Annotated in this window: 93 protein-coding genes and 1 riboswitch (2 of these 94 cut by a window edge); of the genes, 34 read left to right on the top strand and 59 right to left on the bottom strand. The window is 58.0% G+C overall.

Annotation, left to right across the window (positions count from 1 at the left end):
* Together HRQ60_RS07640 and HRQ60_RS07635 are read right to left on the bottom strand one after the other, a co-directional pair.
* On the bottom strand, positions 1 to 547 hold the beginning of the coding sequence (locus HRQ60_RS07640) for a YhgE/Pip domain-containing protein (RefSeq protein ID WP_172195061.1). 611 nt of this gene lie to the left of the window's left edge; the window shows 547 of its 1,158 coding nt (coding positions 1–547); the start codon lies at positions 545 to 547; its stop codon lies off the left edge, out of view.
* A 289-nt stretch (positions 548 to 836) separates the two neighbouring features.
* The gene (locus tag HRQ60_RS07635; RefSeq protein WP_172195060.1) at positions 837 to 1,724 is read right to left on the bottom strand and encodes an S-layer homology domain-containing protein; all 888 of its coding nucleotides are present in this window, start codon (positions 1,722 to 1,724) and stop codon (positions 837 to 839) included.
* 226 nt (positions 1,725 to 1,950) lie between these two features.
* Between HRQ60_RS07635 and ytxJ the strand changes: the two genes are divergently transcribed.
* Entirely contained in the window at positions 1,951 to 2,310 is a 360-nt protein-coding gene (ytxJ, locus tag HRQ60_RS07630; RefSeq protein WP_172195059.1) for a bacillithiol system redox-active protein YtxJ, read from the top strand.
* 166 nt (positions 2,311 to 2,476) lie between these two features.
* Positions 2,477 to 2,833 carry an MGMT family protein gene (locus HRQ60_RS07625; RefSeq protein ID WP_172195111.1) on the top strand — a complete coding sequence of 119 codons (357 nt, stop codon included), beginning with the start codon at positions 2,477 to 2,479 and terminating at the stop codon, positions 2,831 to 2,833.
* A 565-nt stretch (positions 2,834 to 3,398) separates the two neighbouring features.
* Here the strand turns inward: HRQ60_RS07625 and HRQ60_RS07620 are convergent.
* On the bottom strand, positions 3,399 to 4,502 hold the full coding sequence (locus tag HRQ60_RS07620) for a leucine-rich repeat domain-containing protein (RefSeq protein WP_172195058.1): 1,104 nt from the start codon (positions 4,500 to 4,502) through the stop codon (positions 3,399 to 3,401).
* A 233-nt stretch (positions 4,503 to 4,735) separates the two neighbouring features.
* On the opposite strand from HRQ60_RS07620, the gene HRQ60_RS07615 reads away from it, so the two are divergent.
* Positions 4,736 to 5,488, top strand: a complete 753-nt coding sequence (locus HRQ60_RS07615; RefSeq protein WP_172195057.1) for a DeoR/GlpR family DNA-binding transcription regulator — start codon at positions 4,736 to 4,738, stop codon at positions 5,486 to 5,488.
* A gap of 659 nt (positions 5,489 to 6,147) precedes the next feature.
* Here HRQ60_RS07615 and iolD read toward each other — a convergent pair.
* The 4 genes from iolD to iolA form a co-directional block, all read right to left on the bottom strand.
* Complete coding sequence (gene iolD, locus HRQ60_RS07610; protein WP_172195056.1) at positions 6,148 to 8,061, bottom strand: 3D-(3,5/4)-trihydroxycyclohexane-1,2-dione acylhydrolase (decyclizing); 1,914 nt, start codon at positions 8,059 to 8,061, stop codon at positions 6,148 to 6,150.
* 83 nt (positions 8,062 to 8,144) lie between these two features.
* Positions 8,145 to 9,134 carry a 5-dehydro-2-deoxygluconokinase gene (iolC, locus tag HRQ60_RS07605; RefSeq protein WP_172195055.1) on the bottom strand — a complete coding sequence of 330 codons (990 nt, stop codon included), beginning with the start codon at positions 9,132 to 9,134 and terminating at the stop codon, positions 8,145 to 8,147.
* A 71-nt stretch (positions 9,135 to 9,205) separates the two neighbouring features.
* Entirely contained in the window at positions 9,206 to 10,024 is an 819-nt protein-coding gene (gene iolB / locus HRQ60_RS07600; RefSeq protein ID WP_172195054.1) for a 5-deoxy-glucuronate isomerase, read from the bottom strand.
* Positions 10,025 to 10,102: 78 nt separating this feature from the next.
* Positions 10,103 to 11,578, bottom strand: a complete 1,476-nt coding sequence (gene iolA, locus HRQ60_RS07595) for a methylmalonate-semialdehyde dehydrogenase (RefSeq protein WP_172195053.1) — start codon at positions 11,576 to 11,578, stop codon at positions 10,103 to 10,105.
* A gap of 332 nt (positions 11,579 to 11,910) precedes the next feature.
* Here iolA and HRQ60_RS07590 point away from each other — a divergent pair, with 332 nt between their 5' ends.
* Complete coding sequence (locus tag HRQ60_RS07590) at positions 11,911 to 12,660, top strand: DeoR/GlpR family DNA-binding transcription regulator (RefSeq protein ID WP_172195052.1); 750 nt, start codon at positions 11,911 to 11,913, stop codon at positions 12,658 to 12,660.
* 207 nt (positions 12,661 to 12,867) lie between these two features.
* Here the strand turns inward: HRQ60_RS07590 and iolG are convergent, their stop codons facing one another.
* Together iolG and iolE are read right to left on the bottom strand one after the other, a co-directional pair.
* Entirely contained in the window at positions 12,868 to 13,899 is a 1,032-nt protein-coding gene (iolG, locus tag HRQ60_RS07585; RefSeq protein ID WP_172195051.1) for a bifunctional inositol 2-dehydrogenase/D-chiro-inositol 1-dehydrogenase, read from the bottom strand.
* A 26-nt stretch (positions 13,900 to 13,925) separates the two neighbouring features.
* Positions 13,926 to 14,819: a myo-inosose-2 dehydratase gene (iolE, locus tag HRQ60_RS07580; RefSeq protein WP_172195050.1), complete on the bottom strand. Its 894-nt coding sequence runs from the start codon at positions 14,817 to 14,819 to the stop codon at positions 13,926 to 13,928.
* 269 nt (positions 14,820 to 15,088) lie between these two features.
* Between iolE and HRQ60_RS07575 the strand changes: the two genes are divergently transcribed.
* Positions 15,089 to 17,302, top strand: a complete 2,214-nt coding sequence (locus HRQ60_RS07575) for a S8 family serine peptidase (protein ID WP_172195049.1) — start codon at positions 15,089 to 15,091, stop codon at positions 17,300 to 17,302.
* A gap of 143 nt (positions 17,303 to 17,445) precedes the next feature.
* Here the strand turns inward: HRQ60_RS07575 and HRQ60_RS07570 are convergent, their stop codons facing one another.
* From HRQ60_RS07570 to HRQ60_RS07525, 10 genes are all read right to left on the bottom strand, one after another.
* Positions 17,446 to 18,243, bottom strand: a complete 798-nt coding sequence (locus tag HRQ60_RS07570; RefSeq protein WP_172195048.1) for a formate/nitrite transporter family protein — start codon at positions 18,241 to 18,243, stop codon at positions 17,446 to 17,448.
* A 611-nt stretch (positions 18,244 to 18,854) separates the two neighbouring features.
* On the bottom strand, positions 18,855 to 20,123 hold the full coding sequence (locus HRQ60_RS07565) for an MFS transporter (protein ID WP_172195047.1): 1,269 nt from the start codon (positions 20,121 to 20,123) through the stop codon (positions 18,855 to 18,857).
* Between the two features lie 252 nt (positions 20,124 to 20,375).
* Positions 20,376 to 20,819 (bottom strand): DUF6376 family protein, encoded by a 444-nt coding sequence (locus HRQ60_RS07560; protein WP_172195046.1) that lies wholly within the window; start codon positions 20,817 to 20,819, stop codon positions 20,376 to 20,378.
* 201 nt (positions 20,820 to 21,020) lie between these two features.
* A complete protein-coding gene (locus HRQ60_RS07555) occupies positions 21,021 to 22,040 on the bottom strand; it encodes an AraC family transcriptional regulator (RefSeq protein WP_172195045.1) in 1,020 nt (339 codons plus the stop codon).
* A gap of 144 nt (positions 22,041 to 22,184) precedes the next feature.
* Positions 22,185 to 22,970 (bottom strand): carbohydrate ABC transporter permease, encoded by a 786-nt coding sequence (locus HRQ60_RS07550; protein ID WP_246281221.1) that lies wholly within the window; start codon positions 22,968 to 22,970, stop codon positions 22,185 to 22,187.
* A 132-nt stretch (positions 22,971 to 23,102) separates the two neighbouring features.
* Positions 23,103 to 23,984, bottom strand: coding sequence for a carbohydrate ABC transporter permease (locus HRQ60_RS07545; RefSeq protein WP_172195043.1), 882 nt, complete (start codon positions 23,982 to 23,984; stop codon positions 23,103 to 23,105).
* A gap of 193 nt (positions 23,985 to 24,177) precedes the next feature.
* Positions 24,178 to 25,512, bottom strand: a complete 1,335-nt coding sequence (locus HRQ60_RS07540) for an ABC transporter substrate-binding protein (protein ID WP_172195042.1) — start codon at positions 25,510 to 25,512, stop codon at positions 24,178 to 24,180.
* 153 nt (positions 25,513 to 25,665) lie between these two features.
* Positions 25,666 to 26,514 (bottom strand): response regulator, encoded by an 849-nt coding sequence (locus HRQ60_RS07535; RefSeq protein ID WP_172195041.1) that lies wholly within the window; start codon positions 26,512 to 26,514, stop codon positions 25,666 to 25,668.
* A complete protein-coding gene (locus HRQ60_RS07530; RefSeq protein ID WP_172195040.1) occupies positions 26,486 to 28,435 on the bottom strand; it encodes a cache domain-containing sensor histidine kinase in 1,950 nt (649 codons plus the stop codon). Before HRQ60_RS07530 ends, HRQ60_RS07535 begins: the two co-directional genes overlap by 29 nt.
* A 213-nt stretch (positions 28,436 to 28,648) precedes the next feature.
* Entirely contained in the window at positions 28,649 to 29,458 is an 810-nt protein-coding gene (locus HRQ60_RS07525; RefSeq protein ID WP_172195039.1) for an AraC family transcriptional regulator, read from the bottom strand.
* A gap of 149 nt (positions 29,459 to 29,607) precedes the next feature.
* Between HRQ60_RS07525 and HRQ60_RS07520 the strand changes: the two genes are divergently transcribed.
* From HRQ60_RS07520 to HRQ60_RS07500, 5 genes are all read left to right on the top strand, one after another.
* Positions 29,608 to 31,956, top strand: coding sequence for an FAD-dependent oxidoreductase (locus HRQ60_RS07520; RefSeq protein ID WP_172195038.1), 2,349 nt, complete (start codon positions 29,608 to 29,610; stop codon positions 31,954 to 31,956).
* A 426-nt stretch (positions 31,957 to 32,382) separates the two neighbouring features.
* Positions 32,383 to 33,351, top strand: a complete 969-nt coding sequence (locus HRQ60_RS07515; RefSeq protein WP_172195037.1) for a GNAT family N-acetyltransferase — start codon at positions 32,383 to 32,385, stop codon at positions 33,349 to 33,351.
* 33 nt (positions 33,352 to 33,384) lie between these two features.
* Positions 33,385 to 34,020: a GNAT family N-acetyltransferase gene (locus tag HRQ60_RS07510; RefSeq protein WP_246281208.1), complete on the top strand. Its 636-nt coding sequence runs from the start codon at positions 33,385 to 33,387 to the stop codon at positions 34,018 to 34,020.
* A gap of 218 nt (positions 34,021 to 34,238) precedes the next feature.
* Positions 34,239 to 35,108, top strand: coding sequence for a phosphotransferase (locus tag HRQ60_RS07505; protein ID WP_172195036.1), 870 nt, complete (start codon positions 34,239 to 34,241; stop codon positions 35,106 to 35,108).
* A gap of 40 nt (positions 35,109 to 35,148) precedes the next feature.
* On the top strand, positions 35,149 to 36,219 hold the full coding sequence (locus HRQ60_RS07500) for a phosphotransferase enzyme family protein (RefSeq protein WP_172195035.1): 1,071 nt from the start codon (positions 35,149 to 35,151) through the stop codon (positions 36,217 to 36,219).
* Between the two features lie 102 nt (positions 36,220 to 36,321).
* Here the strand turns inward: HRQ60_RS07500 and HRQ60_RS07495 are convergent, their stop codons facing one another.
* Entirely contained in the window at positions 36,322 to 37,098 is a 777-nt protein-coding gene (locus HRQ60_RS07495) for a hypothetical protein (RefSeq protein ID WP_172195034.1), read from the bottom strand.
* Between the two features lie 398 nt (positions 37,099 to 37,496).
* On the opposite strand from HRQ60_RS07495, the gene HRQ60_RS07490 reads away from it, so the two are divergent.
* The 5 genes from HRQ60_RS07490 (at position 37,497) to cydC (ending at position 45,891) form a co-directional block, all read left to right on the top strand.
* Positions 37,497 to 39,557 (top strand): S9 family peptidase, encoded by a 2,061-nt coding sequence (locus HRQ60_RS07490; protein WP_172195033.1) that lies wholly within the window; start codon positions 37,497 to 37,499, stop codon positions 39,555 to 39,557.
* 388 nt (positions 39,558 to 39,945) lie between these two features.
* Positions 39,946 to 41,325 carry a cytochrome ubiquinol oxidase subunit I gene (locus tag HRQ60_RS07485; RefSeq protein ID WP_172195032.1) on the top strand — a complete coding sequence of 460 codons (1,380 nt, stop codon included), beginning with the start codon at positions 39,946 to 39,948 and terminating at the stop codon, positions 41,323 to 41,325.
* Complete coding sequence (locus HRQ60_RS07480; RefSeq protein WP_172195031.1) at positions 41,322 to 42,341, top strand: cytochrome d ubiquinol oxidase subunit II; 1,020 nt, start codon at positions 41,322 to 41,324, stop codon at positions 42,339 to 42,341. Before HRQ60_RS07485 ends, HRQ60_RS07480 begins: the two co-directional genes overlap by 4 nt.
* A 14-nt stretch (positions 42,342 to 42,355) precedes the next feature.
* Complete coding sequence (gene cydD, locus HRQ60_RS07475) at positions 42,356 to 44,146, top strand: thiol reductant ABC exporter subunit CydD (protein ID WP_172195030.1); 1,791 nt, start codon at positions 42,356 to 42,358, stop codon at positions 44,144 to 44,146.
* The gene (cydC, locus tag HRQ60_RS07470) at positions 44,143 to 45,891 is read left to right on the top strand and encodes a thiol reductant ABC exporter subunit CydC (RefSeq protein ID WP_172195029.1); all 1,749 of its coding nucleotides are present in this window, start codon (positions 44,143 to 44,145) and stop codon (positions 45,889 to 45,891) included. Before cydD ends, cydC begins: the two co-directional genes overlap by 4 nt.
* Before the next feature lie 112 nt (positions 45,892 to 46,003).
* Here the strand turns inward: cydC and HRQ60_RS07465 are convergent, their stop codons facing one another.
* Together HRQ60_RS07465 and HRQ60_RS07460 are read right to left on the bottom strand one after the other, a co-directional pair.
* Entirely contained in the window at positions 46,004 to 48,046 is a 2,043-nt protein-coding gene (locus tag HRQ60_RS07465) for a Na+/H+ antiporter (RefSeq protein ID WP_172195028.1), read from the bottom strand.
* A gap of 79 nt (positions 48,047 to 48,125) precedes the next feature.
* The gene (locus HRQ60_RS07460; protein ID WP_172195027.1) at positions 48,126 to 49,505 is read right to left on the bottom strand and encodes an aminotransferase-like domain-containing protein; all 1,380 of its coding nucleotides are present in this window, start codon (positions 49,503 to 49,505) and stop codon (positions 48,126 to 48,128) included.
* 230 nt (positions 49,506 to 49,735) lie between these two features.
* Between HRQ60_RS07460 and HRQ60_RS07455 the strand changes: the two genes are divergently transcribed.
* Entirely contained in the window at positions 49,736 to 50,641 is a 906-nt protein-coding gene (locus tag HRQ60_RS07455) for a DMT family transporter (RefSeq protein WP_172195026.1), read from the top strand.
* Between the two features lie 238 nt (positions 50,642 to 50,879).
* Here the strand turns inward: HRQ60_RS07455 and HRQ60_RS07450 are convergent, their stop codons facing one another.
* The gene (locus HRQ60_RS07450; RefSeq protein ID WP_172195025.1) at positions 50,880 to 51,839 is read right to left on the bottom strand and encodes a cation diffusion facilitator family transporter; all 960 of its coding nucleotides are present in this window, start codon (positions 51,837 to 51,839) and stop codon (positions 50,880 to 50,882) included.
* A gap of 304 nt (positions 51,840 to 52,143) precedes the next feature.
* Between HRQ60_RS07450 and HRQ60_RS23885 the strand changes: the two genes are divergently transcribed.
* The 4 genes from HRQ60_RS23885 (at position 52,144) to HRQ60_RS07435 (ending at position 55,262) form a co-directional block, all read left to right on the top strand.
* Entirely contained in the window at positions 52,144 to 52,269 is a 126-nt protein-coding gene (locus HRQ60_RS23885) for a hypothetical protein (RefSeq protein WP_281358077.1), read from the top strand.
* A 241-nt stretch (positions 52,270 to 52,510) separates the two neighbouring features.
* A complete protein-coding gene (locus HRQ60_RS07445; RefSeq protein ID WP_172195024.1) occupies positions 52,511 to 53,131 on the top strand; it encodes a lipoprotein BA_5634 family protein in 621 nt (206 codons plus the stop codon).
* A gap of 189 nt (positions 53,132 to 53,320) precedes the next feature.
* The gene (locus HRQ60_RS07440) at positions 53,321 to 54,001 is read left to right on the top strand and encodes a FadR/GntR family transcriptional regulator (protein WP_172195023.1); all 681 of its coding nucleotides are present in this window, start codon (positions 53,321 to 53,323) and stop codon (positions 53,999 to 54,001) included.
* A 49-nt stretch (positions 54,002 to 54,050) separates the two neighbouring features.
* Positions 54,051 to 55,262, top strand: coding sequence for a CynX/NimT family MFS transporter (locus tag HRQ60_RS07435; RefSeq protein ID WP_172195022.1), 1,212 nt, complete (start codon positions 54,051 to 54,053; stop codon positions 55,260 to 55,262).
* 122 nt (positions 55,263 to 55,384) lie between these two features.
* Here HRQ60_RS07435 and HRQ60_RS07430 read toward each other — a convergent pair whose 3' ends face one another.
* Positions 55,385 to 55,879 (bottom strand): HXXEE domain-containing protein, encoded by a 495-nt coding sequence (locus HRQ60_RS07430; protein ID WP_172195021.1) that lies wholly within the window; start codon positions 55,877 to 55,879, stop codon positions 55,385 to 55,387.
* The gene (locus HRQ60_RS07425) at positions 55,879 to 56,298 is read right to left on the bottom strand and encodes a GNAT family N-acetyltransferase (protein ID WP_172195020.1); all 420 of its coding nucleotides are present in this window, start codon (positions 56,296 to 56,298) and stop codon (positions 55,879 to 55,881) included. The genes HRQ60_RS07430 and HRQ60_RS07425 overlap by 1 nt, the downstream gene beginning before the upstream one ends.
* A gap of 207 nt (positions 56,299 to 56,505) precedes the next feature.
* Here HRQ60_RS07425 and HRQ60_RS07420 point away from each other — a divergent pair, with 207 nt between their 5' ends.
* Complete coding sequence (locus tag HRQ60_RS07420; protein ID WP_172195019.1) at positions 56,506 to 56,928, top strand: RrF2 family transcriptional regulator; 423 nt, start codon at positions 56,506 to 56,508, stop codon at positions 56,926 to 56,928.
* Positions 56,929 to 57,146: 218 nt separating this feature from the next.
* Here the strand turns inward: HRQ60_RS07420 and HRQ60_RS07415 are convergent, their stop codons facing one another.
* Both HRQ60_RS07415 and HRQ60_RS07410 read right to left on the bottom strand, forming a co-directional pair.
* On the bottom strand, positions 57,147 to 58,991 hold the full coding sequence (locus HRQ60_RS07415; protein WP_172195018.1) for a GNAT family N-acetyltransferase: 1,845 nt from the start codon (positions 58,989 to 58,991) through the stop codon (positions 57,147 to 57,149).
* Between the two features lie 215 nt (positions 58,992 to 59,206).
* Positions 59,207 to 61,063 carry an amidase family protein gene (locus HRQ60_RS07410; protein WP_172195017.1) on the bottom strand — a complete coding sequence of 619 codons (1,857 nt, stop codon included), beginning with the start codon at positions 61,061 to 61,063 and terminating at the stop codon, positions 59,207 to 59,209.
* A 299-nt stretch (positions 61,064 to 61,362) separates the two neighbouring features.
* On the opposite strand from HRQ60_RS07410, the gene HRQ60_RS07405 reads away from it, so the two are divergent.
* The gene (locus HRQ60_RS07405) at positions 61,363 to 61,986 is read left to right on the top strand and encodes a TetR family transcriptional regulator (protein ID WP_172195016.1); all 624 of its coding nucleotides are present in this window, start codon (positions 61,363 to 61,365) and stop codon (positions 61,984 to 61,986) included.
* Between the two features lie 113 nt (positions 61,987 to 62,099).
* On the opposite strand, the gene HRQ60_RS07400 is transcribed toward HRQ60_RS07405, so the two are convergent.
* The 3 genes from HRQ60_RS07400 to HRQ60_RS07390 form a co-directional block, all read right to left on the bottom strand.
* Positions 62,100 to 63,017, bottom strand: a complete 918-nt coding sequence (locus HRQ60_RS07400; protein ID WP_172195015.1) for an NAD(P)H-binding protein — start codon at positions 63,015 to 63,017, stop codon at positions 62,100 to 62,102.
* A gap of 92 nt (positions 63,018 to 63,109) precedes the next feature.
* Positions 63,110 to 63,508, bottom strand: a complete 399-nt coding sequence (locus HRQ60_RS07395) for a nuclear transport factor 2 family protein (RefSeq protein ID WP_172195014.1) — start codon at positions 63,506 to 63,508, stop codon at positions 63,110 to 63,112.
* Between the two features lie 238 nt (positions 63,509 to 63,746).
* Positions 63,747 to 65,528 carry a glycoside hydrolase family 2 protein gene (locus tag HRQ60_RS07390; RefSeq protein WP_172195013.1) on the bottom strand — a complete coding sequence of 594 codons (1,782 nt, stop codon included), beginning with the start codon at positions 65,526 to 65,528 and terminating at the stop codon, positions 63,747 to 63,749.
* Between the two features lie 159 nt (positions 65,529 to 65,687).
* On the opposite strand from HRQ60_RS07390, the gene HRQ60_RS07385 reads away from it, so the two are divergent.
* Positions 65,688 to 66,758, top strand: a complete 1,071-nt coding sequence (locus tag HRQ60_RS07385) for an ArsR/SmtB family transcription factor (protein WP_172195012.1) — start codon at positions 65,688 to 65,690, stop codon at positions 66,756 to 66,758.
* A 98-nt stretch (positions 66,759 to 66,856) separates the two neighbouring features.
* Here the strand turns inward: HRQ60_RS07385 and HRQ60_RS07380 are convergent, their stop codons facing one another.
* The 12 genes from HRQ60_RS07380 to HRQ60_RS07325 all read right to left on the bottom strand — a co-directional run bounded on the left by HRQ60_RS07380 (position 66,857) and on the right by HRQ60_RS07325 (position 81,404).
* Entirely contained in the window at positions 66,857 to 68,041 is a 1,185-nt protein-coding gene (locus HRQ60_RS07380; RefSeq protein WP_172195011.1) for an AraC family transcriptional regulator, read from the bottom strand.
* The gene (locus tag HRQ60_RS07375) at positions 67,968 to 68,582 is read right to left on the bottom strand and encodes a hypothetical protein (protein ID WP_172195010.1); all 615 of its coding nucleotides are present in this window, start codon (positions 68,580 to 68,582) and stop codon (positions 67,968 to 67,970) included. Before HRQ60_RS07375 ends, HRQ60_RS07380 begins: the two co-directional genes overlap by 74 nt.
* A gap of 217 nt (positions 68,583 to 68,799) precedes the next feature.
* Positions 68,800 to 69,840 carry an ABC transporter substrate-binding protein gene (locus HRQ60_RS07370; protein ID WP_246281202.1) on the bottom strand — a complete coding sequence of 347 codons (1,041 nt, stop codon included), beginning with the start codon at positions 69,838 to 69,840 and terminating at the stop codon, positions 68,800 to 68,802.
* Positions 69,841 to 69,956: 116 nt separating this feature from the next.
* Positions 69,957 to 71,003, bottom strand: coding sequence for a hypothetical protein (locus HRQ60_RS07365; RefSeq protein ID WP_172195009.1), 1,047 nt, complete (start codon positions 71,001 to 71,003; stop codon positions 69,957 to 69,959).
* Between the two features lie 137 nt (positions 71,004 to 71,140).
* Positions 71,141 to 73,099: an FtsX-like permease family protein gene (locus HRQ60_RS07360; protein ID WP_172195008.1), complete on the bottom strand. Its 1,959-nt coding sequence runs from the start codon at positions 73,097 to 73,099 to the stop codon at positions 71,141 to 71,143.
* Positions 73,074 to 73,844 carry an ABC transporter ATP-binding protein gene (locus HRQ60_RS07355; protein WP_172195007.1) on the bottom strand — a complete coding sequence of 257 codons (771 nt, stop codon included), beginning with the start codon at positions 73,842 to 73,844 and terminating at the stop codon, positions 73,074 to 73,076. Before HRQ60_RS07355 ends, HRQ60_RS07360 begins: the two co-directional genes overlap by 26 nt.
* A gap of 88 nt (positions 73,845 to 73,932) precedes the next feature.
* A complete protein-coding gene (locus HRQ60_RS07350; RefSeq protein ID WP_172195006.1) occupies positions 73,933 to 74,937 on the bottom strand; it encodes an ATP-binding protein in 1,005 nt (334 codons plus the stop codon).
* Positions 74,934 to 75,749, bottom strand: a complete 816-nt coding sequence (locus HRQ60_RS07345) for a response regulator transcription factor (RefSeq protein WP_172195005.1) — start codon at positions 75,747 to 75,749, stop codon at positions 74,934 to 74,936. The genes HRQ60_RS07350 and HRQ60_RS07345 overlap by 4 nt, the downstream gene beginning before the upstream one ends.
* Positions 75,750 to 75,887: 138 nt before the next feature.
* The gene (locus tag HRQ60_RS07340; protein ID WP_172195004.1) at positions 75,888 to 77,411 is read right to left on the bottom strand and encodes a beta-N-acetylhexosaminidase; all 1,524 of its coding nucleotides are present in this window, start codon (positions 77,409 to 77,411) and stop codon (positions 75,888 to 75,890) included.
* 529 nt (positions 77,412 to 77,940) lie between these two features.
* Complete coding sequence (locus HRQ60_RS07335) at positions 77,941 to 79,674, bottom strand: SulP family inorganic anion transporter (RefSeq protein WP_172195003.1); 1,734 nt, start codon at positions 79,672 to 79,674, stop codon at positions 77,941 to 77,943.
* A 212-nt stretch (positions 79,675 to 79,886) separates the two neighbouring features.
* Positions 79,887 to 80,846 carry an oxidoreductase gene (locus HRQ60_RS07330; protein ID WP_172195002.1) on the bottom strand — a complete coding sequence of 320 codons (960 nt, stop codon included), beginning with the start codon at positions 80,844 to 80,846 and terminating at the stop codon, positions 79,887 to 79,889.
* 159 nt (positions 80,847 to 81,005) lie between these two features.
* Positions 81,006 to 81,404 carry a hypothetical protein gene (locus tag HRQ60_RS07325; RefSeq protein WP_172195001.1) on the bottom strand — a complete coding sequence of 133 codons (399 nt, stop codon included), beginning with the start codon at positions 81,402 to 81,404 and terminating at the stop codon, positions 81,006 to 81,008.
* Positions 81,405 to 81,644: 240 nt separating this feature from the next.
* Here HRQ60_RS07325 and HRQ60_RS07320 point away from each other — a divergent pair, with 240 nt between their 5' ends.
* On the top strand, positions 81,645 to 83,216 hold the full coding sequence (locus HRQ60_RS07320) for a serine hydrolase domain-containing protein (protein ID WP_172195000.1): 1,572 nt from the start codon (positions 81,645 to 81,647) through the stop codon (positions 83,214 to 83,216).
* Between the two features lie 183 nt (positions 83,217 to 83,399).
* Here the strand turns inward: HRQ60_RS07320 and HRQ60_RS07315 are convergent, their stop codons facing one another.
* Both HRQ60_RS07315 and HRQ60_RS07310 read right to left on the bottom strand, forming a co-directional pair.
* Positions 83,400 to 83,897: a copper amine oxidase N-terminal domain-containing protein gene (locus tag HRQ60_RS07315; protein ID WP_172194999.1), complete on the bottom strand. Its 498-nt coding sequence runs from the start codon at positions 83,895 to 83,897 to the stop codon at positions 83,400 to 83,402.
* Positions 83,898 to 84,034: 137 nt separating this feature from the next.
* Complete coding sequence (locus HRQ60_RS07310) at positions 84,035 to 85,090, bottom strand: LacI family DNA-binding transcriptional regulator (protein WP_172194998.1); 1,056 nt, start codon at positions 85,088 to 85,090, stop codon at positions 84,035 to 84,037.
* A gap of 128 nt (positions 85,091 to 85,218) precedes the next feature.
* Between HRQ60_RS07310 and HRQ60_RS07305 the strand changes: the two genes are divergently transcribed.
* The 3 genes from HRQ60_RS07305 (at position 85,219) to HRQ60_RS07295 (ending at position 90,009) form a co-directional block, all read left to right on the top strand.
* Positions 85,219 to 86,121, top strand: coding sequence for an ROK family protein (locus HRQ60_RS07305; RefSeq protein ID WP_172194997.1), 903 nt, complete (start codon positions 85,219 to 85,221; stop codon positions 86,119 to 86,121).
* A 111-nt stretch (positions 86,122 to 86,232) separates the two neighbouring features.
* Positions 86,233 to 87,180 carry a mannose-6-phosphate isomerase, class I gene (gene manA, locus HRQ60_RS07300; RefSeq protein ID WP_172194996.1) on the top strand — a complete coding sequence of 316 codons (948 nt, stop codon included), beginning with the start codon at positions 86,233 to 86,235 and terminating at the stop codon, positions 87,178 to 87,180.
* A gap of 474 nt (positions 87,181 to 87,654) precedes the next feature.
* Positions 87,655 to 90,009, top strand: coding sequence for a M13-type metalloendopeptidase (locus HRQ60_RS07295; RefSeq protein ID WP_343044633.1), 2,355 nt, complete (start codon positions 87,655 to 87,657; stop codon positions 90,007 to 90,009).
* Between the two features lie 168 nt (positions 90,010 to 90,177).
* On the opposite strand, the gene HRQ60_RS07290 is transcribed toward HRQ60_RS07295, so the two are convergent.
* The 3 genes from HRQ60_RS07290 to HRQ60_RS07280 are packed head-to-tail and all read right to left on the bottom strand — an operon-like array spanning position 90,178 to position 92,778.
* Entirely contained in the window at positions 90,178 to 90,927 is a 750-nt protein-coding gene (locus HRQ60_RS07290; RefSeq protein WP_172194995.1) for an SDR family NAD(P)-dependent oxidoreductase, read from the bottom strand.
* A gap of 16 nt (positions 90,928 to 90,943) precedes the next feature.
* Positions 90,944 to 92,098 carry a Rossmann-fold NAD(P)-binding domain-containing protein gene (locus HRQ60_RS07285; RefSeq protein WP_172194994.1) on the bottom strand — a complete coding sequence of 385 codons (1,155 nt, stop codon included), beginning with the start codon at positions 92,096 to 92,098 and terminating at the stop codon, positions 90,944 to 90,946.
* A gap of 26 nt (positions 92,099 to 92,124) precedes the next feature.
* On the bottom strand, positions 92,125 to 92,778 hold the full coding sequence (locus HRQ60_RS07280) for a ThuA domain-containing protein (protein WP_172194993.1): 654 nt from the start codon (positions 92,776 to 92,778) through the stop codon (positions 92,125 to 92,127).
* A gap of 248 nt (positions 92,779 to 93,026) precedes the next feature.
* On the opposite strand from HRQ60_RS07280, the gene HRQ60_RS07275 reads away from it, so the two are divergent.
* Together HRQ60_RS07275 and HRQ60_RS07270 are read left to right on the top strand one after the other, a co-directional pair.
* Positions 93,027 to 93,227: a hypothetical protein gene (locus tag HRQ60_RS07275; protein ID WP_172194992.1), complete on the top strand. Its 201-nt coding sequence runs from the start codon at positions 93,027 to 93,029 to the stop codon at positions 93,225 to 93,227.
* 53 nt (positions 93,228 to 93,280) lie between these two features.
* A complete protein-coding gene (locus HRQ60_RS07270; protein ID WP_172194991.1) occupies positions 93,281 to 93,523 on the top strand; it encodes a hypothetical protein in 243 nt (80 codons plus the stop codon).
* Between the two features lie 103 nt (positions 93,524 to 93,626).
* Here the strand turns inward: HRQ60_RS07270 and HRQ60_RS07265 are convergent, their stop codons facing one another.
* From HRQ60_RS07265 to HRQ60_RS07220, 10 genes are all read right to left on the bottom strand, one after another.
* Positions 93,627 to 95,048 carry an MATE family efflux transporter gene (locus tag HRQ60_RS07265; RefSeq protein WP_172194990.1) on the bottom strand — a complete coding sequence of 474 codons (1,422 nt, stop codon included), beginning with the start codon at positions 95,046 to 95,048 and terminating at the stop codon, positions 93,627 to 93,629.
* A gap of 143 nt (positions 95,049 to 95,191) precedes the next feature.
* Positions 95,192 to 96,382 carry a GGDEF domain-containing protein gene (locus HRQ60_RS07260; RefSeq protein WP_172194989.1) on the bottom strand — a complete coding sequence of 397 codons (1,191 nt, stop codon included), beginning with the start codon at positions 96,380 to 96,382 and terminating at the stop codon, positions 95,192 to 95,194.
* A gap of 21 nt (positions 96,383 to 96,403) precedes the next feature.
* Positions 96,404 to 96,925: a GNAT family N-acetyltransferase gene (locus HRQ60_RS07255; RefSeq protein ID WP_172194988.1), complete on the bottom strand. Its 522-nt coding sequence runs from the start codon at positions 96,923 to 96,925 to the stop codon at positions 96,404 to 96,406.
* A gap of 279 nt (positions 96,926 to 97,204) precedes the next feature.
* A complete protein-coding gene (locus tag HRQ60_RS07250; RefSeq protein ID WP_172194987.1) occupies positions 97,205 to 99,658 on the bottom strand; it encodes a glycogen/starch/alpha-glucan phosphorylase in 2,454 nt (817 codons plus the stop codon).
* A 249-nt stretch (positions 99,659 to 99,907) separates the two neighbouring features.
* Positions 99,908 to 101,011: a glucose-1-phosphate adenylyltransferase subunit GlgD gene (gene glgD, locus HRQ60_RS07245; RefSeq protein ID WP_172194986.1), complete on the bottom strand. Its 1,104-nt coding sequence runs from the start codon at positions 101,009 to 101,011 to the stop codon at positions 99,908 to 99,910.
* 235 nt (positions 101,012 to 101,246) lie between these two features.
* The gene (locus HRQ60_RS07240) at positions 101,247 to 102,389 is read right to left on the bottom strand and encodes a glucose-1-phosphate adenylyltransferase (RefSeq protein WP_172194985.1); all 1,143 of its coding nucleotides are present in this window, start codon (positions 102,387 to 102,389) and stop codon (positions 101,247 to 101,249) included.
* A 401-nt stretch (positions 102,390 to 102,790) separates the two neighbouring features.
* Positions 102,791 to 103,594 (bottom strand): energy-coupling factor transporter transmembrane component T family protein, encoded by an 804-nt coding sequence (locus HRQ60_RS07235; RefSeq protein WP_172194984.1) that lies wholly within the window; start codon positions 103,592 to 103,594, stop codon positions 102,791 to 102,793.
* Entirely contained in the window at positions 103,591 to 105,231 is a 1,641-nt protein-coding gene (locus HRQ60_RS07230; protein ID WP_246281219.1) for an ABC transporter ATP-binding protein, read from the bottom strand. Before HRQ60_RS07230 ends, HRQ60_RS07235 begins: the two co-directional genes overlap by 4 nt.
* Positions 105,232 to 105,382: 151 nt before the next feature.
* Positions 105,383 to 105,994 (bottom strand): ECF transporter S component, encoded by a 612-nt coding sequence (locus HRQ60_RS07225; RefSeq protein ID WP_172194983.1) that lies wholly within the window; start codon positions 105,992 to 105,994, stop codon positions 105,383 to 105,385.
* A gap of 176 nt (positions 105,995 to 106,170) precedes the next feature.
* Positions 106,171 to 106,285: riboswitch (TPP riboswitch) on the bottom strand.
* Positions 106,286 to 106,344: 59 nt separating this feature from the next.
* Positions 106,345 to 107,313, bottom strand: a complete 969-nt coding sequence (locus HRQ60_RS07220; protein ID WP_343044631.1) for an SDR family NAD(P)-dependent oxidoreductase — start codon at positions 107,311 to 107,313, stop codon at positions 106,345 to 106,347.
* 248 nt (positions 107,314 to 107,561) lie between these two features.
* Between HRQ60_RS07220 and HRQ60_RS07215 the strand changes: the two genes are divergently transcribed.
* From HRQ60_RS07215 to HRQ60_RS07205, 3 genes are read left to right on the top strand one after another with little or no spacing between them, the layout of a single operon-like run.
* Positions 107,562 to 108,743, top strand: a complete 1,182-nt coding sequence (locus tag HRQ60_RS07215; protein ID WP_172194982.1) for a glycosyltransferase family 4 protein — start codon at positions 107,562 to 107,564, stop codon at positions 108,741 to 108,743.
* Positions 108,740 to 109,876 (top strand): glycosyltransferase, encoded by a 1,137-nt coding sequence (locus HRQ60_RS07210; RefSeq protein WP_172194981.1) that lies wholly within the window; start codon positions 108,740 to 108,742, stop codon positions 109,874 to 109,876. The genes HRQ60_RS07215 and HRQ60_RS07210 overlap by 4 nt, the downstream gene beginning before the upstream one ends.
* Positions 109,877 to 109,885: 9 nt before the next feature.
* The gene (locus tag HRQ60_RS07205) at positions 109,886 to 110,863 is read left to right on the top strand and encodes a DUF1861 family protein (RefSeq protein WP_172194980.1); all 978 of its coding nucleotides are present in this window, start codon (positions 109,886 to 109,888) and stop codon (positions 110,861 to 110,863) included.
* 454 nt (positions 110,864 to 111,317) lie between these two features.
* Here the strand turns inward: HRQ60_RS07205 and HRQ60_RS07200 are convergent, their stop codons facing one another.
* Together HRQ60_RS07200 and HRQ60_RS07195 are read right to left on the bottom strand one after the other, a co-directional pair.
* Positions 111,318 to 112,103 carry a helix-turn-helix domain-containing protein gene (locus tag HRQ60_RS07200; protein WP_172194979.1) on the bottom strand — a complete coding sequence of 262 codons (786 nt, stop codon included), beginning with the start codon at positions 112,101 to 112,103 and terminating at the stop codon, positions 111,318 to 111,320.
* 54 nt (positions 112,104 to 112,157) lie between these two features.
* The gene (locus tag HRQ60_RS07195; protein WP_216671506.1) at positions 112,158 to 112,841 is read right to left on the bottom strand and encodes a MarR family winged helix-turn-helix transcriptional regulator; all 684 of its coding nucleotides are present in this window, start codon (positions 112,839 to 112,841) and stop codon (positions 112,158 to 112,160) included.
* Between the two features lie 271 nt (positions 112,842 to 113,112).
* Between HRQ60_RS07195 and HRQ60_RS07190 the strand changes: the two genes are divergently transcribed.
* Together HRQ60_RS07190 and HRQ60_RS07185 are read left to right on the top strand one after the other, a co-directional pair.
* Positions 113,113 to 114,105, top strand: a complete 993-nt coding sequence (locus HRQ60_RS07190) for an N-acetylglucosamine kinase (RefSeq protein WP_172194978.1) — start codon at positions 113,113 to 113,115, stop codon at positions 114,103 to 114,105.
* A gap of 118 nt (positions 114,106 to 114,223) precedes the next feature.
* A protein-coding gene (locus HRQ60_RS07185; RefSeq protein WP_172194977.1) for an outer membrane protein assembly factor BamB family protein crosses the window boundary here: on the top strand, positions 114,224 to 115,343 show its 5' end (the start). It continues 1,271 nt past the right edge of the window; 1,120 of the gene's 2,391 nt are visible here — the first part of the coding sequence; the start codon lies at positions 114,224 to 114,226; its stop codon lies off the right edge, out of view.

The following is a 115,343-nucleotide window of genomic DNA, read 5'->3' as shown; positions in this document are numbered from 1 at the left end:
TGACCGACTCGACGTTGGACACGACGCGTTCGGACAGGACGCCCGCCGCAGTCTGCGCCGCTTCCGCCGGCAGTTTGCCCTGAGTCGACAGGATACCCGTCAGGCCTCCCGCGATCGCCTGCTTGTTGACGCCCCCCGTGATCGTGTCCGCGACCGAAGTCATCATGTTCTTGATCATGACCGGGTTGGACTCGTTGATAAAATAGTTCAGTACCGCCGGTTCCTGCGACTGCGCCGCGGATGCGAAATCCGCCGGAATCTCGACGATCATCTGCACCTCGCGATTTTGCAGCATGTCCTGCGCTTCGGCAAGCGTCATATCCGTCTTGACGCCGACCGGCAGGTTTTCTTTGAGATTCTGCACGATTGCCGCGCCCATCTGTTCGTCTCCGTTTACGATCGCAACGTTCAGACGATCGATCCGATCCGTCATTCCCTGGTACCCCGTCATCCATATTACGGTGAAAATCAGCTGAAACAGCACGGCGGTAATAATCCCGACCTTGGTTGTTGGCAGCTTTAAGAAGGCTTTGAATACCTGTCCCATCCGGTTCTCCTATTCCCGGTTCCGCTCTGCGGATCCCGATTAAACTATCGTTTAAAACATTTGTTTTAAACTTTGCTTTTGCATTATATATGACAAAACAGACAGGGGTCAAGAAATATTTTCAATTTTAGATATCATCCCTCAAACCGCACAACCACGGCTTTTATGATCGCAAAAAAAGCCCGCCGGATACTGATCCGCGGACTTATTTTCAACTAAATTGTTTATTTGCTTACATTTTCATCAGCACGGTGGCGGATAAGCTTGGGATATCTTCCGCGCCGCTGCTCTACTGCGCTTGAACCGTTATGTCGTACACAACCGGCACATAGACGACCGCCGACGCCGAATAGACAATATTGGCGCTGCCTGCATTGGGCGAGGTTGCTTCGTACACAATGACGGCTTCCGTATCCGAGACGAAGTCGATCCGGCGAACCTTGAGTCCATAGCCGGTTCCCGGCAGATTGGTGCGCGTCAGCGTGACTTTGTTAAAGTCGGCATCGACATTCTCCACTTTGTAGGTCACCGTAGCCGTACCGGAAGAAGCGTAGCTTTTGTTGACCATACGCTCGGCGTAATAGATCATCTCCGCCGCTTCCATCCGGGTGATGGCAGCCGTAGGCCGGAAATTCTTCTTGCTGTCGAGCGAAGCGACCTTGGTCATCAGCAGGTATTCGACGGCGACGCGGTTCTTGGACGCAATTTGTTTGGCATCCGTGATCGATGTGTATTTGCTGACTTTGGCGTAATTGCCTTTTTGCAGCAGGCCGAGATACAGCAGTTTGGCGAACTGCTGGCGCGTCGGATTGGCGTTCGCATTCCAGGTCCCGTCGACCGTAACTCCGCGCTCCAGCGCCGTTTTTAACGCCGGGGCGTACCAGGCATTTTGCGGCACGGATACGAACCACGAAGGCGCGTCCGTTTTCTTTTTGGCGGCGTCCAGTCCGATCGCATCCACGATCAGCTGCACGGCCTGCGCGTTCGTCAGCTTGGCATTCGGAGCGAACTTGTCGGCGGTTACCCCCTGGATCAAGCCCTTGTCTTGCAGCGATTGAATGATAGAAGCCTGTTTGTCATCGGTAATATCCGAAAAAGCATAGCCCGGCACTGCACCCAGCAGCATCCCGGCCGCGACAAAAAAGGCCAGAATACGGGTTCGAGTATGGCTTCGCATGATGATTCCCCCCGGCGATTCGTTTCTTGAACGTTTTCTTTCGCTATCATATCATTCCGGGCAGAGTTCGTCGGCGAATTTTCTATACTTTTCCTATAAAATCACTCCGCTCTCCCCGAAGACCTTCTTCAGACGGCAAAATGGGTATAATGAAGAAGCAGGCCGTTTGCCTCGACCGATCATCCGCGCAAACGGCAAAACCACGCAGCAGAGGAGCACTACCGCCATGAAACCGAATTACCTGGAGATCGATGCGATCGAACAATGGGAAGCGCTGCTTGCACAGTCGCACGAACAGGCCATTGCCCTGCTCAAGCACAGTACAGCCTGTCCGATCAGCGGTGCGGCGTTCAAAGAGTTCAAAGTCTATACCCGCAAACCCAAGCGTCCGATTGTCTGCGCGCTGGTCAAAGTGATCGAATCGCGCCCCGTCTCGAACGACATCGAAGAAAAGCTCGGGATCAAGCACGAATCGCCGCAGTTCCTGCTGATCCAGAGCGGAAAAGTGTTATGGCATGCTTCGCACTGGGACATCACGTATGAGCGGATCGAACAGCAGGTGAATGCGCAGATTGCCAAAGGTTGAGAGGCGAAAGCGTAGAGGAACAAGGAAAGGAATGTCGGAGATGAACGATAAAGACAAGCTCCGCGCGGAATTCGACGCGGCGTTTCTGAGCGATCTGGCGGCGGCCGAAGCATCGGGGGAAGCCGACGAACAAAGCGGCGTTTCCGCCGAGGATGACCTCGCGGCCCTGGCTCCGTTCACCCGGGCCGTAGTCGAAGTGATCCGCGCCATTCCCGAAGGAAAGGTCATGAGCTACGGTCAGGCCGCCGCCGCTGCCGGCAGTCCGCGCGGAGCGCGGCAGGTTGTGCGCATTCTGCATACGCTTAGCCGCAAATATTCCCTCCCCTGGCACAGAGTCGTCAATATCCGCGGCGAAATCGCGCTGGACGAAGACGGCGGCGGGAGCGAGCAGCAGCTTCGGCTGGAAGCCGAAGGCATCGAATTCGGCCTAGGCGGCCGGATCGATCTGAACCGGTATCGGCATGAGGCGGGCGGGAAGGAACACGAAGATAAAAGCGAAAGCCACGATCACCAAAACCGCTAATCGGCTGGCGGTAGTAAGAGCGATGCAGCCCGGTATCAGGCGGACAGGTTCCGCTTTTGCTTCAGTTTCCGATAAGCTGTACTGCTATTTAGGTCCTGTAAGGCCGATCCAGCAAGCCCAGATAAAACCTCTCCATGGCTCGAAAGCGAACATCCGAAAAGCCCGACTTGACCCGCTTCAACGGAATCTTTGCTTGGGGTTGAGTCTTTTTGTTCAGCTCCGCCAGGCTCTAACGGATCGTCCTGCCGTTAGAAGCTTTTTTTGGCGTGCTCCGAAATTTTAACGGAACGAGCGGACGCTTAGCGATAAGAAAGGAAAGAAAACCGCTTTTTTTCCGTATAAAAATGGATCTAACGGACATACGATCCGTTAAAAATCCAAGAACCTGAACATCGCGCTCTTAGCGTCTCTACGTTCCGTTAGAATATGCGGCGGCGATCTCCCGCATCAGATGTCATCCCCCTCACTTGCTCCTTTTTGCATGACCGCTTTTTTTCAAGCTATTCGGCTTACATGACCTACTGCACCGCTTGTTCCACTTGCCGGGTTCATGGGCGGCTCCTTTTTAGTCAAAATAATGCGAGCTGTACGGTCCGCTGTAGATTCCGCTGTCGCGCACCGTATATACGGACTTCAGCTTCGGCATGCTGCGCAGCAGCTCCGGTTGTTCGTCGATCAGCAGATTGTCCGACAGATTCAATGTGCGCAGATTGCGCAGATCCGCAAATTCCTCCGGCAGTTCCCGCAGCCCCGTATAATGGATACTTAACGACCGCAGACGCTTCAACTGGCCAATCTCGGGCGGGAGCGACGTCAGCGACAATTGTTCTTTGGGCAGCAGCTTCCAACCTTCGGGACCCGCTGTCGATCTGTGGCTTCGGGCGCTGTGTGGCAGCAGAGGCACGTTAGAAATTTCCAGCCCGCGCAAATTGCGCAAACGGCCGATACCCGCGGGGATGCTGTTCAAATTGCGCATGCATAAGATCAGGCTTCGAAGCCGCTCAACCTCGAACAGGGCGTCCGGCAGATGTTCCAGTGTCTCGTCATGCACCTCGAGAGTCCGCAGCCACGGGAGCTCGCCGACTCGCTCCAGTGCCTCGGCCGCTCCCGGCCCCATCAATTCCAGCAGATCGTAACGATGATGCCGGGTCAATTCAAGCATTTGGAGCGGATCTCGAAAAGGCGTATGCGGAATCAGGAACACGCCCGGAATTTCGCGATACAATCGTTCGGCTTCTTCGGGTGTCGCATCCATGCCGGCCGTATCTTCATGTGACATGCTGTGTATCAGACAGTTCCCGTCGTCGTCCCAAAAGCACAAATCTTCCGGCAGCTCCGGATGAATCCACCCGAACAGATGCGAAGTCGTCGCCTTCAAAAAGTCGGCCGTTTCCGGGCAGCACCGGTAATGCCAGAACAAATCGTCGTACGAGCAGTCCTGATAGATGCCCTCGTCGTCTTCGTAGCCGTTCTCGCAGTGATAGACTTCTTCGTGTGCGAAGTAAGGTTGGATTTGCTCCAGGATCGGCCATTCCGGCAGCGGGGGATCTTCCGGGTGCCTCACCTTCGTAATACGCGGTCCTTTGAGCGAAAACGTAGCGGCGCGGGCGCTCATATAATCGATCAACTTGCGGTAAGCTTCGCCTTTGGGATCGTTGTAGATCAGCATCGATGCCTTCGCCTCCTTTTAGCTATCTATGATATGGACCAATTATATGGACAAACGCCCGCTCCAACCAGCAAGTTACGAATTCGGCAAAAAAAGTTCCAGCCGCACATCCGTCGACGGGAAACGTCAACAATTTCACCGGGATTCCTTTTGGTTTTGCGCTTTTGCCTATACAATAAAAGATAATGAACTTCACCAACACTTTATAAAATTTCGACCTAGGAGACCTATAGATGATCAAATCGCAGCGCCTCAACCAAATCAAGGAATACGTATTTGAACATGAATCCGTCTCGCTCGAAGAGCTGGTGCAGCACTTCGGCGTATCGATGAATACGATCCGCCGGGACGTCAAAGACCTGGTGGACGCCGGTTTGTTCCGCAAAGTGTACGGAGGCGTGTCGGTCAACCATTCCACGCTGGTCGTATTCGACGAACGCAAAGACCGCAACTTGACCAAAAAGCAGGAGATCGGCCGGCTGGCCGCGCAGCATGTCGAGGACGGCGACGTGATCTTTGTCGATTCCGGCACGACGACGCTCGAACTGCTGCCTTACATCAGCCACAAACAGCTCACCGTCGTCACCAACAATTTCGATTTTATCCATCAGGCCAAGCCGTATCCGGGACTGACGATCTTCTCCACAGGCGGCATGTTCGAGCGCAAAACAGACTCGTTCGTCGGCTTCCAGAGCATCGAACTGCTCAAAAAATACAATATCACCAAAGCGTTCGTCGCCTCCACCGGCGTCTCGCTCACGAACGGCGTGACCAATTCCTCGCCGCTGGAGACGGATCTCAAAGCGACCGTGGTCCAGAAAAGCCTGAACGTGTTCCTCCTGATCGACGACAGCAAATTCGATAAGTACGCGCTGACCACGTTCTGCATGCTGAGCGACATCGACGTGCTCGTGACGAACAGCGTGCCGAGCGAAGCTTACATGCAGTATGCGCGGGAACACCAGGTGCAGATCGTAACGCCTTGAACAGGAGAGTCGAATCCGGTGCGGGGAAAATCGGAGCGAGGGAAAGCGATGCGGGTTCGGGCGAATGCGGTACCGAGGAAAATCGTGCGGGTTCGGGCGAATCCGATACACGAGAAACCATTGAAGATTGGGACGAATGTGGTACAGGGAAAATCGAGCCGATTCGGGCAGTTTTCTGCTTCCGGTCCGGCTGGCCGTCTTCCGGTGCCGGTCGGATGTGAGGTACGGCAGAGTTACTGAAAAAAGTTAATGTTGTACTTATGCATACGCCAAAAAGCCTCTGCGGAAGGAGTATCCTTCACGCAGAGGCTTCTTTTTGCATGGACCGGCCCGATTGCCGCAGCGCAGCCCGACTTTGCGAGCGAGTGCGGCATAGGCCGAGCTAAACCGAGCTAAACCGAGCTAAATGTGATCATTTCGCTCACATTTTCACGTCAAAACGGCTCTACTGCCGAAAATGCTGCCTATATGATCACTTTTTTGCTTAAAAGACACTCATTCCGGCAAAAACGTCGAAAAATGTGATCAAAAGGATCACTTTTTCGCCGATTCGGTCTTTTCCCGCCTGAAATGTGGTCGAAAAGTCAACATTTCGCCTCAAGCGCCCCACTCCACTCGGCGCTCCAAGCTCACCCCTTCAAACCGCCAACTCCCACCCCTCAATACTGCTTCGCCGTCTTGAGCATCTCCGCCCGGCGCGCGTACGCGGCCTGGACGGCTTCGCTGCCCGATACTTCGGCGACGCCGACGTTCCACCAGTTGTCGTAACCTTCGCTCATCGTCTTGGGCAGCACTTTCATCTCGATCAGCGTCGAGACGTCCTGACGTTTGGCGTCTTCGATCGCGGCTTGCACTTCTTCGGCCGTGTTCGCGCGGTAGACTTTGGCTCCGTAACCTTCGGCGATTTTGGCATAATCGATGTTCATGATCGCGCCCCGGTGGTCGCGGAATTCGCACTGGAAGCTGCCGCCGCCGTTGCCCATCTGCAAGTTGTTAATGCAGCCGAAGCCGGAGTTGTCGAACAGCATAATATTGATCTTGTTGCCGGTCTGAAGCGCCGTCACCAGCTCGGAATGCAGCATGAGGAAGCTGCCGTCGCCGACGATCGCGTACACTTCGCGGTCCGGCTTGGCCAGACGCGCGCCGAGCGCGCCGGCCACTTCGTAGCCCATGCACGAATACCCGTATTCCAGATGGTACGTATTCGGCACCTTCACATTCCACAGCCGCTGCAGATCGCCGGGCAGAGAGCCGGCCGACGAGATCACGATGCTGTCCGGGCTCACCGCTTCGTTGATCGCGATCAGCGCGGTCGTCTGCGCAAGTTCCGTGCCGAGCGCGTCGGCGTATTCGTTCAGCGTCTCCTGGGCGAAATGGCCTTTGATCTCCGGATCGAAGCCTTCGCGCTCGAACGAGATGCCGCCCAGGCGATTCCGTTCGGCGTCCCACGCGGCCTTCAGTTCCGCGATGCGCGTGCCGAACTCGCTCTCGTAGCCGCCGAGCCGTTCGTGCAGCGCCGCGATCGATGCTTTGGCGTCCGCGACGACAGACAGCCCTTCCAGCTTGTACGTCTGCATCCGGCTGACGTTGATGTTCAGGAACGACGTCTTGTCGAAGTCGAACGCCGTTTTGGACGAGGTCGTAAAGTCCGTGTACCGGGTGCCGATGCCGATCACGAGATCCGCTTCGCGCGCCGCGGCGTTGGCGGCCGACGTTCCGAGCACGCCCGTGCCGCCGAGATGGTTGGCGAAGGTGTACTCGACCGTCGATTTGCCGGCATGCGTCTCGACGAGCGGAATGTTGTACGCCTGCGAGAACGCGATCAGCTCTTCGCGGGAGCCGGAATATTTCGCGCCGCCGCCGACGAGCAGCAGCGGCTTGCGGCTGGCCCGGATCAACTGCGCCGCCGCGTCCAGTTCGCGTTCGCTCGGCTGGAGGCGGTCCATGTAATGCACTCTTTTGCGGAAAAAGCCTTCGTCGTAATCGAACGCTTCTCCTTCGGTGTCCTGGCAGATGCAGATCGTCGCCGGACCGCTGCGGGCCGGATCGGTCAGCACTTCGAACGCCCGCAGCAGGCTGCTCATCAGCTGCTCGGGGCGCGTGATCCGGTCCCAGTAGCGGGATACCGGCTTCAGCGCGTCGTTGGTCGTGACGGCGAAGCTGTATTCCTGCTCGAACTGCTGCAGCACCGGATCGGGCTGGCGCGAAGCGAACGTGTCCGCCGGCAGCAGCAGCACGGGCAGGTTGTTGGCGAGCGCCGTCGCGGCCGCCGTAACCAGGTTGGCCGAACCGGGGCCGGAAGACGCGGTCACGGCGTAGATGCTGCGGCGCAGCTTTTCTTTGGCGTAGGCGATCGCGGAATGCGCCATGCCCTGCTCGTTTTTGCCCTGGAACACTTTCAGATGGCCGGGGTCCTGCTCCAACGCCTGGCCGATCCCGAGCACGTTGCCGTGCCCGAACACGGTAAACACGCCTTCGACGAACGGCGTCTCTTCCCCGTCGAAAGAAATATACTGCTGGTTCAGAAATTTGATCAGCGCCTGCGCTGTCGTCAATCGAACGGTCTGGCCCATAGGGATATCCACCTTTGCTTCTTGGATTGGAAACAAGCGGCGCCTTCCGCTCAGAGAAGGAGCCGCCTGTCGGAACGTGTGCGTCAGGCGTGCGGCACAGGCTGCCCCGCGATCAGCGCTTCGATCTCTTCGACGGCAGGCATCGCGTCCGACGAGCTATGCCGGCTGACGACGATGGAAGCCGAAGCGCTGCCGTAGCGGAGCGCCGTCTCCAGGTCTTTGCCGCGGATCAGCGCGTACAGGAACGCCGAAGCGTACGAATCGCCCGCGCCGAACGTCTTGAGCACCTGCGTCCGGTAGGCGTGCGCCCGGAACGTGCCGCCTTCGCGCGTATACGCGTACGAACCTTCGACGCCGTGCTTGATCACGACGATCTCCGGCGCGTGCTTGAACAGATTCGCCGTCGTGGCTTCGTTGGCGCCGCCGACGACGGCGTTCTCCATGATATCGTATTCGTCGCGCGTGCCGATCACGATATGGGCCTGCTCGGCGACGAGCGAATAATAGACGGCCGTCTCTTCCGGCGTCTTCCACGTGTACGGCCGGTAATCGAGCTCGAACACGATCTTCACGCCGTGCTTTTTGGCTGCCTGCACCGCCGTGAGCACCGCTTCGCGCGACGGACTCTGCGCCAGCGCCGTGCCGGACACGACCAGCATGCCGGCGCGCCGGATATAATCTTCGTCCACTTCGTCCGGTCTCAGGTACAGATCGGCTACGTCGTCGCGGTACATGAGAATGCTGCATTCGTCGGGACTTTTAATCTCGGTAAAAGCGAGCCCCGTCTTATGTCCTTCGGTATCGACGGTCAGGCCCGACACGTCGATGCCCGCCCGCTCCATATAGCCGCGGATAAAGCGTCCGTGCTGGTCGTCCGCGATCTTGCCGACGAAGCCGGCCCGGAGGCCGAGCTTGGCCGAGCCGATCGCGATATTCGCGGGAGAGCCGCCGACATATTTGGTAAACGTCATCGTCTCTTCCATCGGGCGGTTGTATTCGGTCGCGTTCAGGTCGATGCACGCCCGCCCGATCGCGATCAGGTCGAACTTGCTGCCGCTTGCTTCACTGGTCATTGGTTCACAGCCCCTTTGGCTTATCGCTTATTCGCTCTGGGTTATTGCTTGTTCGCTGTTCGTGCGCCGCATCAGTCGCGGTCCAGAATCCAGGCATGGTCCGGGTCATTGTGGAATTTCCACACGCGCGTCGGTCCGGCCATTACATTCAGGTAGTAGGACGCATACCCGTCGGGCACGCCCACCGGATGGTAGCCGGCCGGCACGATCACGACGTCGCCGTGTTCCACCGCCATCGTCTCGTCCAGGCTGCGGTCGTCCGTGTACACGCGCTGGAACACGAAGCCCTGCTGCGGATCGAGTTCGTGGTAATACGTTTCTTCCAGGAACGATTCGTCCGGCAGATTGTCGCGGTCGTGCTTGTGCGGCGGATAGCTGGAGAAATTCCCGCTCTCCGTATACACTTCGACGACGAGCAGGCTGCTGGCCGAAGGATCGGAATCCGGCAAAATATTGTGTACCATGCGCCGGTTCTGGTATTTGCCGCGCTGCTCGCTCCCGACGTCCCGAGCCGCGATAAGCTTGGTCGGCAGCGGATGCAGCGACGGCGAGTAGCACAGCGCTACCTGCGCCGCTGTCGCGGCTTCCACACGAATCGTCTTGCCTCCGGACACGAACACGCTGTCGGTCGGTTTGCGTTCGAACACACTCTCCCGGGTGCCGATATCCGCAAAAACATGTTCCCCTTCGGTCACCGTAATCCGTCCGGTCAGCGCTACGATGCAGCATTCGTCGCCGGCGAGCGTCTCTTCGTACGCCGCGCCCGGTTCGAGTCCGATCAATCGGAAACCGACGTACGCTAGGCCGGAATCCTTTTTCATCACTTCCTGGATGATCTTCGCTTCCCCGCGCTGTTCGTTAAGCGGTTTGCGCTGTAAATGACTGACCACGTGCAGGCCTCCTTTTCCCGCGATCTTGCTGCGGATTCAACGGTTTGTATGTTTAATAGATCTGTTTTATCTGTTCGTTTATTCGAAAGTCGGTTCCGTGTAACGCGCCGTCACGACTTTTTTGCGGGTATAGAAATCGACGCTGTCTTTGCCGTTGGCGTGCAGCGTGCCGTAGAACGAAGATTTCCAGCCCGAGAATGGGAAGAACGCCATCGGGGCAGGGACGCCGAGATTGATCCCGAGCATGCCGGCGTCGATATTTTCGCGGAAGTAGCGGATCGCGTGCGCATTGCCGGTGAACAGGCAGGCGCCGTTGGCGAATTCCGATTTGTTGGCGATCTCGATCGCTTCCTTGAGGTTTTTGACGCGGATCACGGACAGAACCGGCGCAAAAATCTCGTCTTTCCAGATCGTCATGTCCGGCGTTACGCCTTCGAAGATCGTCGGTCCGATAAAGTAGCCGTCGTCCGACATCCGCTCCCGTCCGTCGGTCAGCAGCGTCGCGCCTTCTTCGAGTCCTTTTTCGATATAGGACAGGGTGCGCGTCTTGTTCTCTTCGCGGATGACCGGGCCGAGGAACACCCCGTCGTCCAATCCGTTGCCCATTGTGACGCCAAGCGTCTTCTCTTTGAGCCGAGCGATGAACTCGTCCGCGATGCCTTCTTCGACGGTCAGTACCGCGCACGCCATGCAGCGTTCGCCCGCCGAGCCGAACGCCGCGGAGACGACGTTCGTGATCGTGTCTTCGATATGGGCATCGTTCAGCACGATCGTATGGTTCTTCGCTCCGGTGAGCGCCTGGACGCGCTTGAGGTTCTCGCTGCCTTTTTTGAACACGTATTCGCCGACCGGCTTGGACCCGACGAACGAGATCGCCTTGATCTCGGGATGCTCCAGAATGCCGTTGACCACGTCATGCGCGCCGTACACGATATTGAACACGCCGTCCGGCAGGCCCGCTTCGGTAAACAGCTCGGCCAGTCTCTCCGTCAGCAGCGGCGTGCGCTCGGACGGCTTGAGGATAAACGCGTTGCCGAGCGAGATCGCCATCGGGAACATCCAGCACGGCACCATCATCGGGAAGTTGAACGGGGCAATGCCGCCGACCACGCCGAGCGGATACCGGTAGTTCGCCGCTTCGACATCCGTCGCGATGGTCGCGAGCGAATCGCCCATCATCAGCGAAGGCGTGCCGGCCGCGAATTCGACGTTCTCGATGCCGCGCTGTACTTCGCCGCTCGCTTCGCTCAGGCTTTTGCCGTTCTCGAGCGTGATCAGCCGGGCCAGTTCGTCTTTGTGTTGGCTCAGCAGCTGCTGGTAGTTGAAGAGGATGCGGGCGCGCCGGGGAACGGGCACCTTTTTCCACTTTTCAAAAGCCGCCTGCGCGACTTCCGCCGCATGATCCGTATCCGCTCTCGTGGACAGGGGTACCCGGCAGATCACTTCTTTGGTAGCCGGATTGTAAACGTCTTCATATTGGGTCGTCCGGCTCTCGATCCATTGGCCGCCAATATAGTTCTTGAGCTTTCTTGCGGCAGTCGGGGTGGTGGACATGGTGTGGCTCCTCTCGCAGTCGTGTCCGGCGCGCAACGCTGTTCGCCAAAACCGCTGTCACTTTTGGTCATGTTTTGATTATATTTGTATGATATCCAAACCAAACATGCCCGTCAAGTCTAAATAAGCGCTTCAAACCCGGGATTCAACCTATTTTTGCAAAGATCGCGGCCTCTTTTCTTCCTGCTTAGTTTATATTGTATCCGTTATCATTTCAAATACGCACTCGAATTTATACGATAAAAACAGATTTTGTTCTTTTTTAATTAACTATTGATTATGTTTTGGACATTATTTATAATTTTGCGTATCAACCGTACAGGAGAATGCCTATGAAAGTCCGACGGCTTCAGGAGATCGAACACTATATTCATGACCGCAAAAACGTAACGCTGGACGAATTGTGCCTCGTCTTCGACGTATCCAAAAACACGATCCGCCGCGATATCAATCAAATTCTGCAAAGCGGCTCGATCGAAAAAGTCTATGGAGGCGTCGTCTCGGCCGAAAAGCTCATTTCGTTCGAAAACCGGAACATCGAATACCGGACCGAGAAAGCGGAGATCGGACGCCTGGCCGCGGAGTATGTGGAAGAGAACGATTTGATCTTTATCGATTCCGGTACTACCACGCGCAATCTGATCGATTTTCTGGATCCCGACAAGCATCTGACGATCCTGACCAACAGCCTGGATGTCATCAACGGCGCTTCGGCCATGCCGAATGTCCATCTGCTGGTCGTAGGGAGCACCTACAAACGCAGTACACGGTCTTTTGTCGGCGTGGACGATCTGCGGACGCTTGAGAAATACAACGTCAACAAAGCATTCATGTCCGCTACCGGCGTCAATCTGGTGCACGGGCTGACCAATTCCGATCTGCTGGAACACGAAATCAAGAAATCGGTCGCCGGCCGGGCGGAGCAGCTGATTCTGTTGGCGGATTCCAGCAAATTCGGCCGTTCGACCCTGCTGACGTACGCCGACTTTCCGGATCTCGACGTTCTCGTCACTTCCCGGGAACTGCCTCCGGAGTATGCGGATTACTGCCGGACCTATGGAATCGCGCTGCGGCAGGCGTGAATCCATGGCGTCTGCCTCTTCTACAGGAACAGACGCCGCCTTCTATTCCGACTTCGCCAAAAACAAAAAAACGTTCCGATTCTCCCCAACGGGAAATCGGAACGTTTTGGTATGTACGGCTTATTTCCCGGGAAACGCTGCAGCGGCGTATCCGGCGCCGCGCCGCGCAGCGTTCCCTGCCGGATCAGGCAGACAGCTGCCCCTGGCTCAGGCTTGGCTCAGCGTTCTCTCCTCATACAGCGCAGGCTTCGTATCGAACACGATCTCTTCGCGCTCGCCGCTCTCCTGGGCTTTGACGCAGGCATCCGCCGTAACGGCCGCTACATATCCGTCCCAGGCGGTCGGTCCCTGCAGCATGCCGCGGCCGACCGAATCGATGAAATCCTGAATTTCGCGGTCGTACGCTTCGATGAAGCGGTCTTTCCAGTCCATCAGGATCCGGGTGCCGTAAGTCGCTTCCTTGCGGAAAGAGATCGATGAAGGCTCGGGCAGCTTGACGATCCCGTCTTCCCCGATGACTTCGCACTGGATATCGTAGCCGTAGCGGCAGTTGACGAAGATCTCCGCCGTAATCAGGACTCCGCCCTGCGTCTCGATCATCACGACCTGGGGATCGCGCATATGGCTGAGCGCATGGCGCGTTTTTCTCGGATAAGACACCTGAACGGATTTGTAGTCGTCGGCAATCAGCCAGCGAAGAACGTCGATCTCGTGGATCAGCGTATCCGTAATCGCCATATCGGTCGTATAGGTCGGAGACGATTCGGGGTTGCGGTGCGCGCAGCGGATCATCAGCGGTTCGCCGATCAAGCGCTCGTCGATCGCCTGCTTGAGCTGGACGTATCCGCTGTCGTAACGACGCATGAAGCCGACCTGCACGAGCCGTTTGCCATGCCGGATCTCTGCATCGACGATCCGGCGGCAGCCTTCGGCGGTCGTCGCCAGCGGTTTTTCGCAAAAGACGTACTTGCCCGCTTCGATCGCGGCCAGCACGCTGCCTTCGTGTGCCGGGCCCCAGCTCGTGACCAGCACCGCGTCGACATCGCCTTCGGCCAGCAGCGAATGGTCGTCCGCGTACACCGAGGCGTTCAATCCGAAGCTCTGCGCGGCCGCTTCCGCCGCTTCCCGGTTTACGTCCGTGACCGCCGTAATTTGTCCTCCCGACAAATTGGACGCGATACGCCAAATATGGTCTCTGCCGATTGCGCCCGTTCCGATAACTCCGATCTTCAATACCATCCTTTGTTCCTCCTCGCGTTCGTTGGTCAAGACTGCGTCAGCAGATGTTCGTCGATATAACGGCGGGCAATCAAAGCATACTCCAGCGGGTGCGCCACCTCGGGATCCTGCTCGGCCTCGATCACGATCCAGCCCCGGTACCCGCTTGCGATCAGTTCGGCGTAGACTTCTCTGAAGTCGATACAGCCGTCGCCGGGCACCGTAAACATACCGCTCAGGAACGACTGCATGAACGATCGGCCTTCCTGGCGGCAGTCGTCGAGCACGTCCCGGCGCGCATCCTTGAAATGAACATGGCCGATCCGCCCGATCTGTCTGCGCAGCAGCTCCATATAGTCACCGTCCGATACGAAAATATGGCCGGTATCATACAGCAGTGCAACCTTGGAAGCATCGGTTCCTTCCATCAGCCGATCGACTTCGGCCGCCGTCTGTACGCCTGTTCCCATATGGTGGTGATACACGAGGCGAAGTCCGTATTCCCCGGCAATTTCCCCAAGCGTCTCCAATCCTGCGCACAGCCGAACCCATTCTTCCTCGTCAAACACAGGCTTTTCCGCAAAAACGTTATGCCCCGTTCCCTGGATACTTCCCGTCTGCTCGGAAACCACGATCACGTCGGCTTGGACTTCTTGCAGGTAAGCGCACTGCTCGCGAAACGGACCGATCACGCGTTCCAGACCGTCGCGCAGCAGGTAGCTGCTGAACCATTGACCGGCGATCCGGAGTTTGCGAAGTTCCAATTCCCGGTTCAACAGGCGGGCTTCCGGGAAAAATCCGCCGACTTCGGTTCCCTCGAAGCCCGCTACGACAATATCGCTCAGCAGATGCTGCAGCGTATTGCCCGCGCCAATCTCCGGCATGTCATCGTTACGCCAGCCGATCGGCGCGATTCCCCAGGCGATATGTTGTTCGTTCATAACCTTTCCCCTTTGCGATAGGTTGAATGTTTCGAATGATTCTGTGATGTATTGATTAACTTTTGGTCATATGTGATTATACAGTACGGTTAAAAGCGCTTTCAGTCAACTCCTTTCTGCAATCTGCTACATTTTTGCCTCAAATCCTAATCTCCTCTAAGCTCATCGGGATTGCGTGCCGATACGTAGAGATAGCTCAACTTGCGGACGTGCACGCCGACCGGCGGCATAACCGCTTATCTATCCAAGATTAGGGAGGAACCTCATCCATGAATAAAAAGCATCTGTCTGTCGCGCTGTCTTCCCTGCTCGTTCTGCCTTTACTGGCTCCGTCGGGTACACCGTCGACTCCAACGGCTTTTGCCGCAGACGGCCCCGATCAGGAAGTCGTGATTGTCTATAAAAACGAAGACGGCAAAGACGCCGCCCTCGAACAAAGCGAAGAAATCCGGCACGAATTCGAGACGGTTCCCGCCGTGTCGGCCGCCGTCAGTCCGGAAGAACTCCAAGATCTCGCGCAGAATCCGGATATCGCCTATATCGAACGCAATATTTCGTTTCGGACGACCAACGTTGAAGAAATGAGTACAACTCCTTCCGCAAACTTCGATGAACAGTCGCGTTGGAACTATCAAGCCGTTGCCCCTAATATGATGTGGCAGCAGGGCTTTACCGGGCAGGGCGTCAAGGTCGCCGTTATCGATTCCGGTATTTCTCCTCATCCGGAGTTGAAGATCGCAGGCGGCATGTCCTCCGTCGGACCCGGCACAAACTCTGACTACGCGGACGATAACGGCCACGGCACGCATGTTGCCGGCATTATCGCAGCCGACAGCGGAAAAGGCCTGGTCACTGGTGTTGCTCCCGGCATTTCTCTCTACGGCGTTAAAGTATTGGATTCGGGCGGCACCGGTACGCTCCAAGATGTGCTGGAAGGCTTGGACTGGGCAATCCAGAACGATATGAATATCATCAACCTCTCGCTCGGTACTCCCGATGATTCGAAAGCTCTGCACGATATGGTCGATAAAGCCTACAATAAAGGGATCGTGGTCGTCGCTTCCGCCGGCAACAGCGGAACGGCTTCGAACATCAATGAAGATACGGTCAACTATCCGGCCAAATATGAGAGTGTTATTTCGGTAGCCGCAGTTGACCCGAATTTGGATCATGCAGCCTTCTCGTCGGCCGGACCGCGAGTAGACTTTTCCGCTCCCGGCGTGGCGATCGCATCGACGTATCCGGCTGCTCTCGGTTATTCTTATCGCGGAATGAGCGGGACTTCGCAAGCGGCTCCCCATATCGCCGGCGAACTGGCTCTGCTCAAGGAGAAAAACCCTTCCGCCTCTCCTGACGTTCTGCGCCAACTGTTGAAAGATTACACGGTGGATCTCGGAGATTCTGGCCGCGATCGCTTGTTTGGAGAAGGTTTCGTGACGTTTAAGTCGACAACTGATACGAAGGCAACGAATGAAGTAAGCGGCGCAGACGTTATCTCCTCCACTTCGGATAGCCTGACACTGGGCTGGACGCTTCCTGCCGATTACGATTTCAAAGAAGTTCGCGTATATAACGGATCTTCGATCCAGCCGACTACTGTAACAGGCGTCACTTATCAAGCGACAAACCTGACTCCCGATACCGCTTATCAGTTCCGTCTCACCACAGTGGATACCGCTGGCAACGAATCGTTGGGCGTTACCGTTTCCGGAAGAACACAACTTCTTCCGGCTGAAAACGAAATAGCTCAGACTCCGGTTCAACCGACCTTGAGTGAACCCGTTCCGACTCCGGATGCTCCACCTGCCGTTGTTCAAGCTCCTGTCACCGTGACGCCGGCCCCTTCGGGAGGCAGCGCACAGATTCCTTCGGGTGGTGGTGGTGACGGTGGCGTAGCACCTGCTCCAGTCGTGTCGGCTCCGGCCGCGGTTCCGACCAAACCAATCGTAACCCCTGCTCCGGCGACAACGGTCAAAGCCCCTGTCGCTCTGCCTTTCACCGATGTCGCTCCGACATTCTGGGGCCGTGAGACAGTCGCTTGGGCTTATGAACGCGGTCTGGTCAAAGGGTATGGCAGCGGCCAACTCAAACCAAACGCGACCGTAACCGAAGCCGAATTCCTTGCGATCCTGATTCGCGCGTTCGAACCCCAAATTAAAAACGCCGCGGCAGGAACATGGTCGAATACGTACTATGAGCGTGCCAAGCAGTTGAATCTGCCGCTTAAAGGCTATACGTCCAAAACGGCCCGCAGCCAGAATCTGATGCGTGTTCAAGTCGTTGAAATGCTGGCAGCGGCCAATGGCTCAAGCCTTACGGGCAACGAGGCAATCCGTTATGTTCTGTCTGTAGGCATTGCCAAAGGCAGCAGCAAAACCGAGAAGACGGTCGCTTCGTTTAACGGAAGCCGGACGCTCACCCGGGCGGAAGCTCTTCAATTCGTTAAAAATCTGACTGAAAGCAGCACAGGCGGCTTGAAATAACGTTCGCAGGGCTTCAAACTAGAAGATTCCGGCTTGGTCCAGCCGCATTTTGGTCTGAAAAACAAAACGACAGACCGGTTAACCGGCCTGTCGTTTTTTTGCGTGCTGTATTTCCGTACATCCATTTCACAGACAGACTGTAATCAGTGCTTGCCCGCATCTTCTTCGTTCAGGAAAGGCTTGTTGACGTAGAAGTACATGAAGCCCATCAGTCCGGCGCCGCCGACCAGATTGCCGAGCGTCACCGGAACCAGATTGTGCACGACGCCCGCCATGGAGATTTCGGCCGGATGCTCGACGACAAGCGCGATCGCGAATGTACACATGTTGGCGATACTGTGCTCGTAGCCCGAGATGAAGAAGCAGAAGACGAACAGCATCATCGCGAACATTTTCGCTCCGTTTTCTTTCATGAACATCGGCACGAAGAACGCCATACAGACGAGCCAGTTACACAAAATCGCGCGGAAGAACAGCTGGCTCGTCGGCGCTTCCATCTTGTGCTGAACGACGTTGAGCAGGAAGGCGTTGATATCCGGCGAAGCGAACAGCCCCGTCAGGAAAATGAATCCCGCGAACAGTGCTGCTCCCATCAGGTTGCCCGCATAGCTCATGCCCCACAGCTTGAAGACTTCGGTCCATTTCATCTTTTTGCGCAGCGCGGCGTACGTGTAATAGAACGTATTGCCCGTAAACAGGTCGCCGCCTCCGTACGAGATCAGAATGATTGCCGCCCCGAACGCGATCGCCGCCATCGGATAAGCCATCGGCGACTCCACCAGGTAGAAGAAGCTGCCCGCGCGGAAAGCCACGATAACGCCGAAGCCGATAAACATACTGGCCAGAATAGAGCGCAGGATATAGCGGACGACGCTTTGCTTGTAAATCTTGTGCTTTTTGAGTGCCAATAACTCTACGTTTCTAAGAGCTTCTGTTTCCATGTCGACCTCCGCTATCGCCTGAATTTTGTAGGTACGGACCGGGAAAAAGTTCCGCGGATGCGATTGTTTTATGCTTAACACGTCCGTTTGCCTTTGAATCATTCCCTCATTGTAACGCAGAGCGGCAGCGAGGGGTATGGGGATGACGAATTATTTTGAATTTTAGTAGTATAAATTTATATTGGGCTCACACGCAGGTTCAACTTGTGCTTTCGGGATAGCTCGTACAAGTCGCCGGAGATGATCAATTTTAACGTATTGACATGATCCAGCAGGAAAAATTCGTGTCCGCCAATTTTCTTGGGATCAAGAACAAGTTTGAAAAGGAATTTAACCGGCTTACGGGACGTCTGATGCACGGAAGCGGCGATCACCGCTTTGCGTCCGTAGTCCGAGCGTTCGTACCCCCGCTGATAAATCCGCTGCGGGGATACTGCGATTCCAGAAAATAATAATCCATATGCTCAAGCACCCCTTTCCGACTCAGGTCTCTCTGTTCATTATAAGAAATACGCCGGCAGCAAAAAAGCCGCCTTGTCCCGAAAGACAAAACGGCTTGATGCGCGTTCGTTTGAAACGCAATCCGTACGATCACTGCGGCACACGCCGGATTAAGCCTGCGCCAGTTCCGAAGCCGCCTCCGCCCGGCGTTCCTTGGCGTAGAACACGTAGACCAGCAGACTCAGCAGCGCGATTCCCGCCATCGTCCACTGCACGTAGGACGGCGGCAGCGCGTCGAGCATGCGGCCGGCCGTAACGGAGAACAATCCGCCGCCGACGGCGCAGCCCGCCATCAGAATGCTGGTATTGCGCGCGATATTGCGCGGCATCAGCGTCTTGGCATACACAAGCGTCACGACATACAATCCGGACAGCGTCAGGCCGAGCAGGACGATCAAGACGTAGCCGACCGCCGCGCTGCGGTTGAGCGCAAACAGCGACAGCAGCACGATCATGCCGCCCCAATGGATAAACAGATATTTGCGGTAGCCCAGTTTCTCGGCTTCGTAACCCGCGAACATCCGCCCTGCGATCATCGCTCCCCAGAACACGGTCACACTGATCGGGGCGGTTGCGGCGTCGGCCATGCCCGTCTCCAGCATCAGCGAAGGCAGGTAATTGACCAGTCCGATATCCGTAGCGCCGTAGAAGAAGAACAGCAGAACGAAAGCCGGAAGCATCAGCGCACCCGGCGAGCGCAGAACCCGCTTGAGGCGTGCCGACGGATGGTTGGTCGCCGCGGCGGCCACGACCGCCCCGACCGGGCCGGATGAAGCGGCACCGGCCGGAACCGCGTTGGGCACTTCGTTCTGATGTGCCGGCCGGAACAGAGGTTCCGCGTCGCCGAAGCGGGTGAAGCGCAGGAACACGGACAAGAAGACGCAGTAAGCCGCAATGCCGAACAAGGCGTAATTCCACAACCCGCCGACGATCAGCATGCCGATAGTCAGCGGCAGCAGCAGCGAGCCGACGCCGAAAGCGACTTCGAGGCGGCTCATGGCAATCGCCGCATTGGACTGCAGTCCTTCCAAGATGACGGCCGCAATCACCGATTCGATAATGCCTCCGAGGAATCCGGCGGCGGCGAATCCGGCGAGCAGAAGCGGCCAAGACGGCAGGAACGCGATCATCAGGTAGGAAGCCGCCACGCCCCATGCGCCGATATGCAGCATCGCTTTTTTGGACATGCGGTTCGCCAGCCACGGCTGGATCAGCATACCGAAGATCGAAGCGCCGAATTCGATAAAAATCAGTGCGCCCGCGTCCGTATAGACGCGATCGTAGAGCGGCAGCAGGACGGTGATGATCGAAGCGACGGTAACTTTGATGAATCCCATGAGCAGATAGAACAGGCTGCCCATCCAGACGAGCTTTTTCAAACGGTATTCAATCCTCCTTCCCTGTATCCGTACACGCGTTAGGCGGAAGCGGCTTGGCCGCTTGATCCGCTAGGCGTTAGGCTTTCCGATTACGAAAACGGTTTACATGAAAGATTATACCGAAAATAAATGACTCGTACAGGGGTTTTCAAGAAAATACCGCAATAAACTTTATGACTTGCAAAAAAACCTTTCATAACAAAACGCATACGCAAAAACCGGATTCCGCCTATCGCGGAACCCGGCCGGATGTTACTGCCCCAACTGCTGGAATTGATCCATCAATCCCTGGATATTCTGGATGGTCTGCATCACTTCGGAATTCTGCAGCAGTTCCGGCGTGAACTCGCCCGCTTCGATCCGCTGCTGCAGTTCGTCCACCTGCGTATTCAGGCTGGCGTTATAGCCGGTGAGCTGTTCATGCAGTCCCTGCGCAAATCCCGGTACCTCAGTCTTGCCGAAATCGGCGATACTCTGCTGCACCTGATCCAGCTCCTGCGACAATTTCTCCTGGGCCTGCGGATCGTTGACCGCATTCTGCGCCAGCTGCGGAATATCCTGCGCCCACTGCGACGCATCGTTGATATAAGCGACGGCGTCGCTCGTATAGCCGACGGAACGGTTCACTTCTTCGACGGCCGAGCAGCCCGCAAGCGGAACGGCGAACAGGGTCAGGGCCAAGATGATCTTCTTCATGGTGCATGCACTCTCCTCGTTGCGCGAACCTTTCCGCCTCGCCGCGCAGCGGCGGCGGGGATTCGCGTCTGTTTGCGTTACATACTCCGCATGACCGGATGAGGTTTCAGTTCCGCACATTAGAAATCGATGAGAAAAATGTCGAATCCTTCATTTACCCGTGCCGAATCCGCCTAATGCCAGCCGCTTCCCGCCTGCGGCTTAGAGGTCCCGGATCGGCACATACAAGTCCGCTTCGCAGTAATCGGCACGTGCCAGCGCAATATCGATATATTCGAAGTGATGGCCGTGAGCCTGCTCGTACGGCGAGTTCAGAATCCATTCGTCCATGTAATTCCAGATCTCGTTCAGCTGCAAGATGGTCAGATGCTCCGGATGAAAACGGCCGATATATTTGAATACCGCGTATTTGCCGGCCGGAATCTCGGCGGTGTCCCACTCCGGCGCGAGGCCTTCCAGCGAATACACTTCGGCGGACGTCAGATAATCCGTCGTTTTCGGGCTGCACTCCGGCGGATACAGCGTCAGTCCGATATAGACGCCGGGCTTCACTTTATTCGGAATCTTCGCATACTCTCCGTAGAAAAAGTTTACGCCGTGCGCATTCGCCGTATAACGCTCGAAATTTTCCGCGATCGGAATATTCGCTTTGCGTCCGGCATACAAACTGCGCGGCTTCATGACGAACGTCGGCTCAAATACGATGCCTTGGCGGATTTCCTTGAGTACCGACGGATCGAAGCGCTCCACCAGCCGGATCTCTTCGGTGCCCCGGCGAAACTGGGCGGGCGTCACGCCGAACTGCCGTTTGAACGCGCGGATATACGACTGTTCGTGATCGAAACCGTACGCCAGCGCCGTATCCAGCACCGTTCGGCCTTCTCCCGCTTCCAATAGGGCATGCGCGCTGGCCGACAGCTTGCGGGTCCGAATATATTCCATCAGCGGAAGCCCTGTGGCCGCGCGCATCAAGCGGTGCAGATGGAACTTCGACAAGTAGGCATGCTCCGCCAGTTCGTCGAGTACGATTTTGTCCGCCAGACGGCGTTCCACTTCTTCCAGCACGCGTTCGATCGTCCCTAGCGTCTCGGTCCCGCCCGGAATCCCCCGGTTGACCAGCTGCAGGCTGTCCGCCGGTTCCGGCAGGACGCTGCGCGGTTCCCGTTCGCTTGTCCGGTTTGTTTGACTGTTCGGTTGATGAGGCTGCGCTCTCTCGTTCATGTTCCCGTTCTCTCTTTCGGCCTTGTCCCGCTGCGTGCCGGGCTCCCTTACAGCTTCTATCCTAACAAAAAACGCCGAAAGCGTCAGCTTCGGCGTTGGGCTGTTACGGCGTTCAGATTTCCTTTTGCGGCAGGGAGGATTGGGTCACCCCTTGACTGAGCTTCCCGCCACACCCTGAATGATGTAGCGCTGCCCGATCACGAAGACAAGCAGCATAGGCACAATCCCGGCTGTCGCCGCCGCCATCATTCCGTTGTAATCCACGGTGTTCTCGAGAATGAAATTCTGGAGCCCCAACGGGACCGTAAACAGATTGCGGTCGAGCAGGAAGACCAGCGCATTCTCGTAATCGTTCCAGTGCCAGGAGAAATCGATGATGGCGAGCGTCGCAAGCGCAGGCTTGGCGAGCGGCAGCATCAGCCGGAAGAAGATCCGAAAATGCCCCGCTCCGTCGATAAACGCCGCTTCGGTAATCTCGCCCGGCACCGAGAGAAAGAACTGCCGCATCATGAATACGCCGAAGATCGTAAACATGCCGGGCAGAATCAGCGCAAGGTGCGTATTGTAAATGCCGATCGCATCGAACAGGATGAATTTCGGCACGAACAGCACCTGCGGCGGAACCATCATCATCGACAGATACAGCAGAAACAGCGGCTCGCGGCCTTTGAACTTGATTCGGGCAAAGCCGTAGGCGGCAAGGGACGAGAGGAACACCGCTCCGACTGTGCTGATCAGCGAAATTTTCAGCGAGTTGAGATAGTAGGTGGCGAAGCCTGCGGGACCTGTCCAGACCCGGATATGATGTTCCCAGTTCAGGATGGTCGGAATCCATTTGACCGGGTAGACGAACACTTCGGCCGGCGACTTGAACGAAGTGCCGATCATCCAGACGAAAGGCATAATCATCAGCAGGGCGAATCCCGACATCAGCAGGGTCAGCAGGACGCGCCCCGGCTTGATTCCGCTATCTTGGCGGACGCGGCGCTTGGCTTCGTCCGAGCGGCTTGGCACCGGGCCGGCCGAATCGATTTTGACGTTTTCCATACGATCAGCCTCCTTTTAATAGTGAACCCAGCGCTTCTGTCCGATCCATTGGAGCACGGTGAACACCAGAATGATCGCGAACAGCGCCCAGGAAATCGCGGAAGCATAGCCCATCTCGTAATAGCGGAAAGCGTTCTGGTAAATGAACAGCGACAAGACGGTCGTACTGTCGCCCGGTCCGCCCTGGGTGATCGCCTGAATGATACCGAATGTCTTGATCGACATGATCAGCCCGGTGACGAGCAGCAGGAACGTCGTCGGACTGACAAGCGGCCAGATGACCCGGTGCAGGATCGCCCAGGGACGGGCTCCGTCGATCCGCGCGGCTTCCACCAGTTCTTCGGGAATTTCCTGCAGCGCAGCCAGATAGATAATCATGTTGTAGCCGAGCATGAACCAGATCCAGATGATATCGATCGCAAACATGGCGCTTTCCGTCGCGGACAGCCAGCCCGGCGGATGGTCGATCCCGATCGAACGCAGAAAGCCGTTGATCGGACCCGAAGTAGGTTGAAACAGCAGCATCCATACAAAGGCAACCGCTACGCCGCTCGTGATATACGGCATGAAATACAGGGCGCGCAGCGTCTTTTTCCAATAGACCGCTTTGTTGAGCGCCGCCGCCACCAGAAAAGCCAGCAGGATCGAGACCGGCACCGACAGCAGGAAGATCAGCGTATTGCGCAGCGCCGTGTAGAACTGCTCGTCCCCCAGCATCCGCTCGATATTGGCGAAGCCAACGAAAGAGATCGCCGGATTCATAAAGGTGTAGTCGGTAAACATCAGGTAAAACGAATAAACGGCCGGCAGAATAAAAAACAACAGCACGCCCAGCATATTCGGTCCGATAAACGCGTATCCCAGCAGACTCTGGCGTTTCAGCCATGATTTGCCCATCTCGCTCACTCCTCCGCTTGTGTTCTTCCTCCAGCATACGGTTCGAGACGTCGGCCCGGAAGGAACAGAACCCCGGAATTCATGCGACAAAAACACTCAATTCGGCGCCAAAACCAAGTTCGTCCCACAAAAAAGCGGCGCATGGATTCGTTCCATCGCCGCTTGAACATGTGGACCAAAGCTGCCGGGCCGATTACTTGTTTTGGCTCAGCCATTCGTTGTGTTTGTTGACCATGTTCGCCGCCGCCTGCTCCGCCGTCTGATCGCCGAGGAAATATTTCTCGTATTCCTGGGCGCGCATATCGACCATCTCCTGCGACAGCTCGCGGGTAAAGGTCGGGATCTTGCTGTCGAACAGCACGTATTCCAGCGAAGCTTTGTCGTACGTATCCGCATGCTCGCCGAGCAGGCGCTTCAGCGCTTCGCTTGGATCCGCGGCGCTGGAAGCCGGAAGGCGGCCGCCCGGCGCCATCGGCATCATGCCTCCGTCGGCGTACCACTGAAGGAACTTCCAGGCTTCTTGCGTGTGCGCCGACTTGGCATTGATCGAGATAAAATCGCCCACGCCGCCGCTGGTTACATAATCCGCTTCGTCATCCACAAGCCGGGGCACCGGAGCAAAAGCGATCTTGAAGTCCCGCGGGAACTCGTCCATATTGTTCGAGCTGCGCAGCAGCCATCCGCCGATATTCAGCATCGCGGCCTCGCCGCCGAGGAACATGTTCTCTACCGGCATTTTGGAAGTCAGCTGCTCGCCGAGCGGCGGACTGGAAGCATCTTCGCTCATCATGGCGTTCAGCGTCTCCAGCCACCGGATCGCAAGCGGATCATCCATGTTCGACGTTCCGTCTTTTTTGGTATAGCCGTCCGTCACCATAACCGAATCCAGCGGATCGGAGAACGACGCGGTATGCTGGACCAATCCGTATTTGAAGCCCGACTCTTTGAGTTTGCGTGCGTATTCGCGCGCTTCGTCCCACGTCCACTGCTGCGGAACCGGCAGGCCGGCCTGCTCGAGCGCATCCGCGTTCAGAGCGAAAAACGTCGTGTTCTTGCTCGTCGGCAGACCGTAATACTTGCCTTCGATCTTCCAGGCGGCCGCTTCCTCTCCGATCATCTTGTCGATATCGTAATCCGGGAATTCGGCCATATCGAGCGCTACGCCGGATTTGATCCGTTTGTCCAGATTGGACATGGCGTAATTCACGAACAAATCGACGTTCTGCCCTGTGGAGAGCGCCGTATCGAGCTTGAGATTGCCGTCGTCGTCATTCACATAGCGCACATACTCCACCTGGATCTCCGGGTTCTGCGCATTCCAGTCGTCCACCACCTGCTGCGGCCCGTTCTCCGCCGGCACGCCGCCCCACATCGTCAGTTTGACCGGCCCGTCGGCTGCTTTCTCCGTCTGACCGCCCGCTCCTGCCGCCTGCTGTCCGGATCCCATACCGACACAACCTCCGAGCAGCGACGCCAGCAGTATGCCCGCTGCCGCGGCGCCCCATCCTTTTTTCGCCATACCCTTCATTTTCTCGACCTCCCTGGACTCGAAGTGGTTGCCGCTTTCCTTTTCAATGTATCAGGGAAGCGCTTCCTTTTTTAGTGACAAATCCACGTTTCGGGCGGAAGAAATCTGTGCAGTTTGCGAAAAAGGAAAGCGGCGTCGGCACTGCGTTTTCTTCTATCGGCCGATTTTACCGCTGCTGGTCCGTTCGTCCGCGGCGGCCAGATGACGGTATTGGCTGGGCGTGACGCCGGTCCATCTTTTGAAAATTTTGATGAAATAGTTGTCGTTCGCAAAACCCGTCCGCTGGCCGATCTCGTGGACCGGCAGATCCGTTTCCTTCAACTGTTCCGCGGCCCGGGCAATCCGGACGCCGTGCAGATAATAGATCAGCGTGTAACCGGTCTTCTTCTTGAACAGGGCGCTGACGTAATTCTCGCCCATCATGACATACCGCGACATGGACTTGACCGTGATATCGTTCTCGTAGTGCGTATGGATATACTCGACGATCCGGCGCACTTCGGGATGGGCGATCGCACTCTCGTGCTGCGGCCGGAACGTGTCCCGGTACGAACGCTCTCCACCGTCTTCCGGCAGGGCCTCCGGACTTGGGGAAGACGTTTCGCCGCCGATCTCGCCCGCCGCTTCGGTCAATTCGGCGCCCACTTTGCGCAGCGTATCGCGCAGCGAATTGACGCTCATCGACAGCTTCAGAATATAGTTGGACGCCCCGTATTCCATCGCCTGGCGCACGTATTCGAACTCTCCCATGCAGGTCAGCATCACGAACTTGCTCCGCACCCCTTCCGCGCGGACGCGCTTGAGCAGCTCAAGTCCGTCCAGCCCGGGCATGACGATATCCGACAATACCAGATCCGGCCGTTCGCGGCGGATGATATCCAGCGCTTCCTCCCCGTTGCCGGACTCCCCGATCACGCGGAACCCCAGCTCTTCCCAGGAGATAATCTCGCGTACCGATTCCCGGACAAAGACCTCATCTTCCACCAGCAGTACGGTCCACATGTTCTTCTCCCCTTTCGCTCAGAATCGGACCGGACGGTTCGGCGCCGGAACGGTAAGGCGTCGACAGCAGAAACGGAATCCGGACACGGACACGGGTGCCGGCAGAGCTGCCCGGCAGCGTCTCCAGACCGCCTTCGCCCCGGTACAGCAGCTGCAGGCGCTCTTTCAGGTTCGGGAGCCCGATTCCCTGCCGCTCTCCGGCCCTTTTCAACCGGCGCGACTGCTCCATCCCGATCCCGTTGTCTTCGACTTCCAGCGTCAGTCTTCCGTCTTCGCGGTACACGCGAATCCCGATTTCGCCCCGTGCGGGCAGATTCGCCACGCCGTGCCGGATCGCATTCTCCACCAGCGGCTGCAGGCTGAGCTTCGGCACAAGCGCATACTCCAGTTCTTCGTCGAACTCGCAGGTCACCGTAAAAGCGTCCCGGTAGCGCATCCGCTGGATATGCAGATAAGCCTGCACCAGCTCGATCTCGTCTTTGAGATGGATCAGCTCCACTTCGGAGGCGAGACTCGCTTCCAGCAGCTTGCCAAGCGAGACGCACATTTCGGTAATATCGTCGCTTCCGCTGCGGATCGAACTCCATTTCATCGTATTGAGCGTGTTCAGCAGAAAATGCGGATTCATCTGGGCCAGCAGCATATGCACGCGTACGGCTTCTTTTTGGCGCTCCTCCGCTTTGAGCCGGCGGATCAGCTCGTGCGTATCGTCCAGCATCGTATTGAACGTCCGCGTCAGCTCCAGCACTTCGCCGCGGCTGCGTTCCTCGGAGATCCGTACACGCAGATTTTTGCTCGCGGCTTCTTTCATACGATCCTGCAGCAGCGACAGCGGACGGGTGAATGCGGCGGAGATCATGAACGCAAACAGGATAAACACGGCGGTCAGTCCGTAAAAGGTAAGAAAATACCGGCTTTTCAGCTCCGAAATTTCCGCAAACAGCACATCCAGCGGAATCCGGCTTACCATGTACCAGTCCAGCGGTTCGACGTAAACATAGTTGACCAGCATCCCCGAGTCCCGGTCCGTCACATACCGCTGCGGGCCTCCCGCCCGAATCGCCTTCGTGACCGATTCCGTCAAAAAGGCGTCTTCCGTCGAACCGGCCAGGCGCTCTCCCGTACCCGTCATCAGGAAATACTCCTGTCCGCCCGGCGATTCCTTGAGCGCGGAGCGAAACCAGGACGAATAATCGATCGCGATCCGGGCCAGGCCGTACGGCCTGCCGCTGTCGTCGCGCATATAGGCGTACAGCGACAGCAGGTACGGTCCCGACGAAATTTCGCGCAGAATATTGTTCCCGTCGCGCGGATCCCAGCGGTAATAAAGACCGCCCGGCGCGGCGGAATCCGAGGCCGGCAGTTCGCCGGGAACGAACGGCTTGGCCGAAGTCCCGCCCGGCGATCCGGGAACCGAAGGAGCTTCGCCCAGTTGGGAAACGAACAGCTCCCGGTAAGGCGCGTATTCAAGCTGTTTGCGGGGCGGATAAGAAGTGTAAACGCTATCATAAAAATCAAGCAGCGTGAAATAGACATACGGATTATAGAGAAAGAAGCTGTTGCCGAGCGATTTGAATTTTTCTTCGACCAAAGCCTGATTGTCGAGCGACGTGCGGGCTTCGGGATGCTGGAGCGCACTGCGAACCGAGGAATCCTGCTCCAGAAAAATAAGCGTCTTGTAGGCGATACTCATCTGGTCTTCAAGCATCCGGTTGAGCTGAACAAGCTGCTCCCGGCTCTGCCGGCTGATCTTCTCTTCGACAAGCCGTTCGATCTGGCGGTAGTTGTACACGTTGAGCAGCGCAAACGGCACCAGAATCAGCAGTACAAAAGCGGCGAACAGCCGATGTTTCAATTTCTGCGGCATCAGCGATTTCCAGGACGCCCGGCGCAGCCGGACAGGCAAAGGCTTTCTGTACATCGGCGTCTCGCTCCTTCACAAACGGGGAATTGCCTACATTATACCACCCGGCCGCCGGCAGGAAGGCGGCCGGGCCGGATTCGTCTCAAATTGCATGGATATGTGCAACAAGGCGGACACGAGGCACTGGCACGGGCAGGAAACATTCGAAAACCGCGTAGATTTGTTCTATCCGGCCGCGGCGCAGCCGGCAGCAGGCGTAAGGCGGACGTCTCAGATCCGGCGCCGGCGCCGATACTCCGACGGGGGCATTCCGGTGTCTTGCGTGAAGACGCGGCTCAGATAGAAGCCGTTCTCGTAGCCGCAGCGTTCGGCGATCTGGGCGAGCGTCAATTCGGTATCATCGAGCAGACGCCGGGCTTCGCGCAGCCGGACGGCTTTTAAATAATGCGAAGGCGTCTCGCCGAACGCCGCCCGAAAGCGGCGGGTCAGCCGGACGGGGCTAAGGCCAAGTTCCGCGGCCAGCGCTTCCAGGAGCAGCGGCGCTCCGGCGCGCGCTTCGATTGCGGCGGCCGCCCGCGACATGAGGGCGTCTTCGCTGAAGCGGCGCTCCGGGCGGACCGCCCGGCGGCGTTCGGCTTCGTACAGCAGCAGCAGGTCGAGCGTCAGATGGGCGACCCAGCGGCCTTCGGCCTTGGGATTCCGCTCGGACGCCTCCCGAAGATGTGCGCAGGTCGAGCGCAGACGCCGGACGTCTTCGAACGCGATCAGCCCCGGCTCCAATCCGCAGGGTCCGTCGATGGCCGCTTCCCATTCGAACTGCACGTAATGGAACGTCAGCGGGGTGATCGCTTCCCGGCGCAGCCTCCCTCCGGGCGGACACAGCACGGCCGAACCGAACCCCGCTTCGCCGTCAAGCGGCAGAACCGGCAGCGGAGCTTCGTTGGCCGGAATCTCCGGTCTCTCGACGGTGAACCGGAATGTGCCTTCCTCTACCACAAACATCGTCCACAGCCCGTAGCGGTCTTCCGCCAGATCGAAACGGACTTTGCCGTTCCAGTAAACATGCTCGACGATCCGCATCTCCTCGCCTCCTTTGCTCCGTTTCGCTTAACGCAGGGATAACTGAAATAAAGTATAAGCCATGCGCCTGAATTCTGCATGTAAAAGCTTCTCTGCTCCTCCTATGCTGAAACTATGGATATCCCCCAATCGAAAAGGAGCGTGAAGACATGCGAAACGAAACGATAGAAAGCGATATTACGGTGGTAGGCGGCGGACTGGCCGGGGTCTGTGCAGCGATTGCGGCGGCGAGGCTGGGGCGATCGGTCTCGCTGGTTCAGAACCGTCCGGTACTCGGCGGCAACTCCAGCAGCGAAGTGCGCGTCTGGGTATGCGGAGCGACGGCGCACGGCCTCAACCGCTATGCCCGCGAGAGCGGCATCATGGGAGAACTGTTCCTGGAGAACCAGTATCGCAATCCGGAAGGCAATCCGTATCTCTGGGATCTGGTCGTACTCGAAGCGGTAAAAGCCGAGCCGAATCTGACGCTGTTCCTGAATACGGACGTGCACGAAGTCGAAGCGGAAGGACCGGAAGAAAACCGGCGTATCGTCTCGGCGGTCGGATGGATGATGGGTTCGGAGCGCAGGATCGCGTTCCGGAGCGGGGTATTCGTGGATTGTACCGGCGACGGCCTGCTCGGTTTTCTGGCCGGAGCCCGGTACATGCTCGGGCGCGAAGCGCGCAGCACCTATAACGAGGAATGGGCGCCGGAGATCGCAGACGATATCACGCTGGGCAGTACGATGCTCTTCTACACCCAGGACGCGGGCCGGCCGGTGAAGTTTGTTCCGCCGTCTTTTGCCAAAGACATCTCGCAGACGTCCATCCCGCTCAAACGGATGATCCGAAGCGGGGATTCCGGCTGCCATTATTGGTGGATCGAATGGGGCGGCGAGCACGACACCGTACATGATAACGAGCAGATTCGCGACGAGCTGGCTTCGGTCATCTACGGCATCTGGGACTATATCAAAAACTCCGGCCGGTTCGATGCGGGCAATCTGACGCTCGAATGGGTCGGTTCGCTGCCGGGCAAACGGGAGTACCGACGCTTCGTCGGCGACTACGTGCTGAACCAGAACGATATCGTCGCGCAGCGGGCATTCGACGACGGCGTGGCGTTCGGCGGCTGGTCGATCGACCTGCATCCGCCGCAGGGCATGTATGCCGAAGAAAGCGGTTCGAAGCATTACCATATGGACGGCGTGTACCACGTCCCGTTCCGTTCGCTGTATTCCGCGAACGTATCCAATATGCTGATGGCGGGCCGCAACATCAGCGCTTCGCACGTCGCGTTCGGCACGACGCGCGTGATGGCGACCTGCGCGGCCATCGGCGAGGCCGCGGGCACGGGGGCCGCGCTCTGCTCGGCCCTGGGCGTGACGCCGCGCGAGCTGCGCGCGCGGCACACGGATCTGCTGCGCCGGACGCTGATCCGGCGCGGGGCCTCGATCGTCGGCGCGCGAAGCGGCGACGAAGCGGACCTGGCGCGCGGCGCGGCGGTCTCGGCGTCCGGCGCGCTCCGGCGCCTCGCGCTGGAGACGCCCGGCGAAGCGCATCCGCTTGCGCGCGACGCGGCGCTGCTCTTCCCGGCGGACCCCGGCGTGTCCGGCGTGTCCCTGCTGTTGTCGGCGGATGAAGACGCCGAAGTGACCGCCGAGCTGTGGGACACCGGCCGCGGCGAGAACTATGTGCCGCATACCCGGCAGGCGGCGGCGACCGTCTCCGTCGAAGGCGGCGAAGCGCGCTGGGTGCGCTTCGATCTGAATGGGCGGCCGGAGACGCCGCGCAACGCGTTCCTGATCGTACGGGCGAATACGGCCGTGCGGCTGTACCGGTCGGCCGAGCCGCTGAGCGGGGTACTGGCTTTCGAGCGCGGCGGCGAGGCGCGGGTCTCGCAGGATCTGGAGGACCGCCTGGCCGACCAGCCGATCGTCGAATGGCAGATGCACGGCATGGCGCGGAAGCCGTTCTGCTTCCGCCTGGAATCGGCGACGGAAGCCTATGCGCCGGAGCGCGCAGTGAACGGTTATCACCGCCCGTTCGCCGGACCGCAGATGTGGCGGTCGGAGCGGATGGACGGCGGCGTGAACCCGGGCGCGCAGCAAGCTTCCGCACCGCCAATCGAGCCTTGGCTGCGGCTCGATTGGGACGAGCCGCAGCACGTCGCCGAGATTCATCTGACGTTCAACGACGACGTCAATGAAGACCTGGTGAACCTGCATCACCACCGCACGGATTTCGACGTGATCCCCGAGCTGATTCGCGATTATCGGCTTGAAGCCGCCCAAACGGACGATACGCAGGATTCGAACGCAAGATGGACGACGCTCGCTTCCGGGCAGGGCAACCGCCGCCGGCGAATCGTCCATAAGCTGGCGCAGCCGGTTCCGCTCCGCAGCCTGCGCCTGGTCGTCGAAGCGACCAACGGCAGTCCTTATGCGGAACTGATCGAGATCCGCGTGTACGAGCGCGACCCGGAAGCCGCGGCGGAGATTCGACCGACCGCCGATTGACGGTCGGCGGTCGGTCTGAAGCTCTGTTCCGGCGGTCGCCCTTTCGTTCTCTGTTCGTCTCTCGCGCCGTTTACCGGCCGCACTCGATTCCCCAACCGCAATTTACCTTCACATGCAGCGCGCGTCTGATGGCCCCCGGGCTATCAGACGCGCGTATTTGCTTATGCCGTTGGGCGGCCGGAACTCGATACCGCCCGCACTTTACGTGCAGGCGTTGAAGATCCGCAGCCAAGTATTCCCGTTCCGTGTCCGTTTTCCGATCCCGCTCCTCGCTCGTTTGTTCCGATCTGCGCAAGAACGGTTCATTTCTCCCTGCTCTTCTGAGGCATACTGAAAGCAGGCGGGCTGCCCGCCGGAGAGGAGGATTCCATTTCCATGCAATCCCATTCCACAAATTCAGATGTTCCTAAGGAGGACTTCATTTCCATGCAACCTACGGCTTCCGCTTATTCGATCCGACATTTTCGCGAAAGCGACTTCCCGGCACTTGGTGCCTTTTACAATCAAACGGCCGAAAGACGGCGCGTCACCTTCTGGTGGGTCGGCGATCCGGAGAACTGGCCGAACGTCTACTGCGCGTTCGAAGACGACAAGATCATCGCCAAAGGCCAGGTGGACGTATTCAGCACCATGCCGCCTACAGCGAAACCGTCGAGCAAACACCGGATCTTTTTCAATTTAAAAACGCTGCCTGAACGCGAAACCGATACGAACCTGCTCGGCGCGATGTACGAGGTTCTGCATGCCCGGGCACTGGAACTCAAAGCCCTTCTTCCCGACACGCACGGCACGCTGCTGGGCTTCGGCAACTACGCGGAAGAAGCGGCCAATACCGGTTACTTCACCTCGCGCCCGGAATTCTCGCCGCTGAAGCGGCAGTATCGGATGTGCCATACATTCGCGGAGCGACGCTCGCCGGACGCCGACGCAACCGTGGGCACGGAGGGGTCTACAAATGCTTTCCCTCTGCCGGACGGTTACACCTGGCGCGAATACGACGTATTGAGCAGCGAACTGGCCGATGACTATCTGGCGCTGGACATGGAGATCTGGCCGGAAACGCCGATCGGGGCGGATCGACTGGGCGATCTGTCGTCGCGCAGCGGCTGGCGGATGCTCCAGATTCACGCGGACGGTAAGGCGGCCGCAAGCCTCATGTACTGGGTATCGGACGGCGAGACGGGCGAGATCGAAGAAGTGCTGACGCGCTCGAAGCATCGCAGACGCGGCCTGGCTTCGGCTCTGCTGAACCGGGCGCTGTCGGAGATTCGGTCGCGCGGCTGCGCGGATGCCGAGCTGGACGTCGAAGCGCTCAACGAAGACGCCCTGCGCGTGTACCAGGCGGCAGGCTTCGAGATCGAGACCGAAGAGCAGCGTTACGCGGTGGAATTGTAGCGTTTATCTTTGGATAGACAAGGGGAATTTTCGATGGACACCCGTTCTTTGAATGCTCATGCTCTCCATGATGGATCGTCGCCTTTTACTCTGGAAGCTACAACGCCAAACGGGTCACCGCGCAAATGTCCGGCAATCGTTTTTCGCACGATGGGAAGCGACGACGTCGGCCGCCTCGCGGATATCGACCGTTCCGAAGAGATCGAGCGAATCTGCCGCATCGAAAACGGACGCGAAATCTGGACCGAAGCCGGACACGAGTGCCTCGGCTGGGATAAAAAACAGCTTGACGAACTCCGGCTCCGCTTCCTCTCCGAGCTGGAACGCGGAGGCGCGGCTGTCGGCGCTTACGACGGGGAACGGCTGGCCGGCTTCGCTCTGCTGGGCCACCGCCCTCCGGGATTCCAGGCCGATATGCTGACGCTTGAATTGATGTACGTCGGTCGGCCTTATCGCAGGCGCGGGATCGCTACGAGATTGATGCAGCTGCTCAGCCGCACAGCGTCCGCTCGCGGCGCGAAGTCCTTGTATATCTCTTCTACCGAAACCAGCTCGGCCGTCGGTTTTTATCGGAGCATGGGCAGCGAATATACATCGGACCCCGATCCGGACATGCTGGCGAAAGAGCCGCTGGATATTCATATGATCCGGCCGCTGCCAGACGTTTAGCCACACGACAAAGAAGCCATTGCTGCCTCATTCTGTTCAAAACGAGCTTGCTGCCACACCGGAACAAAACTATTTTGCGGCGCTGAACGTCTATTCCATCGCGGAAGCGCAGCTCCTGCACGGCTTCTCCAGCCTGGCCGTTTACTGCGGCGAGAGGATGTTCGGCTGCGGGCTGATCCGACCGGATCTCTGCAATAGACCTTGAAGGAGCACGACCCATGAACGAACTTACCTTGGACGATATCCGTGCGCTTTTTCAACAACACGGAATCAATGAGAAAATCACCCATATCCGTCAGCTGTCCGGGACGACCGAAGGCCTTGTGCTGAAGCTGGACGCCGAGCGGGGCGAATCTTATATTCTAAAATTCGAAACGCCCGGCGAGATCCGCACCGTCGAACGGCTGCTTCGCGCTTACGAGCGATCGCCGCTGCTGCCCAAGGTTCTGTTCACGGCCGAAGACGGCTCTTATTTCGCTTATACATTCATGGAAGGCACGACCCATTTCAATCGCGGAGCCAAAAAAGACTGGATGGCGCGGCTGACGAAAGAACTGCTGAACCGATATGAAGAATGCGAACAGGAAGCTCCGTGGGGACGGATCGGATACGGACCGAGAAGAACCTGGAAAGAGTTTAACGTCTTCGGCATCGAAGAAGCCCGGATCCATCTGAACGGTACTCTGCCGCAAGAAGATTACGAGGATGTGTTATCCGCCGCGGAGCGGTTATTCGAACACGATGCCGGCCAAGGCCGAAAATACCTGCTGCACGGAGACACCGGCGTCCACAACTTCGTGTACCGCGAGGAGGCGCTGGTCGGCGTGATCGATCCTTCGCCTATGGTCGGGCCGATCCTGTACGATTTTCTGTACGCGTTCTGCTCGTCGCCGGACGATCTGAATATCGAGACGCTGATGAACGCTTACGAACAACTGGAACCGGGCACGGCCGACCGCTCGCGGCTGATCGAAGAAACGCTGATCCAGCTGTACTGCCGGACCGGGCTCAGCGTCAAGCATCATCCGCACGATCTGGCCGGTTACCTGGAAGCCTGGACGTACTGGAAGACGTTATACCGGCGGTAAACAGAAAAAGAACGACGGCACACAAAGGAGACCTTGAACCATGCCTTCATCCTATTCGAAAAAAATCCAGCAGGAAAACATCGCCAGCCGATCTATCCTGCGCTCCGCTTATCTGGAGCGCCAACTGCAGCCTCTGTACGGTCTCGGTCCCTGGAGCGAGTGCCGCTATTGGCTGCGGGGCTTGAACGATACGTACCGGGTGCGCACCGCGGACGGCGGCGCTTATATGCTGCGCGTATACCGAGCCGAAGCGCTCGAAGAAGAGATCGTCTTTGAGCTGGAACTGCTTGAGCGGCTGCAAAGCGAATTGTCCGGCACGGCAGCCGAGGCTTCGCCTGCGGTAAGACTGTCGGACGGCAGGCTGTACTCGGCGCTGCAGGCACCGGAAGGCATCCGCTTTGCGGCGCTGTTCCAAGAAGCGGACGGTACGGAAGATCCGCTGCAGAGCGAAGAAGCCTGCCGCGCATTCGGCCTGTCCGCCGCCGCTCTCCACGCAGCGATGGACAGACTGTCCGCCGGAACCGGGGCGGACGGCGCCAACGGAAAACCTTTGCCGCCGCGTGCTCCGGCAGACCTGGATATGCTGCTCCGCCGCCCGCTCCGGATCGTTCTTGGCTATATCGGCGAAGATCATCCGGAGGCTCCTTTCCTGCGCCGCTATGCGCTGGGGCTGGAGACGGCTGCTGCCGAAGCCGCGGCGAACGGGCTGGATTTCGGACTGTGCCACGGCGACATGCACGGCAACAACAACGCGCTGCGGCAGGCGGATCGGTTTGCGCATTTCGACTTTGAGTTTGCCGCACCCGGTTGGCGGGCCTGGGATCTGGCTCAGGTCAAGAACCGCAAGCGGCAGTCTGCCGAGCAGATCGAACCGCTGTGGCAGGCGTTCCTGGCAGGCTACCGTTCTATCCGTCCGTTCACGGAAGCGGATGAAGCGGCTGTCGGAACGTTCGCGCTCGTCCGCCGCTTCTGGACCATGGGGCTCGACGCGGAGCTTGCGCCGATGTGGGACGGAGCCCTGGATTTCGGCGAAGACTGGCTCGCCGGCTTTGTGGAAGAATTCCGCCGCAGCGAGATCGGCCAAGACGCGGCAGTCATCCCGGAAGCTTAACCAAGACGCGGCGAAGGCCGCGCGGCTCCCAGACAAAAAAGGACGGAAAGCGCGGCCCCCTGCCGCGTTCCGTCCTTTTTTGAACCCTAGATAAGTGTCCGTCTACAGCAGACCTTCCGCCGCATACAGGTCCAGCGCCGTCTGCACGATCCGCTCGTCGATCCCCGACCGCCGCGAGATGCGCCGGGCCCAGGTCTCGTCCCCGAACGGATCGCTCTCATGGAACAATCCACGGTCGCTGCTGATCTGCGATTGACCGTTCTCATACTCCCAATGCACGACCCGGTCGTTACAAAGGCGAATACGCCGTTCCACAAGCGGCAGCGACAGCAGACTCTGCGAGTAAGCGGCGGCTTCCCGAAATTCCGATTCTCCCGCCGGATTCAGATTGAATTCCGCATGGCTTTCTTTGCCGCCCGGACGGATGTAGCGAATCAGAGCTCTGCCGCCGTCCGAAGCGACCGCGATATCCGCCCCGGGAAAAAAGCCGGAAAGCGGCGATTCGCTGTATCCTTCGGTATCCGGATCGACGAGTATCGGCTGAAGCCATTGGTCGCCGAGGTCGCACAAATACCGTCTTCCGCTTCCATCCATCGCAATCACGGCCGCATGCGCGTCTTCGGTACCCAGGTGGTCGCCGACCGGGTAGCACACGACCCCTTCGCTCCGCAGCTCGTCCATGAGCCACAGGGCCAGATCGAAGCAGTTCCCGGATGTGCCGTACTGGATACGGTGTTCGCGCATTCGAGCTACGCTTCTTGGCTTGAACGGCTCGCCATTCGCATGCAGCCAGGCTTTCGTGATCGTCTCCATCGGAAACTCATCAAAACGTTTCCATACCCGTAAAATTTCTTCCGTCGCCTTCATTCGAGTTTCCATTCACCCTTCCCTTTCGGATCGGCCCATCCGCTTTCCGAAAGTGAGCATTTCCATTTTCAATTGCCGATTGATATAGATTCTACTGTATATTTAACCAACAGCCAATGAATCAATGGTCTCAGAACACGTTTTCGGGAAAATAAAAAAGCCCCTCCCTTTTCGCCGGAATACGCGTCAGGTCCGGTTTGCCGATCGCGGACGGTTGCTTTATCATATAAAGAAAGTTTGCCGGCTGCCTAGTACCCTTTCAACTCTTAATCCGAGGTTTACGTTTTCCTGAACTAACAATTCCGTCGGAGACTTCGTACACGCTTCAAGTACGAAATCTCAGGGGAGCGTAACCTTACCTTTAGTGTTGATAAGGTACCAGGGCAGACCCGACACAGGAGGGCTATACCATGAGCGAAAAACGCGGATTGACCGCGGAAGATCTCTACCGCTTCGTCTGGGTGGGCGCACCCGACGTCTCGAAAGCGGACGGACGCATCGTCTACACCGAACGGACGGTCAACGCAGCAAAAGACGGCTACCACACACGAATCCGAGTGCTTTCGCCTGACGGCTCAAAAGACACGGTATTCACATCGGGCGAGCAGGATGCTTCCCCGAGCTGGTCGCCGGACGGCAGCCGATTGGCCTTTGTCCGCAAACAGGGCGACAAGCGCCAGATCTGGCTGCTTCCGGCAGACGGCGGCGAAGCCCGCGTGCTGACGGATCTGCCCGAAGGCGCGGGAGACTTCGCCTGGGCTCCCGACGGTTCCAGACTGCTGGTCTCTTCGCAGTCCGAAGCAGCGCTCGGCGGCTCCGACGAGGAAGTTCCCTATCCAGGCAGCGGATCGGCCACCGAACCGAACGCAGACGTGTCCGGACCGGACAAGCCGCTCGCAGAAGTGGTAGTCGACCGGATCCGCTACCGAGGCGACGGATCGGGACTGTGGAACGGCAGACGGAATCATCTGTTCGTCGTGGATGCCGCGAGCGGCGAAGCGAAGACGGTGACCTCCGGCGCGTTCGATATCGGCAGCTTCGCCTGGTCGCCGGACGGTTCAACGATCGCTTATACCGCCTATATTCCGGAAGACGGCGAAGACGGGGTCGATCCGGATCTGCTGTGGATCAGCGATCTGTACGTCGCGGATGCTTCCGGTGGCAGCCGCCGGAAGCTGACCGATTCGAGCTGGAGCGTCGGGCAGCCGGCTTTCTCGCCGGACGGTTCGAAGATCGCGTTCTTCGCAAGCGACCATTCTTATCACAATGCGACGCTGAACCGGCTGTACAGTATCCCGGCCGAAGGCGGAGACATCGTCTGCCTGGCGGACGACCGCGATCTGCTGATCGGCAACTTTGTCGTCGGCGATATGCGCTCGGGGCTCGGTTCGCCCGAACCGCTGTTCGCCGAAGACGGCCGTTCGGTGTACGCGCTGTTCACGCGTCACGGCAGCGCCGGTCTGGCCCGCTTCGCGGCGGACGGCTCCGGTCACGAAGTGCTGCTGGAAGGCGATCGCGACGTGTACCAATTGACGCCGGACCACCGGGGAGGATTCGTTGTGGCGATCTCCGATCCGCTGAATCCGGGCGATCTGTACCGCTTCTCGCCGGATACGGGAGAAGAAACGCGTCTGACCGACGCTAACAGCGCCTGGCTGGGGGAGCATGAACTCAGCGCGCCGGAATCGTTCTGGATCGACACGCAGGACGGCCTCAAAGTCCAGGGCTGGATCATGAAGCCGGTCGGCTTCAGTGCGGCAGACTCTTCTTCGGAACCGAAGAAAGTACCGACGATCCTCGAGATCCATGGCGGTCCGCATATGATGTACGGCCATACGTTCATGCACGAGTTCCAACTGCTTGCCGCCCAAGGCTGCGCCGTCCTCTTCTCCAATCCGCGCGGCGGACACGGCTACGGCCAGGAATTCGTCAACGCCTGCCGCGGCGATTACGGCGGCGGCGACTATCGCGATCTGATGGAGATCGTCGATTACGCGCTGGCGAACTACGATTACGTCGACGAGACGCGCCTTGGCGTAACGGGCGGCAGCTACGGCGGCTTCATGACCAATTGGATCGTCGGCCACACGGACCGCTTCAAGTCGGCCGTGACGCAGCGCTCGATCTCGAACTGGATCTCCTTCTACGGCGTCAGCGATATCGGCCCGTACTTCACCAAAGACCAGATCGGCGGCGATCCGTGGCAGGACACGGAACTGCTCTGGAAACATTCGCCGCTCGCCTACGTGCAGCAGATGCGCACGCCGCTGCTGATCCTGCACGGCGAGCAGGACCTGCGCTGCCCGATCGAACAGGGCGAGCAGCTGTTCATCGCGCTCAAGCGCCTCGGCCGCAAGACCCGGCTGGTTCGCTTCCCGGGCGCCAGCCACGACCTGTCCCGCGGCGGCCACCCATCGCTGCGGGTGGCGCGGCTGTCGTATATCGCGGGATGGATGGACGAGCATTTGTAAGTTTCGCTTCCCTGCCGGATTTTCTCCGCCTCCTCACAATCCCGTATGCAAGCCTGCCGCTTCGGCAGGCTTTTTGCGTACAGCCGGAAGCCGGAGCAGCGGGCAGTGCCTGCATGTACCTCCGCCCCTCCCCTCCACCCCGTGATCTATCTCACATCCTCCACCCCACTAACCCTGCTATGATAAAAAGTTTCGAATACCACATCCCTCTTCGAGAAACAATGGCTCGTTCGGGTATTTGTTTTCTTTTTCACAAAATCGACGCAAAGCTTTGACCCTTTCTTGAAACTGCTTGTTCTGCGCTCTAATCCGGCAAAAACCCCCGATATACTGAACTCAATTCATTTGCAGAAAATGAAACAGAGAGAACAGGAAAGGGGATTACCGCATGGTCGTCGATACCGTACTGTGGAGCCGGCTCGTTACCGGGCTCACGCTGTCGTTCCACGTTATATTCGCTACGATCGGAGTCGCGATTCCGCTGATGGTTGCCATCGCCGAATTCGTAGGGATCCGCAAAAAAGACAATCATTATACGCTGATGGCCAAACGCTGGACAAGGGGATTCGTCATTTCCGTGGCGGTCGGCGTAGTCACCGGCACCGCTATCGCGCTGCAGTTGGCGCTGGTCTGGCCGAACTTTATGCAGCTGGCGGGCAACGTCATCGCCCTGCCGCTATTCATGGAAGTATTCGCCTTCTTTTTCGAAGCGATCTTCCTCGGGATTTATTTGTACACCTGGGACCGTTTCCGCAATCCGTACCTGCATTGGCTGCTGACCGTACCGATCGTGCTGGGAGCCGCCATGTCGGCGTTCTTCATCACGTCGGTCAACGGTTTCATGAACCAGCCGGGCGGCTTCGTGCTGCAAGCGGGCCAATTCATGGCGGTGCATCCGCTCCAGGCCATGTTCAACGAAGCGACGCCGTCCAAAGTATTCCACGTGCTGGCTTCCGCCTACATGACGGGTGCCGCGCTGTTGGCCGGGATCGCGGCTTTCTCCATTCTCAAGAAAGGCGCGACCGATTATGCCAAAAAAGGCCTCAAGCTGATGATGGGCGTCCTGCTGCTGTTCAGCTTTTTGACCGCGATTGCGGGCGATACGTCGGCCAAGTTCCTCGCCCAGCATCAGCCGGAGAAACTCGCCGCGGCCGAATGGCATTTCAAGACGGAGCAAGGCGCCGATCTGATCTTCCTCGGCTGGCTGAATGCGGAACGCGAGATTATGGGCGCCCTGCATCTTCCGAAAGCGCTCAGCTTCCTCGCTTTCAGCGATTTCAACGCGGAAGTGACCGGTCTCGACGAGTTCCCGGTCGACGAACAGCCTCCGCTGTTGGTGCATTATCTGTTCGATGCCATGGTCGGAGTCGGCTTCGCGCTGCTGGCGCTGTCGGCGCTGTTCTTCCTGCTCTTGCTCTGGAAAAAGCGCAATGAACTCAACCGCTGGATGCTGCGCGCGATCGTATTCGGCGTGCCGCTTGCTTTCCTCGGCGTCGAGCTGGGTTGGTTCTATGCGGAAGTCGGACGGCAGCCGTGGATGATTCGCGGCTATATGCGGGTCGAAGAAGCCGCTACGACTTCGCCGAGCATCATGATTCTGTTCTTCGTGTTCCTGCTGCTCTATATCCTGCTCGGTACGATGTGCGTATTCGTTCTGCGGCGGCTGTTCCGGGATAACCCGGCCGAAGTCGAACTGGAAAAAATCGCAAAAACCAAGCAGCAGGCACTCGCGGGCGACAACTCATCGGAAGAAGGTGGCCTCGCATGAGCTGGAGCTACGAAATTCTCGGCATTTCCGTCTTGTGGATCTTTCTGTACGGCTATCTGATCGTCGCCTCGATCGACTTCGGCGCGGGCTTCTTCGCTTTCTATGCGCGCCTGACGGGCAACGACCATCTGATCAACCGGCTGATCTCGCGCTATCTGTCGCCGGTCTGGGAGATCACGAACGTGTTCTTCGTCTTCTTCTTCGTCGGTCTGATCGGGTTCTTCCCGGACGCGGCGCATTATTACGGATCGGCGCTGCTCGTTCCCGGCAGTATCGCCATTATCCTGCTCGCGATCCGCGGCTCGTTCTATGCGTTCGAGAACTATGGCTCCAAGAAAAATATCGTATTTCTGTTTCTGTACGGCGCGACCGGCCTGCTTATTCCGGCTTCGCTGTCCGTGGCGCTGGTGCTGTCCGAAGGCGGATTTATTAGCGAAACCAACGGCATTGTGACACTGGACTATCTGGCGCTGTTCACCAGCCCTCTCGCGTGGAGCATCGTCGGTCTTGCCCTGACTTCCGTTTTGTTTATCAGCGCGTCGTTCCTGGCTTTCTACGCTTCCCGGGCGGACGATCAGCCGGCGCTGGAACTGATGCGCGGTTACGCGCTGTTCTGGAGCACGCCGACGATCATCGCCGCGTTCACGTCCGTGCTGTACCTGAGCCAGCATAACAACCGCCATTTCCAGAACATGATGGATCTGTGGTGGCTGCTCGGACTGTCCGTGTTCTTTTTCCTGATCGTGCTGTGGCTGCTGTTCAAAGGCCGCCGCTACGGCTTGGCGTTTATCGGCCTGATGCTGCAGTTCCTGAGCGCTTTCTTCGCTTACGGCATCGGTCATTACCCGTATATTCTCGATCCGTACATCACCGTTCAGGGCGGGGCTACGCAGGAAGCGATGGGGATCGCGCTCGTGGTCGTCTTTATTGCCGGCCTGCTGCTGCTGATTCCGTCATTGGCGCTGGTCTTCCGGTTGTTCCTGTTCGATGCGGATTATGTCAAAGGCAAAAAGTGAGGAGGCGGACGGCCATGAAAACCAATAAATCCGGACGCACAAATCGAAAAAGCGGCCTGTTGGCCGAACTGATGGCCGCGCAGAAAAAAAGAACGGGCCTTATCCGGCTGCTGACGCTCGGACTCGGGGCCGCGACGATCAGCCAGGCCGTTCTGATGGCCGAAGCGGTGCAGCGCGTATTCGTGGAAAAAGCGGTGCCGGCTTCGATGATCGCCATTTTCGCCATGCTGCTGGGCGTTATGGCTGTCCGTACGCTGCTCGCTTATGCCAACGGAAGGATCGGCCTGCGCATTGCGGCGGACGCCAAGCAGACCCTGCGGGCGAAGCTGCTGCGGACGCTTGCGTCCAATCCGCTGATTGCGTCCCGGCAGGGACAGACGGGCGGCAAAGTCAGCCTCGCTCTCGATACGGTAGACGAAGCCGACGCTTATTTCAGCCAATATACGCCCAAAATGATCGAAGCTTCGATCGTGCCGCTGCTGATTCTGGCCGCCGTGTTCGTGCTGCATGTACCGTCGGGACTGATCCTGCTGTTCACGGCTCCTTTTATCCCGCTGTTTATGGCGCTTGTCGGTATCCGGACCCAACAGAAATCGGAAGAGAAGTTCGAACAGCTCGCCCGATTCTCCGGTACGTTTCTCGATTCGCTTCAAGGCCTGGTTACGCTCAAGCTGTTCGGGCGGGCCAAGCGGCAGGAGCGGGAGATCGAGCGAAGCAGCCTATCCTACCGCGATGCGACCATGGACATTCTGCGGGTAGCGTTCACCAATACGTTTGCGCTGGAGACGATCGTGATGCTGGGCATCGGGATCGTGGCGCTCGAACTGGCCCTGCAGCTCGTCGTGTTCCGCAGCATGCAGTTCCACGCCGCTTTTCTGATTCTGCTGCTGGTGCCCGAATTTTATAATATGCTCAAAAATATGGGTACGGCTTTCCACGGCGGACGTACCAGCCTCGGGGCTATCCGCAATATCGAAACGGCGCTGACGGAATCCGCAGCCGGCCAAGCATCCGCGGACAACGAAGCCGCGGACGAAATCTTCCCTGCCCTGCCGCAGGCTGCAGCGCCTTCGATTGAGCTGTGCAGCCTGGACTTCAATTACGGCCCGGATATGTTCCGGCTGCAGGCCGGCTCGCTGCGGATCGAGCCGGGCCAGCAGATCGCGATCGTCGGCCGCAGCGGCTCCGGCAAGACGACCCTGCTGCATCTGATCGCGGGACTTCTTCCTCCTTCTTCGGGCGAAGTCCGGGTCGGCGGACGCAGGTTGACCCGAGCCCATGAAGATTCCTGGTTCCGTCATGTCAGCTATATTACGCAGCATCCGTATATGTTCACCGGCACTTTTGCCGAAAATATAGCGATTGGCGCAGGCCGCGAGGTCTCGCGCGAAGAGATTGTCCGTGCCGCCGAAGCGGCCGGGCTGTCGGAACTTGCAGCCGAGCTCGAACACGGTTACGACACATTGATCGGAGACGGCGGCCGCGGACTGTCCGGAGGCGAGAAGCAGCGTCTGGCGCTGGCCCGGGCTTTTCTGAAGCGTCCGGCCGTGCTGCTGTTCGACGAACCGACCGTCGGTCTCGATCTGCATACGGAACAGATTCTGATGCGGGCGATCGCGGAATTGTCGCACGGGGCAACCGTGCTGACGATTGCCCACCGTCTGCATACGATCCGGCATGCGGACTGCATCTTGTTTATGCAGCAGGGCGTCTTGATCGGCAGCGGCAGCCACGACGAACTGCTGAACACGCTGCCGCAGTACGCCGAAATGGTCGATATTCAGCGCGAAGGGGTGACGGCGTGAACGAACTTTCCATTTTTGCCAAAGCGATGCTCAAAGAACGCAAAGACATTCTGCTGTCGATTCTGGGCGGGTTTTTCGCCGGGATCGCAGGGGTTGTCCTGTTCTCGACCAGCGGCTACCTGATCGCGAAAACGGTCTTCGTGCCGCCGCTGTACACCCTGATTCTGCTGACCTCGCTGGTCAAAATTCTCGGTCTGGCCCGCGCGGCGAGCCGCTACGGGGAACGGCTGTTTTCGCACCGGGCCACGTTCTCCCTGCTCAGCCGGCTGCGGACCGATTTCTTCGGCAGACTGATTCCGCTCACCCCCGGTATCCTGAACCGCAAGCGCAGCGGAGACCTGCTCGCACGGATTGTGGGAGACGTGGAAAGTCTTCAGTTCTACTTCCTGCGAGTCGCCTACCCGCCGATCATTGTCGTGTCGGTCTTTCTGGCTACCGTGGTCTTCGCGTCGTTCTTCTCGCTGTGGATTGCGCTGCTGCTGGTTATCGGAATGCTGGTGACGGCGTTCGCCGTTCCCGCCGTCGTGATGGTCGGGCAGCGCCGAACGAACGGACAGGTCCGCCGAAGCCGCGCGGACCTGTCTGCCGAAGCGACCGAAATGCTGTACGGGTTCATCGACCTCAAAGTCTACGGACGGCTGAAATCCCGCGAAGAACATCTCGCTGCCGCATCCGCGGAATTGACTCAGGCCCAGCAGGCGGACGCGCTGCGTCTGCTGCGCGGACAATCGCTGCACAGCTTTATGACCTTTTTCGTTTCCTGGGGCGTGCTCGTGCTCGGCGCTCTCCTGATTGCGAACGGCTCTATGGCCGGCGTATTCCTCGCCATGCTGATCATGGCTTCGATGACCGTATTCGACGAATCGGCGGCGATGGCGACCCTGCCCGCTTACAAGCGGGACAGCGAATTTGCCGCCAAGCGTCTGAACGAAACGTTCGCCGCCGAATCCGTAAGCGGGCCGGGCCCGGAGCCGCAGGGAAAACTGGAAGCGAACGCGGCGATCTCCGCCGAACTGGACCAGGTCGTCTTCCGGTACGCGGAAGATTGGCGGCCGGTACTAAGCGGCGTCTCGCTCCGCTTCGAAGCGGCTTCCAAGACCGCGATCGTCGGGCCGAGCGGCTCGGGCAAGACGAGCATTTTGGAGCTGCTGCTCAAACTTCATGCGCCGACGGAAGGCCGGGTCCTTGTGAACGGCCGTCCGATCGGCGAACTAAGCGAAGAAGACCTATGGAAGAGCACGAACGTCGTGCTCCAGCAGGGCCACTTTTTCCGGGGGACGATTCTCGAAAATCTGCTGCTCGAAGACGATACGCAGAGCGAGCGCGAACTGCTGGACGTACTGGCGCAGGTCGATCTGCCGAATAAGCGGCTGGAAGATCCCGTGCTGGAAAAAGGCGAGAATCTGTCCGACGGCGAAAAGCAGCGCCTGGCGATCGCCCGCGCGCTGCTCAAAAGCGGCAGGCTGTGGCTGCTCGACGAGCCGACCTCCTCGCTGGATTACGTGACCGAACGCCGCGTGCTCGAAGCGCTGCTGGACAAAGCCAAAGACGATACGCTGGTGATGGTCTGCCATCGCCTTGCCGGACTGGAGCGGATGGACCGGATCGTCGTCGTGGACCGCGGCAGAATCGTGGAGCAGGGCACGTACGACGAACTGATGCAGAGCCGCGGCTATTTCTACGAAATGAAGCAGATCGAACGGCAGATGATCGGACAATCGGGCAGCGGAGCCCGGGCCGTCTAACGGACCGACCGCCTTCGGGAAACGCCGGGCCGATCCGAATGAGCGATAAAAAAAGCGGGCCGTCCACCAGGGACGGCCCGCTTTTTGGCGTTGGGAATTCGATCGATCGCAATCAATGCCCGAAATTCTCTTCTTCCGGCACGTCCGTCTCCAGGTAGCGGATAAACTGCCGCAGCCGGCCGGCCAGGTCGCGCGAGATCTCGCCTTTCTCGAACAGACGCTGCACATGGTCGCGCTGCTCCTGAATAGCGGAGAGACGCTCCTGCATCCGTTCTTCTCGTTCTTCGCGCTCTTCCGCGGTCTCTTCGCCCAGCAGGCCGAAATCCGTCTTCGCCAGCCGGCCGATCAGCTGGTTGTAGCCGTCGGTCAGGCGCTTCGCTTCGGCCCGGTTGGAGTCGTTGGTCCGCTTGTCGATCGCTTCGATCGCGGCCTGCGCCATACGCGTCTTGGCTGTCTGCAGCGAACAGAACGCATGCTTGTCGGTAAGTTCCCCGCGGCGGCCGCGGGCGAACAAAGCAGCGGCGAAGCGGCCGATATCGGCAGCCGGCGCGGTAACCCGGGCTTCCAGACGGCCCGGAATACTCTCTTCGATCCGGGCCAGATGTTCGAACACCGGAGTCGCTTCTTCCTGGCCGAGATCACCGTCCTGCACCATCTTGCTCAGTTCCCGGCGCTGCGCACGAATACCGGCGTACATCAGGTCGGCTTCGCGGCGCGGGGCTTCGGGATCGGAAGCGTAGGCACTTGTCGCTTCCTCCATCCGCTGCAGGTACTTCGTGAAATCGTGGATTTCAGCCGCATTGACGCCCGAACGGCCTTCGGCCAGCTCTTCCTGGCCGATCCGCTGCGCAATCGCACTCAAGATGCGGCGCTTCAGCGGCTGCTCGGCCTGCGGCGTCTCGGCGGCTTCCTTGCCCGACAGCAGCGGCAGCAGGACACTCGCCGCCAGCAGGGTGAACAAGATGACTCCTGCCGCGAGGAACAAGATCAGATTTCGTTCGGGGAACGACACCCCTCCGTTGAGAACGAGCGGAATCGAGAATGCACCCGCAAGCGTGACCGCTCCGCGCACACCGGACAGCGCCGTCTGCAGCGCCGCCTGGAACAGCGACTTCCCGGTGCGGCCAAGTCCGCCTCCCCGGCTTGTGAAGAACCAGTAGGCATAGATCCACAGGAAACGAAGCACGATCAGCCCGACGGATATCCAGGTGACATGCCACAGGGCGCCGAAGCTGCTGATCGCCGGATCCGCGAAGACCGTGCCCAGCACTTCGGGCAGCTGCAGACCGAGCAGAACGAACACCAGGCCGTTCAGCACATAGAGGAATACCGACCAGGTGCTGTTCGAGACCACCTGGAGTTTGACCCGTACCGATTCGGCCCGATCGCGTTCGATCGCATGCACGACGCCGCCCGATACGGCCGCCAGGATACCGGACAGTCCGAGATGCTCGGCGACCAGATACAGCACGAACGGCGTGACGAGCTGGATCAGCACATGCAGCGTTTCGTCTTCCATCCCGAGCCGGCGCAGGAATACCCGAATCCGGATGATGACAAAAGACAGCACGGCGCCGATCAGCAGTCCGCCGATCGCGATCAGCAGAAAGCTCAGCGAAGCTTGATAAATCGAGAACGCGCCCGTTACGGCGGCGGCTACGGCAAACTTGAAGGCCACGAGGCCCGAAGCGTCGTTAACCAGCGCTTCGCCTTCCAGCAGCCGCATAATATCTTTTGGCAGTTTGATTCGCCCGGCAATCGAGCCGACCGCCACCGCGTCCGTCGGCGACAAGATCGCCGCCAGGGCAAAAGCCGCAGCCAGCGGAATGGTCGGAATCACCCAGTGGATCAAATAGCCGAACACGACGACGGTAACAAAAACGAGGCCGAGCGCCAGCAGCAGAATCGGAGCCCGCAGGTTCCACAGTTCGCCGCGCGGAATGATCCGTCCGTCATTGAACAGCAGCGGAGCAATAAACAGAACCAGGAACAGTTCCGGTTCCAGCGGCACATGAATATGCGGCGGAAGCAGTTCGGCCGCGACACCGAGACCGATCTGGATGATCGGAACCGGCACAAAAGGCAGAAAGCGGTTGATCACATTCGAAAGCCCGATGATCGCGAGCATGAACAGAATACTGATAAAAAGCTCCATTCGGCGTTTGCTCCTTTTTGATGGGATAGGCAGTCACGTTCGTTGGATAAATCCGGCAGCGGCCCAAGAGTGTCCGTGCTCAGTCGGCCGTTCGGGCCGGAGACGAAGGCAGAAGTCGGCGTACGGCCCGCGCCAGCTCTTCGGCAACCGCGGCGACCCCGCCGGGAATCTCTTCTTCGCGCACCCCGGATACGTTCAGTTTCAGCATGGCTTCAGCCGGGAAGCCGTCCAGATAATGGGCGGCGGCGCTTTCCGCGCGGATACACCGGCGGCCCAGACGTTCGACAGCCGCAGGCAGCGCGGCGGGCATCCGCGGAAGCAGATGCGTATGAATCCCTCCGGGCGAAGGCGCGGGACCCGTGAAGACGCCCGGATACTCTTCGCGGGCTTGGCAGATCGCGGTGCCGAGCAGTTCGGAACGCCGGCTGTAGCGTGCGCGGATCTTCTCCCGGTGCCGATCGAACATGCCGCTCTTGAGATACAGTTCCAGCGCGGCCTGCGAGAGCATCGAACTGTCGATGTCCAGCAGCTGCTTGTAGCGTCCGAACGATTCGGACAGTTCGCGGGGCAGCACGGCCGCTCCGACGCGCAGGCCGGGGAACAGAATCTTCGAGTAGCTTTTCAGATAGATCGTTCTCTCTTCCCGGTCGTACGCATACAGCGGATCGGACTTGGCATCCTGCTCCAGATCGGCCATATAATCGTCTTCGACCAGATAGACGCCGTACCGTGCGGCGAGCTGCACAATCCGCTCTTTCTGACGCCGGGTATACGAACTGCCGAGCGGATTGTGGAAGCGCGGAATCGTATAGAAAAATTTGATCCGCCCTCCGCGGAAGATGCGCTCCAGTTCATCCAGATCGATACCGTCGGCATCCCGGCGGATACCGACGGCGGGGATACGGTGAGCTTCGAGATACGCGATAAACAGCGGATAGGTCGGCTGTTCGACCAGCACAGTCTCCGCCCCTCCCGGAAACGGCATACCGGCCAGCAGCGTCAGCGCCTGCTGCGCACCGGAAGTGATGAAGATGCGTTCGGGCTCCGCAAATACCTGATACCCCGCCAGATGGCGCTGCATTTCCCGGATCAGCGAAGGCAGACCCCGGGGCGTTCCGTATAGGAACAGATCGTTGCGGTAGGTATCGATCGCTTTGTTCAGACACTGCTGAAAATCGAGGTACGGGAAAATTTCGGGGTCCGGCGCGGAATGGACCAAATCGATCGTCCGGCTGCGCCGCTCCGGCTGCGCGGCCCGGCCGAGCACATAATAGCCGCTTTTGGCCGAAGCGTAGATCAGATGCGTGCGTTCAAGTTCCGACAGGGCGCGGATCACCGTACTCTTGCTGCAGACATACCGTTCGGAGAGGGTCCGAATCGAAGGAATCTTGTCCCCTTCTTTCATGGAACCTGCGATCATCCCTTCCAGCTCGTTCAGCAGCTCCATATATTTATACATACTGCGCCTCCTCCTCCCCCATCTGTACCGGTACAGATCATCATTATGTCTATTGTAGCATGCCGGGGCGATGTTTAGAATAAAAAGTGCAGATGCGGCCGCACTGCCTGCCGAGATCGTACGAATCCGGGAATGCCCGGCGTTTCCCGATCTCCCGAGTATCCGGATAAACGCCGGCTCCGTACCCGCTTTCGCCCCTCGGAAATTTTCGCTTCGGAGGTTGACTGCCCATGCCTACCCGCCCTGCAAATCGGGCTTACGCGGCTGCGATTCTGAACGCGCTGATTATCGGATTTTCTTTTCTATTCGTCAAAATCGCGCTCCAAACCGCCGACCCGCTCGATATTCTCGCTTACCGTTTCCTGTTCGCGTTTGCCGCCGCTTCCCTGTTTGCTTTCCCCGGGCGCAGCGGCCTGCGCAAGATCCGCAGCGGCGCCCTGCGCATTCTGCCGGTCACGATCTTCTACCCCGTCGCCTTTTTCAGCCTGCAGACGTTCGGCCTGCTCTATGCTTCCTCGGCCGAAGCCGGCATGATTCAGGGCGCGGTACCCGTGTTCACGCTTATTCTCGCCGGACTTATGCTCGGCGAACGGTCGAGCTCCATGCAGAAAGCCTTTACGCTGCTGTCCGTTATCGGCGTCGCCTGTCTGTTCGCAGGCCGGGAAGGCGCGGCGTTCTCCGCCAGCCTGATCGGCATTGGGCTTCTGCTGGGCTCCGCTTTCTCCCAGGCCGGCTATAACGTGCTGGCCCGCAGGCTGAGCGGAAGCTACAGCCCCAAGGAACTGACCTATTTCATGAATCTGCTCGGCTTCGTCACGTTCGGGCTGCTGGCGCTGATTCGCCATGCTTCAGCCGGCACGCTGCCGGAACTTGCCGCGCCGCTCGCTTCGCCTTCTTTCCTGGCCGCGGTGCTCTACCTCGGCGTCCTCTCTTCGCTGGCGACTTCGTACCTGTCCAATTACGCGCTTTCGCGGATCGAAGCTTCCCGGATGAGCGTATTCGGCAGCCTGTCCGCCGTCGTCGCGCTTGCAGCCGGTGCGCTGCTGCTCGGCGAAGAGGTCGGCCCGGCCGCTCTGGTCGGCGCGGCGGCCATTCTGACCGGCGTCGTGGGTTCCGCGCTGGCCCGGCGCCGCTAGACGATCCTGCGCCCGAATCGCACACCGCATAGCAAAAAGCCTTCCGATACCCGCCCAAGCGGATATCGGAAGGCTTTTTTAAATTGAACCGCAGGACGGCCTGTTTCTACTCAAGAAAGAACGATTCGGCGACGATCCGACCCCCTTAGCCGCAGAGCGGCCCGCTTGGCCCTTGAGCTGCAACCTTGGGCAGCGGGCTGTCCGGACGTCGGCCCGGCAGGGCCCGGATTATCCGGATTTATTCTTCGACTCGTACCCCGCCCGAATCCCCGATGCTTACGGAAGGTTCGGCTTCGCTGGCTTCCGGAGCGCCTGCATACCAGGGATTCAGATGGATCATGACTTCGCTGACGTTGGGGTGGGCAGACAGAATGGCTTGTTTGATCTTGCGGATGACGTCGTGCCCCTGCTGGATCGTCATCTGCGCATCGACCCCGACCCGCAGATCGATAATGATGTACTGCCCGTGCTCGCGTGCCCGGATACGGTCGATCCGCTTGACCTCTTCGATTCCGCGGACAATATGCTCCAGTGCGGCAAGTTCATGCGAACTGATCGCTTTTTCCATCAAAATATCGATCGATTCCCGCGCCATGTCCCAGGCCAGCTTCAAGACGAGCACCGCGACCACGATCCCCGCAAGCGGGTCCGCATAAGCGAGCACCGGCATATTCAGCATTTGGCCGAGCAGCCCAAGCCCGATTCCGATAACCGCCGCGCCCGATGCGTAGACATCCGCCAGATGATCCTGCGCCGTCGCAATCAGACCTTTGCTGTTCGCGAGGCGGCCGATTCTGATCGTATACACGTAGAGCACGAGCTTCCAGATCAGCGACAATGCGGCCGCGACCAGAGCCACGACATGCGCTTCCGGGATCGGAGCCAGCAGCGCCGCGATCGAGTGGTAGCCCACGTACAGCGCCGCCAGCAGCAGAATGGTTGCCACGACGCTTGCGCCGATCACTTCCGCTTTGCCGTGCCCGTACGGATGGTCTTCGTCGGGCGGACGGCTGGAAATACGCATGGAACCGAGCGCCGCCGCGGAGGCGATCACGTCTCCCGCGTTATGCACCCCGTCCGCAATCAGAACCTGGCTGTTGAACAGCAGTCCGACCACCGTCTTCAAAATGGTAAGCAGCACATTGCTGATCAGACTGATCCAGGCTGCGAAGATCGATTGTTTTTTCGCCTCTTCCATCTCTTCTTCCCTCCGTCACTTTTCTTGCCCCAAGGAAACAAAAAAAGTCCGACCGGTCCGTAGACCCGCGAACTTTCTCAAAAAAACGCCGTATGCGGCAATTTTCTGTTTTTCATCTATAGGCATGGGTATCGTCTCCGAACCGTTAGGGTGATTTGTTACTCGAAACTCCGTCAAGACGTTCTATTATACCTCATCCGATTTCTTTTGAATACAAAAAGGTTTCAGCGCGGCACAGGCGGGTAAATTCTGAACAAGGTACAACATCAACATCCACAACTTAGACTTTGAGGAGGAATTTACGATGAAAAGATCTTCTTTGATGACCGCCGCCGTGGGACTCGGAGCTGCTTATCTGCTCAGAAACAAAGACTCCCGTACCAAATTGATGTCGCAGCTCCAGTCGATGGGCAAGCGAAGCGCGAAGTAGCGTCCGACCCTCGGACCCGAAGCGCACCGCAATAGGCGTTGGCGATCCACGGCCTGAAGCCGGAACGCCTCATCGCCAAACGTAAGGAAGCCTCCGCGCGGAGGCTTCCTTTTTGCCGTGCGCGATCCTTAACGACAATGTAAGGCTGCGTTAAGACAGATCGATAGAGCCCTTTCTCTCCTCCCCGTACAATACAGGTATTCGGAGGCGCCAGACGCCCCATACAGAGGAGAGATTTTCGATGAAAAAACCTGTACTTATCCTATTGGCGGGCCTGGTTGTTCTCGTCACCCTTCCCGTCGTCTACTTCTTCGTTGTCGTTCCGGTACTGAATGACCGGGCGAACGGCATTCTGCTGGTCGGCAGCGGCGAACAGATCGAAGCCGACGTGAAAAAGGTCGATGCCGGGCAGGACAAACGCTCGGATTATCCGGTCAAATGGGAAGAAAAAACGCTGATCGTCAGTGAAACGACGGCCCGGGAATGGACGCAGCGCCAGCTGATTCTGCGCAAAGCGCCCAAGAGCGCGGACAAGCGCGAAGCGCTCGCCGAGCTGCCGATCCGCCCGGAAGAAGCAGAAGGCCTGCTGTTTGCCGCCGACAAAGACCAAGCGGTCGCAGAAGGCTTCCCCCTGAACGGCAGTCCGGCCAACCTGGGTTATGCAGGCGATTACTTCCTGGGCAATCTGAGACTGACGGAATCCGCAATTGTCGTTCTGCCCGATGAACGTTACGAAGCCGTATCGCTGCCCGAACAACAGCTGACCCTGCTCAAATTCGGTCTGTTCCAGGATGTGAGCGAGAAAGTCGGCGATTTCCCGGAAGGTTCGCGCCTTGTGAAGATTGATCAAAAAAAGAAATAATTTCGAAACGCAGGGTTCTGTGAAAGATCCGATTGCGACCGATAAAAAAGGCAGCCCCCAGCGGCAGCCGCCCAGCCCTTTGCGCCTTGTGCGTCAAAGGGCATTTTTGTCTTTACAAGCTTAACCAAACCTTTTATACTGAGCCGAGTGAAACATCCAATCATCCTACCTTTGAAAAAGGAGCTCTGCATGTTCGAGAAACTGGAGAAACAAACGCTTTCCGGCCAGGTCTACGACCGGCTCGAAACGCTGATCAAGGAAGGCTCCTGGGAAATCGGCAGCCGTATTCCGCGCGAAGCGGATCTGATGCAGCATCTCGGCGTCAGCCGCAATACGCTGCGCGAAGCGATTCGGGGTCTGGTGCAGGTCGGCCTGCTGGAGACCCGGCAGGGCGACGGAACCTTCGTCACGGCCAGCAGCGAACTGAGCGCGATCCTGAACAAACGCATGCGCCGTTCGTCTGTTCAAGAAGCGCTCGAAGTCCAGCATGCGCTGGACCGGGAAGCCGCCGTACTGGCCTGCAAGCATCGCACGGAGGAAGATCTGCAGCGGATGGAACATTTCAGTGCCCAATGCCAGGAAGCGCTGGGCGGCGAGATCGAAGACCACGATTTGTTCAAACGAGCCGACTGGAATCTGCACGGCGCCGTAATCGCGGCTTCGCGCAACAGTCTGCTCGCCGATCTGTACGAGAGCCTGTTCGAGAAACTGCAGATTTCGATCGAGGTTAACCGCAGCCTAGTCGGAAGCCGCTACGAAGTCGGCCACCCCGAGCTGATCGCCGCGATCCGGGCACGCGACGCGAAGCGCGCGGCTCAGGCCGTCGACGATTATATCGCACGCTTCAAAGCCCCGCACGATCCGCAGTGAATTTATCTGATGCCACCTCCAGGGCGGCAGGAACGGAGTCTTGTCCACCATGAAAAAAACCGAAATCCCGCGCACCGAGGACGTGTCGAACCGCGTCTATTATCTGCTGCTCGCCGGCATTCTGCTGGTTGCGGCCAATCTGCGCACCCATATTACTTCGCTCAGCCCGATCATCGATACGATCCGGGACGCTCTCTCGCTGTCGAATACGATGGCAGGCTTTCTGACGACCCTGCCGCTGCTGGCTTTTGCGCTGCTGTCTCCCTTTGTTGCGCAGTGGGCCCGGCGCTTCGGAACCGAACGGCTGATCTTCGTCTCGCTTGTCTTGATCGTCATCGGCAGCCTTTTCCGTCCGTTCGGCGGTATCGTTCCGTTGATGGCGGGAACTTTCCTAATCGGTCTGGCCGTAGCCGTCTTCAATGTCCTGCTTCCGAGTATCATCAAGCGCGAATTCCCGCTTAAGATCGGCGTCATGACCGGCTTGTATTCGATCATGATGGGCATCTTCGCTTCGGTCGCGGCGGCGATCAGCGTACCGGTCGCCAGCACCGGCCTGGGCTGGCGCGGCGCGCTGCTGATCTGGACGATCCTGTCCGCGATCGGCCTGATCGCCTGGCTGCCGCAGCTGCGGCGCCATACCCGCGCCGTTCTCTCCAATGCGCCCGATGTGCCCAAGCGCAGTATCTGGCGTTCGCCGCTGGCCTGGACGGTGACGGTCAATATGGGGATGCAGTCGTCCATCTACTACATCATGGTTGCCTGGCTGCCGAATATGATGCATGCCCAGCATCTCGATCCGGTGGTTGCCGGATACATGCTGTCGCTGTTTCAGATGCTGATGATCCCGATTAACTTCATCGCTCCGATCATCGCCGCCAAAATGAGAGACCAGCGCTCGCTCGTCATCATGACGACAGCCTGCTACATCGTCGGCATCTTCGGCTTCCTGTATGCCAACGGATCGCTGCCGCTGATTATCGCTTCGATCGTCTTCTTCAGCCTCTCGGGCGGATTCTCGTTCAGTCTGATCATGATGTTCTTCTCGCTGCGCACCACAAGCGCTTCCGAAGCGGCCGACCTGTCCGGCATGGCCCAATCGGTCGGCTATCTGCTCGCCGGCTGCGGCCCGCTGCTGTACGGCGCGCTGCACGACGCGACAGGCGGCTGGCAGACTCCGTACTATGTCATGTTCGGCATCGTCGCCGTCTACCTGCTGACCGGACTCGCCGCGGGACGCGGCGGACGTTACGTGCACGAGTAAGCATTTAGCCGTTTTTTACAACGATAAGCGCACTCTGGTACAAGCTCATATCGATAATTGAATACAAAAAAAGGGAAACCGGAGCAAATGGTTTCCCTTTTTTGTTCGCCCATACTGATGACTCAATCTACCGGTTCGGAAGAAGCGATGTGTCTGCCGATTTTAAACCATACAGGAATCAAGGTCAATAAACCGATCCCTACTCCGAGTGTGGATAGAACCAACTCTTTCCATGTTATGGAATGGTCCGCAAACATCCGGCAGATCACCCATGAATTTATTGGAAGATTGAGCAGTAAGCCGCTCAAGAGTCCGGGTGCATACTTTTTCGTCAAAAGAGTCACAATCAGATGCGGAAAAATAGCATTCACAATCATGGATCCCAAAAACCCTGCAAACATCCATTTCGCTGCATCCGATTCCGGCCTATAGGCAAAACTGAAAGCCGACAAATAAGCCAGGACAGTTATGCAAATAACGGCAAAACGAAATTCACCGGAAGTAACCGGTTTTTGAAATTTCGAAGTTTGCTGTGACCATCGGGGCAGCCAAATGGCTTCTTCGATATTGTGGAGTGTAATAGCCAAACAAAAAAATACGACGGGATAAGCGTCCATCACGAGATGCCTTTTTGATTTTTGTAATTGCGCAGCGTCATGCCGTTCGCCGGACGCATGCCCTGCCGGGCGTAGAAACTTTCCAGTTCCGGATCGCACATCAAGTCGACCATGTAATAGGCATCCAGCTTTTTGAGCAGACGCCGTGCAAGTTCGCGCCCGATTCCCTGACCCTGATGCGACGGCACGACTTCCAGCAGCGGAATGTACGCGCTCAATACGCCGTCGGAAAGCGCATTCACAAACCCGACGATCTTCCCGGTGTCCGAATCCTGCGCAAGGACCACATAAGCCGAACCGTGCAGCATACGTACAAACGTCTCCGGACTCGGCCGATTCGGCCAACCGTCGAAAAAGCCTTCGGCGAACGAATCTTCCTGGATCGATTCAAGACTGTCGAGATACTGGATAGTGGTCATATAAACGCCTCCCGCTTCGTAGTTTCCAAGATTATATCACTCCGCACCGCCGTCACCTAGTCCCCCGGCAAATGTTTTCCCGCTTCAAAGATGATTGACGGGGAATCTCAGGCTTGCGACAATAGAAAAAGAGCGATTCCGGGTCAAGTTCCGCCGGGTCAACCCCTTGCAATCGGTATTCCAATTCAGGATTGAGGATGATAAACGATGAATTATTCCAAAGGTACCAACTACGCGCTGCACACCATGCTCGATCTTGCGGCGCGAACGCCCGGACTCAAGGTCGGCGTACAGGAGCTGGCGGCCAAACAAAATGTCTCTCCCACCTACCTGTCGAAAATCCTGACCAAGCTGGCCAAAGCCGGATTGATCGATTCCTATTCCGGCGCCCAAGGCGGGTACTGTCTGCGCCGCGGCAAACACGAAATTTCGTTTCTGGACATCATTCAGGCGATCGAAGGCACAACGCCGCTGTTCAAAGGCTGCGACTCCAACGGTCCGGGCTGCCTCGTCGATGCGGTCATGCGGGAATCCGAACGCAAAATGGACGAGCATCTGCGCGCGACGACAATCGGTCAGGTAGCGGACGAGATGATCGTTTCCGGGCATGCGGCCGGGCACATCGAATAAGCGTATTTTTCCGCTGTTATTCTTCTGTTGTTTAGGTGTCCGGTCCGGTCGTTTTGTGGTGATGCACCAAAAAGATCCGGTTTCTCCGATCGGTTTTCGAATTCGCCCTGCGCCGTCTGCGCTTGGGATCGGATTCGAACACCCGGAGAAACCGGATCTTTTGCGATAGAAGACAGGACGCAGCAGGCACGGCCGAACGAACGGCCGTGCTTCTTGGGTCATCGAAGCGGGCCGGCGGTTCTCCAGGCCTCTACCATCTCACGGACAGAAGAGAAGCGGTCTTCGCGGTCCGGCGAGACGGCGCGGAGCGCCAGTCGATAGCGCGATTCCCCGGCGTCCCACAGCTCGGGCGAACGGTCCCGTTCTCCGCCGAGGAGGCAGAACGCCATGGCCCCCATCGTGTACACATTCGTTCGGGAATCGATAACGGCGCCAAGTTCATACTCTTCCGGAGACATGAAGCGGGAAGAACCCCACATCCGGCCCATTTCGTTCACATACGGAGCGGGCCGGTACAGATCGATATCGCAGATCGTCAGCCGGCCGGTCGAGAAGTCGTACATGAGACTGCCGTCGTAAAAATCGATCGCGACATAGCCGAGTGCTTCGACATGGGCGTGAAATTCGAGCACCGTCTCCATCGCCTCCATCCGCTCGGCGATCGGCAGCCTGCGGAAGCGGGAAACAACGGTATCGCCGTCTTCGTCCGCGCCGGGACGCAGCAGTTGGCCTTCCGCCCATTCGAACAGCACCGCATACCCGCCTGGCGTTTCAAAATGGTCGAGTACCTGGGTCAGTGCGGGATGGCGCAGCGTTTCATACCGATCCGCCGCTTCTCTCAGCCTGTTCACCGCATCGGCCGGATGGCCGGCATAATCCGCGGTCGATGCTCCGGCGTATTTGATGAAGACATGCTGATCTTCGATCTCGAGTCCGAACGAGAGATTGCCGGAATCCTGACGGTCCCACACGCGAAAGACCCGGCCAAAAGGCGCCAGCCAATTGAAATCGTGCAGCCTGCGCAGCACGAAAGGCACGCCGTCGATCCGCTGTTCGATCAGTCCGTCCATCGGATCGGGCTCCGCCGTCCATTCGACGCCGACCACGGTCCCTTCGACCGTCGGGGCCGAGGTATCCGGTTCGATCACGGAAGCGACGACCGAAGCCGGCATGATCGGGACAAATGGCGCGGCAATCGAGCCGTCGGTTCTGCCGATGGCAGCCGTAACCTGCGGAAAGTCCGGTTCTTCAAACGGATCGGCCACCGGAAAAGTCTCTTCTTCGGCCGTGGGATGGTGAAGTTCTTCATCGACCAAAGCGGCCGCTTCCGGCCAGCTCGGAGAATCCGGATCTTCGTCTTCATCCGTCGCCGGCGGATCGCCGGCTGATCCCGTATACGCGTCGATTTCCTTGCGTTCGTTCTGCGGCTGGGCGCCCGGTTGTTCCAAAGCCGGTGCCAGCAGATCTTCCAGGCGGAAACGTTCACCGTTTTCGCGCAGCGCAAGCAGGCTTTCTCCGATCAGCCACTCGTCTTCCAGCAGCGAGTACACGCATTCGTCCCGCCATTCGCCGTCTACCGTAGGCACGCTTTTGCGAAAAAAAGCTTCCATGCGCAGGCCGAGCTTCTCCAGCATGGCGCGCAGCGCCAGGTTCTCCGGCGTACAAGATACCGTAACCCGGTGCAGCCCCTGTTCGGTAAAAGCATGCCGGAACAAAGCGCGGGCCGTCTCGCTGCCCAGACCGCATCGGCGGTAATCCGAACGGATCCCGAGCCCGATCATTCCCGTCAAAGGCTGAAGGCCGGGACGGGAAAAGGCATGGCCGATCACTTCTTCGTCATCGTGCAGAACCAGCGCATACAGATAGGGATCGGCGGTCATGTCGCGCAGCCGCTGCTCGGTGTAGGCGCCTTCCGGGAAATAATCCGCGACGCCGTCGTCCTGCAGATACGTCAGCAGCTGCGGCCACTCTCCCTGGCCGAATCTGCGGATCACCAGACGCGGCGTTCGGATCAGGACTTCCGCAGCCGCTTCATCTACGAACGTTTCTTTTTCGGTCTCCATCTCTATCCCCTCCCTCTAAAAAAGTCCGGCTTCTTGGCGTTCCGTTCTTCTGTCCGCTCGTACAGCTACCTTCGCCGCCGCATTGCGTTTTCCTGCTTGAAACCTGTATAACCGTTGGATCGTCGGTCCGCGTACTTATCTCGGCAGCGGATCGGCGGGGCTTGGAGCCCGGCCGGCCGGTACCTTGACCAAGTTAAAAGTAAGGTTACTGGTACCTAACGAAAAGCTTTGGGAATTTGACGTTTGCGGGTCGCCCGTTCGAAACGGTAAGCGATCTCGATCAGCAGCGGGTCGGACAAAGCCGGACCCGACAGCAGCAGACCGACCGGACGACCGGACTCCGTATATCCCGCCGGGACGGAGACCAGCGGATAACCCGTGCGGGCCGCCAGGTCCGATCCCGCATAGTCCGTGAAGACGAGCGCGTGCACGCCGTACCGCTCAAGCGCAAGATCGATGCCTTCTTCGCCGGCGCGCCGGACTCCCCGTTCCTTGCTGGATACATACTCGTCGTCTTCGAGACTGCCGCCCGCTTCCTCCGATTCTTCCAGCAAATTCTGTCCGTAGCGCAGATGCTCCTGCGGATTCGCCCGGTTGGCTTCGATCAATGCGGCCAGATCGCCGGGTCCTTCGGGCTGATCCGCCAGAAAAGCGTCGATCGCCGCCTTGAATTCGCGCCGCAGCACGGTACCGTCCCATTCGTCCTCATAGGCCGGCAGTTCAAGGCCCCGTTTCACTTCGATTCCGGCGGCTTCCAATCCGCCGAGCGCCCGCTCGAAAACGGCGGTAGTTTCCGCATCGAGCGAATCGGCGAAGGCCGAGACGACTCCGACCTTCAAACGGCCGGGCAGTTCCATCCGTCCCGGCAGAAAAGACATCGGACGCTGCGGCAGCAGCGTACACGCGTCGGCTTCGTCGCCGAAAGCCATCGCTTCGAGAATCAAGGCGGCATCGAGTACCGTCCGGGCAATCGGACCGAGCGTATCCTGCGTCAGCGACAGCGGAATCACGCCGCTGCGGCTGATCAGACCGACGGTTGGCTTGATGCCGACAACCGAATGCGCGGCAGCCGGGCTTACGATAGAGCCCGAAGTCTCCGACCCGATCGTCCCGAGCGCAAAGTTGGCCGAGACGGCGGCGGCACTGCCGGTACTGGAACCGCCGACGGGATGATCGCCGTACGGATTGTTTGTCTGACCGCCGCGCGAGCTGTAGCCGGACGGCATATCTTCCGACATGTAATTCGCCCATTCCGTCATATTGACTTTGCCGAGCAGAATCGCGCCCGCATCTCGCAGTTTGGCGACTGCAAAAGCATCCCGTTTGGCCCGGCGCCCTTCAAGCGCCAGCGAACCCGCGGAAGTGGTCATCCGGTCCGCCGTATCGATATTGTCTTTGAGCAGGATCGGAACACCGTACAGCGGCAGCGAACCCAACTCGTCGAAGTTATCGTCGAGCTGCTTGGCCAGCGCTGCGGCATCCGGATTCACTTCCAGCACCGCATTGAGCTTCCCGTCCAGCCGCTCGATACGCGCCAGATAAGCTTCCGTCAGCTGCAGGCACGTCCAGCGACCGCTCTGCAGTTTCTCTTTGAACTGTTCGATCGTCAGCTCGATTAGGTCTTCGTCCTTGATTTCTTCGCGATCATGGGCCGCATTCGAGCGGAGTTTGTCGCGATCGGGATGAGGCAGGGCTTCCGGGACCTCTTCGCTTTCCGGCAAAAGCGTCCGCGGTTCTGCCCGGCTTGCGGCTGAAACGGCGCCTGCGGAGAACGCTTCGGGAATCCGGGCGGGCGGAGCCGCAGGCTTCGCGGCGCCGGCAGATTTCTTCGCCGGGTGTCCCGAACCGGAAGCCCCGGCGGTCTTGCGAACCCAACCTTCATCCGTGATGAAGGCCGCAGCGGAGGCTTCCAGGATCTCGGCGATATCCAGACCTTTCGAGAAACGAACGTCGGTCTGCGGCGCAGCCACTTCGTTCTCTACCGGAATTCCGCGCGGATCGGGCAGCTTGCGCTCGGCCGGATCTCCCGCTCCTTTCCGGCCGGTTTCGTTTGTTTTTTTGTGTGGAGACATTCGGCCTCATCCTTTTCGTCGAAATATCGATTTATCTCTGATCGAGCATATCCGCGTAGAAGCGAATCGCTCTCTTCTAACTCTGTACCCCCATATGCGGCGAATGATCCGCTGTTTTCTGCAGCAGTATCCGGTTTGACTGATTCCGGTTCCGGACGCGGTGTCCGTTTTCCCTTCATTATACATGAAAAGCTTCCCGGCCTTCTTCGAAAAGCATTTCGATGAACGGGAATGTCGTCCGTATATTGAACAGCGTCCTCCGTTCCCCTATGATAAAAATAAGAAGGAGGTGTTGGACCGTGGCAAGAACCAAAGCGTTCGATCCCCATGAAGTATTGAGTCGGGCCTTGAGCATATTCGGAACCCGGGGGTATGAAGGCACTTCGCTGCCAGATCTGTTAAAAGGATTGGGCATCGCCCGGCAGAGTTTATACGATACTTACGGCACCAAGCGGGAACTGTTCCTGGCTGCCGTTAAATTCTATATGGATCGCAAGCACCTCGACATGATCGACCTGTTTCAGGAAACAGGTGGGACGCAAGAGCGTATCAGCCAGGCGTTCAGCGCAATCGTATCGGTGCTTTCGGACCCCGTACAGCGGCAGGACTGCTTTATTATCAGCAGCGCGATCGAATATATGCCGCATGACCCGGAATTGAGCGAGTATATGCAGGCCAACCATCTCGAAGTCGAACAAGCGTTTTACGATTTTCTGGAACGGGGCCAAGCAGCCGGAGAACTGAGCGCCGCCGCCGATATCGCCAAGCTGTCCCGTTATCTGGCCCACGAGCGCAATGCGCTGGTGCTGAGTGCCAAAATGGGCGCGGATCGGCACAAATTGGAAGATCTCGCAGCGATGGCTTTATCCGTTCTGCACCTGAATACGGCCGGATACGCTCCAAATGCAGACCTGCCCGAATAAAGCCCTCCAGCCTCTTCTTCAACACTCAAATACCGGAACGCCCAGGCGTTCCGGCTCATCAAAAAGCCGCCGGCCAAATCGGAAATCCCGACTTGACCGGCGGCTTTTGTTGATCATGCGTCCGGATTTCCGGACATTTGCGGTTCGACTGTTCGATCCACCGATTCGTCCGGACGGAACAAGGCGCGGTTCGCCCGGATAAAGTCGGCGAGCGAACGCGGTTCGCATCCGGTCACACGGCGAATCGTATCGGAGACCTGATCTTCGATCCCTTCCGTGCGAATTCGCGTGTCCAGGCCGGCCAGAAAGACCGCATATTCCCGTGGAACGCCGGCGACGATTAGATTCTGTCTCAGTTCATCTTCCGTGATCGCGGTATGGGTCACCGGCAGACCGGTCAATTCCCTAATCCTGTCGGCGGCTTCGTCGTAGCTCAAAGCTTCCGGGCCGGTGATGATCAGTTCGTCATTGAACGGATCGAGGCGGGTCAGCGCTTCGGCAGCGACCGCCACAATGTCTTCGGCATCAACGAAACCGACTTTGCCGGAACCCGCCGCGGTGAAAATCTGATTCGATTCGCGAATCGTATAGGCATGTGCGGCTTCGCTGAAATTTTGCATAAAGTAGGAAGGACGCAGAACCGCCCATTCCGGGGCACGGCTTAGCAGTTCCCGGTGCACCGGGCCAAACACGGGATCGTCCGCAGAGATGGAAGCACTGGAAAGCAGAACGAAACGTCGAACGGAAGATTCCAGCGCCTGCCGGATAAACGGAATCATCATCTTCTCCGGATGCAGATCGGGCGGAGCGACCAGATAGACGGCATCCGTGTCTTTGAGCGCCGCTTCATGGGTGGAAGGATCGTACCAGTCAAATATCACGTGTTCCGACGGTCCGTCAGGGGACGTCGGCGCTTTTCGTCCGGCGGTGCGGACCTTATGACCGCGGCTCTGCAGCAGCTGTGCGAGACGGGAAGACGTTTTGCCCTGCCCGCCGGTAAGCAGAATTCGGATTGCGGAAGAATGGGACATGGGAACAGCTCCTTATATCGAAATAGAATCTATTGAAAATCAAACAAAAATGGAACGGGTCCGGCGCAGGGGAACCGACAGTATAATGCCGTTCAGCCTACACTGAGCGGATTCCAGTAATCCTGGTACCGGATAATTTTGTCGTCTTTCAGTTCGACAACCGAAATGTACTGCTGATCGTAAGACTTGCCGGACTGCAGCATCGTACCGTGCGCCTCGAACTCCGCCGTGAAGACGGGCCCGTCCGCCGAACGATGAATCACCGGTTCGGAGAAGGAGCGGATCACGAACACCTTATCCAGACCTTCGATATGGCTGCGCAGCTCCGCGATGCCGTTCAGCTTTTTCGGATAAGGATCGGGCGCATAAGGAAATTCGAAACTCACTTCTTCATGGAACAAATTCAGAAAGGCCTCGTGATCTCCCTGCAAAAAACTTTCTCTGAAAATAGACATCGTTTCCTCGGCTTTTTCCCGTGCTATTGTCGTCATTGCGTTCCCTCTCCTTTTGGTTTGAATTTGGTGAACAGACGTTTTGTAGGCTGCAGCATCAAGCACTGAAATCAATTTATCATTTCCGGACCAAATGGTCAAATATATTTTGACCATTTGGTCCGGAAAAGTTCAAAAAAAGATGCTGCTGCTTTTGAAGCTTTATAAACAGCGGCATCTTTTTCGGTTTTTGGGAGGTTCTCTCCCAGTATCCCATAGAGCCTTATTCGCAGCACGTTTAACTGCCTTCGTTGATCGCCCGAATCTTCTCGAGCGGAATCTTCGGTACCCGGTCGTACGTCAGCAGGCCGTTGATCTCCTGCTCGACGTCGGTCAGTTGGGTATAGCAGTAGCCCTGCACCAGCCCGGACGCCAGCAGCGGCCCGATCACATTCCGCAGACGTTCCTCGAAATCTTCGTCGCTGCTTGCGCCGGAGTAGCCCCAGCCTTCCCATTCGCTTTTTTGATAGCCGATCCCGCCGAACTCCGTCACAAGCAGCGGCTCTCCCTTGTACGAATAGCCTTGCGCCATCACCGTATGGCCGCCGGGAACCAGACTGAGCGCTTTTTCCGCTGCCGTGTACCGTTCTTCGAGCACTTCGCGCCGCCACTCGTAATCGTGAATGGTGACCAGGTCGCTGATCGTATGCTCCCAGCCGTCGTTCGAAATGACCGGACGCATCGGATCGAGCGACTTGGTGAGGTAGACGAGCGAGAGCGAATGATGCTGCTGGACCGGACTCCGCGCCAGATCCGGCACGCCCCAGCTCTCGTTGAGCGGCACCCAGACGACGATCGACGGATGATTGTAATCACGGTCGACCGATTCGATCCACTCCCGCTGGAAACGTTCCACGTACTCGTCCGAATAGCTGTACGCGTTGGCCGCTTCGCTCCAGACCAGCAGGCCGAGCTTGTCGCACCCGTACAGATAACGCGGATCTTCGAGTTTCTGATGCTTGCGCGCACCGTTGAAGCCCATTTCTTTCGTCAATTCGATGTCCCGCCGGATCGCCGCTTCGCTCGGAGGCGTCAGAATCCCGTCCGGGAAATAACCTTGATCCAGCACCAGCTTCATTTTGTACGGACTATTGTTGAGGCACAGCCGGCCGTCTTCGACCGATATTTTGCGCATGCCGAAATAGCTGTCCACCCGATCCGTTTCGGTGCCGCCGTCCAGCAGCGTATACGAAATATCGTACAGGTTCGGATGCTCCGGCGCCCACAGCGTCTCGCGTTCCTGCGCGTTGAAGTTATGCAGTCCGATCGTATGGGTCATCGTGCGTCCGGTGACGTCGTAGGTCTGCTCGGTCACGCGCACGCCCTGAAAAGCAACCGAGACGCGCAGCCGCAAATCCCGGCCCGGCGCGAAATTCGCGATATGCGGCACGATCTCCACGCATTTGCGGTCGATGTCCGGGGTGAGTTTGACTTTGTCCAGGTAGATCTTGGGCACCGCCTCGATCCATACCGTCTGCCAGATTCCCGTCGTGCGCGTATAGAAAATGCTGGCCGAATCTTTTTTCCAGAACTGTTTGCCGCGCGGAAGTTCCAGGTTGCGGCTCTCGTCGAGCGCCTGCACAACCAGCGTATTCGGCGTTCCGTCTCCGTTCAGCGCATGGGTAATATCCGCTTTGAACGGCGTGTGTCCGCCTTCGTGCGAAGCGACGAACACGCCGTTCACCCAGACCCGGGCCGCGTAATCGACCGCTCCGAAGTGCAGCAGCACCTGTCTATCCGCGAACGATTCCGGCACTTCGAACAGGCGGCGGTACCAGACATTGTCATGGAAATCCGTCTCTCCGATTCCGCTCAGCCGGCTCTGGTAGGCGAACGGCACCTGGATCTTCCCCTCCAAAGCCTGTTCGCCTCCCGACCATCCCGCTTCGCCGCCCCGGTTGTCGTCGTCAAATGCAAATTCCCATTCGCCATTAAGGTTGACCCACTGCTCCCGTTCAAACTGCGGCCGCGGATATTCCGGACGGCTGATTGCTTCTGCCTTGTTCGGATTGTTGCCCATTTTTATCGCTCCTTTTTGTTAACTTCCGAGTTACAAAAATAACGCTTACATCTCTCGAGGACAGTATGCCGCATCCTCTCAATCAAGTCAATATAAGTTGATTAATTAACTTCACGGTTATATAATCAAACTACAGAAAATCATCCGAAGGAGAAGTTTATGCAAAGATCCGTAACCCTGGAAAACCTGCCGCTGCTCGAATGTTTCGCTTCCGAGACGCGCGTGCGCATCTTCGAGCTGCTTGGCGAACGTCCGATGAGCATCGGCGAGCTGGCGGAAGAACTGAACGTCTCGTCCGCTATCGTTACCAAGCATATTCAGAAGATGGAAACCGCCGGACTGCTGGCCTCCGAGAGCGTCACCGGCACGCGCGGCCGCCGCAAAATGTGCCGGCTCGCCGTCGACAGCCTGACGCTGAATTTCCGATCGTCCCCCTCGGAGCAAGACCGCAGCGCCTACGCGGTCTCGATCCCTGTCGGCCAATACGCCGAACACGAAGTCCGTCCGACCTGCGGCCTCGCTTCCGACCGGCGGCTGATCGGCATGATGGACGATCCGCGGTACTTCGCCGATCCCGATCACGTCGGGGCGCGGCATCTGTGGTTCGGTTCCGGTTACGTCGAGTACCGGATTCCGAACTATCTGGTCGGCGCGCAGACTGTGCGCGAAGTCTCGGTGACGCTTGAACTGGGCTCCGAAGCGCCCGGTTACAACCCGAACTGGCCGTCCGATATCTCGTTTCGGATCGGCGGCGTGCATGTGGGCACCTGGACGTGCCCCGGCAACTTCGGCGGCAGGCGCGGGCTGCATACGCCCGAATGGTGGAGCGAACACAGCAGCCAATACGGGCTGCTGAAGACCTTGTCCGTGCGCGAAGACGGCACGTTCATGGACGGCATGAAGCTGTCGGACGTGACCGCGGCCGATCTGAATATTTCGGCCATGAACGCTCTTGCGGCCGGAGGAAAGCCGGACGGCCGTGCAGCGGCGGGCAAAGGGGCGGAAGGCCGCAGTTCAGGCGCAGCTGGGCCTACGAACGATTCGGCGGCCAACGCTTCCGCGGGCCGCGAAATCGCGCTGCGGATCGAGAGCCGTTCGGACGCCGGGCATCCCGGCGGCGTCAGTTTGTTCGGCCGCGGTTTCGGCAATTACGACCGCGATATCGAAGTCTCGGTGAAGTTCGCGGACGGTGCCGAACCGCGCCGCGGCCCGAACGCCTCTTCGAAATAGGACATCCCTTCATATTTGGCAGCTGCAGCCCTTAGGAACGCAAGCGGAAAAGCCCGAAAACCGACAGGATCTCCTGCGGATTTTCGGGCTTTTCCGGGCTAGACCAGCGCATTCAGCACATCGCGAATCTTGCGTTCATGCGCCAGTACGCCGTAGTTCATCCAGGCGAAGAAATCCGCTTCATAGACGCGTCCCGCCTGAACGGAAGGCAGGCTCTGCCAGCACGGATGCTCCAGCAGCTCGCGTTCTTCGCCCGAATAACGGTTCTCCGACTTGTCGAAGATGACAAACACATGATCGGCATCCAGCTTCGCCAGTTGTTCGGGACGCAGCGGCAGGCTGCGCTCGGCTTGGGGCAGGTGCCGCAGGATCTCCGGCGGCCGCAGACCGAGGTCGCCGTACAGCAGCGGTCCGGTGTAGCCGCTTCGCTCCGCATACAGCCGGATGTGCCGCGCCGAGACGCGCAGGCAAGCGACGGAACCTCGCGCTGCCGCTCCGCCGGCGGCTGCGGCCAGGCGTGCGCCCGCTTCGCGCGTTTCTTCGGCGTAGCGGCGAAGAACCCGCTGCGCCTCCGCTTCGCGGCCGAACAAGGCGGCCGTTCCGCGCAGCTTGTCCGCCCAGGCTTCGCCCGGCTGCTGCAGGATCAGCTTCGGCGCGACGCCGGACAGCCGATCCAGGCCCCAGCGTTCGAAGCCGTCGTCGAACAGCATCAGCTCGGGCTTCAGGCGCAGCAGATCTTCGCGCGTTCCGTCCGCGATATCGAACGCGGGCACGCCTTCAAGCGGCAGGTATTCCTGCACGCCCCAGGCGCGGTGGCTGTACTGGGCGACCGGCATGATGCCGAGCGCGAGCAGGGCGTCTTCGAGATACGGCGCGAAGACGCGCACTTCCCGGCGGTGCAGCCGCCGGTATTGACCGGGCGACAGCCCGGCTTCCCGTTTGAAGCGGCGGCTGAAATAATATTCGCTGCTGAAGCCGACACGCTGGGCGATCTCGCCCAGCCGGTCTTCGGTAGCCAGCAGCAGCCGCTTGGCCTGCGCGATCCGAATCCCGTTCAAGTAATCGAGCGGCAGGGTTCCGGTCGCTTCCTTGAACAGATTCGTATACGTCCAGCGTCCGATCCCGGCCGAAGCGGCCAGCGATTCGACCGTAAACGGCTCCCGGTAATCGCGTTCGATCCGCGCGATCGAACGCCGCACCGCTTCGCGCCTATCCGGAGCCGCGTTGGCGGCAGCGCTCGGAGCTTCCTCGCGCAGCCGCGCCCGGTTCCGCGCGGCGTTCATACAGCTTCTGCGCTCTCTCCGCGCAGAACGAGAACGGCGCGCAGTCCGCCGCGCCCACGAAAGGCAGCGCTTCGCCCGGCGGCAGCGGCGCTCCCGTGCTATCCGCTGCGCGAAAAGCCAGGCGGTACAGCGTCAGCGGCCCGCTGTCTGCCGCCTTCGCCGGCTTCGAGCCCGGTACGCTTATTCCGGTGTCCGGCCGATCGCGGCGAAGAAGCTGCGTCGGCTGCCCCGTTCGTTCCCCGTTATGCGTTTGTCCGATCGATCCGGCCGCTTCGCCGCGAATCCCTTCTAGCGGCCCGAGCAGGATTCGGCCCCGGCCCAGTTCATATCCGACGCCTCCGCACTCTACCGATCCGCGGCCTCCGGTAACGACCCACAGCTCGGCTCCGGCTTTGCCCGGTTCAGCCTGCTGATGCAGGGCAGTCCCTTCTGCACGCCGTCTGCCGCCTATTTCTTCGCAGCGGTCGGCTCCCGGCGCTTCCTGTCCAATCTCTTCGTACCCGATATCCGTCAGGATGTAGGTCAAGGCGATTCGTTCCACGCTCCAGCCCACCTTCTATTGATAATCTTTCTCATTGTAGTCTGGCGCTTAGTATACGCGATTCCTACTCCGCAGGCAATCCGAACACATACGGAACGTTTGGACATCGGGATCGGCAGCGGAACAGACACAGCACAAAGCGCCGAAACGTCCGTTGGGACGTTTCGGCGCTTTAGAAGAGAATAGACGGGAATGGGTACTGCAGGGCCTCCGGCGATTACGGAGCCAGATGCTCCATCACGTCATCGAACTTCAACAAATTGGCCTGAATACCGCCCGACTGCCAATGGGAGCGTTCAACCACATAGACCTGGTCGTTTTGTACGGCTTTGAGCGATTTCCAGATCGGACGGTCCAGGATTTTGCGCGCTTCTGTGTTCTCCGCCGAATCCCAGTCTCCGTTGGCCGGGAAGATGAAGATATGGTCCGCGTCCAGATCGGCCAGACCTTCTTCCGAGATGATCTGCTGATAATCTTCCATCTCTCCTACCAACGGATGAGGAGTAAGACCCAGCTCGCTGTAAAGGGAGCCGACGAAGCGGTTCTTGACCCCAAACAGCGCAAGCGTCTTTTCTCCCCCGTTTACGCGGACTACTGCGACCGTCTCGCTGCCGACCGTTTTTTGAAGCTGCGCTTTGTCCTTCTCCACGGTCTGCTCGTACTTCGCCAACACTTCTTTGCCTTTTTCGGGAATACCGAGCGCGTCGGCCACGGCAAGCAGGATCTGTTTCGAGTCCTGCAGCATACTTTCCGGCAGACGGTAAGTAGGGGCGATCTTCGAATACGTCTCGTAACCCGCCAGATCGACACCTCCGTCGACTATGATCAGATCCGGCTTCTGTGCAAGAAGGGCTTCCGGGCTTCCACTGGTATCGAACTGCGGCACATCCAGCTTCAGATAATCCTGAATCCCCCAGTTCGGATGGTACCACTGTACAACCGGCGTTACGCCGAGCGCGGACAGATAGTCTTCCAGATAGATGCCCGCTACGCGCTGCGGATGAGCGGGAAGAACCACTTCGCCGAACTCGCCCTGTACGGTATGGGTTTCCGCCGATGCGGCTTCCGCGTTCTTCGTTTCTTCGGTTTTGCCGGCGGTCGGGGTACTCGAAGCGCTTGTCTTCGGCTCCGAAGAAATCTGGCTGTCGGCCGCCGCTTCCGGTTCTCCGCCTGCGCCGCAGCCTGCCAAAGCTGCACTGCAGGCCATCATCAAGGCCAAAATGCCTATTTTCATAGCTGTAAATCTTGTCTCTCTCATTGTCTTTCCCCCTAATTGATTTTCATTCTCATTGTCTGTTTCCCATTTTAGCTTTCGCCGATTCGGGAGACAATGCACATCCGGGGGAAACTTTTTGCACAAACTCGGGAGAAGCGTCAAGATTGCGTGCCGTTTGGATGCTCCTCCAGAGAGAAGAGATACAGCTTCATGTCCTCCATCAGCAGCAGCTTGGCGCCCCGGGCATCGCTTCTCGGCGATTCCAGGCGGCGGCCGTCGGGGTCGGTGAAGATTAGGGTTTCCATGTGAATAAGCGACTCTGCACTCTGCTGCATCAGCGTATATTCGTCGTGCTTGCCGTAGCCGTTATCCAGCAGAACCCGGCCGCCGTGCACGGCGAATACGGCGGAACCGGCAAGCTGCGGATCAAGAAACGAAACCTTCGGCTGCGCCGCAGGACCCGATAACCGGCACAGCTTGAAGTTGGTGTAATAATAGAACCAGACTTCTTCGTCCGATACGACGTTCAGGGCATAGCAGTCGGCAATATCCGCTTCGCTGTTCGTGAATACCCGGATGCCAGCGCTGTCCCAGGCGATCAATCCGCTCTCTCCGACGGGACGGCTCCAGCCGTAATTGCCGAATACCCCTTCGTCAAAAAAACTGGTCCAGATCAGACCGCCCGCCGTCGTCTGGACATTCTGGATTCCGTCGCCGAGAAGAAAGCGTCGCAGCGGCTGCCCTTCCCGGTTGAACACCGCGGCATTCAGATCGTATCGATCTCGGCCGTAATAGGTGCAGCGCGCTCCGACCAGCAGCAGATCGTCTCCGAGCGGCTGAAGGTAATGATAATTGAAGTTTTCACCTTCGATGATCGTTTCCCGGACCTGACTTCCGTGAAGTTCGACAGTCAACGCTTTGTAACGGACCGTCTGCTTCAAACCGGCGGCCGCAAAACCTTCTTGGCGCTGCGGTTCTTCGTCGATCAGCAGTACGTAAGCACGTTCGTCATGGCCAAGCGATACCGAAACGAGAGTCCAGCTGTGCAGATCCGGTGCCAGGTCGGCAGCCGGAGACAGCCGGTGTTCCCGGCTCCCCGCATCGCCGGATTTTCGGCTGCGGATCGCGTTCGGCTTTTTGGTTTGGCCGTTTTGGCCGCTGCTCCCTTTTAGCGTGTCCTCCGTATTCGCCGCTGCTTTTTTCATCGCGTATTCCTCCATTCACAAAGCGCCCGCGGAAAAAAATCTTTCCGAAGACGCGTTTTCTTTCTTTCTATGATGGACCTGCATACGACCCGGGAACAGCCTGCAAGTATGGCGAACACGCTCAGACCCGCAATCGTTTAGACCATGACTTTTTTGAGACGGCTCAAGTAGCGGCCCCGCACGACGAAGAAGTAGAACGTCTGCGCAGCCAAGAACGCCGCAGTGGTCATCAATACCGGAACCGTCACGTTCTGGATACTCATAAGTTTCAGAATCGGATTCAGCACAACGAACGTCTGAATCGCGGATACGGCAATCGGAATGAAGAACAGCAGCGCGATCTGCAGCGTGGCAGACTTCTTCATCTCGCCGATACTGAGCCCTGTCTTGGACAGCGAATGGTACATCTGGCTGTCGCGCGTCAATTCGGAATGCAGTTTGAAATACAGGAAGCTTGCGGACGACAGAGAGAACATGAGAGCGACAAACACGCCGATAAATCCGAAGATAGATACCTGCTGTTTGAAATCCAGGTAAGAAGCGCTGCGAACGTTCATATAGCCCGAAATCGGACGATCGCTGCTGCTATCCTGGTTCTCTCCTCTCCACCAACGCTGCATTTCGGAGCCGATCAACGCTTCCTGGCTGCCGGAGTCGAGCGTATCCGACTGCCCCCATGCCGGTACGTTGTAATAGATATGGGTGCTTACGCTCGCGTCTTCGCCCACGGCTTTCCGAACGGCGTCGAACGATTCGTCCGTGACGACGAGAACCGGACTACCGACCGCCGCGTTGAACGTTTTGCCGCCTCCGACTTCCGTGACTTCAAACAAGGCTTCGCTTCCGACGAGGGAGATCTCGTCTCCCGGCGCAGGACGGTTTTTCCAGGATTGGGATTCGGGAGCAAGCAGCAGCATATTTCCGGGTTCCGCCGCTTCAAACGAAGGGGTGCCCCAGATCGGAGAGACTTTGGCATAATCCGAAGCCGAGATGAGATTGCCCATCGCTTCCGTGGCTCGGCGGCCTTCGATATACACATACATCTGCCGGACCTCTTCCGCGCTGTACTCGTTTACTCCCCGCTCGGAGATGAAAGCGTCTACCGCCTTTTTGTCGGCTGCCAGATCATCATCTTCGCTTACGTTCAGTTCAAAAGAAACCGGGTTATCCGCATACAGCCTCTGCGTCTCCTGATTGAGCGACAGCACGAATCCCGTGCTCATCGAAGCAATGGAGGTGACGACGGTGATCAGGAACAAGATGCGGGCATTGTCCTTGATCTTGTAGGCCAGCTCCGAGATCCACAGCAGGTTTGTCCGCCGCCAGACGAAGGCCCGGTTGCGCTTGAGCAGCCGCATGAACAGGACCGACAGCTGCGAATAGAAGAAGTACGTGCCGGCAATCCCGGCTCCGGCCGCGATAAAGATCGAAGCCGGTTCCAGTTCGTCCCGCTGCAAAGACATATACCCGACCGCAAGCAGCGCCATGCCGAACAGCGCCAGCAGAATCGAAGCTTTGGGTTCTTTTTTGGGTTTGGCGCTGCCTCTGAGCAGTTCGATCACGTTATGCTTGCGCACGAACAGCAGCGTCAGCACGGAGATGCTCAGGAACAGCAGGGCGAAAGCCCCCGTCGTCAGCAGCGCGGCCTTGACCGGCCAATAGAACGGCAGTTCTTCGGTATCGGTCATTCGGGCGGCGAGCAGCAGGAACAGCTTCGACAGCAGCAGGCCGCCGCCGATTCCGCTTACGATCGATCCCGCTCCGATGATGATATTTTCCAGAAAAACCAGACGGTTAAGCTGCCCCGGCTTGGCGCCGAGCATCAGCAGCAGGCCGAATTCCTTGTTTCTCGATTTCAGGAAGACGCTGATCGAATAGAGGACGAAGAAAAAGGCGAAAGCGAAAATCACGTATTCCGCGGCCTGCATGCCGGCTTTTGTCATCCGTTTCATCTCGCTGCCTTCGATGGCGGGATGGAAAATGAACACCGCGAACGAGAAGAAGATCATGACCATAAACGCGCTGCTCAGGAAATAAGCGAAATAGGCGCGCGCGTTCCGCCGGACGTTGTTAAACGCGAATCGAGGAAAGTTCATGTGCGTTCCCTCCCCAGAATGAAAGAGTATCGATGATTTTCTGGAAAAAGGCCTGGCGGCTTTCACCGCGATGGATCTCGGCGGCCAAACGTCCGTCTTTGATAAACACAATGCGGTGACAGTAGCTGGCCGCCTGCGGATCGTGCGTGACCAGCATGACCGTCGTCCGCTCGTGCTCGTTCAGACTTTCCAGCGATTCCATGACAATCCGGGACGAATTCGAATCGAGCGCGCCGGTCGGCTCGTCCGCCAGCAGAATCGACGGGTGGGTGATTACGGCGCGGGCGATCGCCGTCCGCTGGCGCTGGCCGCCCGAGATTTCATAGGTGCGGCTCTTGAGGATCGACGAGATGCCGAGCCGCTCCGCGATACGATGCAGCCGCTCGTCCATTTCTTTCAATTTCACGCCGTCCAGCGTCAGCGGCAGCACAATGTTCTCCGCTACCGTCAGCGTATCGAGCAGATTGAAGTCCTGGAACACGAATCCGAGTTCGCGGCGCCGGAATTTGGCCAGATCGTTTTTGCGCATCGTGTACGGATCTTTGCCTCCGATTTTTACCGTGCCGGAACTTGGAGTATCGATCGTCGAGACCATATTGAGCAGTGTCGTTTTGCCGCTGCCCGAAGGGCCCATGATGCCGACAAATTCGCCCTCTGCGATCGTGAGATGAATATCCGTCAGAGCCTGGGTCGACACTTTGCCGGGATAGACTTTATTCAAGCCGCTTGCTTCCAAAATGTTCATGTGTTTCTCCCCTTTCCTGCTTCTGATCTGAAGTCTAAAGCAGTTCCGCAAAAGCGGCCAGGGATTCGTCTTAATGCCGCCTTACATTTCAGTTAAGGTTCTGTTCGGGCGCTTCCCGGAACACAATCCGCACCGTCGTGCCGCTTCCGGGTTCGGACTCCAGTTCGAGACCCTGGTCCAGATGCCGGCAGACTTCGCTGACCAGATACAGGCCCATCCCCGTCGATTCCTTGTACTGGCGCCCTCTTTGCCCGGTAAAATAAGGATTGAACACCCGGTTCAGGTCTTCTTTGAGAATCCCTATTCCTTCGTCTCGCACTTCGAGCAGATAATGCGGGCCGCGCGCATAAGCGCGAATAAATACCCGTTTGCCTGCCCCTTCGGTATACTGCACGGCATTGATCAGAATCTGGCCCAGAATGAATTTCAGCCATTTGGCATCCGTGTACACCTCCGCCCCTTCGTCGATCTCGATGACCGGAGAGATGCGGCGCTTGATAAACAGCCTGCGCTGCTCCGCCAACGCTTCGCGCACCGGAACCGCCAATGGGACCCGCTCCGCGGCAAAATCCTGTTCAAAGCTCTCCAGGCGCGACGTATAGATGACCATCTCCAGCCCCCGCCGCATCCGGTCCAGCTCTTCGGCGATACTGTCCGCCAGGTCCTCGTCTTCGAGCTCGCGCACCGACAGCTGAAGTACCGACAGCGGCGTCTTCATCTGATGCACCCAGCGCCCGATAAACGTCACGTGCCTCTCCATCGCGCTGCGGCGTACCGCCAGTTCTTCTTCGTACTCGCGGTCATAGAGGCGGATCAGTTCGGATGCCGCTTCGGCAAGCGGCGCTTCTCCCAGCGGCTGCAGCCGATCCTCGCGCTGCACGCGCGGCTGCGACAGCCGGATATACAGCGGCCGCAGCGTGATGTAGCGAAACAGCAGATAGGCGGCCAGTACGGCTGCGCTCAGCAGCATCCCGTACAGGATAATATCCGGCGGCCGTTCTTCGCCGCTGATCCAGTACAGCAGAGGCACCAGCAGCGTCTGCAGCAAAAAGAACAGGATCAGCGGCAGCTGATCCCGCCAGAACAGCTTCACGGCCGGCCTCCCGGAGATGCACTTGCCGCGCCGTCATCGCCGTACCCATGCCGGGACACACCGGCCTTCCCTTCGACCGATCCGCCTGCGTCAGGCCGCCCCGAAGACGGTTCCTGCTCGTCGTCTTCCGCGAAATTCAGCAGGTAACCCGCCCCGCGCACCACTTCGATCGTCGCTTCCGCTTCCAGTTCCTTAAGCTTTTTGCGGACCCGGGTGATATAGACATTGAGCGTATTGTCGTCGATAAAATGATGGTCTTCCCACATCAACCCGAGCAGCCGGTCCCGGCTGACGACTCGCCCCGCCCGCTGCAGCAGCGCTTCCAGCAGAAGGGATTCTTTCTGGCTCAGTTCGGCCGTCCGCTCCCCTTGCATCAGGACGAAACGTTCGGGATACAGGGTCAGCCCGGCCGCTTCGACCTTCTTCTCTTCCGGCCCCGCCGCATATTCCCCGTAGGCGCGCCGCAGATGGCTGCGGATCTTGGCCAGCACGACTTCGTAATGAAAAGGTTTGGTGATATAATCGTCCGCTCCGTTCTCGAGCGCCATCACCTGGTCCATCTGCCCGTCGCGGGCCGAGATGAACAGAATGGGACAGACGGACTCCGCCCGAATCTGCCGGCACCAGTAGAACCCGTCGTATTTGGGCAGGTTGACGTCGAGCAGGGCAAGCTGCGCGCCGGATTCCCGGAATTCTTCCATGATGCGTTCAAAATCGCTCACGACCCGAGCCCGGTAGCCGTATTTTTCGATACTTCCGCGGAGCAGCTCCGCAATCTTGGGATCGTCTTCCACGATCAGAATGGTATACATGATTAAAAGCTCCTTTTCCCCGTTTTGGAACACTTATCCGGCAATAGACGTTCCGAATCACGCTCCCCATGCACTTTCCATACAAAAAGCAGCAAATTTCCCGAAGGACCTTTGCCGCTTTCGTCGCCTGCGTGTCCGTTATCGATCCAGGCCCGCCGCCGCGCAGGCTTCCGCAAAAGCTGCGTAATCCGCGTAACGCCGTTCGCCGGTCCAGGCTTTTTCCGCCATGGCGCGCAGCGGTTCCTTGAGCCCTTGTTCCACTTCTTCGATCGTCTGCGCTTCCGGTTTGTCCGACCAGACGGAGAACGAACAGCCGAGCAGGCCTTCGGGATACGGCGGTATCCATTCCTGCGGTTCGTGCTCGCCGGCGCGCGGAAGCAGTCCGGGGTGCCAGCCGTCGTAAATTCGGGCTCCGGTCGGATAGACGTATCCCGCATGTTCGCCGAGGACGTAATAGAAGTAAGCGTCGTTGAAATTGACGATCTCGTGTCCCTGATCCAGAAACGTCTGCGCCGGAGCCATCTTGCGGTCCCATTTGGTCCAATACGCGACCTGCATGGACGGCTTGGGCGCGACTCGCTGCTCCAGGTCTTCCCGGTACAATCCGTCGTTCCAGACGCGCACTTTGAATCCTCTGGCTTCCAGACGCTCCGCCACCTTGTTCAGATAATCGATATAAGCGTCCACCTCCGTGCCGCCTTCGATCCCGAGCGTCTCGCGCGCATACCGGCCGAGCTGCGGATACGAAGCGAACGTACCGAAATCGATAAATTCGTCTCCCCCGATATGGAAATACGGACTGCCTTCGAACAGTTCCGCATATTCGTCGATCAGATCCAGTACGAAAGCGACCGCTTCGGGACACGTAATGTCCAGCGCGCCTTTTGCCGGTTCGTCGTCCGCCCGGGTTAGCAGCCACTCCGGATGGTTCCGCAGCGCCCAGCCCAGATGCCCCGGCGAATCGAGCGAAGGAATCAGCGTGATCCGGTGCCGCCGCGCTTCCTTGATGATCTCCCGAACCTGCTCTTTCGTCAGATAAGACTCCGACATGATTTCGGGATGCCGCTCGCTCTCGAAGGTGAAGCCTTCATGTTCGGAAAAATGCAGCTGGAGCGTATTGAGCTTCAATTCCGCCATATCGCGAATCCGCATCATAATCCATTCCTGCGGATAAAACTTGCGGCCGATATCGAGATGCAGCGCACGCTCGCCGACCAGCGGCTCGTCTTCGATAACTCCGTAGGCAAGCTCTCCGCCGCTGGAACACAGCAGCTGCCGCAGCGTCCGCAGGCCGTGCAGCGCCGAACGGTCGTTTGCCGCAGTCAGCGTAACGAAATCGCCGATCTCCAGCCGGTAGGCTTCCGGATGGGAAGTACCGGGAACCTCACCCAGAATCAGCAGCAGGTCGCCGGCCGCCGCTTCGTGGACACCGCCCAGCCTTGCGGGCGCGGCAAATGCGCCAAATCCCGCAAACTCGTCGCGAAAGTCTTCCGCCGCTCCCAGCACGCCCAGCAGCAGATTCGGATATTCAGCCGCTTCGCCGGGTTCCTGCCTGAAGACCAGCAGCGACGAACAGGCCCCCGGCTTCCAGGTTCCTTCTTCCGTCATCAGATATCTTCGGGTTCCCGGCACCGTGCCGCTGTTATGAATATTTGCGTTCATCTCGATTCACCTCTTCGATTGGGAATGGTACATTTCTTTCTCGTTAGTATAACGCTTAATTGAAATTTACCAAAAAAGAGCAGCCTCTTGCCCCTTCCCGGACTGTACACAAAAACTTCCGGTTCCCTTACAGGAACCGGAAGTTCAGGCTGTCAAGAAAGTCCTATTCGTTGTAGAAGCTCGTCGGCTGCGGGAGAAATTCGTTCCGGTCGCGTGTTGAAATCGGGGAAAAGGATTGAAATTTAGCGGAATTTCCCCGATTAACGGTGCAAGTTCATATCCTGATTTTGGATGAACTTGCACCACAAAGGCGAACACTGTCGTTCCTACACTGAATTTCTCTCTTCGCCTCCTCGCTTCATTTAGGATTAGACTTTCTCGACACGTTGACTTCCGGTTCCCTTATAGGAACCGGAAGTTTTTGCGTTCCGTTCTTACGTTCCCCTCTTGCGCTCCGCCCATACGGAATACGAGGCAAGCGGAATCCAACCGAGGCCTTCGGCTCTCAATTTTGTCATCGCCGACCCGATCAAGAAGCGCTTTCCCGGCCGGATGCGCACAGTTCCGCGCATTCCCGGAACGCCGCCGCCTGGCAGCCGATGCAGCGGTCCGCGTCAATATGAAGCTTCAGCGCGGCGTCGATCGCTTCGCCGGTGTGGGCGAAGACATGGTCCTCGCCCAGCTCTCCGAGCAGGCCCGTCTTCTCCAGCATCCGCCGCGGCTGCGGCTGAAGACCGCAGAGCATCAGCGTGCCGCCCGAAGCGCGCACCGCCTTCAGCAGGCCGCCGATCGACGCTTCGCCGGAGGCGTCGATCAGCGGTACCCCACCCATGCGCAGCAGCAGCGTGCGCGACAGATCGTGGGACGCCGCGAACTCCGGCGTCCCGAACGGGCTGCGCACGCCGAAGAACAACGCGCCGCGCACGCTGAACAGGCTCAGCTGCGGACAATCCCGGTCCGCGGTCACTTGCTCCGGCGCGACTTTGCCGCGTCCGTTTACGCGGTCGGGCAGCACTTTGTCGAGCCGCTGCTCAGCGGCCATGCGTCTGACGAACAGGATCACGGCCAGCGCCAGACCGGCCTCCACAGCGGTCGTCAGCGTCGCGAATACCGTCAGGAGAAAGGTGACGACCAGGACGAGCGAATCGCCGCTGCGAAGCCCGAGCAGCTTCGCAAACGACCGGCGTTCGCTCATATTCCAGGCGACGACCATCAGGATCGGCGCCATGGAGGCCAGAGGAATCGCCGAAGCGTAAGGAGCCAGCAGGACGAGTACCAGCAGGACGACCAGGCCGTGTACGACACCCGACAGCGGCGAGACTGCTCCGTTCTTGATATTGGTTGCGGTCCGCGCAATCGCGCCCGTTGCCGGAATCCCGCCGAAGAGCGGCGCCGCCATATTGGCGATGCCCTGGCCGATCAATTCCCGGTTGCTGTCATGCTTCGTGCCGCTCATGCCGTCCGCGACGACCGCGGACAGCAGCGATTCGATACCGCCCAGCAGCGCGATCACCATCGCCGGACCGATCATCAGCGTGACCGTATCCCAAGACAGATCCGGCAGGCGGAACGAAGGCAGCGCCGCCGGAATGCGGCCGTAAGCCGAACCGATCGTAGCCACTTTCCCGTTCAGGAACAGCACGCCGGCCAGCGTAGACAGAACGAGGCCGACCAGGGAAGCCGGAACCTTCGGCAGCAGCTTCGGCGTCACCAGCAGCGAAACCAGACAGATTCCCGCCACAATCACCGCATAGATATTCCAGGTTCCGATATGAACCGCAAGCTCTTTCATGTTAAGCAGAAAGCTCTCGTGGCGCTCCAAGCCGCCAAGGCCGAGAAAACTGCCGATCTGACCGGCAAAGATCGTGACCGCAATCCCCGCCGTAAATCCGACCGTAACCGGCTTCGGAATAAAAGCGATCAGCGCCCCAAGCTTCAGCACGCCCATCAGCACGAGCAGAATGCCTGCGAGAAAACCGGCTACCAGCAGCTTGTCGTACCCGTACTGCAGCACGATCGCAAGCAGAATCGGGATAAAGGCTCCCGTCGGCCCTCCGATCTGGAACCTGGAACCGCCCAGCAGCGAGATCAGAATCCCCGCAATGATCGTCGTATAAATCCCCGTCTCCGGCTTGACCCCCGAAGCGATCGCAAACGCCATGCCGAGCGGAATCGCAATAATGCCCACGATACAGCCCGCAATCAGATCTCGCTTCACGTCTTTTTTTCCGTATCCTTCGAACCTTCCCCGACCTTTAAGCATTGGACTACCCTTCTTTTCTTTTTTTCTGCAAACCCACCATTTCCTAAAGTAACACGGTAACGAAGCGGCGAATATGAGAAAGATCAACCCAAGCCGTCTTTAACGGACAGACCGGACATTTATTTGCAAAAGAAAAAAGTCCTGCCGCTAGGCAGAACTTGGATCGAATACAGGTTCGGAGATGCAGGATGCCGATTCGAACGCGACTGCGGCTACATGCGAATATTCAGACGCGCCCATTCTTCGTCTTCGGCCCGGCTGAAATCGTAGCTCACGCCGGTCAGTTCTTCGGATACGCGCCACAGCTTTGCCATCGTGTCCTCGTTCATCTTGTGATCGACGGACAGGTCGAAGCCGGGATATCCTTTGCGGCCGCCTTTGCCGGTCGGACCGATATACTCGCCGCCATACAGCGGTTCGGTTGCCGCGTACAGCGTCGGCAGCGCGCCCATCGCCGCGGACTGGCTCATCAAGCTCCAGAGGAAAGCGACCGCCCGTCCCGCCTGTTTGCCCGATCCGCGCGAGATCAGGTTCGTATTCGACACGCCGGGATGGCAGGCTACGCTGATCGTGTTCGCCCCTACGGCCGACAGCCGCTTTTGAAGTTCCCGGGCAAACAGCAGATTGGCCAGTTTGCTCTGACCGTAGAATTTCATTGCGCTGTAACCGATACGTCCATCCAGGTTGTTGAAGTACAGATAACCGCTTTTGGCAGCGATACTGCTCAGCGTTACGACGCGTGCGCCCGTTGTACGAAGCAGCAGGGGAAGCAGACGGCCCGTAAGCGCAAAATGGCCCAGATGATTGCTGCCGAACTGCAGCTCGAAACCGTCTTTCGTGCGGCCGTACGGAGGAATCATGACGCCCGCGTTGTTCACCAGCACGTGCAGCGCGTCATACTTGCCGATAAAACCTGCCGCGAACGCTTCGATACTCGACAGATCTGCCAGATCGAGCCGCATGACTTCTACGGCCGCCTGCGGAAACTTTTTGCGCAGTCCGTCGGCGGCCTGCTGTCCTTTTTCCATATTGCGCACGGCCAGCACGACCTCCGCGCCTTTTTGTGCGAATCCGTAAGCCGTCTCGAGTCCCAGACCGCCGCTTCCTCCCGTAATGACTACCCGTTTCCCGCTCATATCCGGCATATTGTCGATCGTCCATTGTCCGTTCATTTCCGTTTCCTCCTTGTGTCTTCCCGATCGTTCGGGCCGACCTCTTTCTTCCGTATGTTCAGTGTGCCTGAATAAGCGTGATTTTTCAAACCTGCCCCTTCCGTACGAATCCCGCGCAAAAAGACGCTTCCCGCAGGAAACGCCCCGTCATCCGCCTATTCAGCTCCCAGAGAGCATCATCAGCACGCCGAGCGACAGCGAGACGAGCAGCAGCAGCAGACCCAGAGCCCGAAAAGCCTGGGATTGGAAACGCTCCGGTTCATACAGCTCTCCCCCGGCCGGATCGCGCAGCGGATGAAGAATCCGGTCGGGACGGGCGATCACCAGCGGACACAGCAGCAAAAAGACTCCGATCAGCAGAAACATTCGGGTCTCCTCCTCAAGTTCCGGATTCGGACGAAGGGTCCGTTTCTTCCTATGTACCCGGAATCGGACCTTTCGAATTTTTTGCGAAAAAAAGCCTTCGGCTCTGCGCAGACGTTCGTTCTGCTCCCGCAGATGGGCAGCCAACACGGCCAGAAACAGCAGCCCGCCCATCCCTTCCAAAGAAACCCTCATCCTGTCCGCCTCCTTTTCCTTTTCCTTTTCCCACTACAGACTTTCAAAGCACGAGAAAAGTTCGGAGCACGCGCAAAAGGGCCTGCCTAAACGGGTCGGCATGCCTACATCTCCCCGCCTCGGGTCCAGGATTTCGGGTACCGCGGGGCGGAAACCAAGTCCGGGCGAACGCCCGATTCGGGGAGGCCGGTCGTCCTTTACACTAAGACAAGATAACGTATTCAGAAAAGAGGGCTATTCATGAAAAGGGTTCAACGTTTGGGAGGCCTGCTGGGCGCTCTGCTGCTCGGCTCCTCCATTATTCTCTCCTCCGTATATGCCGCTCCGGCCTACGCGAATGCTGCCGGAACCCCCGCTGCGCCGTCCGGAGAATCCGCCGTATCGCCCGCCCAGTCCTGGACACCGGAGCAGATCGATACCTATGCCGAAGCCGCCATGCAACGTCTGCATATCCCCGGACTTGCCGTCGGAATCGTTCAAGACGGCAAAGTGCAGTATACCCAGGGCTACGGCAGCGCAGGTCCCGGTGCGGGGCCGATGACGCCGCAGACGCCGCTTGCGATCGGCTCGACGACCAAATCGTTTACCGCGCTTGCGATCATGCAGCTGGTCGAAGAAGGCAAAGTCGATCCGGAGGCTCCGGTCACCGATTATCTGCCGTCGTTCCGTCTGGCCGATCCGTCGATGTCCGCCGCTATTACGGTGTCGGATCTGCTGCACCAGACGAGCGGATTGTCCACCTACCAAGGGATCGCTTTTTTGGCCAAAGGAAAAGGTACGCTGATGCAGCATATCGCCGATCTGGCGGACGTTCCGCAGAAGCGGCCCGCCGGCACGGCGTACGAATATTCGAACCTGAATTACAATATCCTCGGCGCGATCGTCGAACAGGTATCGGGACTCTCGTACGAAGAGTATATCCAGCAGCGGATCTTCGCGCCGATCGGCATGACCCAGAGCTTCTCTTCACCGGAACGGGCCAAAACGGCCGCCGCCGAGCGATCCGACCTGCGCCCCGCTTCCGGCCATCAATTCCTGTTCGGCTGGGCCGTACCTACCCGGGCGGCGAGCCATACGGGAACGATTCCGTCGGGCTATCTCGTCTCCACGGCCGAAGATATGTCGAAGTATCTGATCATGCAGACGGAAGGCGGCACGTTCGAAGGCGAACGCCTGCTGTCTGCCGATAACATCGCACAGATGCGCAAGCCTGCCGCCGATATGCGGGACGGTTCCTTTTACGGCATGGGCTGGGTCGTCACGGGCGATACGGCCGGACATAACGGAACCACCGAAAATACGTACTCGGAAATGCGCATCCGCGACGGCTACGGCATTTTCGTACTCGCAAACTCCGTCGATCCCCTGATCGTCGGTTACAGCGGAATCATGCCGGGTATCGACGATATCCTGCACGGACGTATGCCTTCCCAGGAAAGCCTGCCGGATTTCGTCAAACTGTATGCGATCGCCGACGGGGTCGCGGCGGTGATCGCCCTGCTGTTCTTGTGGTCACTGCTCAGCCTGCTGCGCTGGAGAAAAGCGTTCCGTCCGACCGGACGCAGAATCACGCTTAACTTCGTTTTGCTGTTCTTCTGCAATATCGCTTTCCCGCTGCTGCTGATCCGCTTCGTATCGAGACTGGCTCCGTGGGATGTCGTCGTCACGTGGGCACCGGGCATCGGTTGGGGCATGGTCGCCCTCCCGTGGCTGCTGTTCATTACAGGCGGAATCAAGCTGGTACTTATGGTCCGGGCCATGTTGACGGTTAAGCGCCCGGCGTCTTCGCCCGCAGCCGGCCAAGCCGCCTGAAGTATCGCACGGGCAAATTCCGGTCACTTAAGCGCTCCGGTGCAGGCAGTGAGAACTCGGATTGAAATGAATGCGATGCTTGGTTCTCTCCACGAAAAAGCCCGCTTCCGTTCTGCCTTTAGGCAGTTTGCGGAAGCGGGCTTGTTTTCGGTTTACGCAGCGGCTGCTGCGAAACGCCGGAGTTTACTTAATCGAATCGCCGACCCACAGGGTTTGGGTCGTTTTATCCCATTTGATCGACTCGCCTACGCCTCTGACGATGATGCCGACCGGAACGCGCAGCACGCCGCGTTTGAATGTCGGCGAACCCTGCAGCTTCACTTCTTTGCCGTCTACCCAAGCCATATTGCTGTCGGCCATGACTTTGACGGTATGGTCGCCGCGAGTATACGTATACGTTTGGGTTTTTTTGTCCCACGAGATGCTCAGACCTTCGATATCGAGCTGCTTGATGACGTCGGACGTTGCATACAGCGTGCTCTTGATGAAGAACGGATAGGCGCTCGGTTTTACGACACCGTTGTTGCCGTAAATGGTAGCAGCCGGTTCGGATACGGTCGCTGTGGTAGCCGGTTGGGATGCCGTAGGCGCGGCTGCCGGTATTGTCGCCGGAGCGGCTTGTGCAGCGGATGCCCCCAATACGGCGGAACCCAGCAGCGATGCGATCAGAATTTTTTTCATGTCAAACGTCCTCCTCATTATAAGTACAGTTTGGGATACGGCAAAAAACACCCTACCTTATATATATAAACCTTTCTTGGGGTCATTTAGTTGCAGTTCTGATACTCTCCGGGAAAACTTTTGTAAGGTAGCCGACTTTATTCGTGTTTGCCGCACCCGTCCAAGACCGCCAAATGCCCTTCGACCGCCCATCTTATCGCTTGACGCTTGTCTGCGAATCCGCCCAACAGCAGATCGACCGCAGCCCGGCACAGCCCGTCTTTATCGACGCGTACTGTCACGGATAGTCCCGACTTGGCAGCCTCCGCCTGCTTCAATCCATCGAATCCGGCAACTTCCATCTGCTGCGAAGCAGGGATGCCCATCGCGCGCAGTCTTCGAATCAGCAGCAGGGCGAGTCTGTCGTTGCCGCAGAAAAAAGCCGTGGGCAGCTCCGCTCCGCCCGTTTTTATCCGATCCAGAAAATCACCGATCTCCCGTTCGTTTTTCGCTTCGTCGAAGTCGTCCGCTTCCAGCAGCGTATGTGCCTCCAAGATCGGCAGACCCGCTTCGCGCATCGCCCGCCAGTAGCCGAACCAGCGCTCTTCATGGCTTGTTGTCAGATTCGCCGGACCAATAAACCCGATCTTCCGGTGACCGCGGCCGATCAACCAGCGGACCACGGATTCTGCACCTTCCGTATTGGCCGATACGGCGGCCGCGCAGTGCAGGTCGCGATAATACGAGTCGAGCATCACGAGCGGAACGCCGGTCTCCCACACCATGCATGCATACGACTTGTCCACGATGCCGAACAAGATGACGCCGGCATGCTCGACATCGCGGTACAATCGGGGCAGAATCCCTTGCTTCTCCATTTCCCGGTCGATCCGTGCGATAACGGCATTACAGCCTCGCGCACGGATATTCTCTTCCAGAATCCACAGCATGTCATGGAAGAAGCGAAAGTGTTCCTGGTCCGTATGGCCGATCACCCTCTCCGGAACCAGAACCAGAATATTCCGACCCGCCCGCTCCGCCTGCTTGGCAGCGGCCGGCGGTTCATACCCCATCTCCTGGGCGGTATGCCGAACGATCAGCCGTACATGCTCGCTTACGCCGCTTTTTCCCAACAAAGCCAGCGAGACCGCGTTTTTGGAAATGCCGATCCGATCCGCGATATCCTGCATGGAGATTTTTTTCGGTCTGGCCATGACGATTCCTCCTTGATAAATACCCTATTCCCGCGCCTGCAGATATGCTATGCTGGTTTCAGATTACTTTACATTATTTAATTTCGTCAAGTTTTGTCAAGTTATTCGAACCCCTGGGAGGTACACGCATGATTGCAATCGGAATCGATATCGGCGGGACCAAGATCGCGGTAGGGCTTGTCGATGAACAAGGAAACGTACTCGCGCAGCAGTCGCTCAAGACGGATCCATCCAAGACGCCGACCGCGCTGATCGAAGAAACGGCGGCGGCGGTAAACGGACTGCTGGAGCAGTGCAAGATCCTCCCGTCCGAAGTCAAAGGCATCGGGGTCGGCGCGCCCGGACCGCTTGACGCCAAACACGGACGGCTCGACAGCCCGCCCAACCTGCCTTCCTGGCACGGCTTCGGCGTCGTCGAAGAGCTGCGCAAACATTTCGGCGCATGGCCGGTCCATTTCCAAAACGACGCAACGGCGGCGGCGCTGGCGGAGAAGTGGCTGGGCGCGGCGCAGGATGCGGATAATTTTATTTTTATCACGGTGAGCACGGGAATCGGAGCCGGCATCTACATGCACGGACGGCTTATCACGGGTGCGTCCGGCAATGCCGGCGACGTCGGCTTCATCATGGTGGAACCGGGCGCGGCGGGCACCGAAGGTTACTGGGAGCAGATCGCCTCGGGTACGGCTATCGCGCGCCAAGCCTCGGAGCTGCTGGGACGCCCGGTCGGCACGAAGGAAGCATTCGACCTGGCCGCAGGCGGCGACGCGCAGATGAAGCAGCTGATCGAAGTCACGTATCGGCGCCTCGGCATGGGCTGCGTCTCGCTCATCAACACGCTCGATCCCGAGCTGCTCGTGATCGGCGGCGGCGTGTCGCAGATCGGCGAACCGCTGTTTGACGCGATTCGCTCTTATGTCTCGGAGCATGCGCTCAGTCCGGCCGGACGCCGCACGGTGATCGTTCCCGCCGCGCTCAGCCAGAATGCGGGACTGATCGGCGCGGCTTCGCTGGTGCATCAGGCGTATTGATCCCTTTTCGTGGGTAATAACAAGGCGGCAGGTACAATGCAATCAAGCTTCGAGTCCATGATGTTCAAATCCGCAATCTTCAAATCCACAAGCCAAAGGAGCGTATAACCCATGAACGAACCCATCTTCCTTACTCCCGTTTTCCAGGAACGCATCTGGGGCGGAACCAAGCTGAATACGCTGTTCGGCTACGAAATCCCCAACGACAAGACTGGCGAATGCTGGGCGGTATCCGGGCACAAGAACGGACAGAGCCTCGTACATAACGGCCCTTACGCGGGCGCGAAACTCGGCGATCTGTGGAACGAGCATCCCGAGCTGTTCGGCGATTCGCAGTCCGACGTGTTCCCGCTGCTGACCAAAATTCTCGACGCTTCCGACGATCTGTCGGTCCAGGTGCATCCGGACGACGCTTATGCGCGTCAGTTCGAGAACGGCGAGCTGGGCAAGACGGAATGCTGGTACATCGTCGATGCCGAGCCGGGTTCGTCGATCATTTACGGCCATAATGCGCAGTCCCACGAAGAACTGCGTTCGATGATCGAAGCCGGTCAATGGGACGAGCTGCTGACGAAGATCGAAGTGAAACCGGGCGATTTCTTCTACGTCCCAAGCGGCACCATTCACGCCTTGGGCAAAGGCATCGTCGTGCTGGAAACGCAGCAGAGTTCGGATACGACGTACCGCGTGTACGACTATGACCGCACAGACGCCAATGGACAGGGCCGCGAGCTCCATCTGGAAAAAGCGATCGAAGTGACCACCGTGCCCCAGTCCTACACCGGCGGCGCGTACGAGACCGATCGCCTAGGCGGCGTGACCGTGACCAAGTTCGTTTCAAACGACTTTTTCACCGTGCAAAAATGGGAAGTCGACGGCAAAGCCGAGTTTGACGCCCGCGAGCGCTACACTATCGTGAGCATCCTGGACGGCGCAGGCACCCTGCACAGCGAATCCGGCGAATCCCAGTTGGCCAAAGGCGATCACTTCATCCTGCCGGCCGGATTCGGCCCTTATACGATCGAAGGAACATTGACGACGATTACGTCTTGGGAATAGAAGAATCCGGCAGATCCAAAGGTCGAACGCCTTTTTATTTTTATTCTTTTTCACCGAAACCCGTCCGCATAAGCGGACGGGTCAACGTGTCGAGAAAGTCTGATTCTGAGAGAAGCGAGGAGGCGGAGGGCGAAATTCAGTGTAGGAACGATAGTGTTCGCCTTTGAAATCGGGGAAATTCTACTAAATTTCAATCCTTTTCCCCGATTTCAACACGCGACCGGAACGAATTTCTCCCGCAGTCGACAAGCTTCTCCTACGAATAGGACTTTCTCGACAGCCTGCCCGTCCGCACAAGCGGACGGGTTTTCCATTTCTCCCCTCTCTTGTTTGCTGTCGATCAATTTTTCGAAACCTCTTATTTCTCCGAAGCGTATAGACGACAGGAAGCAAGCAAGTTCCGGATAGCTAACATCCCGGCACTGCCCTGCTTTTCCGTTCGTCCCATTTCATCATTTTCTAGGAGGATATCAAGTGAAAAAAGCCGCAAAACTCATTCTCGCTTCATCTCTGCTGCTGTCCGCGCTGCCCGCTCCGGGCCTCGTTTCCGCGAAAGAATCCACGCTCACGCGCGCCCAGGCGGTCGAGTATCTGCTCGGCATCACCGATGATTACGCGCCGGGCATCGGCAAGTCCGACATTCTGAAAGGCGACGGAACAGGCAAGCCCGACGAAGCGCGTTCTATCTCCCGGATCGAAGCGCTGCTGATGCTTGGCCGGGCATTCCCGAACCTTCCGCAGCCGAGCGGCAACGATCTGCGCCAGATCGGAACGGTGCCGACTTTTAGCGACGTACCGGCATGGGCGCAGAGCGAATTGAAGCGCCTGGCACAGGCGGGCATCGTCAACGGGACAGCGGACGGGAAGCTTGGGGCCGGGGATCCCGTGACCTACGAGCAGCTTCAGTCCTTTACCCGGCGCGCCATGGCGCTCGAAGGTTCCAACCCGCGCGACGATTACTACGAATACATAAACAAAGACTGGCTGAATGCTTCTTCCGTCGAAGCCGGCGAGATGACCAACGGCGTATTCAACGAGCTGGCCAAGGCCAACGAAGTCCGTCTCAGCGACATGATCGCCAAGATTGCCGCCAGTCCGCAGACCGCAGGTTCCGTCGAACAGAAGATCGCGGATTTCTATGGCAACGCGCTTGATGTGGAACATCGCAGCAAACAGGGAATCACGCCGATCAAAGGCTATCTGAAATCGATCGACGACGCGGCTACGGTCCAGCAGCTTTTTGATGCAACGATGCAAACGGAAACCGAACTGGCAACCGGCTCGCTCCTGTCGTTCGGCATCAGCAACGACGCGAAGAACAGCAGCGCCAACTCGCTTTATTTCGGTGCATTGACTCTCTCGCTCGACAAAAACAGCTATATGTCCGAAGATCCCAAGATCAAAGAAGTATATACCGCTTATCTGAAGCGATTGTTCAAGCTTGGCGGCAGCGACGAGAAAACCGCGCAGGCGGAGGCCGAGACGATGTACGCTCTGGAAAAAGAACTTGCCGCCGCGTCGATGGACATTCAGGATCAAGGCGATGTGACCAAATACTACAATCCTTATTCGAAAAAAGATTTCGAAGCGCTTTTCCCAACGATCGATATGAACAAAATGCTTAACCAACTCGGACTCGCAAAAGCCGACAAAGTGATCGTGACGGACGTGAAGCTGACGCAGAAACTGTCCGGCATGCTCACCGACAAGAATCTGGAAGCGCTCAAAGCGTATGCCAAAGCTCTCCTGCTCAGCAATACGGGAGGCGCGTTAACGGAAGAATTCGAGAAAGCGGCCCAGGACTTCCAAGCGCAGATGTACGGGGTAACCGGCGAGAAGACCCGCCAGCAGAAAGCCGTCGCTTTGACCCAGAGCGTCATGAGCGACTATCTCGGTCTGCAGTTTGCAGACCGCTACTTCAGCCCCGAGGCCAAGCAGGACGTCGAGAAAATGGTCGATCAGTTTATCGGCGTCTACAAGCAGCGGATCGCGAAGCTGGACTGGATGTCGGAAACGACCAAAACCAAAGCCCTGAAGAAGCTCGATACGATGAAGGTCAAAGTCGGTTATCCGGAAAAGGCGGAAGACAGCCTGAAGAACGTCCCGATCGTGTCGATCAAAAACGGCGGGTCGCTGTTCGACAATGTGATCGCCATCAGCAAAGCGGGCAAGCAGGAAGGGATCGAATCGCTGGGTAAACCGGTCGACAAAGAGGCCTGGGGCATGAGCGTGTATACTGTCAATGCCTATTACAATCCGCTGAACAACGAGATCGTTTTCCCTGCTGGCATCCTGCAGGCTCCGTTCTACGATATCCAAGCCAAACGCGAAACGAACATGGGAGCAATCGGTATGGTCATCGCCCATGAGATCAGCCACGCGTTCGACAATCTGGGTTCGGCCTACGACGAGCAGGGCAACGCCGCCAACTGGTGGACCGAAGCCGATTATAAAAAATTCCAGCAGAAGCTGCAGCAGGTAGTCGCTTATTACGACGGCGTCGAGGTCATGCCGGGCGTCACGAACAACGGCACGCTGACTGTAAGCGAGAATGTTGCGGATCTTGGAGGTATGGCCGCTTCGCTCCAGGTGCTCTCGCAGATGCCAAGCCCGGATTACCAAGCGTATTTCGAAGGCTATGCCACCATCTGGCGTACCACAATGAACCCCGAAACCACCGCTTATATGTCTACCGTGGACACACACTCGGCGAACAAGGTTCGTGTCAACCGCACGATCGCCAATTTCGCGGAATTCTACGAAGCCTACGGAATTACGGGGAAAGACGCGATGTACGTCGCTCCGGAAGAACGTGTAAGCATCTGGTAAAAAGCGTGGCCTTCTACCGGGCAGCCTGGCGATAAAATGAGGGTTCGGGAACGCCCGGATCCTAACGGCCGGTCGTCACAAGCAGCAGACTAAAAACACCGAAGCCCCTGGGCTTCGGTGTTTTTTTTTGCGGATAGATGTCTGGAATCGGATTCGCGGCTCCCACGATTACCAGGGCCACTCCCGGCCCTGCCAATCGCGCATGACCAATTCGTCTTCGTCGATCGCGTGCGGTTTGCCGTCCCAAGGCAGCGCGCTGCCGAGGAAATATTCCAGTGCAGGCGCTGCCGATTCGGACGGTTCCAGTTCCGCTTCGGTATTGCGTTCGCCGGACATGTACGTGCGCATCCAGCCCGGATGATACAGCCGAAACGTAAATCCTTCCGGACGCATCCGGTCGAACAGCAGACGGACGCCGCGATTCAGCGCGGCTTTGGACATGCAGTAGGCGAACCAGGCGGTTCGTTCGGCTTTGCCGATACTGCCGGCTTCGGAAGAAACGAAGCAGAGCCGCTTGAGTTCGCCCCGCTCGAGCAGCGGCAGGAAAGCTTCGCTGGTTCGGATCGGCCCCAGCGCATTCACCTGATAGAGACGGATCATCTCGTCGTAATCCTGCAAAGTGCGAATGGAATCTTCGTTCTTGTCCGTAATGACGCCCGCATTATTGATCAGCAGATCAATGCTTCGCGTCCGTTCTTCCACGGCGGCGGCAGCCGCAAGCACGGACGAATCGGAAGAGACATCGAGCGGCAGAACGATCAGCAGATCGGGGTAGCGTTCCTGCAGTTCGCCGAGCTGCGGCCAGTCGGGCAGGTAGCTGCCGGCGAACACGCGCCAGCCCTTCTCCAGCAGGCCTTCGGCCAATGCGAAACCCAATCCCCGATCGGCGCCTGTAATCACAGCGTGATAAGTACTCATCTCTGTTCAGCTCCTCTCAGAACGGCCATTCTTCGCCGCGGCCTCCCGTCAATACAAGTCTGTCTTCGTTGGCATGCGGATTGGCAAACAGTCCGGCGGCAAATCGCGCCGATTCCGCGATCGGAGCCGACAGGGGCGTCATCGGCGAATCGGAAGCCGATGACGCCGTCTGCGGCTTCGAACCGCCCGCAAGCTTCGGCCTCAAACCGGGGTCATACAGCCGGAACGTGTAACCTTCCCGGCGCAGGTCGTTAAACAGCAGTTTGGCCTGCATATGCAAAGCCGTATGCGCCATGGCACGGCCGATCGGCGTATGGGCTTCGCCTACCGAGATACTGCCTTCACGGGACGAGATGAAGCAGATCCGCTTCAGCCCGTCTTCTGCGTTCATCCGCGGCAGCAGCCGCTCGACGGCGCGCAGCGGGGTCAGCGCGTACGTCTCGTAGTCCTGCAGACGCCTAGCTGGGGTATCCTCCTGTCCGGCGCTGCCTGCAGGCCAGCCACCTGGTACCGAAGATTCATCCGCCTTTCCTTCAACCGAACGAGAGGACGGTTGGCCGAATTCCGGCGCCATTTCGCCCGCATTCAATACCAGCAGGTCGATTCGGCCCGCCGCATCCGACGTGCGGACCTCGGAAGAAGCCGCAGCGGAACCGCCGGTTCGATCGCTATCCCCGTCTTCCGGTTCCGCCCGGACGAAAGCTCCGGCTTCGTTCGACGCATTCGGATCCGCCCCGTGGGACGGAGCTTCCGTTTCTTCGGCATAGGCCGGGTCCGTTTCCCCGGCTTTGGGCCTCGCATTGCTTTCCGGTCCAAAAGCGACCGAACCTTCGAAATCTTCAAGCCCCGAACTGCCGGTTCCTGTTGGAATATCGCGATTCTCTCCGATGTGGACGCCGCTCGGCCGTTCCTCTTCATCCGTAAGGTCGCTTCCCGGTACGGGCAGAGACACGGACTCCGGAGCAATCGTGCTTCCCCAACCGTCGTCGGCCGCCCTTAGCTCGGGCAGGTCTCCTTCGCTGCCGTTCTTCGCGACTGCCGAACGCCCTTCCTGCGTGTCTAGACCGGTCGGGTCGCCGCCGATCACGTTCCAGCCGCGGGACATCAATTCTCGTCCCAACGCGGCTCCGAACGGCTCGTGCAAATTGAGAATCCATGCGGTTCTGTTCATGATCGCTTCCTCCTTCGTTTGTCGGCTCAATTCTCGCTTCCGGGCTCGGCCTGCTTGGCACACCAATACAGCGCATTGCGCAGCAAACGCAGATACATCGGATGCGTCCATACGCCGAGCTCGTGTCCGGGTGTCAGCACCGCTGCGCGGCCGCGGCCGTAAGTGCGGGTCCAGCCGCCGGGCTGCGCACCGTGCTCCGATACGGTCGTCATAATCAGGTCCGCGATCGGATCGTCCCAGTCCATAAAATAATGCTCGTCGTGTACCGTGAATTCTTCGATCCCTTCGGCAATCGGATGCTGCTTGTCCGGCCGAATCGTGACTTTGCACGCTTCGGGGTGATGCGTGAAGACGCCTCCGAGCAGACGGCGAAACTGCCCTTCTTCCTTGTCGTATCCGGCCGTGCCCGCATGCACGGCCAGCAGCCCGCCTCCGCGCTCCACATAATGCTCGAACGCCTGTTGAACCGATTCGTTCATCCAGTATTCTTTTTCCTGCTTGGACTGACTGTTGGAGCGGCAGACCAGCACAACCGGGTAATCCTTCAGACGCGCGGGATCAAAATCCTCCACACGGTCCGTTATCGTAAACTGAAATTCCGTCCGGTCCAGCTTCTCCAATCCCTGCCGGATCGTCTCCGCCGGATGCCAGCGATCTTCGCAAATGACCCACACTTTCATCTCGTTTGCTCCTTTCCTTGATCCAGCGGCCGAAGCGTACGCGCTTTCCGTTCGAATCGCGATCGTCCGCTATGTAAGTTCGGGTATACGTAACGTTATTACACTTGAATGACCGAATTATCTCTGCATGGCCCGGATTTCTTTTCGCAGCCGGCAGAAAAACAAGCAAAAAAGCTTGAATCTCCAAGCCTTCCCGAGGAATAATGAAGGAAATCCGATACGGCAGTCCAAAAAAAGGAGAGCGCGCGATGACAAACTCCGAGGTATATATCGTGACGACATCGTTGAATTTGTGGTGGGGCTTCTACGGGTTGGACGAACCGGAGAACGGCGACTACGTATGGATTTACGATCGGCCGGACGACCGGGGCGAAGGCCTGGCCAAAATCTTCGTCGGTTCCGACAGCCGGCTGCGCGATATTCTGGAAATGGGGTCCGTCCCTGTCTGATCGAAGTCTATCCCCCTTCGGAACATCTCGATTGGCAGGCGCTGGAGTCTGCGGTGCTGGCCTACTGCGAGCGATTTCTTGATCTCCGGGCCCGGCGGGTCGTCCATCTGCGGCCGATCAGTCCGGAAGAAGCGATTCGCAGTTATACCGAGTATGCGTACGGATTTTTTGGCGTTACGGTTTTTTCGGAAGAACAGGTCGAGCATATGGCACGGCGAATGGGAAAAAGCGAATCCGAGGTTCGGCTTCTGCTGGATCGGGGGCTCCAGGCCGGGAATCCCGGGATGCAGGAATAACGGGGCTTCAGGCTATAGAAACCAAAAAACCCGCCGCACTCCCCGGTTGTCCGGGAGATTCAGCGGGTTTGTATGAAATAAAACTTGCGGTCTGGAGAGGAGCTTAGGCCGATGGAGCGGCAGGAGAAGCGTGCGGCTCTCCCTGCTCCGACTCATTGTGCTGGATAAGCGAATGCTTTTTCCATACCCGGCTTTTCCAGCGCATATACATGACGGCAACGCGAATCCATTCGTCCGCCGCAATCGCCAGCCAGATGCCCGGCAGTCCCATATTCATCTGGAACACCAGCACATACCCGAGCGGAAGACTGATCCCGACCATGGAGACAAGTCCGACATAGACCGGGAACTTGGCGTCGCCGGCGGCGCGGAGCGAACCGATCACGATCATGTTGAACGTGCGGGCGGTCTCCAGCACGATGCTCAGCACGAGCACCTGCGTCGCCATACGGATGATGTCCGCGTCGTCGGTGAACAAACCCACGAGCGGATGGCGCAGCAGGATCACGACGAGATCGACGATCACGGTGATGACGAGCGCCCGTTTGACGCTGCTCCACACTTGATGGTACGCGTCTTCCTTGCGGTTCGCGCCCACCAGGCGGCCGACGATGATCCCCGTTCCGATCGCCACGGCGACCGCGAACAGATAGATGAACATCGAGATGTTCGTCGCGTACTGACGCGCGGCCAGTGCCTGGGCACCGAGGAACGTCGCGTAGAAGAAGAAGATCATCTGGCACGACTGGTACGTAATCTGCTCCAGCGCGGACGGCACGCCGATACGCAGAATTTTCATGATATATTCACGGGTCAGGTTGATATAAAACTTGAATTGAATCCGGACTTCCATGACCTGATACAGCATCCAGAACAAGACGACTGCCGCAACGGCGCGGCTGATAACCGTCGAGATCGCGGCCCCTTCGACGCCCATCGCCGGGAAGCCCATATGGCCGAAGATCATCACGTAACCGCCGGCTACGCTCAGGATATTCATACCGAGTGCCACAAACATGGTCAGCTTCGTTTGTCCGTAGGTCCGGATCGTGGCCGACAGCATGTTGATCAGCGCCTGCAGGAAGATCGCTCCGCCGACGATATGCATATACGACTTGGCGTAGACGAGAATATCGCCGTGCAGGTTCAGGGCAACCATCATATGATGGCCGAACACGAGGAAGAACGCGCTCATGGTCAGGCCCAGCATCAGATTGAGCGTCAGCGACAATCCGGAAATCTTGGCGGCCTCGTAATGGTTGCGGGCCCCCAGATACTGCGCGATAACGATAGCGGCGCCGTTACCTACGACTTCAAGAATAAGGATGGCGATCGAGATGACCTGGTTGGCCGCGCCGACGGCCGCTACCGCATCATCCGATACTCCGCTCAACATCATCGTATCGGTGATCCCCATTAACATAAACAAAAACACTTCCAGGAATATCGGCCAGGTCAAACGAAACAGATTGAATTCACGCTCCAGCGGAAGTTTTGCCGCAGCGGTCCCGTTTTTCGTTTTCATCTCTTCACCCTCCTTCGATCGTTTGGTTTATTCAAAACAAAACGTATCTTAGCACGGCGAGGATGAAAATACAGCCCCTTTTTTGAAATTTCCTGAAAATTATATGAAAAACATAGCGATTTCCCTTTTTGAATATCTTTTCCTTATCCTTTTACACGTTCCAGGTCGCTTACGGACGCAGGGGCAGGCGAATCGAAATGGGCTTCGGCACGCTGCACCCGATTTCGTCCGGCACGCTTGGCTTCGTACAAAGCGAGATCGCAGCATTTGTAGATCCGTTCCAGATCGGAACGATGTTTGGGAACAAAAGTCAGGGCGCCGATACTCAGCGTATAGGAGCCTCTCACCGCCACCCGGACCCGCTCCGCCAACAGGGTGGATTCCGCCCGGGAAGAATCGGGCAGCAGCACCGCAAATTCGTCGCCGCCGTAGCGGCCAAACAGATCTTCCGGGCCAAGCTGCTCCGACACGGTATCGCTCATTTCGCGCAGCACGCGGTCGCCGATATCGTGCCCGTATGTATCGTTAATTCCTTTGAATCCGTCGATATCGAACAGCAAAAAAGAAACCGGGCGGCCGGTCTTCGCGAAGCGGTCCAGTACCGCCCCCGCTCTGACCAGAAAAGCGCGCCGGTTCCAGATCTGCGTCAGATCGTCGAGGCTGGCAAGCTTGAACAATTCTTCGTCCGATTTCTGCTTGGCGAGCAGCACGAAGCCGGTGTTGCCCAGCATCATGGTCATATAAGCCGAGATCGAGAACAGCGTATCGGTTACGCCCGCAGACAGAAGAGCGGCCGTTTCGCCGGCGAACAGCGCAGACAGCGCTCGGATCACAAGGATCGCCGCTACAAAAGTATACAGCGCTCCCATCATTCTGCGCAGCATCGTGGCGTTCTTCAACACGAGCAAACCCAATGCGGGAGGCGCAATCAGCAGAGCAGCAAAAACGGAAGCGACGACGATGCGCAGTTCTTCCGTATTGTGAACAAGCATGACCGTGTCGAATGTCAGCACGGCGGCCAGAACGATGGCGCCGCCGATCTTTTTTACCCGCCGGGTTAATGTGCCCTGCAGCCGGAGCAGTGCAGCCGCTTCCAGTGCCGTTCCGAGAAAGATCAGCGTGTTGGACGCGGAGACGACCGCCCATTCGCCGAGGCTTTCTTTGAACAGCATCAGCAGCCAGGCGGCGGACTGCACCAGCTTGGCCGTAAAGAATATCGAGATCGAGCGGTCCCGGCTCTCGCTTCGGTGATACGCGCTCAGCAGCACGACGGTAAGCACATGCCCGCAGATCAAAGAAATATAGACGGTCTGCGGGTCCAGATGAAAAATCATGGCCGGTTCTCACTCTTCCCTTCAGATCGTCAGCCGGGCAATATCGTTCCAACGCAAAGCGATTTCCGTAAACGTTTCTTCCCCGATCCGAATTTCTTTGCGTTCGAATTCTTCGCTGCCGACTTGGCGATAGAAGTGGACAGCCGGATTCTGCTCAAGTACCCAGACCATGAGCGAACGGTACCCTGCAGTCCGGAGTGCCTCCAACATCTGACGGAACATCTCGCTTCCGATGCCTTTGCGCTGCTCGCTCTGCAGCAGGTATACGGCGTACAATTCGGCTTCATGCACCCGCCCGGTTTCGCGGTCCACGCCATAATCGAGAAATCCGCAAATTTGTCCGCGTTCGTTCTCCGCTACCATGACGCCTTCCCCGGGTTCGGGATGCTTCAATCTTTTTTCCCAACGGTTCCAGTGTTCTTCTACAGACAGCCTGTCGAGATAAGCATCGGCAACGATACCTTTGTAAGTGGTCTTCCAGCTGTCGACATGAACTTGTGCAATGCCTGCGGCATCTTCAGGTCTGGCGAATCTTATCTTCATGTGGGATAGCTCCTCTGCAAAAGAATTCAGTCGACAAGGCAGACCCGCTCCGCATTGTGGCGGCCGGGATGATTCGTAAGCGGTCGATAAGCTTCAAAAACGAATAGGTTAAGCGTATAGGATTCGGCGCGCTTCTTCAAATCCCTGCCGACAGAAGCAAGTTATTTCCAACCCTTCCTGAGTGCTGGACGGATCTTCCGGGCACGGCACGCCAAAAAGCCGCTCCCAAAAGGAGCGGCCTGAAGGCTGTCAGGCAAAAACGGTCCGGCTATCCGGCGATCAACGGATGCGCGAAGGGCTTCCGATGCCGACCGGCTTGATTCCCCAGATCTCCGACGCATACTCGTTGATCGTACGGTCGCCCGCGAAACGGCCCGACTTGGCAATATTCAGAATCGACTTCTCGGCCCAGAGCTTGGAGTTCCGGTAATCGAGTCCGATCTGCTCTTGGGACTGCGCATAGCTGGCGAAGTCTCTCAGCACGAAATATTCGTCGTTGTGGCTGAGCAGCGAATGGTAGATCGAATCGAAGGTTTGACCGTTCTGGCAGAAAGGCCCCGGCTGGATCAGCTGATCCAGTACGCGCTTGATCCGCTCGTCGCCCTGATAGAACGACTGGGCGGAATATCCGCCTTCGCGGTAGTACTGTTCGACTTCTTCGATCCGCAGTCCGAACAGATACATGCCTTCGTCGCCCAGCGATTCGTACATCTCGACATTGGCTCCGTCAAGCGTACCGATCGTGAGAGCTCCGTTCATCATCAGCTTCATGTTGCCGGTACCGGAAGCTTCCTTGCCCGCCGTCGAAATCTGCTCGCTGACGTCGGCGGACGGAACGATTTTCTCCGCCAGGGACACCGAGTAGTTCTCCAGGAAGAACACTTTCAGCAGATCTTTGGTCTGCGGATCATTGTTCACGGTATCGGCGATATTATTGATCAGCTTGATGATCTGCTTGGCCATATAATAACCCGGAGCCGCTTTGGCACCGAAAATAAATGTACGCGGTGTCAGGTCAAGCGAAGGATTGTCTTTGATGCGGTTGTACAGATCCATAATATGCAGGGCATTCAGCAGTTGGCGCTTGTAGGCATGCAAACGCTTGACCTGCACGTCGAAGATCGAATTCGTATCGACGGCCACTCCGTGCTTTTTATAGATATAAGCCGCCATACGTTCTTTGTTCTTGTGTTTGACACTGCGGATCTTGTCTTGGACAACCGCGTCTTTGGAATACTTGAGCAGGTTGTTCAGCTGATCGGGCTGCGTCTTCCAGCCGGAACCGATCGCATCGTCGATCACGTTCATCAGGTCCGGATTGGCATGCATCAGCCAGCGGCGGTGCGTGATGCCGTTTGTCTTGTTGTTGAAGCGCTCGGGATACAGCTCGTAGAAGTCTTTCATCTCGCGTTTTTTCAGAATATCCGTATGCAGCGCGGCGACGCCGTTGACGCTGTGGCTTCCGTGGATCGCCAGATGCGCCATCTTGATCTGCCCGTTCGCGATAATCGCCATCCGGGAAACCCGGTCCTGATCTCCCGGATGCTCTTCGAGCAGCGAAGCGCAGAAACGTCTGTTCACTTCTTCGATGATCATGTAGAGACGCGGCAGCAGTTCCCGAACCATCTGTTCCGGCCAGGTTTCCAGCGCTTCGCTCAGGATCGTATGGTTGGTGTACGATACGACGCGGGACACGATATCCCACGATTCCTTCCATCCAAAACTTTTTTCATCCAAAAGAATGCGCATCAGCTCCGGAATCACAAGCGTCGGATGCGTATCGTTGATATGGATCGCGACTTTCTCCGGCAGACGGTCGTAAGGCAGATCGAGTTTGTCGAACGTGCGAAGCACGCTTTGCACACCGGCCGAACACAGGAAATATTCCTGCTTCAGGCGCAGCAGTTTGCCTTCGTAATGGGAATCGTCCGGATAAAGGAATTCCGATACCGTCTCGACCGAACGCTTATAGTCGAGGAAATTGTAATAACTGCCGTCGGGACCGCCGAAGCCTTTGGTCGGATCCGCCGCCGATTCCGCACTCCACAAACGCAGCGTATTGACCGCTTTGTTTTCGTAACCCACGATCGGAACATCGTAAGGCACCGCCCAGACATCCTCGCCGTTTTTCGTTTCGTAGACATAGTTGCCGTCTTCTTTTTCGACGACTTCGACGTTGCCCCAGAACCGCACATTCAATTTCTTGTCGTCGCGGCGTACTTCCCACACATTGCCTTTTTGCAGCCAATAGTCCGGCAGTTCCACTTGGTGGCCGTTGATGATCTTCTGTTCAAACAATCCATATTTATAACGGATGCCGTTGCCGTGCCCGGAATAGCCGAGCGAAGCAAGCGAGTCAAGGAAGCAGGCCGCCAGACGGCCGAGACCGCCGTTGCCGAGTCCCGCATCCGCTTCGTATTCTTCAATATCTTCAAGGTCCCAGCCCAACTCGCCGAGTCCTTCGCGCACCAGGTTCAGCACGCCCAGATTCAGCAGGTTGTTGCCGAGCAGGCGGCCTATCAGAAACTCCATGGAGAAGTAATAGACCTGGCGTTCGCCTTGCTCTTTATAGGTACGGTTGGTTGCCGCCCAATCCTGGCCGATGCGCTCGCGGATCATGCTTCCGAGCGCGGCATATACGTCATCTTCGCTAACCTCGTGCATTTGGCGGCCGCTCGTGCCGATCAGCCGCTGTTTGAACTCCTGTTTGAAAAGCTCTTTATCTGTGAACATGGGTTGAGCCCCTTTCCCGTTTTGCCGGTCTTCCGTCCGGCAGCGGACGAATAAAGTATGGTGCTATCTACAAACGACTCAGCCGTGTGGCATCGTTATGAGTATAACAGGATAGAAAAAGGCCTTCCACAACCGCCTTCCGATAAGGAAGCGGTCTAGAAGACCCGTGGTTTTGATATATATCGGTAGATTTAACGAATTTTTAATAGGAGCTCGCTGCGAATCATGTCGAATTTTTACATAAAATGTTTACAACATGCTGCGCTTGGCGATGACATACGGTTTGCGCGAATCGCCGACAAGCGTACGATTTTCGGAGAGCTGAACGTCTTTGTCCATAATGACATTCTCCACAATCGCTCCCGCTTCGATCACGCATTTTTGCATGATGATGGAATTGATGATTTTCGCACCTTTTTCCACTTTGACGCCGCGGAACAGGACACTGCCTTCCACTTCGCCCGCAATCAGGCAGCCGTTGGCGATCAGCGAATTTTTGACGTCCGCTCCTTCGAGGTACTTGGTCGGCGCTTCATACTTGATCTTCGTATGCACCGGCATCTCGGGCGAGAAGAGCTGCTTGTACTTCTCCTGATCGAGCAGTTCAAGACTGTTCTTGTAATAGCTTTCCACCGAGTTGATAACCGAGTGGTAGCCTTTGTACTCGTAGCCCGCGATTTTCAGGCCGCTCGGATTCCGCAGAATCGCATCGCGGAAAAAGTAGCTTTCTCCATGAGCGATGCAGTATTCCATCTGCTGCATGAACAGTCCTTTTTCCATAATAAACAGTTCGATGTAGAGGTTATGGTTCCCCTTCTCGTTATGAATGCCGTTTACAAAGCCGTTCTCGTCAACGTCTACACGGAAACAGGCGTCGTGCTCGGGTTCGAGCAGATCCACGTGTTTGTAGACGACCGTAACGTCCGCACCAGACGCTTTGTGCTGCTCGGCCAGCTCGCAGAAGTCCACTTTGGACAAGTGCTGGCTGCCTGAGTGCACGACATATTCGCCCGTGCTGCGATCAAAGAAGTCCCGGTTATTATGCATATGCTGCAGATCGCCGGACGAAATATCGGTCGGATCGTGCCAGTCCGGAGGCAGAACGAACAGTCCGCCGCGCTTGCGGTCGAGGTCCCAAGGACGTCCTTCGCCCAGATGGTCGAGCAGCGAACGATATTTCCGCCGCACGAACAGCGCGATATCCTGAACGCCGGCGCTCATCATATTGGACAAGGCGAAATCGATCAGCCGGTAACGTCCCGCGAAGGGAACAGCCGCGCCCGCGCGGAAATACGTCAGTTCTTTTAACTGGTCGAGCTCGTGATCCAAATTGATTACACCCATAAGTTTCATGGTTCCACCGTCCCTTTTCTGCTTTCTTTATTCCGAAAAATCGGCTTATGCTGTCGAGCTGATCGTTTGTTGGGTAGGGCGTATCGCCGTTTCCGGCAATAAGCTCCGCTTGTGACCTAGTAAGGTCAGTAGGGCGTATCGCCGTTTCCGGCAATAAGCTCCGCTTGTGACCTAGTAAGGTCAGTAGGGCGTATCGCCGTTTCCGGCAATAAGCTTCGCTCGTGACCTAGTAAGGTCAGTAGGGCGTATCGCCGTTAACCAGTATAATTTCGCTGTCGTCTCCGCGGTCTGTGCCGATCACGGTGCCGTCCGGGATCACTTTGCCCTGATCCACGATCGCGCGGTGAATCCGCACGTTCTTGCCGATCTTCACTTCCGGCATGATGACCGATTCCGTGATGACGCTGCCTTCGCCGACTTCGACGCCGTAGAACAGGACGGAACGATCGACTTCGCCGTAGACGGTGCAGCCTTCGTTAACCATGCAGTTTTTCAACTTGGCATTCGGGGCGATGTACTGCGCGGGCTCGTTCGGGTTCCGCGTGTAGATGCGCCATTCCGGATCGTTCAGGTTCAGTTCCGGATCGTCGTGGAGCAGGTCCATATTCGCTTCCCACAGGCTCGGGATCGTGCCCACGTCGCGCCAGTAGCCCTGGAACGGATACGCGTAGAGCGACAGATTGTCGGCCAGCATCTTCGGTACGATGTCTTTGCCGAAGTCGTGCGCGGATTCGGAATCCGGGGTATCGATATCTTCGACCAGATATTTGCGCAGGACATCCCATTTGAAGATGTATACGCCCATCGAAGCCAGCGTGCTCTTCGGCTGCTTCGGCTTTTCGTCGAACTCGTAGATCTTGAGATCTTCATGGGTGTTGATCATGCCGAAGCTCGGCGCTTCTTCCAAGGTGACGTTGATAACGGAAATCGTGCAGTCCGCGCCTTTTTCCTTGTGGTAGTCGAGCAGTTTGGTGTAGTCCATTTTATAAACGTGATCGCCCGACAGCACCAACAGATGCTCCGGATCGTATTGGTCGATAAATTTGAGGTTGCGGGAAATGGCGTCCGCGGTTCCGCGGTACCAGCTGCTTCCGTCTTCGCGTTCGTGCGGAGGCAGAACGAAAACACCGCCATTCTTGCGGTCCATGTCCCAGTCGCTTCCGACGCCTATGTAAGAATGAAGCACAAGCGGCTCATACTGAGTCAGTACGCCCACGGTGTCGATGCCGGAATTGGTGCAGTTGCTGAGCGGGAAGTCGATAATCCGGTACGTACCTCCAAAGTAAACGGCAGGCTTGGCCAACGACTTCGTCAGGCCCATCAATCTCTTTCCCTGTCCGCCGGCCAACAGCATGGCGATCATTTCTTTTTTCTTCATTCAGACGAACCTCCTTGGCAATATATAAGGCTGTGCTCGTGGCGGAGCGGTGTCCGCCGGTGTGTAGGCGTTCCCTTTACGGGGCAATCGCGACTTGCCAGGGTCAGAAATCGGGAATTCCAACAAGCGAGACAGGTAAAAACCACATAAACATCTTTAACCCCGGAAGAAGGTTTGGAATCGTGGTAAACCGGGAAATTCCGGAAGAAAACGCAGGAAATGCGGCGGGGAAATCGTGCAAACGATTGAATTAACGCAAAGTATTCAGAAAAAACCCTCTTTCGCCTTGATGATACCATATATTTGAAAAAGTGAGAACAAGCTGACTTCGCTCTTTGGAAGATGCGGACTCCGTGCGAGAAAAGCAAATGGAGAAAGAAAAAAAGCGGATGGCCCCTTTTTCAAGGGTTCATCCGCATATCGCCGAGCGCGAACAGAGGCAGCAGATGCGCCAGCAGGAGCGCCGCAGCCGCGGCTCCGGCGAGCACCAGAAATGCTGCTCCGTCGTTTCGCGTAATCGGAGACGAATAATAATACGTTCTGCGGCTGCCGGCGTCAAAACGCTTGACCTCCATCGCGACCGCCGTGCGCTGCGCGCGCCGGATACTCTGGGCAAGCAGCGGCAGGGCATACAGCTCGGGCAGGCGCAGCAGCGACGCCGAAGATCCTCTTCCCGCGCCTCTTACCGACAAAGCATCCCTGCGGATCCGCAGTTCGTCGAGCGCCATGGGCATCAGACGGAGCGAAGCCATAAAGCTGTATGCGTATTTGGGGCTCAGCTTAAGCCGCTGCATCAGCGCATAGAACAGCCCGGTCGAAGAGGTCGTCAGGACAAACAGCAGTCCTTGGCAGCCGAACGCGATCGAGCGAAATCCCAGATGCAGCCCGCGGTAAAAGCTTTCTTTCGAAATGGAAATCGGGCCCAGCGACCACCAGACCTCGCTGCCTTTGCCGAACAGGATCATCGTCAGCGAAGCGGAAGCAAACGCCAGGGCGAAGCCGGATGCCAGCAGCGCCGTTTTCCAGAGCGGATAACCGGAAGCGAGAAACAGCAGCGCCAGAAATACGCAGGCCAGATAAAACGAAGCGTCGATCCGATGCGTCAGCACCGTCACTCCAAACAGCAGAATAAACAGCGGCAGCTTGACCGCGGGATTCGCCCGGTGCAGCCAGTTGATACGGGTAGGTACAAAAAACTCCCTCATGACGGTTCCTCCTTCGACAAACGAAGAGCGGCGGTAGGCGAACGTCCTGTCGATTCGGCGGAGATCAAAGCGCCGTCTTCGATCTTCCAGATCTGCGTCGCCAACCGCTCGGCGATCTCCATCTCATGCGTAATCATCAGCACGGCATGGCCCGACGCCCGGAGCCGTTCGCACAGATCCAGAATCGCAAACGCATTTCGGGCATCCTGCCCGAATGTCGGCTCGTCGAGCAGCACAAGCGGTTTATCCGAGACGATAGCCGACGCGACGCTGAGCCGGCGTTTCTGGCCGAGCGACAGCAGATACGGATGGCGCTCGGCATAGCCGCCGAGCCCGAAACGGTCGAGACACGCCGAAGCCTGCGCCGCAATAAGCGCTTCCGCCCCGGCATCTGGCCGCGGCCGGCGGCGCGGGAACCAGCGCGCAAATGCCCCGCTGTGCGAAGCGTTCAGCGCGGATTCCGCTTCGCTTCGCAGCGTAAAGGCCACTTCGTCCAGCACCCGGTTCGTCACGAATTGGAACTCGGGATTCTGGAAGACGAAAGCGGCGTGCTTCGCCGCCGCTTCGCGCATGGCCCGGCGGCCGGAAGGGCGGCTCCCGGCGTATTCGCACGACCCTTCGTGCGCAAGCAGGCCCATAAGCCCGAGCAGCAGCGAGCTTTTGCCGGCGCCGTTGGGGCCGGTCAGCGCGATCAGGTCGCCGGGCAGTACGGCGGCCGACTGCACCGCGCAGACGCTCTTCCCGCCGCGCAGCACGCGGAAATTCTCGAGCCGCAGCAGCGGCAGGGCTGCGGCGGATTCCGCTGCCGGGTGCACGGGCGCCGCGGCGGAGCGCCCGCGGGCCGGACCGGTACCCGGAGCCGCCGCCTCCTCCGGTTCAAGCACTCCGCCCGCCCGGTATGCCCCGGGCTGCGCAAGTGCGGCTTCGCCTGCAGGCTCCCCGTAAGCTTCGTTCCACGCTTCGGGATGCCAGATGCCGTATTCACGCATCCGGTCGCGGCAGCGCGCAAACACTTCGGCCGCCTGTCCGTCGGCCAGAATGGAACCGTCGCCCCGGAACAGGACGACTCGGTCGACCCAATCGAGCACCTCCTCGATCCGGTGCTCGACGATAATGACCGTCCGTTCGCCGGCTGCCCGGCGCACCGCGTCCCAGATCGTGCGCCGCCCTTCCGGATCCAGCAGGGCGGACGGTTCGTCGAGCAGCAGCACATCAGGTTCAAGCAGCAGCACCGAAGCCAGCGCCAGACGCTGCTTCATGCCCTGGGACAGCGAACCGATCGGCACATGCGGATCGGGCAGTTCCAGTCCCACTTGCCGCAGCGCCTGCCCGATCCGCGGCCGCATGTCTTCCGCGGGAACGGCCAGATTCTCCAGCACGAAAGCCAATTCTTCGTCGACATAAGGCATGCAGAACTGCGTATCGGGGTCCTGGAAGACCAGTCCCGCCGAATCCGGCACCTGGAGAAGCTCTGCTTTGAGCGGTACTTCGGTCACCCGCGGAATCACGCCTCCCAGCACCTGAAGAAGCGTCGACTTGCCGCAGCCGCTCGGTCCGAGCAGCAGCACTTTTTCGCCGCGGCGAATGTTCAGCGACAAATCGCGAAACAGCAGGTCGGGCGTACCCGGAAATTTCATGCGCAGGTTCCGGACCTCGGCCGCGTATTCGGCCGTTCCCTCCTCTTCTTCCCGACTTGGACCGACCCGGTCCTGCGTCTGCGCCGGCTCTTTGTCCGCAGGCTGGCCCGGCTTCGCCGCGTCCTTAAGTACAGGCACGGGAACATTCGCCTCAACCGTCGAGCGCATCATATTCCTTGCGTTCCACCGGACGCAGCGATTGGGTTACGCCGGCTCGCTCGAGCAGCTTGGCCAATCCGTACATAAGATACCCCGCGATCACGAACGAACTGACGGCGCGCAGCGAATATTTGAAGAGGATCAGCCAGGTCGCATATTCCGTGACGTAGCCGTAATAAATATCCGCCAACAGCGAGCCCGCTGCCGCGGCCACGCCGGCAAGTCCCGCCGCGACTGCGCTCGTATTCCGGTAGCGGAAAGCCGCGAAGACCAGTTCCGCCGCCAGGCCCTGCACGACACTGTACAGGAGCAGCTGAATGCCGTAGGCGCTGCCGAAAGCGATCTCCAGATGCGCCGCGGCAATTTCCGCGATCAGCGCTACGCCGGGCTTGCGAATCAAGAGAAACGCAAGCGTCGAAGCCGCGAACCACATGCCGTAGACCAACTCGTCGGACTGGATAAAGAGCAGTCCCGCAATACTCGAGACCGAAGCCCACAGATGATACACGACGCCCAGCACCAGCGAAACCACCACCGTAACCAGCACGTCCGTCAGCGTCAAACCCCTGCGGCGCGAAGCCGCTTCCGTTCTGTTTGCACTCATGTTTCCGTTCTCCCCGTTGTTCGAATGTAGCTTCAGCGGTCCGTCCCGATCGGGAAACGTGCTTCCGCAAAGCCCGTGTTCTGCGCTAACGACGAGGGTTCTTCCAATCTTCGCCGGGTACCGCGGACGCAAAAAAAGCGGCTTTCAGGCATAAAAATGCGCAGAAAGCCGCCGATTCACGGACGGATACGAATTCTCTACGCTGGCATGATCCAGATCAGATTAACGGTCAGAAGCGGTCAAACGGCTTCAATCTCAGCCCGGCTCTCCCGGACCCCCGTATCGTTATGCAGTTGCTTTTTACCATACACAGTTTCAGGCGGAGACGCAATAACGAATTTTCGCCTAACTTATCCGCCCCGCAGAATCCGCAGCATCACCTTTTGGACCAGCCGGAAAGGCAGCCGTTTCTTCAAAGCCACAAGCACGGCCGGCCCTAGCGGAACGACGTAGCGAAAGCGTCCGTACCCTTTGCGCCCGAGGGCCAGGTCCGCCGCCAATCGGGCCACATCGCGCGGATCGCCGCCTTTTTCCGCACTGGCGCGGGACATCTCGAGCATCCGGCCAAGCGCTTGCGCGTTGGGCGAATCTTCCGCCCGGTGAATACCGGCAAAGCCTTTTTCCCAGATATCGGTCTTGTACGAAGCCGGTTCGAGCACATAGGTGCGAATGCCGTAAGGAGCCGTCTCGAGCGCCAGCGATTCGCTGAATCCTTCGAGCGCGAACTTCGACGAGACATAAGGGCCGTAGCCCGGCAGACCGATCGCTCCGCTGACGCTGCTCATCTGGATAATGCAGCCGCTGCGGGCTTCCCGCATGTAGGGCACGACCGCGCCGGTGACGGCGATCAGTCCGAACACATTGACCGCAAACTGCTCCCGCCAGGCTTCCATCGGCACTTCTCCGATAAATCCGCCCATCGCCAGCCCCGCATTGTTCACCAAAATATCGATCCGTCCGAAATGTCCATGTACCGTATCCACCGCTTCTTTGACCCGCAGATCGTCGCATACGTCCAGACGCAGCGGAAAAATCAGGCCCGATACGGGTCCTGTCCCCAGCGCCTTCAGGCTCTCCGCCTGCCCGATTCCAAGCTCTGCCGGCTCTTCACCCGCTGCCGCCAAGTCCGCTTCCCGAACTGCCGCGAACAGTTTCTCAGCCGCTTCCGGACGACGCATTCCCGCAGCTACGCGGACGCCGGAGCGGGCTAGCTCGATACAAATGTGCATGCCGAACCCGCTGGAAGCTCCCGTTACGAGTGCCGTGCGAAGCTCGGAGCGTCCGGTCGTACTCCTTTTTTTCGTATCCACTGTTTTCACCTGATCCCATCCTACTTATTGTAATTTTATCTAACATGCAGGGTTCTATTGCTTTACACAAAGCTTTCCAAGTGTTACCTTTAAGCTAATATACACAGGCCGAAATAGTGTTTTTTCCACTTTTTGACCCTTTTTCTTCTGACCGGACCCTCTTATTCCTCCATATATCCACTTCGACGAAATAAAGAGCACTTTATTTCTTTTTTTATTTTCTCTTATGTAAAAAATATGAAAAAGGAGCATTTATTATGAAAAAATCAACTCCCACTCTTGACGCTTCCGGGTTAAAAGTTGTGTTCGTAGGCACGAGTCTGCCCCGGCAGTGCGGTTTGGCCGTCTTCTCCCATGACATGATGACTCAACTCGGCACTTTTCCAGACTTCGCCCCTCCTACCATTATAGCGTTGGAAGACGGCAGATCGTATGCTTACGGAAAAGAAGTCGTGAGGAAAATCAGTCAGAATAAACGCGGCCATTATATTGATGCAGCATCCCGATTGAATCAGACGAATACCGACGTCGTCGTTATTCAGCACGAATTCGGGATTTACGGCGGCGAGAACGGACGCTATATTCTCGACTTTGCCGCAGCGCTGCGTATTCCGTTCATCGTCATTTTTCATACGGTACTCGCTTCTCCCTCTTCGGAACAGCGCCGGATTATGAAAGAATTGGCTGCGCTCAGCTTCAAGGTCGTGACGATGGCCCGCAACAAAATCCCGGATCTGACCGACGTTTACGACATTTCGCCCGGTAAGATCGAGATGCACCACCATGGCGTGCCTACCGTACGTACGCAGAGCCGTGAAGAATTAAAAGAGCGTTTCGGTTATGCGCAGCGTCAGGTTTTGTCCACTTTCGGGTTTTTGAGTCCGGGCAAAGGGATCGAATACGTGATCGAAGCGATGAGCGGCGTAGTGAAGTTCCATCCCGAAGCCCTGTATATAATCTGGGGACGCACGCATCCAAGCATCAAGAGCAGTGAAGGGGAAAGTTACCGAGAAAGCCTTGAGAAACGTGTAGCGGAATTGGAACTGGGCGATAATGTCCGGTTCGTAGACAAGCATTTGTCGCAGGAAGAAGTCGTTCAGTCCCTGGTTATGTCGGATATTTACCTGACTCCTTACCTCGGCAAAGATCAAGCCGTAAGCGGAACGCTTGCTTTCGGAATCGGCTACGGAAGAGTCGTGATCTCGACCCCTTACCGCTATGCGCAGGAAATGCTGGCGGAAGGAAGAGGACTTCTGGCCGAATTCCGCGATTCCGCTTCGCTGGAACAGCAGATTCTAAAGGTGCTTGATCAACCGGAACTTAAGGCGGAAATGGAACGCAGGACGCTGCTGCTCGGCAGCAGCATGCACTGGAACCAAATCGCGGGGGAATACGCTTCGCTGCTGCGTACCTGTTCGGCCAAAGGAAGTGCCGTTTGAACGGCACTTCGAAGGATATTGCTCTTTCCTTCTCTTATTTGCGCCGTTTGACGGACGATACCGGCATCTTCCAGCATACCAAATTCGGCGTTCCCGACCGTTCCAAAGGATACACGTCGGATGACAACGCAAGAGCGCTTATCGCGGCCGCTTTGGCTTATACGCAGCGCAAAGATGAAGAAAGTCTGACTCTGTCCCATACGTATTTGTCCTTTCTGTACGATGCGCAGAACCCGGACGGAAGTTTCCGCAACTTCATGAATTACGATCGGGCATTCGCGGAAAAGATAGGGTCCGACGATTGTCAGGGGCGCTGCATCTGGGCACTCGGCTGCGCGATTGCGGAAAGTACGCTGCCGGATAATCTGCGTAACACCTGCAAATATATGGTAAATCAGGCTCTACCGGTCCTTGAACGGCTTCGTTCGCCGAGAGCGATGGCTTATGCGCTGATCGGCTTGACTTCGATACTCGAAGCGCCCGATTGCCTGGTCTATGCCTTTCCCTATCCGGATGCCGAGCCTTCCGATCCGGACTTTCTGCCCCGCGAACGGATCGAAGCGCTTACAAACGCAATGGCGGAACGCCTGCGGGAAAATTATCGAATTTACCGCACAGACGATTGGCACTGGTACGAAAATTCGCTGACCTATGGGAATGCCATGATTCCCTGGGCGATGCTCAAAGCTTCTCGTCTGCCGGGGCGCGGGGAAGACGCTGTGATCGCCAAAGAAAGTCTGGACTTTCTGATCGACAGCACTTTCGCATCGGAAGGTTATTTCAAGCCGATCGGCAGCGGCGGCTGGTATACAAAAGGCGGATCGCCCGCCCTTTATGACGAACAACCGATCGAAGCCTGTGAAACGATGCTCGCCTGCCTAGAAGCTCATGTCTTGTTCGAAGAACCGGCTTACTACGAACGCGCCTTACGCTGCTGCGAATGGTTCCACGGTGGCAATTCGCTGCGCGAGCCGCTGATCGACGCCCAAACCGGGGCCTGCTACGATGGCATCCATGCCCAAGGGCTGAATTTAAACCAGGGTTCCGAGAATATTATTTCCTACTGTACGGTCCTGTCCGTCATGCCGTCTGTTCGACAATTCGCCCGAAATTCCGTACCCAAGGAAGGCTGAGCCCAGCAGATGATGAAAACCGAGTGGACACCCCAGACCTGCGAAGAACTGCTTCGGAACTACCGCCCTGCCAAAATTCAAGGAAGCCGTCTCCAGTTTGAAGGCGTAGGCGACAAAGACGTTTACAACATTACCGCTCCTTTTTGGAACGAAGGCCAATGGTATATCGCCGGCCGCGTGGAAGAACGGGAATCGGAAGATTCGGAAATCGTTTTTTTCAAAGCGAAACAAGGCAAAGACGGACCTTGGTTGTGCGATCCGGATCTGCCTCGCTTCCGTCTGCAGGACCCTTTTATAACGAAAATCAACAACGAATGGATCTTGGGCGGCGTACAGCTGCAGTTCTCGGAAGAACCGGAGCCAAAAATCGAAGGCTGGAAAACCGTGCTGTATTCCGGATCTACGCTGCACGAATTGACACATATCAAATCGGGGCCCTGGAATATGAAAGACATCCGGCTGACGGAACTCACGGACGGCAGCGTGGGATTCTTTTCGAGACCTTTTGGCGTGGAAGGACATATTGCCGTTATCGGCTTCAATGTAATCAAATCGTTCGAGGAATTGTCCGAAACCATTTTTCTGTATGCGCATTTGTTTCGGGACCAGTTTGTCAAAGAAGAATGGGGCGGTGCCAACGAGATCCATATGCTGGCCAACGGCATTCTGGGCGTACTCGGCCACATCTCGCAAAGAGACGAAGACGGTCGACTGCATTACCATGCTATGGCATTCGCTTTGAACCCCTGGACCTTGGAAAAAACGGAGCTCAAGATTATCGCGGTCCGCAGCGATTTCCCGCCCGGACCGGCCAAACGTCCGGACCTGGTCGATGTGATCTTCAGCGGCGGACTGACCCGGGAAGAACAGGGCCGCGCCTTACTGTATGTCGGAGCGAGCGATACCGAAGCTTACCGGATCGATATTCCCGACCCTTTTCTCGAATACGAGAAGCTGCCTGTGGTCGTACCAATTTCTTCCGTGTAACTTGAACAGGAAACCTCTTTCTCCCTACAGCTCAAGCTGCGGATCTTTCGGCAATCTTAATTCGGCATGGACACAAAAAGAAGACGGCCTTGTGGCCGTCTTCTTTTTGCATAATTCCCGTATGTAGGCTTCCCGTATTTGGGGTTCTTCGCGTTCATCTTCTGCATCTATATTCATTGTTCATTATAGGCGATTGGAAATTCAGGAACGTCGCTTAGAACCAAAGTTCGCTTTGTTCGGCGGCTTTGAACCGACGCAGACGGTTGCGGAAAATGGCACTGCCCCCAGTACGCCCCGCGCCGCAGCGAATCCGACGTTTGATCATCATGCTGGCTCCTCCTTTCTGATCCCGGCGCTCTGGCGTCTCGGGAATAAAAGCTAACGGGTCATTACCCGATCGGGCCAGCCTTTAAACACATCGGTCCAAATAAATAGGCTCCGCCTCTCCTGCCGCTTAACGGATCTCGGACGGACTTTTGCCGGTGTACTGCTTGAATTGTCGGCTGAAAAAAAAGATATCCCGGTAACCGAGCGCTTCCGCCACTTCCGTCACATTCATGCCGGCGTGCCCGAGCAGATGCTGCGCGCGCTCGATCCGCATCCGGATGATATACGACTGCACCGAGGCTCCGACCAGCTCTTTGAACTTGGCGGAGAAATATCTCGGCGACAATCCTGCGCGCGCGGCCAGATCCTCGACCCGGTGGGCAAGGCTCGGATGCTGACGGACGTAGTTGGCCGCTTCGTGCACCACTTCGTACAAATGGTTGCTGCCGCGCCGCTCGGACGGTTCTTCGCGGTCGCCGCGCAGCAGTTGGATCATCATCTGCTTGAGCAGCAGTTTCGCTTCTTCTTCGGCTCCATACGAACCGCTGAGCAGCAGGCGAACGTAGCGGGACAGCAAATATTCGAAATCGACCGTCTCGTCCAGCACGCGGTAGGCACGCGGAATATCGAGAGTGTCTCCTTCAATATTAAAATGGATATACGTCAGCACAAGCGGTTTCTGCGGATTGTGCGTAGCGCTCGTATGGTCGCCCGGCCGGAACAGGAAACAGCTCCCTTTGCCGATCTCGTGCGGTTCGTCGTTCAGCAGCAGCCGCCCTTCTCCGCTCCAGACATAGAACAGATCGTAATTCTGGAGCGGCTGCTCGCGTTTTTGCCATTTCCAGCCCGGTTCGCACGCGATCTTCGCGACGTAGGGCGTCAGGATAAAAGAGGATGGCGGCACGTTCAGCAACGGTACCCGCTCCTTTCTTCAGGTCAAAGTAATGGTTTTTGCCGCCCGGCGCGATCATTCGGCTTCCCCGGCGGCTTCGTCGATTCGGGCTTGCAGCCTGGCTTGTTCCTTCGTTTCTTCATAGCTCCACAGCCGGACTTCGCCGGCGGCCTCGCGGTCGCGGTCATCCGGGCGATCACGGTGTTTCGGATTCGGGCCGGGAACGTCCGCCTCGCCCACAGGACTGCCGGCCTCGTCGATGCCCGGTTCGGACGCGCCGGCGATCAGACGGTTGTAATAATCGTGAATATAGGGACGGCGGCCGCCTTTTTGGACGAAACGCCAGTCTTTCTCAACATTGAGTCGCACGCGGTACAGCATATCGAGCAGTTGTGCGGTTTCTTCCTCAGACAGCCCTCTCAGGGAAGAACCATCCGCGTATTCGCCTTCTTCCCGGATAAACAAATAAGCCGATTTGCCCGATTCCGTCGGATAGACCCGTTTATCCTTGCGCAGGTCGGACGCTTCCCGAAGCTTGATCAGCCCTTCGTTCTCCAGCTTCTCCAGCGACCTTGCGGCGGCGGCGCGCTTGACCTTGAGCCGGTCCGCGACCGTTCCGGCAGGCTCTCCCGGATTCTCGCAGACGAATGTCAGGTACAGATGCAGTCCGCGCGACAGCTTCAAATGCTTGAATTCGATACTGCTGATCGCTTCGGAACAGCGGGCGATCGCTTCGATTTCGCGAAGAACTTCTTTCACGGTACAGACCTCCTATCGCAAGATGCCGTCAGCGGCCAAACATTCATTCCCATTATACCAGAAAGGAGGTCTTCCCACGCAATCGCCGCGCACGGAATTCGGCCCCTTTTCCGCCGATCCGCGCACTTTCCCATTGTAGGCCAAAAAATCCGCCGCGTCACCGGAACTCCGGCGTCTTCGCGATGAAGGTTTGATGAAACCCGCCGCGAACGGTTACAATGCGAGTAATCGATTCGGGACCTGTACACCCACTGCCATAAGGAGGCTTTTCATGCTGGAAAAAATCACTGCGGATTCCGTCGTCGCGGGCATCGATATGGGCGGCACGAATATCCGGATCATGATCGCCGATCTCGCGGGCCAGATCCTTGCCTACGTCAAGACCGAAACGGATCTGCTGCCGAAACAGCGGACCGATACCGCCCCGCTGCAGACCCAAATGCAGGAAGCGCTCGAGCAGGCCGGCAGCCGGCCGGAAGATGTCGTCTTTCTTGTTGCCGGCATCGCCGGACTGGACGACGAAGCGGACCGGACCTGGGCCGAGAAGCTCGTGGCCGGATTCGGTCTGAACTGTTCGAGCCGCGTTGTCAACGACGCCTTCATCGCGCACCGAGGCGCACTCGCCGGACGTCCCGGCATTCTGGTCGCTTCGGGCACGGGTTCGATTCTGCTTGCCCATACGGAAAGCGGACAATGGCTGCGCAATTACGACTTCGGCCACTACGCGGCAAGCGGAGCCCGATTCCTCGGTTACCAGGCCGTCTACGATGTGCTCGCCGGCAGGGAAAGTCCCGGCGACAGCGCGCTGGTGCGCGATATGCTGCGCTTCTTCCGCGCATCCAATCTGCGCGAACTGACCGAATCGGCGAGCCGAAGCTTCGGTCTGGAGCAAGGCCGCCGGGATCGGCTGTTCGGTCTGTTTGCTCCCGTCGTGACGCGCGAAGCGGCGGAGGGTTCCCCGATCGCCATCCGCGTCTGCGACGACGCGCTGCGGCAGATCGGCGTAGGCGCGGATCTGCTGGCCGCCTTCTTCGACGGCCCCGATATCCCGCTGTCGCTGACCGGCAGCGTGGCGGGCAGCGATTATATGCGTGCCGGCATCCGGGGATTGATCTGCGCGCAGCCCGGCCGCCGGTTCGAATACCTGGAACCCCGGCTGACCCCGGCGGCGGGTTCCGTTCTGACCGCTTACGAAGCACTCGGTCTGTCGTTCGGCGAGAGTATGGCGGAAGCGCTGGAGAACAGCCCCCACGCCCGTTTGTAACGTTCCGCTTCGGGATCCGGCGGCAGGAAATGCAACTCTTTTTCCTGCCGTGGGGTCTATTAAGCAGTCCGTGCAGGTTCGGCGGACTGCCCATATCGAGAAACGCGGAGGTAAACGGATGCACACTTTTTCGATCGGCGGCCAAGCCCGCCGCTTTGCCCTATATGCCTTGTCCGCCGTACTGCTGTCGGCCCTTCCCCTGCCCGGAACCGCTCTCGGCGCACCGGCGGTCCAGACCGCCCCGGCCGCTTCGGACCACGTTAGCCAGCCTGCCCAATACCCGGCCGTGATCGGCAGGGCCGAACTTCGGGCCGCGGCCCCGCTGCTGCGTTCGAGGCCTGCAGCCGCAGCCGGCTGGCGCTCGCTCGCCGCCGACCATTACCCGGCCGCAGGCGGCAGCCTGAAGCTGTTCGCCCATGAAGGCGGCTGGCTGCATGCCAAGCTCGGCAGCGGAAGCGGCTGGCTTCCGGCCTGGTACACAAGCGGCGATGCCGCGAAGGTCGAATACACACCGGCCTTGCGGCTGACGCCCTCGGCCGGCGCCAAGCTGTACCTGTCTCCCGGCAGCGAAGAGTCCTGGGTCTACGACGGCGATCCGCTGGTTTCGGCACTGCGCTTCAGCGATTGGTACGGCGTCTCGCCGGATACCGGCAGGTCCGGCAGCAGGCCCGGTTCGCACGCGATGCTGCTGTGGATCAGGGCGAACGACGCGTCGAACGTCGAACCGCTTGAGCAAGGACTGCTGGCGCCGGATTCCGGCCTGCCGCTGAATACGGTGCGCGCCGCGCTGGACGGACTGCTGCACGCCGGCATGCCGGAACGGGAAGTGCGCCGACTGCTCGGCGAACCGGTATCGGTAACGGACGCACGCATGCTGCCACCCGAAGACATGGGGACGGACGGAAAATACCGATGGCGGAACGGCGGCAGCGAATGGCGGTACGAACGCCAAGACGCCCATTTTCTCGTCCGTCTGTCGGAGGAGGATAACAAGCTGATCGGCGCGAACTGGATTCTGCCGCTGACCCGCTATGACCAGCAGCTTCTGCGGCCTTGGTGGCTGCAGGAAGGAGAGTTCGACACTTTGTACAAAGCGCTGCCCCTGCTGCCGTCGCTGAAACCGGAGATTGAATGGCGGACGAAGATAGATACGGATTATGCCTATTTGGACTCCGTGAACGACAATGTGCTGCTGGTGCTCGGCGACGACGGCGGATTCAGCGGGTTTCATTACAGTT

This window comes from Saccharibacillus qingshengii (assembly GCF_013185195.1).
Lineage (GTDB): Bacteria > Bacillota > Bacilli > Paenibacillales > Paenibacillaceae > Saccharibacillus > Saccharibacillus qingshengii.
The sequence above is the reverse complement of the archived record's forward strand: the minus strand, read 5'-3'. Positions and strand labels throughout refer to the sequence as shown.

Bases quoted from the DNA above. Each gene is read 5' to 3' on its own strand.
- HRQ60_RS07635 (WP_172195060.1), bottom strand. From the start codon at position 1,724: ATGCGAAGCCATACTCGAACCCGTATTCTGGCCTTTTTTGTCGCGGCC.
- ytxJ (WP_172195059.1), top strand. From the start codon at position 1,951: ATGAAACCGAATTACCTGGAGATCGATGCGATCGAACAATGGGAAGCG.
- HRQ60_RS07620 (WP_172195058.1), bottom strand. From the start codon at position 4,502: ATGCTGATCTACAACGATCCCAAAGGCGAAGCTTACCGCAAGTTGATC.
- HRQ60_RS07615 (WP_172195057.1), top strand. From the start codon at position 4,736: ATGATCAAATCGCAGCGCCTCAACCAAATCAAGGAATACGTATTTGAA.
- iolD (WP_172195056.1), bottom strand. From the start codon at position 8,061: ATGGGCCAGACCGTTCGATTGACGACAGCGCAGGCGCTGATCAAATTT.
- iolC (WP_172195055.1), bottom strand. From the start codon at position 9,134: ATGACCAGTGAAGCAAGCGGCAGCAAGTTCGACCTGATCGCGATCGGG.
- iolA (WP_172195053.1), bottom strand. From the start codon at position 11,578: ATGTCCACCACCCCGACTGCCGCAAGAAAGCTCAAGAACTATATTGGC.
- HRQ60_RS07590 (WP_172195052.1), top strand. From the start codon at position 11,911: ATGAAAGTCCGACGGCTTCAGGAGATCGAACACTATATTCATGACCGC.
- iolG (WP_172195051.1), bottom strand. From the start codon at position 13,899: ATGGTATTGAAGATCGGAGTTATCGGAACGGGCGCAATCGGCAGAGAC.
- iolE (WP_172195050.1), bottom strand. From the start codon at position 14,819: ATGAACGAACAACATATCGCCTGGGGAATCGCGCCGATCGGCTGGCGT.
- HRQ60_RS07575 (WP_172195049.1), top strand. From the start codon at position 15,089: ATGAATAAAAAGCATCTGTCTGTCGCGCTGTCTTCCCTGCTCGTTCTG.
- HRQ60_RS07570 (WP_172195048.1), bottom strand. From the start codon at position 18,243: ATGGAAACAGAAGCTCTTAGAAACGTAGAGTTATTGGCACTCAAAAAG.
- HRQ60_RS07560 (WP_172195046.1), bottom strand. From the start codon at position 20,819: ATGAAGAAGATCATCTTGGCCCTGACCCTGTTCGCCGTTCCGCTTGCG.
- HRQ60_RS07555 (WP_172195045.1), bottom strand. From the start codon at position 22,040: ATGAACGAGAGAGCGCAGCCTCATCAACCGAACAGTCAAACAAACCGG.
- HRQ60_RS07550 (WP_246281221.1), bottom strand. From the start codon at position 22,970: ATGTCGGGATTCGCCCTGCTGATGATTATGCCTTTCGTCTGGATGATC.
- HRQ60_RS07545 (WP_172195043.1), bottom strand. From the start codon at position 23,984: ATGGGCAAATCATGGCTGAAACGCCAGAGTCTGCTGGGATACGCGTTT.
- HRQ60_RS07540 (WP_172195042.1), bottom strand. From the start codon at position 25,512: ATGAAGGGTATGGCGAAAAAAGGATGGGGCGCCGCGGCAGCGGGCATA.
- HRQ60_RS07535 (WP_172195041.1), bottom strand. From the start codon at position 26,514: ATGTGGACCGTACTGCTGGTGGAAGATGAGGTCTTTGTCCGGGAATCG.
- HRQ60_RS07530 (WP_172195040.1), bottom strand. From the start codon at position 28,435: ATGTACAGAAAGCCTTTGCCTGTCCGGCTGCGCCGGGCGTCCTGGAAA.
- HRQ60_RS07525 (WP_172195039.1), bottom strand. From the start codon at position 29,458: ATGCGGATCGTCGAGCATGTTTACTGGAACGGCAAAGTCCGTTTCGAT.
- HRQ60_RS07520 (WP_172195038.1), top strand. From the start codon at position 29,608: ATGCGAAACGAAACGATAGAAAGCGATATTACGGTGGTAGGCGGCGGA.
- HRQ60_RS07515 (WP_172195037.1), top strand. From the start codon at position 32,383: ATGCAACCTACGGCTTCCGCTTATTCGATCCGACATTTTCGCGAAAGC.
- HRQ60_RS07510 (WP_246281208.1), top strand. From the start codon at position 33,385: ATGGACACCCGTTCTTTGAATGCTCATGCTCTCCATGATGGATCGTCG.
- HRQ60_RS07505 (WP_172195036.1), top strand. From the start codon at position 34,239: ATGAACGAACTTACCTTGGACGATATCCGTGCGCTTTTTCAACAACAC.
- HRQ60_RS07500 (WP_172195035.1), top strand. From the start codon at position 35,149: ATGCCTTCATCCTATTCGAAAAAAATCCAGCAGGAAAACATCGCCAGC.
- HRQ60_RS07495 (WP_172195034.1), bottom strand. From the start codon at position 37,098: ATGGAAACTCGAATGAAGGCGACGGAAGAAATTTTACGGGTATGGAAA.
- HRQ60_RS07490 (WP_172195033.1), top strand. From the start codon at position 37,497: ATGAGCGAAAAACGCGGATTGACCGCGGAAGATCTCTACCGCTTCGTC.
- HRQ60_RS07485 (WP_172195032.1), top strand. From the start codon at position 39,946: ATGGTCGTCGATACCGTACTGTGGAGCCGGCTCGTTACCGGGCTCACG.
- HRQ60_RS07480 (WP_172195031.1), top strand. From the start codon at position 41,322: ATGAGCTGGAGCTACGAAATTCTCGGCATTTCCGTCTTGTGGATCTTT.
- cydD (WP_172195030.1), top strand. From the start codon at position 42,356: ATGAAAACCAATAAATCCGGACGCACAAATCGAAAAAGCGGCCTGTTG.
- HRQ60_RS07465 (WP_172195028.1), bottom strand. From the start codon at position 48,046: ATGGAGCTTTTTATCAGTATTCTGTTCATGCTCGCGATCATCGGGCTT.
- HRQ60_RS07460 (WP_172195027.1), bottom strand. From the start codon at position 49,505: ATGTATAAATATATGGAGCTGCTGAACGAGCTGGAAGGGATGATCGCA.
- HRQ60_RS07455 (WP_172195026.1), top strand. From the start codon at position 49,736: ATGCCTACCCGCCCTGCAAATCGGGCTTACGCGGCTGCGATTCTGAAC.
- HRQ60_RS07450 (WP_172195025.1), bottom strand. From the start codon at position 51,839: ATGGAAGAGGCGAAAAAACAATCGATCTTCGCAGCCTGGATCAGTCTG.
- HRQ60_RS23885 (WP_281358077.1), top strand. From the start codon at position 52,144: ATGAAAAGATCTTCTTTGATGACCGCCGCCGTGGGACTCGGAGCTGCT.
- HRQ60_RS07445 (WP_172195024.1), top strand. From the start codon at position 52,511: ATGAAAAAACCTGTACTTATCCTATTGGCGGGCCTGGTTGTTCTCGTC.
- HRQ60_RS07440 (WP_172195023.1), top strand. From the start codon at position 53,321: ATGTTCGAGAAACTGGAGAAACAAACGCTTTCCGGCCAGGTCTACGAC.
- HRQ60_RS07435 (WP_172195022.1), top strand. From the start codon at position 54,051: ATGAAAAAAACCGAAATCCCGCGCACCGAGGACGTGTCGAACCGCGTC.
- HRQ60_RS07430 (WP_172195021.1), bottom strand. From the start codon at position 55,879: ATGGACGCTTATCCCGTCGTATTTTTTTGTTTGGCTATTACACTCCAC.
- HRQ60_RS07425 (WP_172195020.1), bottom strand. From the start codon at position 56,298: ATGACCACTATCCAGTATCTCGACAGTCTTGAATCGATCCAGGAAGAT.
- HRQ60_RS07420 (WP_172195019.1), top strand. From the start codon at position 56,506: ATGAATTATTCCAAAGGTACCAACTACGCGCTGCACACCATGCTCGAT.
- HRQ60_RS07415 (WP_172195018.1), bottom strand. From the start codon at position 58,991: ATGGAGACCGAAAAAGAAACGTTCGTAGATGAAGCGGCTGCGGAAGTC.
- HRQ60_RS07410 (WP_172195017.1), bottom strand. From the start codon at position 61,063: ATGTCTCCACACAAAAAAACAAACGAAACCGGCCGGAAAGGAGCGGGA.
- HRQ60_RS07400 (WP_172195015.1), bottom strand. From the start codon at position 63,017: ATGTCCCATTCTTCCGCAATCCGAATTCTGCTTACCGGCGGGCAGGGC.
- HRQ60_RS07395 (WP_172195014.1), bottom strand. From the start codon at position 63,508: ATGACGACAATAGCACGGGAAAAAGCCGAGGAAACGATGTCTATTTTC.
- HRQ60_RS07390 (WP_172195013.1), bottom strand. From the start codon at position 65,528: ATGGGCAACAATCCGAACAAGGCAGAAGCAATCAGCCGTCCGGAATAT.
- HRQ60_RS07385 (WP_172195012.1), top strand. From the start codon at position 65,688: ATGCAAAGATCCGTAACCCTGGAAAACCTGCCGCTGCTCGAATGTTTC.
- HRQ60_RS07380 (WP_172195011.1), bottom strand. From the start codon at position 68,041: ATGAACGCCGCGCGGAACCGGGCGCGGCTGCGCGAGGAAGCTCCGAGC.
- HRQ60_RS07370 (WP_246281202.1), bottom strand. From the start codon at position 69,840: ATGAGAGAGACAAGATTTACAGCTATGAAAATAGGCATTTTGGCCTTG.
- HRQ60_RS07365 (WP_172195009.1), bottom strand. From the start codon at position 71,003: ATGAAAAAAGCAGCGGCGAATACGGAGGACACGCTAAAAGGGAGCAGC.
- HRQ60_RS07360 (WP_172195008.1), bottom strand. From the start codon at position 73,099: ATGAACTTTCCTCGATTCGCGTTTAACAACGTCCGGCGGAACGCGCGC.
- HRQ60_RS07355 (WP_172195007.1), bottom strand. From the start codon at position 73,844: ATGAACATTTTGGAAGCAAGCGGCTTGAATAAAGTCTATCCCGGCAAA.
- HRQ60_RS07345 (WP_172195005.1), bottom strand. From the start codon at position 75,749: ATGTATACCATTCTGATCGTGGAAGACGATCCCAAGATTGCGGAGCTG.
- HRQ60_RS07340 (WP_172195004.1), bottom strand. From the start codon at position 77,411: ATGAACGCAAATATTCATAACAGCGGCACGGTGCCGGGAACCCGAAGA.
- HRQ60_RS07335 (WP_172195003.1), bottom strand. From the start codon at position 79,674: ATGCTTAAAGGTCGGGGAAGGTTCGAAGGATACGGAAAAAAAGACGTG.
- HRQ60_RS07330 (WP_172195002.1), bottom strand. From the start codon at position 80,846: ATGAACGGACAATGGACGATCGACAATATGCCGGATATGAGCGGGAAA.
- HRQ60_RS07325 (WP_172195001.1), bottom strand. From the start codon at position 81,404: ATGAGGGTTTCTTTGGAAGGGATGGGCGGGCTGCTGTTTCTGGCCGTG.
- HRQ60_RS07320 (WP_172195000.1), top strand. From the start codon at position 81,645: ATGAAAAGGGTTCAACGTTTGGGAGGCCTGCTGGGCGCTCTGCTGCTC.
- HRQ60_RS07315 (WP_172194999.1), bottom strand. From the start codon at position 83,897: ATGAAAAAAATTCTGATCGCATCGCTGCTGGGTTCCGCCGTATTGGGG.
- HRQ60_RS07310 (WP_172194998.1), bottom strand. From the start codon at position 85,090: ATGGCCAGACCGAAAAAAATCTCCATGCAGGATATCGCGGATCGGATC.
- HRQ60_RS07305 (WP_172194997.1), top strand. From the start codon at position 85,219: ATGATTGCAATCGGAATCGATATCGGCGGGACCAAGATCGCGGTAGGG.
- manA (WP_172194996.1), top strand. From the start codon at position 86,233: ATGAACGAACCCATCTTCCTTACTCCCGTTTTCCAGGAACGCATCTGG.
- HRQ60_RS07290 (WP_172194995.1), bottom strand. From the start codon at position 90,927: ATGAGTACTTATCACGCTGTGATTACAGGCGCCGATCGGGGATTGGGT.
- HRQ60_RS07285 (WP_172194994.1), bottom strand. From the start codon at position 92,098: ATGAACAGAACCGCATGGATTCTCAATTTGCACGAGCCGTTCGGAGCC.
- HRQ60_RS07280 (WP_172194993.1), bottom strand. From the start codon at position 92,778: ATGAAAGTGTGGGTCATTTGCGAAGATCGCTGGCATCCGGCGGAGACG.
- HRQ60_RS07275 (WP_172194992.1), top strand. From the start codon at position 93,027: ATGACAAACTCCGAGGTATATATCGTGACGACATCGTTGAATTTGTGG.
- HRQ60_RS07265 (WP_172194990.1), bottom strand. From the start codon at position 95,048: ATGAAAACGAAAAACGGGACCGCTGCGGCAAAACTTCCGCTGGAGCGT.
- HRQ60_RS07260 (WP_172194989.1), bottom strand. From the start codon at position 96,382: ATGATTTTTCATCTGGACCCGCAGACCGTCTATATTTCTTTGATCTGC.
- HRQ60_RS07255 (WP_172194988.1), bottom strand. From the start codon at position 96,925: ATGAAGATAAGATTCGCCAGACCTGAAGATGCCGCAGGCATTGCACAA.
- HRQ60_RS07250 (WP_172194987.1), bottom strand. From the start codon at position 99,658: ATGTTCACAGATAAAGAGCTTTTCAAACAGGAGTTCAAACAGCGGCTG.
- glgD (WP_172194986.1), bottom strand. From the start codon at position 101,011: ATGAAACTTATGGGTGTAATCAATTTGGATCACGAGCTCGACCAGTTA.
- HRQ60_RS07240 (WP_172194985.1), bottom strand. From the start codon at position 102,389: ATGAAGAAAAAAGAAATGATCGCCATGCTGTTGGCCGGCGGACAGGGA.
- HRQ60_RS07235 (WP_172194984.1), bottom strand. From the start codon at position 103,594: ATGAGGGAGTTTTTTGTACCTACCCGTATCAACTGGCTGCACCGGGCG.
- HRQ60_RS07230 (WP_246281219.1), bottom strand. From the start codon at position 105,231: ATGAAATTTCCGGGTACGCCCGACCTGCTGTTTCGCGATTTGTCGCTG.
- HRQ60_RS07225 (WP_172194983.1), bottom strand. From the start codon at position 105,994: ATGAGTGCAAACAGAACGGAAGCGGCTTCGCGCCGCAGGGGTTTGACG.
- HRQ60_RS07215 (WP_172194982.1), top strand. From the start codon at position 107,562: ATGAAAAAATCAACTCCCACTCTTGACGCTTCCGGGTTAAAAGTTGTG.
- HRQ60_RS07205 (WP_172194980.1), top strand. From the start codon at position 109,886: ATGATGAAAACCGAGTGGACACCCCAGACCTGCGAAGAACTGCTTCGG.
- HRQ60_RS07190 (WP_172194978.1), top strand. From the start codon at position 113,113: ATGCTGGAAAAAATCACTGCGGATTCCGTCGTCGCGGGCATCGATATG.